General features: G+C 70.6%; 111 protein-coding genes and 1 tRNA gene (2 of these 112 cut by a window edge). 45 read left to right on the forward strand and 67 right to left on the reverse strand.

What is annotated here, in order from left to right:
* The 3 genes from J3S20_RS08340 to J3S20_RS08350 all read right to left on the reverse strand — a co-directional run.
* A protein-coding gene (locus J3S20_RS08340) for a calcium-binding protein (RefSeq protein WP_216835987.1) crosses the window boundary here: on the reverse strand, positions 1 to 312 show its 5' portion. Its footprint begins 297 nt before the window's first position; the window shows 312 of its 609 coding nt (coding positions 1–312); it begins with the start codon at positions 310 to 312; its stop codon lies off the left edge, out of view.
* A 103-nt stretch (positions 313 to 415) separates the two neighbouring features.
* Positions 416 to 991, reverse strand: a complete 576-nt coding sequence (locus J3S20_RS08345) for a GNAT family N-acetyltransferase (protein WP_216835988.1) — start codon at positions 989 to 991, stop codon at positions 416 to 418.
* Positions 988 to 2,301: an RsmB/NOP family class I SAM-dependent RNA methyltransferase gene (locus J3S20_RS08350; RefSeq protein WP_216835989.1), complete on the reverse strand. Its 1,314-nt coding sequence runs from the start codon at positions 2,299 to 2,301 to the stop codon at positions 988 to 990. Before J3S20_RS08350 ends, J3S20_RS08345 begins: the two co-directional genes overlap by 4 nt.
* A gap of 347 nt (positions 2,302 to 2,648) precedes the next feature.
* Here J3S20_RS08350 and J3S20_RS08355 point away from each other — a divergent pair, with 347 nt between their 5' ends.
* A complete protein-coding gene (locus tag J3S20_RS08355; protein WP_216835990.1) occupies positions 2,649 to 3,152 on the forward strand; it encodes a hypothetical protein in 504 nt (167 codons plus the stop codon).
* A 58-nt stretch (positions 3,153 to 3,210) separates the two neighbouring features.
* Here the strand turns inward: J3S20_RS08355 and guaB are convergent, their stop codons facing one another.
* The 4 genes from guaB to J3S20_RS08375 all read right to left on the reverse strand — a co-directional run bounded on the left by guaB (position 3,211) and on the right by J3S20_RS08375 (position 7,185).
* Positions 3,211 to 4,734: an IMP dehydrogenase gene (gene guaB / locus J3S20_RS08360; RefSeq protein WP_216835991.1), complete on the reverse strand. Its 1,524-nt coding sequence runs from the start codon at positions 4,732 to 4,734 to the stop codon at positions 3,211 to 3,213.
* 80 nt (positions 4,735 to 4,814) lie between these two features.
* Positions 4,815 to 5,546, reverse strand: a complete 732-nt coding sequence (locus tag J3S20_RS08365; protein ID WP_216835992.1) for an RlmE family RNA methyltransferase — start codon at positions 5,544 to 5,546, stop codon at positions 4,815 to 4,817.
* Between the two features lie 59 nt (positions 5,547 to 5,605).
* Positions 5,606 to 5,983, reverse strand: a complete 378-nt coding sequence (locus tag J3S20_RS08370) for a helix-turn-helix domain-containing protein (protein WP_216835993.1) — start codon at positions 5,981 to 5,983, stop codon at positions 5,606 to 5,608.
* Between the two features lie 83 nt (positions 5,984 to 6,066).
* The gene (locus J3S20_RS08375; RefSeq protein ID WP_246602504.1) at positions 6,067 to 7,185 is read right to left on the reverse strand and encodes a Ppx/GppA phosphatase family protein; all 1,119 of its coding nucleotides are present in this window, start codon (positions 7,183 to 7,185) and stop codon (positions 6,067 to 6,069) included.
* A 179-nt stretch (positions 7,186 to 7,364) separates the two neighbouring features.
* On the opposite strand from J3S20_RS08375, the gene J3S20_RS08380 reads away from it, so the two are divergent.
* From J3S20_RS08380 to J3S20_RS08400, 5 genes are all read left to right on the forward strand, one after another.
* Positions 7,365 to 7,438: transfer RNA gene (locus J3S20_RS08380), tRNA-Gln, on the forward strand.
* Between the two features lie 71 nt (positions 7,439 to 7,509).
* Positions 7,510 to 7,863, forward strand: coding sequence for an arsenate reductase (locus J3S20_RS08385; protein ID WP_216835994.1), 354 nt, complete (start codon positions 7,510 to 7,512; stop codon positions 7,861 to 7,863).
* 127 nt (positions 7,864 to 7,990) lie between these two features.
* Positions 7,991 to 9,019, forward strand: a complete 1,029-nt coding sequence (locus J3S20_RS08390) for an amino acid ABC transporter substrate-binding protein (RefSeq protein WP_216835995.1) — start codon at positions 7,991 to 7,993, stop codon at positions 9,017 to 9,019.
* Positions 9,020 to 9,126: 107 nt separating this feature from the next.
* Positions 9,127 to 10,440 carry an ArgE/DapE family deacylase gene (locus J3S20_RS08395; RefSeq protein WP_216835996.1) on the forward strand — a complete coding sequence of 438 codons (1,314 nt, stop codon included), beginning with the start codon at positions 9,127 to 9,129 and terminating at the stop codon, positions 10,438 to 10,440.
* Complete coding sequence (locus tag J3S20_RS08400; RefSeq protein WP_216835997.1) at positions 10,437 to 10,997, forward strand: nucleotidyltransferase family protein; 561 nt, start codon at positions 10,437 to 10,439, stop codon at positions 10,995 to 10,997. Before J3S20_RS08395 ends, J3S20_RS08400 begins: the two co-directional genes overlap by 4 nt.
* Positions 10,998 to 11,006: 9 nt before the next feature.
* On the opposite strand, the gene J3S20_RS08405 is transcribed toward J3S20_RS08400, so the two are convergent.
* From J3S20_RS08405 to J3S20_RS08415, 3 genes are all read right to left on the reverse strand, one after another.
* On the reverse strand, positions 11,007 to 11,504 hold the full coding sequence (locus tag J3S20_RS08405) for a cupin domain-containing protein (RefSeq protein ID WP_216835998.1): 498 nt from the start codon (positions 11,502 to 11,504) through the stop codon (positions 11,007 to 11,009).
* An 11-nt stretch (positions 11,505 to 11,515) separates the two neighbouring features.
* Entirely contained in the window at positions 11,516 to 12,496 is a 981-nt protein-coding gene (locus J3S20_RS08410; RefSeq protein ID WP_216835999.1) for a Bug family tripartite tricarboxylate transporter substrate binding protein, read from the reverse strand.
* Positions 12,497 to 12,566: 70 nt separating this feature from the next.
* Positions 12,567 to 12,953 carry a hypothetical protein gene (locus J3S20_RS08415; protein WP_216836000.1) on the reverse strand — a complete coding sequence of 129 codons (387 nt, stop codon included), beginning with the start codon at positions 12,951 to 12,953 and terminating at the stop codon, positions 12,567 to 12,569.
* Between the two features lie 421 nt (positions 12,954 to 13,374).
* On the opposite strand from J3S20_RS08415, the gene J3S20_RS08420 reads away from it, so the two are divergent.
* The 5 genes from J3S20_RS08420 (at position 13,375) to J3S20_RS08440 (ending at position 17,728) form a co-directional block, all read left to right on the forward strand.
* Positions 13,375 to 15,234 (forward strand): ribonucleoside-diphosphate reductase subunit alpha, encoded by a 1,860-nt coding sequence (locus tag J3S20_RS08420; protein ID WP_343215183.1) that lies wholly within the window; start codon positions 13,375 to 13,377, stop codon positions 15,232 to 15,234.
* Between the two features lie 11 nt (positions 15,235 to 15,245).
* A complete protein-coding gene (locus tag J3S20_RS08425) occupies positions 15,246 to 15,437 on the forward strand; it encodes a hypothetical protein (protein WP_216836002.1) in 192 nt (63 codons plus the stop codon).
* Between the two features lie 24 nt (positions 15,438 to 15,461).
* On the forward strand, positions 15,462 to 16,517 hold the full coding sequence (locus J3S20_RS08430) for a ribonucleotide-diphosphate reductase subunit beta (protein ID WP_216836003.1): 1,056 nt from the start codon (positions 15,462 to 15,464) through the stop codon (positions 16,515 to 16,517).
* Positions 16,518 to 16,565: 48 nt separating this feature from the next.
* Complete coding sequence (locus tag J3S20_RS08435) at positions 16,566 to 17,240, forward strand: SCO family protein (RefSeq protein ID WP_216836004.1); 675 nt, start codon at positions 16,566 to 16,568, stop codon at positions 17,238 to 17,240.
* Positions 17,241 to 17,443: 203 nt separating this feature from the next.
* Positions 17,444 to 17,728, forward strand: a complete 285-nt coding sequence (locus J3S20_RS08440; protein WP_216836005.1) for a hypothetical protein — start codon at positions 17,444 to 17,446, stop codon at positions 17,726 to 17,728.
* 71 nt (positions 17,729 to 17,799) lie between these two features.
* On the opposite strand, the gene J3S20_RS08445 is transcribed toward J3S20_RS08440, so the two are convergent.
* Positions 17,800 to 18,528, reverse strand: coding sequence for a tRNA1(Val) (adenine(37)-N6)-methyltransferase (locus J3S20_RS08445; protein ID WP_216836006.1), 729 nt, complete (start codon positions 18,526 to 18,528; stop codon positions 17,800 to 17,802).
* Positions 18,515 to 18,733, reverse strand: a complete 219-nt coding sequence (locus J3S20_RS08450; protein ID WP_216836007.1) for a putative signal transducing protein — start codon at positions 18,731 to 18,733, stop codon at positions 18,515 to 18,517. The genes J3S20_RS08445 and J3S20_RS08450 overlap by 14 nt, the downstream gene beginning before the upstream one ends.
* Positions 18,734 to 18,890: 157 nt before the next feature.
* Between J3S20_RS08450 and J3S20_RS08455 the strand changes: the two genes are divergently transcribed.
* Complete coding sequence (locus tag J3S20_RS08455; RefSeq protein ID WP_379793636.1) at positions 18,891 to 19,925, forward strand: polyprenyl synthetase family protein; 1,035 nt, start codon at positions 18,891 to 18,893, stop codon at positions 19,923 to 19,925.
* Here J3S20_RS08455 and J3S20_RS08460 read toward each other — a convergent pair.
* The gene (locus tag J3S20_RS08460; RefSeq protein ID WP_216836008.1) at positions 19,909 to 20,784 is read right to left on the reverse strand and encodes a LysR substrate-binding domain-containing protein; all 876 of its coding nucleotides are present in this window, start codon (positions 20,782 to 20,784) and stop codon (positions 19,909 to 19,911) included. The two genes, J3S20_RS08455 and J3S20_RS08460, sit on opposite strands and share 17 nt — an antisense overlap.
* 94 nt (positions 20,785 to 20,878) lie before the next feature.
* Here J3S20_RS08460 and J3S20_RS08465 point away from each other — a divergent pair, with 94 nt between their 5' ends.
* Entirely contained in the window at positions 20,879 to 21,259 is a 381-nt protein-coding gene (locus J3S20_RS08465; RefSeq protein ID WP_216836009.1) for a tautomerase family protein, read from the forward strand.
* 28 nt (positions 21,260 to 21,287) lie between these two features.
* On the opposite strand, the gene J3S20_RS08470 is transcribed toward J3S20_RS08465, so the two are convergent.
* Positions 21,288 to 22,694, reverse strand: a complete 1,407-nt coding sequence (locus tag J3S20_RS08470; RefSeq protein WP_216836010.1) for an aspartate aminotransferase family protein — start codon at positions 22,692 to 22,694, stop codon at positions 21,288 to 21,290.
* A 159-nt stretch (positions 22,695 to 22,853) separates the two neighbouring features.
* Here J3S20_RS08470 and J3S20_RS08475 point away from each other — a divergent pair, with 159 nt between their 5' ends.
* On the forward strand, positions 22,854 to 25,160 hold the full coding sequence (locus J3S20_RS08475; RefSeq protein WP_216836011.1) for a molybdopterin-dependent oxidoreductase: 2,307 nt from the start codon (positions 22,854 to 22,856) through the stop codon (positions 25,158 to 25,160).
* Between the two features lie 63 nt (positions 25,161 to 25,223).
* Here the strand turns inward: J3S20_RS08475 and J3S20_RS08480 are convergent, their stop codons facing one another.
* The 9 genes from J3S20_RS08480 to J3S20_RS08520 form a co-directional block, all read right to left on the reverse strand.
* Entirely contained in the window at positions 25,224 to 26,198 is a 975-nt protein-coding gene (locus tag J3S20_RS08480) for a Bug family tripartite tricarboxylate transporter substrate binding protein (RefSeq protein WP_216836012.1), read from the reverse strand.
* A 98-nt stretch (positions 26,199 to 26,296) separates the two neighbouring features.
* Positions 26,297 to 27,466 carry a uroporphyrinogen decarboxylase/cobalamine-independent methonine synthase family protein gene (locus tag J3S20_RS08485; RefSeq protein ID WP_216836013.1) on the reverse strand — a complete coding sequence of 390 codons (1,170 nt, stop codon included), beginning with the start codon at positions 27,464 to 27,466 and terminating at the stop codon, positions 26,297 to 26,299.
* Positions 27,467 to 27,494: 28 nt separating this feature from the next.
* On the reverse strand, positions 27,495 to 28,310 hold the full coding sequence (locus tag J3S20_RS08490) for an ABC transporter permease (protein ID WP_216836014.1): 816 nt from the start codon (positions 28,308 to 28,310) through the stop codon (positions 27,495 to 27,497).
* Between the two features lie 50 nt (positions 28,311 to 28,360).
* Complete coding sequence (locus J3S20_RS08495) at positions 28,361 to 29,293, reverse strand: ABC transporter permease (protein WP_216836015.1); 933 nt, start codon at positions 29,291 to 29,293, stop codon at positions 28,361 to 28,363.
* Positions 29,290 to 29,664 carry a VOC family protein gene (locus J3S20_RS08500; protein ID WP_216836016.1) on the reverse strand — a complete coding sequence of 125 codons (375 nt, stop codon included), beginning with the start codon at positions 29,662 to 29,664 and terminating at the stop codon, positions 29,290 to 29,292. The genes J3S20_RS08495 and J3S20_RS08500 overlap by 4 nt, the downstream gene beginning before the upstream one ends.
* A complete protein-coding gene (locus J3S20_RS08505) occupies positions 29,664 to 31,322 on the reverse strand; it encodes a peptide ABC transporter substrate-binding protein (protein WP_246602508.1) in 1,659 nt (552 codons plus the stop codon). Before J3S20_RS08505 ends, J3S20_RS08500 begins: the two co-directional genes overlap by 1 nt.
* Positions 31,304 to 31,570, reverse strand: a complete 267-nt coding sequence (locus J3S20_RS08510) for a type II toxin-antitoxin system RelE/ParE family toxin (RefSeq protein ID WP_216836018.1) — start codon at positions 31,568 to 31,570, stop codon at positions 31,304 to 31,306. Before J3S20_RS08510 ends, J3S20_RS08505 begins: the two co-directional genes overlap by 19 nt.
* Before the next feature lie 11 nt (positions 31,571 to 31,581).
* Positions 31,582 to 31,839 carry a hypothetical protein gene (locus J3S20_RS08515; RefSeq protein ID WP_216836019.1) on the reverse strand — a complete coding sequence of 86 codons (258 nt, stop codon included), beginning with the start codon at positions 31,837 to 31,839 and terminating at the stop codon, positions 31,582 to 31,584.
* Positions 31,840 to 31,854: 15 nt separating this feature from the next.
* Entirely contained in the window at positions 31,855 to 32,577 is a 723-nt protein-coding gene (locus J3S20_RS08520; RefSeq protein WP_216836020.1) for an orotate phosphoribosyltransferase, read from the reverse strand.
* Between the two features lie 61 nt (positions 32,578 to 32,638).
* Between J3S20_RS08520 and J3S20_RS08525 the strand changes: the two genes are divergently transcribed.
* The 4 genes from J3S20_RS08525 to J3S20_RS08540 all read left to right on the forward strand — a co-directional run bounded on the left by J3S20_RS08525 (position 32,639) and on the right by J3S20_RS08540 (position 35,977).
* Entirely contained in the window at positions 32,639 to 33,556 is a 918-nt protein-coding gene (locus J3S20_RS08525) for a mitochondrial fission ELM1 family protein (protein WP_216836021.1), read from the forward strand.
* Positions 33,557 to 33,594: 38 nt separating this feature from the next.
* The gene (locus J3S20_RS08530) at positions 33,595 to 34,434 is read left to right on the forward strand and encodes a protein-methionine-sulfoxide reductase heme-binding subunit MsrQ (protein ID WP_216836022.1); all 840 of its coding nucleotides are present in this window, start codon (positions 33,595 to 33,597) and stop codon (positions 34,432 to 34,434) included.
* Positions 34,435 to 34,497: 63 nt separating this feature from the next.
* Positions 34,498 to 35,571, forward strand: coding sequence for a tartrate dehydrogenase (locus J3S20_RS08535; protein ID WP_216836023.1), 1,074 nt, complete (start codon positions 34,498 to 34,500; stop codon positions 35,569 to 35,571).
* Between the two features lie 166 nt (positions 35,572 to 35,737).
* Positions 35,738 to 35,977 (forward strand): hypothetical protein, encoded by a 240-nt coding sequence (locus J3S20_RS08540; protein ID WP_216836024.1) that lies wholly within the window; start codon positions 35,738 to 35,740, stop codon positions 35,975 to 35,977.
* 62 nt (positions 35,978 to 36,039) lie between these two features.
* On the opposite strand, the gene J3S20_RS08545 is transcribed toward J3S20_RS08540, so the two are convergent.
* On the reverse strand, positions 36,040 to 39,978 hold the full coding sequence (locus J3S20_RS08545; RefSeq protein ID WP_216836025.1) for a PAS-domain containing protein: 3,939 nt from the start codon (positions 39,976 to 39,978) through the stop codon (positions 36,040 to 36,042).
* A 164-nt stretch (positions 39,979 to 40,142) separates the two neighbouring features.
* On the opposite strand from J3S20_RS08545, the gene J3S20_RS08550 reads away from it, so the two are divergent.
* Positions 40,143 to 40,883 carry a response regulator gene (locus J3S20_RS08550; protein ID WP_216836026.1) on the forward strand — a complete coding sequence of 247 codons (741 nt, stop codon included), beginning with the start codon at positions 40,143 to 40,145 and terminating at the stop codon, positions 40,881 to 40,883.
* A gap of 21 nt (positions 40,884 to 40,904) precedes the next feature.
* On the opposite strand, the gene J3S20_RS08555 is transcribed toward J3S20_RS08550, so the two are convergent.
* The 4 genes from J3S20_RS08555 to cuyB all read right to left on the reverse strand — a co-directional run bounded on the left by J3S20_RS08555 (position 40,905) and on the right by cuyB (position 45,838).
* Positions 40,905 to 42,023 carry a mechanosensitive ion channel family protein gene (locus J3S20_RS08555; RefSeq protein ID WP_246602509.1) on the reverse strand — a complete coding sequence of 373 codons (1,119 nt, stop codon included), beginning with the start codon at positions 42,021 to 42,023 and terminating at the stop codon, positions 40,905 to 40,907.
* A 177-nt stretch (positions 42,024 to 42,200) separates the two neighbouring features.
* Entirely contained in the window at positions 42,201 to 43,373 is a 1,173-nt protein-coding gene (locus J3S20_RS08560; RefSeq protein WP_216836027.1) for a calcium-binding protein, read from the reverse strand.
* A 113-nt stretch (positions 43,374 to 43,486) separates the two neighbouring features.
* Entirely contained in the window at positions 43,487 to 45,040 is a 1,554-nt protein-coding gene (locus J3S20_RS08565) for an ABC transporter substrate-binding protein (RefSeq protein ID WP_216836028.1), read from the reverse strand.
* Between the two features lie 69 nt (positions 45,041 to 45,109).
* On the reverse strand, positions 45,110 to 45,838 hold the full coding sequence (cuyB, locus tag J3S20_RS08570; RefSeq protein ID WP_216836029.1) for a cysteate racemase: 729 nt from the start codon (positions 45,836 to 45,838) through the stop codon (positions 45,110 to 45,112).
* A gap of 46 nt (positions 45,839 to 45,884) precedes the next feature.
* Between cuyB and J3S20_RS08575 the strand changes: the two genes are divergently transcribed.
* Entirely contained in the window at positions 45,885 to 46,856 is a 972-nt protein-coding gene (locus tag J3S20_RS08575; protein ID WP_216836030.1) for a TRAP transporter substrate-binding protein, read from the forward strand.
* Here the strand turns inward: J3S20_RS08575 and J3S20_RS08580 are convergent, their stop codons facing one another.
* Complete coding sequence (locus J3S20_RS08580; protein ID WP_216836031.1) at positions 46,857 to 47,624, reverse strand: sulfite exporter TauE/SafE family protein; 768 nt, start codon at positions 47,622 to 47,624, stop codon at positions 46,857 to 46,859. It abuts the gene before it with no gap.
* 95 nt (positions 47,625 to 47,719) lie between these two features.
* On the opposite strand from J3S20_RS08580, the gene J3S20_RS08585 reads away from it, so the two are divergent.
* Positions 47,720 to 48,550 carry a sulfite exporter TauE/SafE family protein gene (locus J3S20_RS08585; RefSeq protein WP_379793637.1) on the forward strand — a complete coding sequence of 277 codons (831 nt, stop codon included), beginning with the start codon at positions 47,720 to 47,722 and terminating at the stop codon, positions 48,548 to 48,550.
* 16 nt (positions 48,551 to 48,566) lie between these two features.
* Here J3S20_RS08585 and J3S20_RS08590 read toward each other — a convergent pair whose 3' ends face one another.
* The 8 genes from J3S20_RS08590 to J3S20_RS08625 all read right to left on the reverse strand — a co-directional run bounded on the left by J3S20_RS08590 (position 48,567) and on the right by J3S20_RS08625 (position 57,253).
* Positions 48,567 to 49,013, reverse strand: a complete 447-nt coding sequence (locus J3S20_RS08590; protein WP_216836032.1) for a GNAT family N-acetyltransferase — start codon at positions 49,011 to 49,013, stop codon at positions 48,567 to 48,569.
* Positions 49,001 to 50,680: an ABC transporter permease gene (locus J3S20_RS08595; protein ID WP_246602510.1), complete on the reverse strand. Its 1,680-nt coding sequence runs from the start codon at positions 50,678 to 50,680 to the stop codon at positions 49,001 to 49,003. The genes J3S20_RS08590 and J3S20_RS08595 overlap by 13 nt, the downstream gene beginning before the upstream one ends.
* 16 nt (positions 50,681 to 50,696) lie before the next feature.
* Positions 50,697 to 51,713, reverse strand: a complete 1,017-nt coding sequence (locus J3S20_RS08600) for an ABC transporter substrate-binding protein (protein WP_216836033.1) — start codon at positions 51,711 to 51,713, stop codon at positions 50,697 to 50,699.
* A gap of 155 nt (positions 51,714 to 51,868) precedes the next feature.
* On the reverse strand, positions 51,869 to 52,519 hold the full coding sequence (locus J3S20_RS08605; protein ID WP_216836034.1) for a hypothetical protein: 651 nt from the start codon (positions 52,517 to 52,519) through the stop codon (positions 51,869 to 51,871).
* Between the two features lie 493 nt (positions 52,520 to 53,012).
* Positions 53,013 to 54,320: a citrate synthase gene (gene gltA, locus J3S20_RS08610; protein WP_216836035.1), complete on the reverse strand. Its 1,308-nt coding sequence runs from the start codon at positions 54,318 to 54,320 to the stop codon at positions 53,013 to 53,015.
* 227 nt (positions 54,321 to 54,547) lie between these two features.
* Positions 54,548 to 55,114 carry a thermonuclease family protein gene (locus J3S20_RS08615; protein ID WP_216836036.1) on the reverse strand — a complete coding sequence of 189 codons (567 nt, stop codon included), beginning with the start codon at positions 55,112 to 55,114 and terminating at the stop codon, positions 54,548 to 54,550.
* A gap of 103 nt (positions 55,115 to 55,217) precedes the next feature.
* The gene (locus J3S20_RS08620; RefSeq protein WP_216836037.1) at positions 55,218 to 56,711 is read right to left on the reverse strand and encodes a CHAD domain-containing protein; all 1,494 of its coding nucleotides are present in this window, start codon (positions 56,709 to 56,711) and stop codon (positions 55,218 to 55,220) included.
* Positions 56,711 to 57,253: a SixA phosphatase family protein gene (locus J3S20_RS08625; RefSeq protein ID WP_216836038.1), complete on the reverse strand. Its 543-nt coding sequence runs from the start codon at positions 57,251 to 57,253 to the stop codon at positions 56,711 to 56,713. The genes J3S20_RS08620 and J3S20_RS08625 overlap by 1 nt, the downstream gene beginning before the upstream one ends.
* 119 nt (positions 57,254 to 57,372) lie before the next feature.
* Between J3S20_RS08625 and J3S20_RS08630 the strand changes: the two genes are divergently transcribed.
* From J3S20_RS08630 to J3S20_RS08640, 3 genes are read left to right on the forward strand one after another with little or no spacing between them, the layout of a single operon-like run.
* Positions 57,373 to 58,104 (forward strand): SDR family NAD(P)-dependent oxidoreductase, encoded by a 732-nt coding sequence (locus tag J3S20_RS08630; RefSeq protein ID WP_246602511.1) that lies wholly within the window; start codon positions 57,373 to 57,375, stop codon positions 58,102 to 58,104.
* The gene (locus J3S20_RS08635) at positions 58,104 to 58,712 is read left to right on the forward strand and encodes a DUF6134 family protein (RefSeq protein ID WP_216836039.1); all 609 of its coding nucleotides are present in this window, start codon (positions 58,104 to 58,106) and stop codon (positions 58,710 to 58,712) included. Before J3S20_RS08630 ends, J3S20_RS08635 begins: the two co-directional genes overlap by 1 nt.
* On the forward strand, positions 58,709 to 60,280 hold the full coding sequence (locus J3S20_RS08640; protein ID WP_216836040.1) for a cryptochrome/photolyase family protein: 1,572 nt from the start codon (positions 58,709 to 58,711) through the stop codon (positions 60,278 to 60,280). The genes J3S20_RS08635 and J3S20_RS08640 overlap by 4 nt, the downstream gene beginning before the upstream one ends.
* A gap of 82 nt (positions 60,281 to 60,362) precedes the next feature.
* On the opposite strand, the gene J3S20_RS08645 is transcribed toward J3S20_RS08640, so the two are convergent.
* The gene (locus tag J3S20_RS08645) at positions 60,363 to 62,255 is read right to left on the reverse strand and encodes a putative bifunctional diguanylate cyclase/phosphodiesterase (RefSeq protein ID WP_216836041.1); all 1,893 of its coding nucleotides are present in this window, start codon (positions 62,253 to 62,255) and stop codon (positions 60,363 to 60,365) included.
* 176 nt (positions 62,256 to 62,431) lie between these two features.
* On the opposite strand from J3S20_RS08645, the gene J3S20_RS08650 reads away from it, so the two are divergent.
* From J3S20_RS08650 to J3S20_RS08665, 4 genes are all read left to right on the forward strand, one after another.
* Positions 62,432 to 63,181 carry a YebC/PmpR family DNA-binding transcriptional regulator gene (locus J3S20_RS08650; protein ID WP_216836042.1) on the forward strand — a complete coding sequence of 250 codons (750 nt, stop codon included), beginning with the start codon at positions 62,432 to 62,434 and terminating at the stop codon, positions 63,179 to 63,181.
* A 134-nt stretch (positions 63,182 to 63,315) separates the two neighbouring features.
* A complete protein-coding gene (locus J3S20_RS08655) occupies positions 63,316 to 63,459 on the forward strand; it encodes a hypothetical protein (RefSeq protein ID WP_216836043.1) in 144 nt (47 codons plus the stop codon).
* Positions 63,459 to 63,620 (forward strand): DUF3309 family protein, encoded by a 162-nt coding sequence (locus J3S20_RS08660; protein ID WP_246602513.1) that lies wholly within the window; start codon positions 63,459 to 63,461, stop codon positions 63,618 to 63,620. Before J3S20_RS08655 ends, J3S20_RS08660 begins: the two co-directional genes overlap by 1 nt.
* Before the next feature lie 73 nt (positions 63,621 to 63,693).
* Positions 63,694 to 64,668, forward strand: coding sequence for a Bug family tripartite tricarboxylate transporter substrate binding protein (locus tag J3S20_RS08665; RefSeq protein ID WP_216836044.1), 975 nt, complete (start codon positions 63,694 to 63,696; stop codon positions 64,666 to 64,668).
* 62 nt (positions 64,669 to 64,730) lie between these two features.
* Here the strand turns inward: J3S20_RS08665 and J3S20_RS08670 are convergent, their stop codons facing one another.
* The 4 genes from J3S20_RS08670 to J3S20_RS08685 form a co-directional block, all read right to left on the reverse strand.
* Positions 64,731 to 65,708, reverse strand: coding sequence for a Bug family tripartite tricarboxylate transporter substrate binding protein (locus J3S20_RS08670; RefSeq protein ID WP_216836045.1), 978 nt, complete (start codon positions 65,706 to 65,708; stop codon positions 64,731 to 64,733).
* Between the two features lie 17 nt (positions 65,709 to 65,725).
* Positions 65,726 to 66,733, reverse strand: coding sequence for a Gfo/Idh/MocA family protein (locus J3S20_RS08675; RefSeq protein WP_216836046.1), 1,008 nt, complete (start codon positions 66,731 to 66,733; stop codon positions 65,726 to 65,728).
* Between the two features lie 69 nt (positions 66,734 to 66,802).
* Positions 66,803 to 67,783 carry a substrate-binding domain-containing protein gene (locus tag J3S20_RS08680; RefSeq protein ID WP_216836047.1) on the reverse strand — a complete coding sequence of 327 codons (981 nt, stop codon included), beginning with the start codon at positions 67,781 to 67,783 and terminating at the stop codon, positions 66,803 to 66,805.
* A gap of 4 nt (positions 67,784 to 67,787) precedes the next feature.
* Positions 67,788 to 68,762 (reverse strand): tripartite tricarboxylate transporter substrate-binding protein, encoded by a 975-nt coding sequence (locus J3S20_RS08685; protein ID WP_246602515.1) that lies wholly within the window; start codon positions 68,760 to 68,762, stop codon positions 67,788 to 67,790.
* 122 nt (positions 68,763 to 68,884) lie between these two features.
* Between J3S20_RS08685 and J3S20_RS08690 the strand changes: the two genes are divergently transcribed.
* From J3S20_RS08690 to phoB, 13 genes are all read left to right on the forward strand, one after another.
* Positions 68,885 to 69,829: a 4-hydroxy-tetrahydrodipicolinate synthase family protein gene (locus tag J3S20_RS08690; RefSeq protein ID WP_216836048.1), complete on the forward strand. Its 945-nt coding sequence runs from the start codon at positions 68,885 to 68,887 to the stop codon at positions 69,827 to 69,829.
* 13 nt (positions 69,830 to 69,842) lie between these two features.
* Positions 69,843 to 71,174 carry a sulfite oxidase gene (locus J3S20_RS08695; protein WP_216836049.1) on the forward strand — a complete coding sequence of 444 codons (1,332 nt, stop codon included), beginning with the start codon at positions 69,843 to 69,845 and terminating at the stop codon, positions 71,172 to 71,174.
* Between the two features lie 47 nt (positions 71,175 to 71,221).
* The gene (locus J3S20_RS08700; protein WP_216836050.1) at positions 71,222 to 72,538 is read left to right on the forward strand and encodes a sulfite oxidase; all 1,317 of its coding nucleotides are present in this window, start codon (positions 71,222 to 71,224) and stop codon (positions 72,536 to 72,538) included.
* A complete protein-coding gene (locus tag J3S20_RS08705) occupies positions 72,535 to 72,903 on the forward strand; it encodes a hypothetical protein (protein ID WP_216836051.1) in 369 nt (122 codons plus the stop codon). Before J3S20_RS08700 ends, J3S20_RS08705 begins: the two co-directional genes overlap by 4 nt.
* Positions 72,904 to 72,999: 96 nt before the next feature.
* A complete protein-coding gene (locus J3S20_RS08710; protein WP_216836052.1) occupies positions 73,000 to 75,753 on the forward strand; it encodes an autotransporter family protein in 2,754 nt (917 codons plus the stop codon).
* 78 nt (positions 75,754 to 75,831) lie between these two features.
* Positions 75,832 to 76,173 carry an STAS domain-containing protein gene (locus tag J3S20_RS08715; RefSeq protein ID WP_216836053.1) on the forward strand — a complete coding sequence of 114 codons (342 nt, stop codon included), beginning with the start codon at positions 75,832 to 75,834 and terminating at the stop codon, positions 76,171 to 76,173.
* Positions 76,170 to 76,598, forward strand: a complete 429-nt coding sequence (locus J3S20_RS08720) for an ATP-binding protein (protein ID WP_216836054.1) — start codon at positions 76,170 to 76,172, stop codon at positions 76,596 to 76,598. Before J3S20_RS08715 ends, J3S20_RS08720 begins: the two co-directional genes overlap by 4 nt.
* Positions 76,599 to 76,748: 150 nt before the next feature.
* On the forward strand, positions 76,749 to 77,810 hold the full coding sequence (gene pstS, locus J3S20_RS08725) for a phosphate ABC transporter substrate-binding protein PstS (protein ID WP_343215185.1): 1,062 nt from the start codon (positions 76,749 to 76,751) through the stop codon (positions 77,808 to 77,810).
* Positions 77,811 to 77,913: 103 nt separating this feature from the next.
* Complete coding sequence (gene pstC / locus J3S20_RS08730) at positions 77,914 to 78,888, forward strand: phosphate ABC transporter permease subunit PstC (protein WP_216836413.1); 975 nt, start codon at positions 77,914 to 77,916, stop codon at positions 78,886 to 78,888.
* A gap of 3 nt (positions 78,889 to 78,891) precedes the next feature.
* On the forward strand, positions 78,892 to 79,794 hold the full coding sequence (pstA, locus tag J3S20_RS08735) for a phosphate ABC transporter permease PstA (RefSeq protein ID WP_216836055.1): 903 nt from the start codon (positions 78,892 to 78,894) through the stop codon (positions 79,792 to 79,794).
* Between the two features lie 70 nt (positions 79,795 to 79,864).
* A complete protein-coding gene (gene pstB, locus J3S20_RS08740; protein ID WP_216836414.1) occupies positions 79,865 to 80,650 on the forward strand; it encodes a phosphate ABC transporter ATP-binding protein PstB in 786 nt (261 codons plus the stop codon).
* 17 nt (positions 80,651 to 80,667) lie between these two features.
* Positions 80,668 to 81,387 carry a phosphate signaling complex protein PhoU gene (gene phoU, locus J3S20_RS08745; RefSeq protein ID WP_216836415.1) on the forward strand — a complete coding sequence of 240 codons (720 nt, stop codon included), beginning with the start codon at positions 80,668 to 80,670 and terminating at the stop codon, positions 81,385 to 81,387.
* A 12-nt stretch (positions 81,388 to 81,399) separates the two neighbouring features.
* Positions 81,400 to 82,113 carry a phosphate regulon transcriptional regulator PhoB gene (phoB, locus tag J3S20_RS08750; protein ID WP_216836056.1) on the forward strand — a complete coding sequence of 238 codons (714 nt, stop codon included), beginning with the start codon at positions 81,400 to 81,402 and terminating at the stop codon, positions 82,111 to 82,113.
* A gap of 9 nt (positions 82,114 to 82,122) precedes the next feature.
* Here the strand turns inward: phoB and J3S20_RS08755 are convergent, their stop codons facing one another.
* From J3S20_RS08755 to J3S20_RS30800, 5 genes are read right to left on the reverse strand one after another with little or no spacing between them, the layout of a single operon-like run.
* Positions 82,123 to 83,847, reverse strand: a complete 1,725-nt coding sequence (locus tag J3S20_RS08755) for an ABC transporter ATP-binding protein/permease (RefSeq protein WP_216836057.1) — start codon at positions 83,845 to 83,847, stop codon at positions 82,123 to 82,125.
* Positions 83,848 to 83,871: 24 nt separating this feature from the next.
* Positions 83,872 to 84,318, reverse strand: coding sequence for a DUF1499 domain-containing protein (locus J3S20_RS08760; RefSeq protein ID WP_216836058.1), 447 nt, complete (start codon positions 84,316 to 84,318; stop codon positions 83,872 to 83,874).
* Positions 84,315 to 84,587 carry a DUF3253 domain-containing protein gene (locus tag J3S20_RS08765; protein WP_216836059.1) on the reverse strand — a complete coding sequence of 91 codons (273 nt, stop codon included), beginning with the start codon at positions 84,585 to 84,587 and terminating at the stop codon, positions 84,315 to 84,317. Before J3S20_RS08765 ends, J3S20_RS08760 begins: the two co-directional genes overlap by 4 nt.
* A 54-nt stretch (positions 84,588 to 84,641) precedes the next feature.
* On the reverse strand, positions 84,642 to 85,256 hold the full coding sequence (locus J3S20_RS08770; protein WP_216836060.1) for a pyridoxamine 5'-phosphate oxidase family protein: 615 nt from the start codon (positions 85,254 to 85,256) through the stop codon (positions 84,642 to 84,644).
* Positions 85,253 to 86,245 (reverse strand): NAD(P)/FAD-dependent oxidoreductase, encoded by a 993-nt coding sequence (locus tag J3S20_RS30800; RefSeq protein WP_216836061.1) that lies wholly within the window; start codon positions 86,243 to 86,245, stop codon positions 85,253 to 85,255. Before J3S20_RS30800 ends, J3S20_RS08770 begins: the two co-directional genes overlap by 4 nt.
* 208 nt (positions 86,246 to 86,453) lie before the next feature.
* Between J3S20_RS30800 and J3S20_RS08780 the strand changes: the two genes are divergently transcribed.
* Positions 86,454 to 86,819: a response regulator gene (locus tag J3S20_RS08780; protein WP_281419463.1), complete on the forward strand. Its 366-nt coding sequence runs from the start codon at positions 86,454 to 86,456 to the stop codon at positions 86,817 to 86,819.
* 1 nt (position 86,820) lies between these two features.
* Here the strand turns inward: J3S20_RS08780 and pcaG are convergent, their stop codons facing one another.
* The 13 genes from pcaG to mepA form a co-directional block, all read right to left on the reverse strand.
* Positions 86,821 to 87,381: a protocatechuate 3,4-dioxygenase subunit alpha gene (pcaG, locus tag J3S20_RS08785; protein WP_216836063.1), complete on the reverse strand. Its 561-nt coding sequence runs from the start codon at positions 87,379 to 87,381 to the stop codon at positions 86,821 to 86,823.
* A complete protein-coding gene (gene pcaH / locus J3S20_RS08790) occupies positions 87,378 to 88,085 on the reverse strand; it encodes a protocatechuate 3,4-dioxygenase subunit beta (protein ID WP_216836064.1) in 708 nt (235 codons plus the stop codon). The genes pcaG and pcaH overlap by 4 nt, the downstream gene beginning before the upstream one ends.
* A gap of 3 nt (positions 88,086 to 88,088) precedes the next feature.
* Positions 88,089 to 89,246, reverse strand: a complete 1,158-nt coding sequence (pcaDC, locus tag J3S20_RS31375) for a bifunctional 3-oxoadipate enol-lactonase/4-carboxymuconolactone decarboxylase PcaDC (RefSeq protein WP_216836065.1) — start codon at positions 89,244 to 89,246, stop codon at positions 88,089 to 88,091.
* Between the two features lie 136 nt (positions 89,247 to 89,382).
* Entirely contained in the window at positions 89,383 to 90,591 is a 1,209-nt protein-coding gene (gene pcaF, locus J3S20_RS08800) for a 3-oxoadipyl-CoA thiolase (protein ID WP_216836066.1), read from the reverse strand.
* A 74-nt stretch (positions 90,592 to 90,665) separates the two neighbouring features.
* Complete coding sequence (locus J3S20_RS08805; RefSeq protein WP_216836067.1) at positions 90,666 to 91,988, reverse strand: TRAP transporter large permease; 1,323 nt, start codon at positions 91,986 to 91,988, stop codon at positions 90,666 to 90,668.
* On the reverse strand, positions 91,988 to 92,500 hold the full coding sequence (locus J3S20_RS08810) for a TRAP transporter small permease (protein WP_216836068.1): 513 nt from the start codon (positions 92,498 to 92,500) through the stop codon (positions 91,988 to 91,990). The genes J3S20_RS08805 and J3S20_RS08810 overlap by 1 nt, the downstream gene beginning before the upstream one ends.
* Before the next feature lie 45 nt (positions 92,501 to 92,545).
* Positions 92,546 to 93,589: a TRAP transporter substrate-binding protein gene (locus J3S20_RS08815; RefSeq protein ID WP_216836069.1), complete on the reverse strand. Its 1,044-nt coding sequence runs from the start codon at positions 93,587 to 93,589 to the stop codon at positions 92,546 to 92,548.
* 80 nt (positions 93,590 to 93,669) lie between these two features.
* Positions 93,670 to 94,278: a 2-dehydro-3-deoxy-6-phosphogalactonate aldolase gene (locus tag J3S20_RS08820; protein WP_216836070.1), complete on the reverse strand. Its 609-nt coding sequence runs from the start codon at positions 94,276 to 94,278 to the stop codon at positions 93,670 to 93,672.
* Positions 94,269 to 95,144: a 2-dehydro-3-deoxygalactonokinase gene (locus J3S20_RS08825; protein WP_216836071.1), complete on the reverse strand. Its 876-nt coding sequence runs from the start codon at positions 95,142 to 95,144 to the stop codon at positions 94,269 to 94,271. The genes J3S20_RS08820 and J3S20_RS08825 overlap by 10 nt, the downstream gene beginning before the upstream one ends.
* Positions 95,145 to 95,217: 73 nt before the next feature.
* The gene (locus tag J3S20_RS08830) at positions 95,218 to 96,558 is read right to left on the reverse strand and encodes a hydrolase (protein WP_216836072.1); all 1,341 of its coding nucleotides are present in this window, start codon (positions 96,556 to 96,558) and stop codon (positions 95,218 to 95,220) included.
* Positions 96,559 to 96,604: 46 nt separating this feature from the next.
* Positions 96,605 to 97,519: an ABC transporter permease gene (locus J3S20_RS08835; RefSeq protein ID WP_216836073.1), complete on the reverse strand. Its 915-nt coding sequence runs from the start codon at positions 97,517 to 97,519 to the stop codon at positions 96,605 to 96,607.
* Positions 97,509 to 98,318, reverse strand: coding sequence for an ABC transporter ATP-binding protein (locus tag J3S20_RS08840; protein ID WP_216836074.1), 810 nt, complete (start codon positions 98,316 to 98,318; stop codon positions 97,509 to 97,511). Before J3S20_RS08840 ends, J3S20_RS08835 begins: the two co-directional genes overlap by 11 nt.
* Before the next feature lie 160 nt (positions 98,319 to 98,478).
* The gene (gene mepA / locus J3S20_RS08845) at positions 98,479 to 99,363 is read right to left on the reverse strand and encodes a penicillin-insensitive murein endopeptidase (RefSeq protein ID WP_246602517.1); all 885 of its coding nucleotides are present in this window, start codon (positions 99,361 to 99,363) and stop codon (positions 98,479 to 98,481) included.
* Positions 99,364 to 99,541: 178 nt separating this feature from the next.
* On the opposite strand from mepA, the gene galE reads away from it, so the two are divergent.
* A complete protein-coding gene (gene galE / locus J3S20_RS08850) occupies positions 99,542 to 100,543 on the forward strand; it encodes a UDP-glucose 4-epimerase GalE (RefSeq protein ID WP_216836075.1) in 1,002 nt (333 codons plus the stop codon).
* Between the two features lie 96 nt (positions 100,544 to 100,639).
* On the opposite strand, the gene J3S20_RS08855 is transcribed toward galE, so the two are convergent.
* The 7 genes from J3S20_RS08855 to J3S20_RS08885 form a co-directional block, all read right to left on the reverse strand.
* On the reverse strand, positions 100,640 to 101,617 hold the full coding sequence (locus J3S20_RS08855; RefSeq protein ID WP_216836076.1) for an HNH endonuclease: 978 nt from the start codon (positions 101,615 to 101,617) through the stop codon (positions 100,640 to 100,642).
* Between the two features lie 221 nt (positions 101,618 to 101,838).
* Entirely contained in the window at positions 101,839 to 102,159 is a 321-nt protein-coding gene (locus J3S20_RS08860) for a hypothetical protein (RefSeq protein ID WP_216836077.1), read from the reverse strand.
* Positions 102,160 to 102,170: 11 nt separating this feature from the next.
* Positions 102,171 to 103,607, reverse strand: a complete 1,437-nt coding sequence (locus J3S20_RS08865; protein WP_216836078.1) for an HlyD family type I secretion periplasmic adaptor subunit — start codon at positions 103,605 to 103,607, stop codon at positions 102,171 to 102,173.
* Positions 103,604 to 105,361, reverse strand: a complete 1,758-nt coding sequence (locus J3S20_RS08870) for a type I secretion system permease/ATPase (protein ID WP_216836079.1) — start codon at positions 105,359 to 105,361, stop codon at positions 103,604 to 103,606. Before J3S20_RS08870 ends, J3S20_RS08865 begins: the two co-directional genes overlap by 4 nt.
* A 14-nt stretch (positions 105,362 to 105,375) precedes the next feature.
* Positions 105,376 to 105,840 (reverse strand): hypothetical protein, encoded by a 465-nt coding sequence (locus J3S20_RS08875; RefSeq protein WP_216836080.1) that lies wholly within the window; start codon positions 105,838 to 105,840, stop codon positions 105,376 to 105,378.
* Between the two features lie 93 nt (positions 105,841 to 105,933).
* Positions 105,934 to 106,935, reverse strand: a complete 1,002-nt coding sequence (locus tag J3S20_RS08880) for a glycosyltransferase family 2 protein (RefSeq protein WP_246602518.1) — start codon at positions 106,933 to 106,935, stop codon at positions 105,934 to 105,936.
* An 8-nt stretch (positions 106,936 to 106,943) separates the two neighbouring features.
* Entirely contained in the window at positions 106,944 to 107,393 is a 450-nt protein-coding gene (locus J3S20_RS08885) for a GtrA family protein (protein WP_216836082.1), read from the reverse strand.
* Between the two features lie 133 nt (positions 107,394 to 107,526).
* Between J3S20_RS08885 and J3S20_RS08890 the strand changes: the two genes are divergently transcribed.
* Positions 107,527 to 108,375: an NAD(P)-dependent oxidoreductase gene (locus tag J3S20_RS08890; RefSeq protein WP_216836083.1), complete on the forward strand. Its 849-nt coding sequence runs from the start codon at positions 107,527 to 107,529 to the stop codon at positions 108,373 to 108,375.
* Between the two features lie 2 nt (positions 108,376 to 108,377).
* On the forward strand, positions 108,378 to 109,517 hold the 5' portion of the coding sequence (locus J3S20_RS08895) for an aldehyde dehydrogenase family protein (RefSeq protein WP_216836084.1). 375 nt of this gene lie beyond the right edge of the window; only the first 1,140 of its 1,515 coding nucleotides appear in the window; its start codon is at positions 108,378 to 108,380; its stop codon lies off the right edge, out of view.

Here is a 109,517-nt window from a genome sequence, read left to right on the forward strand (position 1 = left end):
ATGGTCGTGGCCATCGCCGCCATGCAGCTCGTCCGTGCCGGCGCCGCCCACCAGCACATCGTTGCCGGCCTCGCCGAAGACCTTGTCGTCGCCGGATCCGGCATCGACGATGTCGTCGCCGGCGCCGGCATGCACCTCGTCCTGGCCGCCGCCGGAGACGATCGTGTCCTGGCCGCCGGCGCCGAACACCTTGTCCATGCCGTCGCCGGTGGTGATGGCATCGGCGCCCTCGGTGCCGAAGCGGTCGGTGAAGCTGCCGCCGGCCACGCGGGCCAGGTCGGTTTCGGGGATGGTCCGGGTCTCGCTTGCCATGGGGGCCTCCTGCGCCAGGGTTTCGATGCCCGGACGTTACGGGGGCGGGTGCGACGACGGAACGGGGGCGATTCCTCTGGCCGGGATAGGCAGGGGCTGGGGCTCAGCCGTCCTCGCGCATCCGCCCTTCCGGCACCGGGGCGGTGGCGGCCAGCAGGGTGTCGATCGGGTCCCAGAGCTGGGCGATCTGTTCCACCGCCTGGCCGGCGACGCGAATCGACTCCCGCATCGCCGTGCGGCCGCCCAGGTGGCGGTAGAAGAAGCGGCTGGGATTGGCTTCCAACACCCAGGCCATGGCGGAATTGCAGCCGATGGCGCGCAGATGCGCCGCCATGGCGCGCATCAGGCGGCGGCCGCAGCCGCGTTCCCGGAAATCGTCCAGGACATAGAGCGTCTCCACCTCGCCCTCCGCCAGGCCGCGGCGCCGGGCGCGGCCGCCGGAGGCAAAGCCCACCACCTGCGGCGCGCCCGAATCGGGCGGGGCGATGGCGACGAAGACCGCATGGCCTTCCCGCCGGTCCAGGATCGCCCGCTGGTAGAAGCTGGCGAGGCGGGTTTCGGAAAGCTCCGCCAGGTAGCCATCCCGCAGGATGCCGGCATAGGCGCTGCGCCAGGCCGCGACATGCACCGCGGCAATCCCCGCGGCATCGCCCGGCCGGGCGCGGCGGATGGAGATCATGAAGGCTGCCTTTGCAGCACCGCGGCGAAGAAGCCATCGGTGCCGTGGCTGCCGGGCGACAGCGCCATATAGGGCCCCGGGCCCGGCGCCTGCGTGCCGGGCAGCAGCGCTTCCCAGAGCTCGTCAAAGGGCATCGGCGCGAAATCCGCGTGGCGTTCCAGGAAGGCCGCCATCTGCATCTCATCCTCTTCCGGCAGCAGCGAGCAGGTAGCGTAGACCAGCCTTCCGCCCGGACGCACCAATTCAGATGCATCGTCGAGGATGGCGGCCTGCTTCAGCACCAGTTCGGACAGATCCCGCCCAGTGGTGCGGATGCGGGCATCCGGGTTGCGGCGCCAGGTGCCCGTGCCGGTGCAGGGGGCATCCACCAGCACCCGGTCGAATTTGCGCGAGTTTCGCTTGCGCCACTTGTCGCCGGAGGTGAGCAGGTGGCGTTCGGCATTGTTCACATCGGCGCGGCGCAGTCGGCGGCCGGCGCCTTCCAGCCGGGCGGCCGAGGTGTCGCAAGCGACGATATGGCCCTTGTTCGCCATGGTGGCGGCCAGCGCCAGGGTCTTGCCCGCCGCGCCGGCGCAGAAATCGGCCACCCGCATGCCGGGGCGCGCATCCGTCAGCAGCGCCACCAGCTGGCTGCCCTCGTCCTGCACCTCGATCAGCCCTTCGAGGAATGCCTTGGTGGCGGAAACCGGGCGGCGGTCGGCGATGCGCATGCCCCAGGGGGAGAGCGGGGTGGGGGTGGCGGCGATGCCCTCCGCGGCCAGCGCCGCCAGCGCCGCCTCCCGCGTCACCTTCAGCAGATTGGCGCGGAGGTCGAGCGGCGCGGCCTCCTCCATCGCCGCGGCTTCCTTGGCCAGCTTGTCGCCGAAGCGGGTGACCAGGCCCGGCATGGCCCAGTCCGGCAGGTTCAGCCGCGGCCCGTCCGGCATGCGCGGCAGCACCAGCGGCCGGCCGGCCAGCTTGCCCAGCAAGGCGCGCTCCTCCTCCACCAAGGGCGAGGCGGCGAAACGCTCGCCGGAGAAATTCTGCTCCACGCCGTCCAGCGTCCAGCCATCGGCCAGGATCAGATGCGCCCCCAGCAGCAGCCGGGCGGAGGGGGTCTGGATGCCCAGTTCGGAAAAATGCCAGGCGAGGCGCAGCCGCTGGCGGATCGCGCCCCAGGCGCGTTCGGAGACATTGCGGCGGTCGGAGCCGCCGATGTACCGGCGGGCGCGGAAGAAGTCATTGGCGATGGCATCGGCCGGGCGGCGAGGGCTGGCTTCGACCGCGGAAAGCAGGTCGATGGCGGCGGAGAGGCGGGCGGCGGGGGTCATGCTGGCATCCGGGCGGGCCGCGGCGGCAGGTGGCCGAGGGCAGGGGGCGCGCCGGGGTCGCCGGCGGGCAGGGCGCCGGGCGGCGAGCGCCCCCGGGTCGGACCCAGCATAGCGGGCTTTGCCGGCCACTGCGATTCCGCCGCGCGCGCCGCGAGATTTCACCCGATGGTGATAGGTAAATCTTCGCTAAGATGGCGCCATCGCGCCGATCGTGGCGGGGATGAGGCCTTGTTTCGACATGATGTTTTCGTCAGAGACGGGCCGCCGGGTGGGCCGCTGCGGTTACATGTCCTATAGACCTAGCCGCAAGCCCGCATCCAGCGGGCCGGAAGGGAGACCTGCCGACCATGCTCAAATCCGTTCTCGCCGCCGGTGCCGTCGCCATGCTGATCGGTGGCGCAGCCGTCGCGCAGCAGAAGGGCGCGCCGCAACAGGCGCAGCAGATGCCCGATTGGCGGGCTCAGCCGCGCTACGCCACCATCAACCTGCGCGCCGGCTTCGAGCCCGACCCGCGGGAAGTCCCGGTGGAAGCCGGCGGCGACCGCGAGGCCACCGGCATCGGCCCGGATTGCGCCGGCTGGATCGACTTCTCCAAGCCCGACGTGGACCTGAACTACACCTCCGGCCAGTTTCCGCTCTACATCTCCGTCGTCGCCAATGTGGACACGACGCTGGTGATGAACGATTCGGCCGGCAACTGGATCTGCAATGACGACATGGACGGGGTGAACCCCGGCATCGTCATCCAGCGTCCGGCCAGCGGGAACTACAATATCTGGATCGGCACCTATGAGCGGGGCCAGCCGCAGCGCGCCACGCTCCGCATCAGCGAGATTCCGCCCAACCGCTGAAGCGAAGAACCCTCTCCCCCAGCGGGGGAGAGGGTCGGGTGAGGGGGGGCGGGTAAGGCTACCCCTCCAGCCGGTAGTTCGGCGCCTCACGCGTCACCGCCACGTCGTGCACATGGCTTTCGCGCAGCCCCGCATTGGTGATGCGGCGGAACTTGGCCTTCGTCTGCAGGTCGGCGATGGTGGCGGCACCCGTGTAGCCCATGGCGGCGCGGAGGCCGCCGACCATCTGGTGGATGACGGTGCCGACCGGGCCCTTGTAGCCGACGCGGCCCTCTACGCCTTCCGGCACCAGCTTCAGCTTGTCCGCCACTTCCGCCTGGAAGTAGCGATCCGCCGAGCCGCGCGCCATGGCGCCCAGCGAGCCCATGCCGCGATAGGATTTGTAGGACCGGCCCTGGTAGAGGAAGACCTCGCCCGGCGCCTCATCCGTGCCCGCGAAGACGCTGCCCATCATCACGCAATCGGCGCCGGCCGCGATCGCCTTGGCGACATCGCCGGAGGAGCGGATGCCGCCATCGGCGATCGCCGGCACGCCACGCTCGCGGCAGGCGGCCGCACTTTCCATCACCGCGGTCAGCTGCGGCACGCCGACTCCGGCCACGATGCGCGTCGTGCAGATGGAGCCCGGCCCGATGCCGATCTTGACCGCATCGGCGCCGGCCTCGATCAGCGCCAGCGCACCCTCGGGCGTCGCCACATTGCCGGCGATGATCTGCACGGAGTTCGACAGCTTCTTGATGCGCTCCACCGCGCGCAGCACGCCGCCCGAATGGCCATGCGCGGTATCCACCACGATCACGTCGATATCGGCGGCCACCAGCAGGCCGGCGCGATGGAAGCCGTCCTCGCCCACGCCGATGGCGGCCGCGGTGCGCAGCCGGCCCATGGCGTCCTTCACCGCATTGGGATTGGCCTGCGCCTTGTCCATGTCCTTCACGGTGATCAGGCCGACGCAGCGATAGGCCTCGTCCACCACCAGCAGCTTTTCGATGCGGTGCTTGTGCAGCAGCTCCCGCGCCTTGTCCTTGGTGACATCGGCATCGGCCGTCACCAGGTTCTCCCGCGTCATCAGCTCATAGACGCGCAGGTTCGGGTCGGTGGCGAAGCGCACGTCGCGGTTCGTGATGATGCCGACGAGGCGCCCGGACTCGCGTTCCACCACGGGCACGCCGCTGATGTGGTGGTTCTCCTGCAGGGCGCGGACCTCGGCCAGCGTCTGGTCGGGGTGGATGGTGAGGGGGTTCACCACCATGCCCGATTCAAACTTCTTCACCTGGCGGACCTGCGCCGCCTGGTCCTCGGGCGAGAGGTTCTTGTGGATCACGCCGATGCCGCCCGCCTGGGCCATGGCGATCGCCATATTGCCCTCGGTGACGGTGTCCATCGCCGCGGCGACCAGCGGGATATTCAGCGAGATTTCGCGCGTCAGCCTGGTGCGCGTATCGGTCTCGCTCGGCAGCACGGTCGAATAGGCGGGCACAAGCAGCACATCGTCGAAGGCGTAGGCCTCCTCGAATTTCGCGCGGAAGGCCGCCTCACGATCGAGGGGGCTGGACTGGGTATTCGTGTCTGGGGGCGCCATGGCGGGAACCTCTTTCGATCCGCAACCTTGGCGGCCCCGCCTACACCGGTTCCGGGTGCGGCGTCCATAGCAAGGCGATGTCAGCCCTGTGTCGCGCTCGGCGCAGGGCTGGCCGCGGCCGTGCCGCGATAGCCGGTGGCGACCACGTAGAGCTCCGCGCTGTCCTTCCGGCTGGCCGGCGGCTTGGCATGGCGCACCACGGCGAAATCCCGCTTAAGCGTGGCGAGGAATTCCTTCTCGGACCCGCCCGCCAGAACCTTGGTGACGAAGCCGCCGCCCGGCGCCAGCACGCGGCCGGCGAAATCCAGCGCGATCTCGGCCAGTGCCATGATGCGCAGGTGGTCGGTGGCGTTATGGCCGGTGGTGTTCGGCGCCATGTCGGACATCACCAGGTCCGCCTGGCCATCCAGCGCCGCCAGCACGCGGTGCTCCGCCTCCACCTCCTGGAAGTCGCCCTGCATCAGGATGGCGCCGGCGATGGGGTCGATCGGCAGCAGGTCGATGCCCACCACCCGGCCGGCGCCACGCGCCAGGGCCACCTGGGTCCAGCCGCCCGGGGCGGCGCCCAGGTCCACCACCCGCGCGCCGGGCTTCAGAAGGCGGAACTTGTCATCCATCTGCTCCAGCTTGAAGGCGGCGCGGGACCGCAGGCCGCGGGCCTTGGCCTCCTTCACGAAGGGGTCGTTCAGCTGCCGTTCCAGCCAGCGCTGGCTGCCGATGGTGCGCCCCTTGGCGGTGCGCAGCCGGTCCGCGAGCTGGCGGGTATTGGAGGGTTTGCCCGCGGGGGACTTGCCGGAAGGAGGTTTGGCCATGGCGAGGCTTTACGCCCTCCTCGCCCAATCCGGAAAGCTTTGGCGGGACAGGGCCGGTTTCAGGCGCCGTCGCGCCAGCGCTTGATGAAGGCGCGGCCGATCCGCAATTCCTTGGCGATGGAACTGACGGAGCGACCCTCCGCCAGCAGCGCCATCACCTGCGGTTTGCGCGCCTCCCAGCCCGCACCGGGATCGGGGGCGGCGCTGGACCGGCTCCAGTGGCTGGCATGGGCATAGATGAGGTGCCCCGGTACCGGCTGGCCATTCAGCCGCGCGCCCCGGACAACGAAATGCCCTTTCTCCTCCATGATGGCGGGCGCCTCGATCACCGCGCCCTGGGCAATGGCCAGCTTGTCCGCATCCGCCAATGCGCTGCTATGGGACTTCGGATCGGCCTTCAGGAAGGTGGAGCACTTGGCTGTGAGAAGATCCGGCATGCTGTTCCTCGTCGATCCCGGGGCGGAAGCGCCGCCGCGCATCGGGCCATTTGGCCGAAGGATTGCCGCCGCGCCAGCCCCGCTCAGCCACAGCCGGGCCAGATTCGCGGCGGGCGGCGCTGCGCCGCGCGGTCCAGCCGCATCAGCCGCAGCAGGATCCCCTCCCGCAGCCCGCGATCGGCCACCGTCAGCCGCGGCACCGGCCAGACCTGGCGGATGGCGGCATAGACGGCGCAGCCCGGCAGCACGAAATCCACCCGGTCCGGCCCGACGCAGGGATGCGCCGCCAGACCGTCCCGGCCCAGGGCGAATAGATCCCCCAGCGCCTGGTCCGCGTCGCAGGCCTCCAGCACCTGGCCATCCACCAGCAGGCGGCGGTAGCGGGGCAGGGCCATGGCCACGCCGGCCAGCGTGGTGACGGTGCCGGAGGTGCCCATCAGCCGCACTCCGCCGGCGCGGATTTCCTGGCCGATGCAATGCACCGAATCGAAGCCCCGCAGCCGCGCCGCCACCTCCTCCACCACCGCATGGAAGCCGGCCTCGGTGAAGCAGGAGGGGCCGCAGCGTTCGGAGAGGGTGACCACGCCCACCGGGACCGAGATGGTGCCGATCAGCTCCGGCACCTGGCGACCGGGCAGGATGCGGATCCAGGCGATCTCGGTGGAGCCGCCGCCGATATCGAACAGCAGGGCGCGGCGGTCGCCGGCTTCCAGCAGCGGGGCGCAGCTTTCCATCGCCAGCTCCGCCTCCTCCCGCGCCGAAATGATGCGCAGGCGCAGGCCGGTCTCGGCCTCGACGCGCGCGAGGAATTCCGGGCCATTGGTGGCGCGGCGGCAGGCCTCGGTCGCCACCGCCTGCAGGGCGCGGACGGGGCGGCGGGCCAGCTTCTGCGCGCAGGCCTGCAGCGCCGTCAGCGCCCGGTCCATCGCCTGGTCGGAGAGCCGCCCGGTGGCGCCCAGCCCTTCGCCGAGTCGCACGATGCGGGAAAAGCTGTCGATCACCCGGAAACTGCTGCTGCCATTCGGCGTGCCGAGCAGCAGGCGGCAATTGTTGGTGCCGAGGTCCAGCGCCGCATAGGCGCTGGAGGCCGGATTCGCCTGCCAGGCCGGCGCCCCTCCGGATTCCGCCAGCCGGCCGCGGGCCTCGCCCATTGGGGCGGGGCGCAAGGCCGTCGGCAGGTGGAGGGCGGCATCTTCGGACATGGCTGAGACTAGATGGGCCTTCCGGTGGTCAATCCGAAGCCCCCAATCCGGGGGCAGGCCCATGATCCGGCGGGCGGCGGACCGGGGCAAGGCATTTTGCGCGCGGGCGTGTTGCCTGACCCCGAGACGCATGGTAGCACGCCGCTCCCGACGGTCAGGCGCAAGCCCGGCCGGCCCGGTGGGGGATAGTTTAACGGTAGAACTCCCGACTCTGACTCGGGCAGTCTTGGTTCGAATCCAGGTCCCCCAGCCATCTGGCTCGCCGCGCCCCGCTTGCCCGCTGCGAATGCTGGGCCGTTCATCCCACAGTGGCGGAGGCATCCGATGTCCGGGACGGTGGTGCTCTACGGCATCCGCAACTGCGACACGATGAAGAAGGCCTTCCACTGGCTGGACGCCCATGGCGTCGCCTATGGTTTCCACGACTACAAGAAGCTGGGCGTGCCGCCCGGCCTGCTGGAAGGCTGGGCCGAGCGCCTGGGGTGGGAGGCGCTGCTGAACCGCGCCGGCACCACCTTCCGCAAGCTGCCCGAGGCGGAGCGGGAGGGGCTGGACGCCCCGCGCGCCCTGGCCCTGCTGCGGGCGCATCCCTCCGCCATCAAGCGGCCAGTGCTGGAGGCGCGGGGGCGCCTGCTGCTTGGCTTTGCACCGGATGCCTACGACGCAGCCTTCGCCTGACCGGAAGGCCATAAATTTCGCCGCCAGGGCGCAGGTTGCGCTTGCCCGCCCGCGGCGGGGCACCCGACACTCATGCGCCGCCGGAACAACCTCGGCGGCCTCGAATGAAACGGGGAGTCTTCCTTCCATGCGTCTTGCCCAAATCGGCTCGACCCTTGGCGCCGCCCTGCTGGGCGTGGTGCTGGCGGTACCGGCCTTCGCGCAGCCGGCGGCCGATACCGTGGCCGCCATTCGCGCCCGCGGCTTCCTGAACTGCGGCGTCGCCCCCAGCACCGTCGGCTTCTCACTGCCCGACAGCCGCGGCGAATGGCGCGGCCTGGACGTCGATACTTGCCGTGGCGTGGCCGCGGCGATCTTTGGCGATGCCAGCAAGGTGCGCTTCGTCGCCACCACCACGCAGTCGCGCTTCACCGCGCTGCAATCCGGCGAGGTGGACATGCTGGCGCGGACCACCACCTGGACCCTGGCCCGGGAGGCCTCGCTCGGCCTCGAATTCGCCTCCATCACCTTCTATGACGGCCAGGGCTTCATGGTGCGCCGCGATTCCGGCGTGACCAGCGCCCGCGCGCTGGACGGCGCCACGGTCTGCGTGCAGCCCGGCACCACAACCGAGCTGAACATGGCGGACTTCTTCCGCACCAACCGGCTGCGCTTCACCCCGGTGGTGATCGAGAATATCGAGGAGATCCGCGCCGCCTTCATCGCCGGCCGCTGCGATGCCTATACCAACGACGCCTCCTCGCTCGCCTCCTTCCGCTTCAGCCAGGGCGCCAATGCGGATCGCTACGTGATGCTGCCGGAGATCATCAGCAAGGAACCGCTGGGCGCGGTGGTCCGCAAGGGCGACTGGAAGTTCTTCGACATCGTCCGCTGGACGCATTTCGCGCAGGTGACGGCGGAGGAGCTCGGCATTACCTCGGCCAATCTCGACAGCTTCGCCAACAGCACCAACCCCGATGTGCAGCGCTTCATGGGTCGCACCGGCGACCTCGGCCGCATGCTCGGGCTGAACAACGACTGGGCGGTGCAGGTCGTCCGCCAGGTCGGCAATTTCGAGGAAGTGTGGGAGCGCAACATCACACCGCTCGGCGTGCCGCGCGGCATCAATGCGCTCTGGACCAAGGGCGGGCTGCAATACGCGCCGCCGATGCGCTGACGTGACCGGGCCGGCGGTGCGCCGCCGGCCCGGCTTGACGCGACCCGGCTTGACCTGATGCGGGACGGCGCGGAGCCTTGCGCCGCAACCCGGATGATTGGCCCCCCATGCCTGACCCCCAGCGGCCTGACCCCCAGCGGCCCGAACCCCAGCTGCTCGACCGCCTGCGCGCCGCCGTCGAGGCCGGCTTCCCCGCCGAGGTCGCCTTCCTGCAGGAGCTGGTCCGCTTCCCCAGCCTGCGCGGGTGGGAGGCGCCGCTGCAGGACTGGTTCGCCCGCCAGATGGCGTCCCGCGGCTATGCGGTGGACCGCTTTTCGCTGGCCGATGTGCCGGCGCATCCGAAGACCGCGCCGATGGTGGATGCCGACCCCGCCGCCAGCATCCAGGTGGTGGCCGCGCATCGCCCGGCGAATCCCACCGGCCGCAGCCTGATCCTGCAGGGCCATATCGACGTGGTGCCGGAGGGCCCGCATGAGATGTGGACCCACCCGCCCTATGCCGCCGTGATCCGCGACGGCTGGATGTATGGCCGCGGCGCGCATGACATGAAGGCGGGCGTCGCCGCCATGGTCGCGGCGCTGGACGCCATCCGCGCCGCGGGGCTGGAGCCGGCGGCGGATGTCTATGTGCAGACGGTGACGGAGGAGGAGAGCACGGGCAATGGCGCGCTCGCCGCCCTGCTGCGCGGCTACCGCGCCGAGGCCGCCCTGGTGCCGGAACCCACGGGGCACACCATCACCCGGGCGCAGACCGGCACCATCTGGTTCCGCCTGAAGGTGCGCGGCGTGCCGGTGCATGTGATGGTGGCGCAGGATGGGTCCAACGCCATCATGTCCGCCTATGCGCTGATCAACGCGCTCTACACGCATACCAAAACGCTGAACGAGGCCGGGCGGAACAATGCCTGGTATGGCGGCCAGGTGCAGGACCCCATCAAGTTCAACCCCGGCATCATCCGCGGCGGCGACTGGGCTTCCTCCACCCCCGCCTGGTGCGAGGTGGATTGCCGCATCGGCCTGCTGCCCGGCACCACGCCGGAAGAGGCGATGGCGGGCGTGGAGGAAGCGGTGCGGCAGGCGGCGAAGGGCGATGCCTTCCTGGCCAACAACCCGCCCGAGATCACCTTTCATGGCTTCCAGACCGACCCCTATGTGCTCGAGCCCGGCAGTGAGGCCGAGGCGGTGCTGGCCGCGGCGCATCAGGCGGTGCATGGCGAGCCGATGCAGGCGCGGCTGTCCACCGCGGTGAACGACACGCGCTATTACGGCCTCTATTTCGGCATGCCCGGCCTCTGCTACGGCCCGCGCGGTGAAATGGCGCACGGTTTCGACGAGCGCACCTCGCTGGCGGATCTGAAGACCTGCACGCTGACCCTGGCGCAGTTCATCGCGGATTGGTGCGGGGTGCGGCCGCGGGCATGAGCGCGGCGGCGCGCCTGGTCGCCGCGGCGCGCGGCAATCCGGCGACGGCCGCGCTGCTGGACCTGCTGCCCGGCCTCGGCCTGCCGCAGGGCTTCCTCACCGCCGGCTGCCTGTTCCAGGAGGTCTGGAACCGGCAGGCCGGCCATCCGCCGGGCTGGGGCATCCGCGACCACGACGTCTTCTATTTCGACGACACCGACCTGTCCTTCGAGGCCGAGGATGCGGTGATCCGCCGCGTGCGGGCGGCCAGCGCGCATCTCGGCCTGGAGGTGGAGGTGCGGAACCAGGCGCGGGTGCATCTGTGGTATCCGCAGCGCTTCGGCCCGGGCTATCCGCAGCTGCGCTCGGCGCGGGACGGCATCGACCGCTACCTGGTGGCCTGCACCTGCATCGGCATCGAACTGGCCAGCGGCGCGCCCTACGCGCCGAACGGTCTGGAGGAGCTGGAGGCCGGGCGCCTGCGGCGCAATCCGCGGAACGATCGGCCGGACCTGTTCCGCGCCAAGGCCGAGAGCTACCGCGCGCGCTGGCCCTTTCTGGTCATCGAGGCGGGGTGAGGCGCCGGGTCACGGCGCCTTGTGGATCGGATCCACCCAGGCCACCGCCTCCGGCTTCTCCACCGGCTCAATGTCCAGGTTCACCACCACCGCCTCGTTGTCGCTGCGCACCAGCACGCATTCCAGCGTCTCATCCGTGCTGGCATTGATCTCCTGGTGCGGCACGTAGGGGGGCACGAAGATGAAGTCGCCCGGGCCGGCCTCGGCCACGAATTCCAGCTTCTCCCCCCAGCGCATCCTGGCGCGGCCCTTCACGATGTAGATCACCGATTCCAGCGCGCCGTGGTGATGCGCGCCGGTCTTCGCATTGGCATGGATATGCACCGTGCCCGCCCAGATTTTTTGGGCGCCGACGCGGGCGAAGTTGATCGCGGCGGCGCGGTTCATCCCCGGCGTCTGCGCCGTATTGGTGTCCAGGCTGTCGCCCGGAATCACCCGCACGCCGGTGTGCTTCCAGCCGTCATCCGGCGGCGTTTCGTGGCTGTGGTCGTGTCCGTCATGCGGCATCTGCGTTCTCCTCAATCAGCCCGCGCGCCGGAGGCACGCACCAGCGGCAGCCACAGGTCGATCTCGGATTTGAGAAAGTCCTCGAAGCGCTGGGGGGTCCAGCCGCGCATGGCGGGCGTGCCCATCTCGTCGAAGCGCCGGCCGATGGTGGGGTCGGACAGCGCCTGCTCGATCGCGGCGGCCATCCGCGTCACGATCGGCGCCGGCGTGCCGGCCGGCGCATAGATGCCGTACCAGGAATAGGCCTTGTAGTCGCCGAGCCCCACCTCCCGCGCCGTCGGCACCTCCGGCACCACCGGGCTGCGCTCATCCGTCGCGACAAAGATCAGCCGCGCCGTGCCGGCCTGGTGAAAGGGGGCGAGGATGGAGGGGATGTCGCTGGTGAAGGCGATCTCGCCCTGCTGCAGCGCCAGGTAGGTCTGCCCCGGATTGCGATAGGGAATGTGTTCCGCCGTCGCGCCGATGCGCGACAGAAAGGCGGAGGAGGCGATATGGCCGGAGGTGCCCGCCCCCGCGCTGCCATACGAATACTTGCCCGGATTGGCCTTCAGCAGCGCGATGAATTCCTGCGCCGTGCTGACCCCGAGCTTGGACGAGATCGCCATCCCGATCGGAATGAAGACCGTGGGGGCGATCGAAGAAAAGTCCTTCAGGGGATCGTAGGGCAGGCGGCTGTACAGGCCGATGGCCAGCGCCATGTTGGAGACGGTGGCCAGCAGGAAGGTCTCGCCATTCGGCGGCGCCTTCGCCACCACATCGGCCCCCAGCGTGCCGCCGGCACCGGGCCGGTTCTCGATCACGACCGGCTGGCCCAGGATCTCCGAGAGTTTCGGCGCCAGGACGCGGGTGGTGATATCCGTGCCGCCGCCGGTGCCGAAGGGCACCACGATGCGGATCGGCCGGGTGGGCCAGGCTTGGCTCTGGGCGGAGGCCAGGCCGGGCAGGGCGGCGAGCGGCAAGGCCAGGGCGGTGCGGCGGCTGAGGCGGGGCATCGGGGTCTCCTGCGGATTGCCCCCGATCAAAGCGCGCCTGCGCCCGCCCCGCGACCCCCCTTCGGAAAAATCAGGGCGCCTGCACGGGAATCAGGGGCGCATAGGGCCGGAGCGTCAGCGCCTCCTGCCGCGAGACGCTGATGCGGGCGGCGGGGACCAGGCGGCTGGTGCCGTCCGGCCCGCGCTGGCTGCGATAGAGCCAGCCGGAAAGCTGGCCATGCTGGGCGATGCTGCGGGCCAGGCGTTCGACATCCGGCCCCGGCCCCAGCGCGGCGAGCTCGGCCGGCGTCAGCCCCAGCAGCAGGTCGTCGCGAATCGTCACCACCTGGAACAGCCGGATTCGCCCCGCCGGCGCCGCGGCGGTGGCGCGGCCGGCGGCGGCCAGTGATCCGCCGACCAGCAGGCCGAAGGCCATGCGCTGCAGCAACCGGGTGGCGGGATGCGGTGTGGCGGACATGCGCTGGCCTCCTGCAGGAAGCGCAAACCTGCCCGTGAAATATTGCACCCTGGTGTCGCGGCCGGTTTCGCGGGCTTCGCGCCGGGCCTTCACCATCGACTCCAGGGGCGACGCGGAGGGCGTTCGGGGCCTGTGGATCACGAGGATATCGGGGACGAGGCGCCTTTGGCGGCCGCGCCAGGGCGGGCGCGGCCTTGTGGCGCGGGACGGCGGGGGGCGGGACGCGCTACCCTATGAACGAAACGGAAACATGGTGCGAGAACGCAAGCCTGCGGAAATTGCAACCGCAGATGTGTCCGGTACCCGTGGTAGTGTTCGGGGTGTGGCAACACTACATCTTGTTGGGGTGGGGCTGTCGGGGCATCCTGCATCGCATGGGGGAGTCGCACCCCGCTTTCGCAGACGGTTCGGGGGGTTGGTCGTGTTTGATGCAGTTCAGCTTGAAGGCCATGGCCAGGTTCGGATCGACCGGTCCCGCGATGCGCTGCTGACCGATTTCGGCAAGGCCACGCTGGATGACCGCTATCTGCTGCCGGGCGAATCCTACCAGGACCTCTTTGCCCGCGTCGCCTCGGCCTATGGCGACGATGCGGCGCATGCGCAGCGGATCTACGACTATATCTCCCGGCTCTGGTTCATGCCGGCGACGCCTGTGCTGTCGAACGGGGGTACGACGCGCGGCCTGCCGATCTCCTGCTTCCTGAACGAGGCCAGCGACAGCCTCGACGGGATTGTGGGGCTCTGGAACGAGAATGTCTGGCTGGCGGCGAAGGGCGGGGGAATCGGGTCCTACTGGGGCAATCTGCGCGGCATCGGCGAGAAGGTGGGCCGCAACGGCAAGACCTCCGGCGTCATCCCCTTCATCCGGGTGATGGACAGCCTGACGCTGGCGATCAGCCAGGGTTCGCTGCGCCGCGGCTCAGCGGCCTGCTACCTGCCGGTGAACCATCCGGAGATCGAGGAATTTCTGGAAATGCGCCGGCCGACGGGTGGTGACCCGAATCGCAAGGCGCTGAACCTGCATCACGGCGTGCTGCTGTCCGACGCCTTCATGCGCGCGGTGGAGAATGACGAGGAGTGGGCGCTGGTCTCGCCCAAGGACGGCGCGCTGATGCGCAAGGTCTCCGCCCGCAGCATCTGGATCCGCATCCTGACGGCGCGCATCGAGACCGGCGAGCCCTACATCATCTACTCGGACCATGTGAACCGTGCGCGGCCGGAGCATCACAAGCTGTCCGGCCTCGAGGTGAAGACCTCCAACCTCTGCTCCGAGATCACCCTGCCGACCGGCATCGACCAGCACGGGATGGAGCGCACGGCGGTGTGCTGCCTGTCCTCGCTGAATTGCGAGACCTGGTTCGAGTGGAAGGACCATCCGCGGTTCATCCCGGATGTGATGCGCTTCCTGGACAATGTGCTGCAGAGCTTCATCGATACGGCGCCGGATTCCATGGCGCGGGCGCGTTATTCCGCGATGCGGGAGCGGTCCGTCGGCTTGGGCGTGATGGGGTTCCACAGCTTCCTGCAGGCGTTGAACGTGCCCTTCGAGAGCGCGATCGCGAAGGTGTGGAACAAGCGGATGTTTAAGCACATCCGCGAGCAGGCGGACCTCGCCAGCCGCATCCTGGCGGAGGAGCGCGGGCCCTGCCCGGATGCGGCCGAATACGGCTTCATGGAGCGCTTCTCGAACAAGATGGCGATCGCGCCGACGGCCTCCATCTCCATCATCTGCGGCGGTGCCTCTCCGGGCATCGAGCCGATCGCGGCCAATGTCTACAACCACAAGACCCTTTCCGGGTCCTACATCGTCCGCAACCCGCATCTGAAGAAGGTGCTGGCCAAGCACGGGCGCGACGATGACGAGACCTGGACCAGCATCACCGTCACCAAGGGCAGCGTGCAGCACCTGGATTTCCTGACGGACCAGGAGCGGCTGACCTTCAAGACCGCCTTCGAGCTGGACCAGCGCTGGGTCATCGAACATGCGGCGGATCGCACGCCGTTCATCTGCCAGTCGCAGTCGGTGAACGTCTTCCTGCCGGCCGATGTGCACAAGCGCGACCTGCACCAGATCCACATGATGGCGTGGAAGAAGGGCGTGAAGTCGCTCTACTACTGCCGCAGCCTTTCCATCCAGCGCGCCGACACCATTTCGGCCAAGGTTGTCGGTCAGGGCGACGTCATGACCGCGCATAAGGATGAGGTGGTGCGCAAGTTGGCGGCGGCCGCGCCGCCCTCCGAGAACGCGAACGACTACGAGGAATGCCTGGCTTGCCAGTGAGAGGCTCTGCGATGCGAAGTGCGCAAACCCCCGATCCGGCTCATGTCGCGCGCCTGAAGGCGGCGCTGGAGCGGGATCTGGACCGGCTGTTGGAATGGCGCGGCCCGGTGACGGAAGTCCGTCGCCTGGTGGCCGAGCTCGACCGTCTGGATGCGCAGTCCCACCGTGCCGCGCCCGCCCATGCCGACCAGATGGCCCGTTGAACTTTTTGCACGGCGAGAATTTTCATGCCCGATGACGCGATGCCCCGCGATGAGCTTCCCATCCGCTTCGACCTGCTGACGGCGAATCCCGTCTACAAGCCCTTCCGCTATCCCTGGGCCTATGAGGCCTGGCTGCAGCAGCAGCGCATCCACTGGTTGCCAGAGGAAGTGCCGCTCGCGGACGATGTGAAGGACTGGCAGAAGAACCTGGCGCCGGGTGAGAAGAACCTGCTGACGCAGATTTTCCGCTTCTTCACCCAGGCGGACGTCGAGGTGAACAACTGCTACATGAAGCAGTATAGCCAGGTCTTCAAGCCGACCGAAGTGCTGATGATGATGTCGGCGTTCAGCAACACCGAGACGATCCACATCGCAGCCTATTCGCATCTCCTCGACACCATCGGGATGCCGGAAATCGAATACACGGCCTTCCTCAAGTACAAGGAGATGAAGGACAAGTACGACTACATGCAGAACTTCTCGGTCGAGAGCAAGACCGAGATCGCGAAGACGTTGGCCGCCTTCGGCGCCTTCACCGAAGGCCTGCAGCTCTTCGCCTCCTTCGCCATCCTCATGAATTTCCCCCGCTTCAACAAGATGAAGGGGATGGGGCAGATCGTCAGCTGGTCGGTGCGCGACGAGACGCTGCACTGCCTGTCCGTCATCCGGCTGTTCCGCACCTTCGTGCAGGAGAATCCGGAGATCTGGACCGAGCAGCTGAAGCAGGATCTCTACGGCATCTGCTCCACCATCGTGGAGCATGAGGACGCCTTCATCGACCTGGCCTTCGAGCTCGGCGGCGTCGAGGGCCTCGATGCGGCGCAGACCAAGCAGTACATCCGCTACATCGCGGATCGCCGCTTGCAGCAGCTCGGCCTCGAATGCCTCTACAGCATCGAGAAGAACCCGCTGCCCTGGCTCGATGAGATGCTGAACGCGATCGAGCACACCAACTTCTTCGAGAACCGCGCCACCGAATATTCCCGCGCCAGCACCGCCGGATCCTGGGAAGAAGCCTTCGGCGACGCCACCTTCACCAGTGCCCAGCCGGAAGGGGAGATCGCCCTGCCGGGTCGTTGACCATCGCCCGAGTGGACGGCGCGACGCGCGCCGCCTATCTCACCGGGCATGTTGATCGCGATTCGCGTTGTAGCCCTGATGCTGATCCTCCTGCTCGGCGGGATCTGGACCGCGGCCTGGCTTGGCCGCGACCCGGGGGAGGGGGTGGCGGATGCCTTCCTCCGCCGGATCGGCAGCTTCGTCGGCGCCGATATGCCGGCACCGGCCGCGGGCGGCGTGCAGCTGCCACAGGGCCTGGCGCTCGGCGGACCCTTCAACCTGGTCGACCAGACCGGCCGCGCGGTGACGCAGGCCGATTTCGCCGACCGGAGCCTGCTGGTCTATTTCGGCTTCACCTATTGCCCTGACGTCTGCCCGACCGAGCTCGGCACCATGGCGACCGCGATCGACGAGCTGGGCGAGCTGGGGGAGCAGGTGACCCCCGTCCTCATCACCATCGACCCGGAGCGTGACACGCCGGAGGCGCTGGCCGACTACGTCTCCCGCTTCCATCCACGGATGGTCGGGCTGACCGGCACGGCGGAGCAGGTGGCGGCCGCGGCGCGCGCCTATCGGGTGTTCTACGCCAAGGTGCAGCGGCCCGAGATGACGTCCTATCTGATGGACCACTCCTCCTTCATCTACCTGGTGGGTCCGGATGGCCGGGTGCGCACGCTGTTCCGGCCCGAATCGACGCCCGAAGCCATTGCGCAATCGCTTCGCGCCCATCTGCGCGGTACCTGAAATCATTCTGCGCTGGCTGCAAAAGAACGCTTTAATTGATTGTTTTTTCGCGTTTTTTGGGCGAATCCCTGCATGCGCTCCGGCCTCAAATGCGCTAAGCAGCAGGGCCCCCGCGCCACGCGGAGGGTTACGGCCGATCTGAACACTGGCTATTGTCACAGGGCGCCGGACCCCGGCGCCGAAGCTTTGGAGCCGCAGACTGCATGTCCGACGAGGAACGGGATCCGTCCGGCCGCGATGCAGGTCGCGCGCCGTCCAATCCGCCACGCCACACGCGGCGGCTCTCCGACAAGATCCTGATCGCCTTCCACCACGCCTGTGACCAGGGCGACTTCGAGGTGGCGGAGGAATTGCTGCGGATCCTGGAGATGATGCTGACGCGGCGCCCGGTCTCGCCCGATGTGAACCGCCGCAAGAACATGGAAAGCCTGGTTGCGGCGCATGAGCGGCTGTGGCTGCTACGCCATCCGGATGCGAACGAGACCTAGCGAGGCGATTGGCCAAGGTCGCGTGCCGCGCGAGACCGGCCAGGCGCCCGGCAGATGATGCGGCGCGGACCCTAAAGCACCAGCGCGGCGCCCTCCCGCAGCACCCGGTCCGCCGCCTCCTCCGGCCCGTGCAGCACCAGCCCCGGCAGGATGCGCGCCGGTCCCCGCCCGCCGCGGCGCCCTGCCAGCAGCACGCGCTTCGCCGGCTGGCCCGCGCGGGGCCAGAGCGGCAGCAGCGCCAGGCTGCCGCATCCCGCATCCCGCAGCGCCTCCACCGCATCGGCGAATCGGGCCGCCGGCAAAACCATTGTCAGGCTGCCGCGATGCGCCAGCCCCTGCGCCAGGAAGTCCGCCCAGTCCGCCAGCCCGACCTCCTCCGCATGGGTGGCGCCGGCGCGCAGCGCGTGTGGCGGCGGCGTGCCGGCGGGCCAGTAGGGTGGATTGGCGAAGGCATGCTGCAGCCGGGGCAGGGACCGGCGCAGGGCGGGGTCGGCCACATCGCCCTCCAGCACCGTGACCTGAGCCGCGAAGCCGTTGCGCGCCGCATTCTCCCGCGCCAGGGCCGCCAGGCCCGCATCGCGCTCCACCGCCAGCACGGAAAGCCCGGGCACCCGGGCCAGCAGGCACAGGAAGCCCGCGCCGCTGCCGCAGCCGGCCTCCAGCACCCTCTCGCCCGGCCGCGCCGGCACGGCGGCCGCCAGCAGCACTGCGTCATGCCCGGCGCGCAGCCCCTGGCGGGGCTGGAGCAGGCGAACCCGGCCGCCGAGCAGCCCGTCCTCCGTCAGCTCAGAGCAGGCCATCGCTTTCCCCGGCCTCGGCCAGCACGCGCCGCGCCCGGGCTTCCTCCGCCTCCGGCACCGCCAGGCGGCGGGGGAAGATGCCGATGCCGCCCTCGATCGCGCTGACATGGCCATCCAGCACCAGCGGGTCGCATCCGGCATCACGCAGCAGGGCCAGCAGGAAGGACAGGCGGATCGGGTCCGTGGTCGCCAGCAGCACGCGCATCCCACATCCCCTGCAGCCGAGTGACGGGCCGGGCCTTGCCGGATCACGGCGCGACCGCACCTGTGCCCGGCATGCAACCGCCGCCAACTTGCCCCCAGCTTGCTCCAAGGGGGGGCGGTGGCTAAGTTGCGCGACACTTGAACAAGGTCAATACCGCGTGGATCTGCCCGTCGCGCCAAGCGCCGAAGACGCTCCGGAGGCCCTGCGCGGCGAGGATGCCCTCGCCACGCTGACCGCCCTGGTGCAGCGCGACCTGGAGGCCTGCAACCGGCTGATCGTCGAACGGATGCAAAGCCCGGTGGCGCTGATCCCGCAGCTCGCCGCCCATATCGTGGCCGCCGGCGGCAAGCGGCTGCGGCCGCTGCTGACGCTGGCCGCGGCCCGGCTGGCCGGATACCGGGACGGGCAGCGCCATGTCGCGCTCGCCGCCTGCGTCGAGTTCATCCATACCGCGACGCTGCTGCATGACGACGTGGTGGATGAAAGCGCGCTGCGCCGCGGCCAGGCCAGCGCCAATGCGCTGTTCGGCAACAAGCCCTCCGTCCTCGTCGGCGACTTCCTGTTCGCCCGCGCCTTCCAGGTGATGGTGCAGGACGGGTCGCTGGAGGTGCTGCGCATCCTGGCGGAGGCCTCGGCCACCATCGCGGAAGGCGAGGTGCTGCAGCTGATCACCCAGAACGACACGGCGACGACCGAGGACCAGTATCTCGCGGTGATCGAGGGCAAGACCGCAGCACTTTTCGCGGCAGCCACCGAGGTCGGCGCCATCGTCGCGGAATGCGGCCCGGCCCGGCAGGCGGCGCTGCGCGCCTATGGCCACAACCTCGGCGTCGCCTTCCAGCTGATCGACGACGCGCTGGACTATAGCGCGGCGCAGGAGGCGCTGGGCAAGACGGTCGGCGACGACTTCCGGGAGGGCAAGATCACCCTGCCGGTGCTGCTGGCCTTCCAGCGCGGCGATGCGGCGGAGCGCGCCTTCTGGCGTCGCACGCTGGAGGAACGCGAGCAATCCGAGGACGATCTGCCGCTGGCCATCGCCCTGATGCAGAAGCACGCCGCCTTCGCCGACACGGTCGGCCGCGCGCGGCACTACGGCCAGGCGGCGCTGGATGCGCTGGAGCTGTTCCCCGATGGGGTGGAGCGCCGGGCGCTGGCCGGCATCGTGGAATTCTGCATCAGCCGGGCGCGCTGAGACCGACTTCCAGCGTCTCCCGCAGGATTCTTGCGAGCAGCGCGACCGCCGGCGCTGGCTCCGCGCCCTCCACCAGGGTCAGCGGCACCGCCGTCAGAGGCGGCAGGCCGGCCTCCCCTGGTGCGAGCGCCCGGACCCCGTGGCCGAGGCCGAGCGCGCTGCGCGGCGTAACGCCCAGCCCGGCCGCCACGGCGGCGCGCAGCCCCGCCAGGCTCGGGCTGCTGAAGGCGAGGCGCCAGGACATCCCGGCGGCCTCCAGCGCCGCCACGGCCGCGTTGCGGAACTGGCAAGGCGGCTCGAAGGCGACCAGAGGCACCGGCGTGCCTGCCTGCCAGCCCAGCGCGCCCTCGGCCGGCCCCAGCCAGGCGACCGGCACCTCCGCGATCGGCGCCGTCCGGTCCTGGCCACCCCAGACCAAAGCGAGGTCCAGCAGCCCGCGATCCAGCCGCTCCAGCAGCACGCCGCTGCCCTCCGCCCGCACCTCCACCCGCAGCCGCGGATGGGCGCGGGCGAAGCGGCCCAGCATCTCGGGCAGCCAGAGCTCGGCGAAATCCTGCGGCAGGCCAAGGCGCACCCAGCCTTCCAGATCGGCGCCGCGGATCGCCGCCACCGCCTCGTCATTCAGCTCCAGCAGCCGTTTCGCGTAGCCGAGCAGAATCTCCCCCGCCTCCGTCAGCACCAGCCCGCGGCCCTGCCGGCGCAGCAGCGGTCGGCCGAACTGTGCCTCCAGCCGCCGCAACTGGCCGCTGACGGCGGATTGGGTGCGGCCGACCTGTTCGGAGGCGCGGGCGAAGGAGCCAAGCTCCAGCCCCGTGACGAAGCTGTGCAGGATGTCGAGGTCGAGTGTGATCCGGCGCATGCTTCAGTTTCCCTGAAGCTTGATGCGAATTCTATCGAATATTCGGATGGATCCCCGGACGCTACCAATCCCGCATCAGAGAGGGAGTGGGGCGATGCCATTCGTGCATATCCGGACCATGGGACGGCCGCTGGCGCCGGCGGAAATCACCGAACTTCAGCTGGGCGCGACGCGGCTGATGGCGGAGGTGCTGGGCAAGAAGGCCGTGCTGACCGCCGTGGCGATCGAGCAGCTGCCGCCCGGCGCCTGGTCCGTGAACGGGGCGCCCGTGGCGCTGGCCGCGCATCTGGAGGCGACGGTGACGGCGGGTACCAACAGCGCCCCCCAAAAGGCCGCCTTCGTGGCGGCAGGGCAGGCGCTGCTGCGGCGTGTGCTCGGCCCGGCGCTGGCCGAGGTCACCTATGTCGTGCTGCGGGAGGTCCCGGCGGAGTCCTGGGGCTGGAACGGCCTGACCCAGGCGGCGCGCGCCGCCTGAGCAACCGGGCCGGATGGCCCGGCAGGCGTTACACCACCGTCAGGCTTTCCCGGCGCAGTTGCACCGTCACCGCATCCAGCGCGCGCGCCGTGCGGTCCACCATCTGCTCGATCTCATCCGTCTTCATGATCAGCGGCGGCGAGAAGGCGATGGTGTCGTTGGCCAGGCCGCGCAGGATCACGCCCTCGGCCTCGCCGGCCTTGGCGAGGCGCGGCCCGACCTTGGCGGAGGGCTCGAAGTTCTTCTTGTTGGCCTTGTCCGCCACCAGCTCGATCGCCGCGACCATCCCGATGCCGCGCACCTCACCCACCAGCGGATGGCCTTCGAACCGCTCGCGCAGCAGCTTCTGCATATGCGCGCCAGCGGTCTTCACGTGGTCGACGATGTTCAGCTCGTCGTAGATCTTCAGCGTCTCCAGCGCGACGGCAGCGGCGACGGGGTGGCCCGAATAGGTGAAGCCATGGCCCCAGGTGCCGATGGTGGCGGAGCCATCCGCCAAGCCCTGGAAGATCTTGTCGTTGATGATGATGGCGGAGATCGGCAGGAAGGACGCCGACAGCGCCTTGGCGCAGGTGATGATGTCCGGGGTGATGTCGTAGGTCTGGCAACCCCAGTAGTTGCCGGTGCGCCCGAAGCCGCAGATCACCTCATCCGCCACGAACAGAACGTCGTACTTGCGCAGCACGGCCTGGATCTTCTCGAAATAGGTCGCGGGCGGCAGCATCACGCCGCCGGCGCCCATCACCGGCTCGGCGAAGAAGGCCGCGACCGTCTCCGGCCCCTCGCGCAGGATGGTCTCCTCCAGCTCGGTGGCCAGGCGCGTCGCGAAATCCTCCTCGGATTCGCCGGGCTTGGCGCCGTGGTAGTGGTGCGGCGTCGAGACATGGATGATGCCGGCGATCGGCAGGTCGAACATTTTGTGGTTCGCCGGCAGGCCGGTGAGCGAGCCGCTGGCGATGGTGATGCCGTGATAGGCCTTCAGCCGGCTGATGATCTTCTTCTTCTCGGGCCGGCCGATGGCGTTGTTGTAGTACCAGACCATCTTGATGGCCGTGTCGTTCGCCTCGGACCCGCTATTGGCGTAGAAAACCTTGCTCATCGGGCAGGGGGCGCGCTCGATCAGCATCTCGGACAGGTCGATCAGCGGCTCGTGCGATTTCGCCGTGAAGGCGTGGTAGAAGGGCAGCTTCAGCATCTGCTTGTGCGCCGCATCGGCCAGGCGCTTGCTGTCGAAGCCCAGCGAGGCACACCACAGCCCGGCCACCGCCTCGATGTATTCCTTGCCCTGGTCGTCCCACACCCGCACGCCCTCGCCGCGCGCGATCACCAGCGGGCCGTTCACCGCATGGGCGCGGTGGTCGGTATAGGGGTGCAGCACATTGGCGATGTCGCGGGCGGCGTTGGAATTGCGGGCCGCATTGGCGGGGGGCGTCATGGCGCTCGTGATCCTTGGCGAGTGAGGGTCGCCGGGAAGCCTAGACCCTTTTCCAGCGCCTGTAAGCCGGGGAAGCGCGCTCGGGGTTGGTGCCCAGGGATGATGGTTGCGGGAGGCCCCGGCGGGCGGCAGATTGGGCGGCATGAGGGACCCCCGCACATGACCGAGATCAAGCCGCATTCCTCCCATTGGGGCGCCTTCCAGGCGGTGGTGCAGGATGGCCGCCTGGTCGAGGCGCGGCCCTTCGCGCGGGACCCCTTCCCGGGCACGCTGCTCGCCTCCATGCCGGGTGCCGTGCATGGGGCGGCGCGGATCGACCGGCCCTATATCCGCGCGGGCTGGCTGCGCGGCGAAAGGCGCGGCGCGACCCGCGGCGGCGACCATTTCATCCCCGTCGGCTGGGACGAGGCGATCCGCCGGGTGGCGGAGGAAACCGCGCGCATCCGCCAGGAACATGGCGCGCCGAGCATCCTCGGCGGGTCCTATGGCTGGTCCTCGGCCGGGCGCTACCACCATGCGCGGACGCAGCTGCACCGCTACCTCGGCCTCGGCGGCGGCTTCACCAGCCAGGTGACCAACTATTCCTACGGCGCCGGCATGACGCTGATGCCGCATATCCTGGGCACCAACGAGGTGATCCAGGGCCGCGTCACGGATTGGGGCAGCATCGCCCGCAACACGAAGCTGATGCTCTGCCTCGGCGGGCTGCCGCGGAAGAACGGGCTGGTGACGGCCGGCGGCGGCGGCGCGCATGAATACCTGCCGCTGATGCGCCAGGCGGCCGAGGCCGGGGTGCGCTTCGTGAACATCTCCCCCTTCCGCGGCGACACGGAGGATTTCCTCAACGCCGAATGGGTGCCGATCCGGCCCAACACCGATGCCGCGCTGATCTTCGGCATGGCACATGTGCTGCTGGAGCGGGGGTTGCAGGACAGCGGCTTCCTGGATCGCTGCACCGTCGGCTTCGACCGCTTCCGGGACTATGTGCTGGGCGCCACGGACGGCACGCCCAAGACCCCCGAATGGGCGGCGGCGATCACCGAGGTGCCGGTGGAGACCATCCGCCGACTGGCGCTGGAAGCCGCAGGCGCGCCCACCATGTGCACCGCCACCTGGTCCATCCAGCGCGCCGAACATGGCGAGCAGCCCTGGTGGGCGCTGGTCGCCTTCGCCGCCATGCTGGGCGGCATCGGCAAGCCGGGGCAGGGGATCGCCTTCGGCTATGGCAGCATCAACGGCATGGGCACGCCGCGGGTCGACCTGCCCAGCGTCTCGGGTCCCTCGGTCCGCAACCCCTGCGGCGCCTATATCCCCGTCTCCCGCGTCACCGAACTGCTGGAGCGGCCGGGCGAGATCCTGCAGTACAACGGCCGCGACCTGCTGCTGCCGGATATCCGGATGATCTGGTGGGCCGGCGGCAATCCCTTCCACCACCACCAGGACCTCGGCCGGCTGCTGCGCGGCTGGAACCGGGCGGATACGGTGGTGGTGGCGGAGCCCTGGTGGACCTCCGTCGCGCGCCACGCGGATATCGTGCTGCCGGCGACCACGACGCTGGAGCGCAACGACATCGGCAGCTCCTCCCGCGACCGCTTCGTCACGGCGATGCACCAGGCCATCGCGCCCGTGGGCCTGGCGCGGAATGACGTGGACATCATGGCCGACCTGGCCGATGCGGCCGGCTTCCGCGCCGCCTTCACCGAGCAGCGCGACGAAAGCGCCTGGCTGCAGCACATGTACGGCCGCTGGCGCCAGGCCTGCGCCAAGCACGGCGTGCTGGTACCGGATTTCGACGAGTTCTGGGCCACCGGCCATGTCGAGATCCCGCCTCCCGAGCAGGACTATGTCCAGTTCGCCGATTTCGCCGCGGACCCGGAGGCCAACCCGCTGGATACCCCCAGCGGCAAGGTGGAGATCTTCTCCGAGACCATCGCCAGCTTCGGATATGCCGAAACGCCGGGCCACCCGGTCTGGCATGAGCCGACCGAGTATCTCGGCAGCGCCATGGCCCAAAAATTCCCGCTGCACATGCTGTCCTTCCAGCCCTCCACCCGGTTGCACGGGCAGCTCGACAGCGGGCGGGTGGCGGCGGCGGACAAGATCCAGGGGCGGGAGAAGCTGCGCATGAACCCCGCCGATGCCGCGGCGCGGGGCCTGGCGGATGGCCAGGTGGTACGCGTCTTCAACGATCGCGGCGCGGTCGCGGCGGGGCTGGTGGTGACGCCGGATATCCGCCCCGGCGTGGTGGCGATGGCGACCGGCGCCTGGTGGAATCCGGAGCGCCCGGGCGCCACGGACAGCGCCTGCGTCCATGGCAATCCGAACGTGCTGACGCAGGACATCGGCACGTCCCGGCTCGGCCAGGGGTCGGCCGCGCAATCCTGCCTGGTGCAGATCGAGGCCTGGGAGGGGGAACTGCCGCCCGTGACGGTGCACGCCCCGCCGGCCGGCGCCTGCGCCCCCTGACCGCCAAAGCCCTCCCCCGCGCTTGCGGGGGAGGGTTGGCTGGGGGCCTCCGGCGGCGCGCCCCTACTGCACCGTGATCCCTTTCGCCCGCACCACCTCGCTCCACCGCGCCAGGTCGCTTTCCATCACCGCGGCCAGCGCCGCGCCATCGCCGGCGACCGGCGTCGCGCCCTGCTGCACGAAGCGGTCCCGCACCTCGGGGTTCTCCAGCACCTTGTTCACCTCGGCGCGGATCTGCGCGACCAGCGCCGCGTCCATCCCGCGCGGGCCGAGGAGGCCGTACCAGAAGGAATAGGTGAAGTCGTAGCCGAGCTCCTTCGCCGTCGGCACATCCGGCAAAGCGGGGATGCGCCCGCCGGTGGTGCCGATGGCGATCGCCCGCGCCCGCCCATCCCGCACCGCGCCCAGCACGGTGGGCGGCGCCGCGATCAGCAGGCCGACGCGCCCAGCCATCAGGTCCAGGAAGGCCGGCCCCATGCCGCGATAGGGCACATGCGTCAGCCGGATATTCGTGATGTCCTGCAGGTATTCCGTATAGAGATGCGGCGAGGAGCCGGAGCCCATGGAGCCGTAGAAATTCGCATCCGCCGCCTGGCCCCGCGCCGCCTCGATATAGTCGCGCAGCGTGCGGGCCGGCGCATTGCCGGGCACCACGAAGACGGTCGGGTAGTCCACCATCAGCGAGATCGGCGTGAAGTCGGTGCGCACATCGAAGCCGAGGTTCGGGTAGAGCGGCGGCGCCGTGGCCAGCGAATTGTCGGTCAGCAGCAGCGTCGTGCCGTCATTGGCCGAGCGCACGACATTGGTCCAGCCGACGATGCCGCCGCCGCCGGAGCGGTTGTCCACCACGAATTGGCCGCCGGTCTGCTCCCCCAGCCGCTGCGCCAGCAGGCGGGCGACGAAGTCGCTGGTGCCGCCGGGCGGATAGGTGATGAGGATGCGCACCTGTCGATTGCCCGGCCAGGCGGCGGGTTGGGCGAGCGCAGGGGCCGCGGCCAGCAGCGCGGCGGCGGCACCCAGCAGGATTCGGCGGAACATGGCGTTTCTCTCCTTGGCAGGCTGGGCCGTTTGCGGCCCTGGTTCTGGTTGGGGTTTCGGGCGCGGTTTCGGGCGCCGCATGGTGCAGAGCCAGCACATCAGGGGCGCAGCCTCTCGCTCGCCAGCCGCGCGCCATCCGCCATGCTGCGCAGCTTGGCCCAGACGACGTCGGCGGAGACGCGGCCGCGGCCCGCTGCGGTGTCGAAGCCGCAATCGGTGCCGGCCAGCAGGCGCTTCGGGTCGCCGAGGCTTTCCGCGATGCGTTCCAGCCGCTCCGCCACCACCTCCGGGTGCTCGACGAAATTGGTCAGGGTGTCGATAACGCCGGCGACCAGGATCTGGTCCTCGGCCAGCGGGTGCTTGCGGAACAGCCGGTGTTCATGCGCGTGGCGCGGATTGGCGAAGGGCAGCACGAAGCCGCCCACCTTGGCGTGGAGGATGGTGGGCAGGATATAGGCCAGCGGCACATCGGCATCATGCGGGCCCTCGTAATTGCCCCAGCAGACATGCAGGCGGATGCGGTGGCGCGGCAGACCCTCGATGGCGCGATTGATGGCGGTGATGACGCGCTCGCAGAAGCCGATGAAGTCGGAGAGGGGGCGGTCCTGGTAGGAGGCGTGGCGCTCCAGCGCCAGGTCCGGGCAATCCAGCTGCAGGATGAAGCCGGCATCCAGGATGGCGCGGTATTCGCGACCCAGCGCCGTGGCCAGCGCGGCGAGATAGGCTTCCTCGGACTCGTAGTGCTGGTTCTGCACCACGGCGGCGACGATGCCGGGGGAAGGGGCGGCGAGAAACGCCTCCCGGTACTGGCCCTTCGCGGGCGCCAGGGCGTTGGAAAATTCGGCGCATTCGGCAGCCATCGCGGCCTCGCCCACATAGGTCACCTCGCCCACCGCGGCGGGCAGGTTGGCCGTCATGCTGGCGGTTTCCTTGCCGGCATTGGCGGCCTGGAGGTCGGCCTTGAATTCCGGATAGGCGTCGATGTCCTGCCAGCCTCCTCGCCGGCTTTCGCCGCCCAACCCGGTCAGGCGGTCGCGCAGATAGAGCACGAAGGATTCGCGGCCCTGCTCGCCATTGTTCGGGATGTCGATGCCAGCGGCGATCTGTTTTGGGACGATGGCGGCCACAGCCGCCTGCGCCGCGGCCGCCAGTTCCGCGGCATCCACGGCCTCGCCCCGGGCGCGGCGGGCGTGCAGGCGGGTCAGGGCGCGGGGGCGGGGCAGGCTGCCGGTATGCGTGGTCAGGATGCGATCCGCACCGATGGACATGGACTTTTTCCCCCGATTTGGGAAAAGCCTATCTCCGCAGCCCATCCGCGACCAGGGTGCAGCCGGCGACGGCCATCAGGATGGCGAGCCCCGGCCAGACCGCGACCCAGGGCGCGCTGAAGACCAGGTCCTGCGCATTGGCCAGCATATTGCCCCAGCTTGCCGCGGGCGGGGCGATGCCGAGGCCGAGGAAGCTCAGCGTGCTTTCCGCCAGGATGGCGCCGGCCACCGTCAGCGCCGCGGCGATGGCGATGGGTCCGGCGATGTTCGGCAGCACATGGCGGGCGAGCACGCGGGCTTCCCCGGCACCCAAAGCGCGCGCCGCCCGCACATAGTCCCGCGCCAGCACGGACAGCGCCGCGGCACGCGCCAGCCGCGCCACGCCCACCCAGCCGAAGACAGAGAGGATGGCGACGATCCGAAAAATGTCGGAGGCGGGCTCGCCGCGCGGCAGGCCGATGCGCCCGGTATCGGCGGCGGCCAGCACCACCAGCACCGGCAGCGCGGGCAGGGCGAGCAGCCCATCCGCCAGTCGCATCAGCACCGCATCCACCACCCCGCCGCGCCAGGCCGCCAGCAAGCCGATGGCGGTGCCGAGCAGCGTCGCCGCCAGAGCCGTCGCCACCCCCACGGCCAGCGAGACCCGCGCGCCCTGCATCAGCCGCAGCAGCACGTCGCGCCCGAGATCGTCGGTGCCGAGGGGATTCTGGGCAGAGGCGGGGGCGAAGCGGTTGAACAGATCCGGCGCGAAGGGATCGAGGCCGAGCCAGCCGGCGGCCAGCGGCGCCGACAGCCCGGCGGCGGCCAGCAGGCCGAGTAGCAGAAGGCCCAGGCGGAGCCTCATGGCTTCTCCCTCCCCCCTGCAAGGGGGGAGAGGGAGACCAGTCATGCCCCTCATGCCAGCCGCGGGTCCAGCGCCCTTTGCCCGAGATCCGCCGCCAGCGTCGCCAGCATGGTCACCAGCGCCACCAGCAGCAGCGCCACCAACGCCAGGTTGGTGTCGTTGCCCATCACCGCGTCATAGATCAGCTTGCCCATGCCCGGCCGGGCAAACAGGGTCTCCGTGATCAGCGCGCCGCCCACCAGGCTGCCGGCATCCAGCGCCGCCACCTGCAGCACCGGCACCGCCGCATTCGGCGCGGCATGGCGCAGCAGCAGGCGCATCTCGCCGACGCCCCGGGCGCGGGCGGCGGTGATCCAGGGCGCGCGCAGCACGTTCGTCAGCTCCGCCGCGCTGTGCCGCGCATAGGCGGCGAGATTCGCCATGGCCAGCGTCGCCACCGGCAGCAGCAGGAAGCGCAGCGCCTCCCACCCGCCGGCCTCGGCCGAGCCGCCGGCGGGCAGCCAGCCGAGCGTGACCGCGAAGACGATGATCAGGAGGATGCCGAGCCAGAAGCTCGGCGCCGACTGGCCGAGGATGGCGATGGCATCCGCCAGGGGCGCTAAGCGCGGCCGCATCGCCGCCAGCGCGCCGAGCGAAAGGCCCAGCACCGCGGAAACCGCGATGGCCGCGCCCAGGAGCACAAGGGTCGAGAGCAGCGCCGGCCCGATGATCTGCGCCACCGGCTGGGCGAACAGCCGCGAATAGCCGAATTCGCCGCGCAGCAGCGCCGCGGCCCAGGCGAGGTAGCGGGTCAGCAGCGGCTGATCGAGCCCATGCAGCGCCCGCAGCCGCGCCGCATCCTCCGCCGTCAGCCGCGGGTCGCCGGCGAGTGCCAGGTCGATGGGGTCGCCCGGCATCAGGCCGATCAGCAGGAACATCGCCAGCGACAGCAGCGCCAGCGTGACCGCGATCTGCACGGCGCGGCCGGCCAGCAGGCGGATCATGCCTCCGGCCGGTGGCAGACGGCCTCGATGCGGTTGCCGGCGGGGTCGCGCAGGAAAGCGGCGTAGTAGTCCGCGTGGTAGTGCGGCCGCAGCCCCGGCGCCCCGTCATCCTGCCCACCCGCCGCCAAGCCGGCCGTATGGAAAGCGCGCACCGCCGCGCGGTCCGGCGCCCGAAAGGCCCAGTGGCAGCCAGGGCCGGCCGGCGCTGCCCCCGCGCGGATGGTCAGGTAGCCGGCGGCGTCGCGCGACCCGTAGCCGATGGCCGCTACCTCCCGCCAGACGCAGGGCATGTCGAGCAGCGGCATCACCGCATCGTAGAACGGCGCGGCACGCGCCAGGTCGCCGATGGCGATCGAGACATGGTCAAGCATCAGCGCGCCACCCGCCACTGCTCCACCCAGTTGGAGGAGGGGGTGAGATGCCCGGTCGGCCGCACGCCCTCCAGCCAGGTCGGCCAGACATGTGCATCGGAGCGGAACCAGAGCGGGATCGCGGGCAGTTCCTCGGCATAGATGGCCTGCAGCCGGTGCCACAGCGCGCGGCGGCGCTCGCGGTCCAGCTCGATCGGCAGGGCTTCGAGCAGCGCGTCCATCTCCGCATTGCGGAAGCCGGTGTAGTTCTGGCCGGACCAGTTGCGTTCGGCGGTCGGGATTTCGCTGGAATGCAGCGTGGTGCGGGGCACGTTCTCGGGGCTGCTGATCCAGGCAAACAGGGCCGCGCCGGTGAAGCGGCGGCGGCTGACCGTCTCGCCGAAGAAGACGCGTGGCGGCTCGTTGCGGATGCGCGTCTCGATCCCGGCCTGGCGCCACATGCCCTGGATCACCTGCTGCACCTGCTCGCGGGACCGGTTGCCGGCGGTGGTCATCAGCTCCAGCGTCAGGCGGTCGCCGGCGGCATTGCGGCGGATGCCATCCGGGCCTGGGGTCCAGCCGGCCTCGGCGAGCAGGGCCGCCGCGCGGGCGGGGTCGAAGGGCCATTGCCGCACGGCGTCGTCATGCATGCCGTCCAGCGGGTTCACCCCGGTATGCGCCACGGGCTGCCGGTTTTCATAGAGGCGCGCGACGATCTGCGCCCGGTCGGTGGCGAGGACCAGCGCCTGGCGCACGCGCCGGTCGGCCAGGATCGGGTTGTCCAGCATCAGGTCGAGATGCTCGTAGATCAGGCCCGGCTTGTATTCGAAGCGGAAGCGGCCGCGGGCGCGACGCTCCAGCGCCGTCACCTGCTCCAGCGGCAGGCCGAGCTCGCCCGCCACCATGTCGAGCTGGCCGGCCAGCAGCTGGGCCTCCAGCGCCGCGGTATTCTCGATGGTGCGGATGGCGATGCGGCGGAAGGCGGGGGCGGGGCCGGACCAATGCGCATTGCGCTCCAGCGTCACGCCCGCGCCGGGTGTGGCGGCGGTGACCCGGTAGGGGCCGCTCCACAGGCCGGGGTTGGTGGGCTCCGTCTCATAGGCGCTGCGGGTGCGGTAGGTCCGCGGCTCGGCCTCCCAGCGGGCGCGCTCGATATGGCTGGGCAGCGGGACCCAATCGCCGGAGGCGCCATATTCGAAGGTGATCTGGTCGAAGCGCAGCGTGATGCGGCGCGCGGATTCGACGATGGCTTCATAGGCCCGGCGATAGAATTCGCTGCCGCCGAAGCCGGTGGAGAAGTCGCGGCCGGCCTGCCAGGCAAACAGCAGGTCCTCCGCGGTCACCGGCGTGCCGTCGCCCCAGGCCCAGCCCTCGCGCAGCTCCCAGGTCACGCGGATGCCGGCCTTGCCATCCGGCGTTTGCTCCCGCACGGCCAGGCCATTCTCCAGCGTCGGCACGGTGACGCAGCCGAGGCAGGTCAGCTCCCAATCCGCATCGCGGGCGGTGAGCGGCCGGCGGGTGAAGCCGGCGATATAGGACTTCGCCGCCATCGATTCGATGTTCGGGTGGAAGGTCGCGGGGTATTGGGTGATGCCGATGGTCAGCGTCTCGCGCGCCGGCTGCGCCAAGGCGGGGCCGGCGGCGAGGAGGAGGGCGAGGGTCAGCCAGCGGGCGGCCATTGGCGGGCTCCATGCCATACGGCGTGAATAGCGATCCGGTCAGGATGGACACGGTAGATCAGGCTATAGGGCGTCGGCGGCAACGCCATGATGCGGCGCGTGCCGCCATGAATACGTCCGGCCAGGGGAAAGCGGGTCAGCAGTTCCGCCCTCTGCATCAAGCCGGCGACCAGCGCATCGGCCGCCGCGGGATTGTCCTGCGCGATGTAGTCACGTGCCTCGCGCAGATGGCGCAGGGCCACCGGCATCCAGACCAGCTTCACCGGCTGGCGTGGCGGGCCCGTATGTCATCGGCCCAAGCCTGCATCTCCCGCATCACCTCGTCATGCGGAACGCCGAGGCCAGCTTCGCTTTCGGCCTCAGCCTGCGCCAGCGCGGCCTCGAGGGCGGCCTGGTCGGCGACGCGGTCGCGGATGGCCGCGGCGGCCAGCATCTCGGGCGTCGATTGGCGTGCCGTGGCGGCGGCTTGAAGCGCCGCCGCCACCTCCTCCGGCAAATCGACGCTGATCCGCACCATCCGCCTACCTCCCTTCTACTCGCTGCCGTCCTTCGGCTTCGCCTCCGCCAGCGAGGCGATGCCGCCATGCGCGCCGGACCAGCTCACCGGATCCTCCAGGAACTTGCGGACTTCCTTCAGCGCGGCCTCCGAGAAGTAGGGGCGTTCGCGGCAGACTTCCAGCACATCCCACCAGGTGCAGAGGTGGTGAAGGTTCAGCCCCATGGCCTTCATCTGCTCGAAGCTGCCGGGGAAGACGCCGTAGTAGAAGACGACGAAGGTATGGTCACAGGTGGTGCCGGCCTCCCGCAGGGCATTGGCGAAGCGGATCTTGGAGGCACCGTCGGTGGTCAGGTCCTCCACCAGCAGGGTGCGCTGGCCGACGGGCACCTCGCCCTCGATCTGCGCATTGCGGCCGAACCCCTTGGGCTTCTTCCGCACATAGGCCATCGGCGCCATCATGCGGTCGGCGATCCAGGCGCCGAAGGGAATGCCGGCGGTCTCGCCGCCGACCACCACATCGATGGACTCGTAGCCGATATGCCGGCCGATCTTCTCCACCGCCAGGTCGCAGATGCGGTTGCGGGCGCGCGGGAAGGAGATGATCTTGCGGCAATCGATATAGACCGGGCTCTTCCAGCCCGAGGTGAAGGTATAGGGCTCCTCCGGCCGGAAATTCACCGCCTTGATCTCCAGCAGGATCCGCGCGGTGGTCAGGGCGGCGTCGCGGTCCCAGTCGGAGGCGTGCGGGATGGCCATTGTTTCAATATCCTCTGCGCGGGCGATGGCCCGTTGGTAGCCGCCGAAGGCCGCTGCGTCCATGACGGCTGAGGTCTGGGCGCTGGCGGATCCGCGCGCCGGCACGGCGGCGCAGGCGCTGGGCATCGCGGAGCGTCTGGGGCCGCACCGGGTGATCCCCCTGGAATGGGGCATGGGGGGCCGGCTGCCCTGGCCCTTTCCGACCCTGATGGGGCTGACGCCGGCGGCGCGGGCACCGTTCGCAGCCCCCTGGCCGCGGCTGGTGGTCTCGGCCGGACGGCGGGCCGGCCCGGTGGCGCGCTGGCTCGGCGCGCGGGGCGCCCGCACCGTGCACTGCATGCGCGCCTTCGGCCGCTTCGACCTGTCCGTGATCGGCCGCCACGATGCGCCGGGCGAGGCACCCGATGTGCTGCCCATCCTCGGCGCCGCGCATCGGGTGACGGCCGAGAAGCTGGCCGCCGCCCGGGCGGAATGGGCGGCGCTGTCCGCCCTGCCGGCGCCGCGCGTCGCGCTGCTGCTGGGCGGGCCGGTGCGGGGGCAGGGGCTGGCCCCCGGCTTGGCCGCAGCGTTGGGCGCGCAGGTGGCGGGTTTCGCGGGCAGCGTGCTGGCCAGCGCCAGCCGCCGCACCGGCGCCGAGGCGACCGAGGCTCTGGCCCAGGCGCTGTCCCCCGTGCCGCACCGGCTGCATCGCTGGGGGGATACGGCCACGAACCCGTATCTCGGCTTCCTGGCCTGGGCCGATGCGGTGGTGGTCAGCGGCGACAGCGTCTCCATGCTCTCCGAGGCGCTGATGACCGCGGCGCCCCTTTTCGTCGCGCCCCTGGGCGGGGAGGGGCGGCGCCACCTGGCGCTGCATGAAAGCCTCTACGCCGCCGGCCAGGCCCGGCCGCTCACCGAGGCGCCGGCGCCCTTCGCCCGGGCGCCGCTGGACGAGGTGGGGCGGGTGGCGGCTGAAATCCGCGCGCGCGGCTGGCTGTGAGACGGAACCGTATGCCCCCTGCCCGCGAAGTACCCTCCATGAGCAGCACCACCCTCCCTGGCCCCATCGCCTGGCCCTGGCGCGACCGTGCCGGCCGATTCTCCTGGCTGCGCGCCTGCGTGCTGGCCGCCGCCCTGTCACCCGGCCTGGTCCTGCTGGCCCTGCTCGCCGCCGGCGAGATGGGTGCCGAGCCCTGGAAGGCCGCGACGCGGGAGGCCGGGACCCATGCGATGCGCCTGCTGCTGGTCAGCCTGGCGGTGACGCCGCTGCGCTACCTGGCCGATTGGCCGAAGGTGGTGACGCTGCGGCGGATGCTGGGGCTGGTGGCGCTCGGCTACGCCCTGCTGCACCTGTTGCTCTACACCGGCCACATGGCCTGGAACCTGGCGGATGTCGCCAGCGAGATCGTGCTGCGCTTCTACCTGACGCTGGGCTTCGCGGTGCTGCTGGGGTTGAGCGTGCTGGGCTGGACCTCCACCGATGGCTGGCAGAGGCGGCTCGGCCGGCGCTGGAAGCGGCTGCACAAGGGCGTCTATGTGCTGGCGGGCCTCGGCATCTTCCACGCCTTCCTGCAGGCCAAGTCGCGCGCCGATTCGGCGGTGGTGCTGGCCGGCATCTTCCTGTGGCTGATGGGCTGGCGACTGCTGCCGGGCTGGGCGCGGGCGCATGGCGGGGCGCTGGCCGGGCTGGCGGTGTTGGCGGCCCTGGGCGCGGCGGGGCTGGAATGGGGCTGGTATGCCGCCACCACCAACCTGCCCGCCGCACGCATCCTGGCCGCCAATCTCGATCCTGGCGCCGGGCTGCGGCCCGCGCAGGGGGTGCTGGCGGCCGGGCTGGCGGTGGCGGCGCTCACCGCCCTGCGCCGTCGCTTCGCCTGAGCCGGGCTTGTCGCGCGCCGCTCGCGGCGGCAGTTTCGCCGCGAAACGCCCGGAGGCCCGCCCATGTCCCGCAAGACCTACAAGCTCGCCGTGCTGCCCGGCGACGGCATCGGCAAGGAGACGGTGCCGGAGGGCCTGCGCGTGCTGGATGCCGCCGCCCGCCGCTTCGGCTTCGACCTGGAGCTGAAGCATTACGACTGGTCCTGCGAGACCTATGCCCAGACCGGCAAGATGATGCCGGATGACGGGCTGGACCAGCTGGCGCAATCGGACAGCGTCTTCCTCGGCGCCGTCGGCTGGCCCGGCGTGCCTGACCATGTCTCGCTCTGGGGCCTGCTGATCCCGATCCGGCGCGGCTTCGACCAGTACATCTCGCTGCGCCCCTGCAAACTGATGCCCGGCGGCCGCACGCCGCTCGCCAATCGCGGCCCCGAGGACATCGATTTCTACGTGGTCCGCGAGAATACCGAGGGCGAATACTCCTCCACCGGCGGCCGAATGTTCCCCGGCACGGACCGCGAATTCGTCACGCAGGACAGCGTCTTCACCCGCGTGGGCGTCGACCGCGTGATGAAATACGCCTTCGAGCTGGCGATGACCCGGCCGCGCCGGAAGCTGACCAGCGCCACCAAGTCGAACGGCATCACCTTCACCATGCCCTATTGGGACGAGCGATTCGCCGAGATGGCGAAGAACTACCCGGGCGTGACCACGGACCAGTTCCACATCGACATCCTGTGTGCCCATTTCGTGCAGCACCCGGACTGGTTCGACGTGGTGGTCGGCTCGAACCTGTTCGGCGATATCCTGTCCGACCTCGGCCCGGCTGTCGCAGGCTCCATCGGCATCGCCCCTTCCGCGAATATCAACCCGGAGAAGAAATTCCCGAGCATGTTCGAGCCGGTGCATGGCAGCGCGCCCGACATCGCCGGCAAGTGGATCTGCAACCCGATCGGCCAGATCTGGTCCGGCGCCATGATGCTGGAGCATCTGGGCGAGAAGGCCGCCGCCGACTGCATCGTGAAGGCGATCGAGACCCTGCTGGCCGAGGGCGGGCCGCGCACCCGCGACATGGGCGGCAATGCCGGCACGGTGGATGTCGGCAAGGCGCTGGCGGAGGCCGTGGCGCGGGGCTGAACGCCCCGCCGGGCGGCCCTGCGGCCGCCTCATCGAATCCGCCCGGCCCGAATGATGCACCCCGTCACTTGAACCGGGCGGCAAGACCGTCGTATAACTCGGGTACCAGTTGAGAACCATTCTCAACTTCTTCGCATCCCCGCCGCGCGGGAAGACGGGAGTGCCCATGGGTCGCGAATTCAGCCATATCGCCCGGCGCTGCGAGAGGGCCGTCGTCACTGCCTATCGCGAGCTGCGCGATGGCGGCACCGCCGACTTGGCCGCCTTCACCGCCTGCACCACGCTCTATCGCATCCATCACCCCGAATCCTCGGTGACGGAGGCGCGGCGCCTGGTCTCCGAATGGATCGACCATCACGTCGTCCAGGGCATGCAGACCGAAGCGCCTGGCTGCGATTGCGACTGACTGCGGTTGCGAATGATTCGCAGCTGCGGAGTCGGTTGGTGGGCGCGCGCCTGAAGGCGCGCTCAGCCCGCCGCCTGCACCGCCGCCAGCGTTCGCTCCGCCAGCGCCGGTAGATCCGCCGCCGCATCGGCCGCCGCCGCGGCCTTGCCCTCCCGCGCAGCCAGTTCCAGCACCCCCAGCAGATCCGCCAGCGGCCGCGCACCGGCCATGCGGGCGGCGCCCTTCAGCCGATGCGCGGCCGCGGCCATGCCCGGCAGGTCCTGCGCCGCCTGCGCCGAGCCGATCGCGTCCACATCGCGCTTCACCCCATCCCGGAAACTGGTCAGAAGCCCGGCCAGGCGCTTGGGATCCGCGCCGAACAGGCTGCGCAGCGCCTCGGGGTCGAAGAGCGGGGCGATCTCGGCCGGCGCCGCGCCGGGCGCCGTGCCGGCGGGCAGCTGGCTGGGCAGGAAGCGCGCGAGCGTCCGGGACAGCAGGTCGAGCGCCAGCGGCTTGGCCAGGAAGCCATCCATGCCGGCGGCGTAGCAGCGCTCATCCTCGCCCTTCAGGGCATTGGCCGTCACCGCGATCAGCGCCGTGCGCGGCCCGCCGGGGGTCGCGGCTTCCTCACGCCGGATGGCGCGGGACATGTCGAGCCCATCCATCACCGGCATATGCAGGTCGACCAGCACCAGCCGGTGCCGGCCCGCCTTCCAGCGCGCCAGGCCCTGCGCGCCATCCTCCGCCATATCCGCCTGGCAGCCGAGCAGCTCCAGCTGCCGGGCGAGCACTTCCCGGTTCACCGGATGGTCGTCCACCACCAGCAGCCGCGGCGCCTCCCCATGCGTGGTGGCGGCGGGCAGCGCCACGGCCGGCTCCACCGCCAGCGCCGCATCGGCCGGCGCCACCAGGCCGAGCCGCAGCGTGACGGAGAACCGGCTGCCGCGCCCCGCCGTGCTTTCCACCGAGACATCGCCGCCCATCAGCCGCGCCAGCCGCCGCACGATGGACAGGCCGAGCCCCGTGCCGCCGAAACGCCGGGTTGTGGAGGTATCCGCCTGGGCAAAGGGCTGGAACAGCTTCTCCAGCTGCTCCGGCGTCATGCCGACGCCGCTGTCCTCCACCATCAGGGAGACGATGACAGCGTCGTCGACGCGGTTGGCGGAGGCGCGCAGGCGCACGAAGCCGACATCGGTGAACTTGATGGCATTGCCCACCAGGTTGAACAGGATCTGCCGCACCCGCACCGGATCGCCGGCGACCAGGTCCGGCGATTGCGGCGTCACCGCGCCCATCGGATCGGCGAACAGCAGCAACCCGCGGCGCTTGGCCTCCACCGTCAGCGTATCGACCGCGCCTTCCACCAGGCCGCGCAACGAGAAGGGCAGGGATTCCAGCTCCATCCGCCCCGCCTCGATCTTCGAGAAGTCGAGCAGGTCGTCGATGATGCGCAACAGCGACCCGGCGCTTTCGCGGATGACGGCGACGCAGCGATCCTGCGCCGGGCCGGGGGGCGTGCGTTCCAGCACCTCGATCATGCCCAGCACGCCGTTCATCGGCGTGCGGATCTCATGGCTCATCGCGGCCAGGAAGGCGGATTTGGCGCGGTTCGCCCCCTCCGCCGCATCTCGGGCGGCGGCGAGCGCCTGTTCCACTCGCTTGCGCTCGGTGATGTCCATGTAGGTGCGGACGGCGCCGCCATCCTCCATGGTCCGGGCATGCACCTCCACCACGGTGCCGTCGCGGCGGGCGCGCTCGTAGCGCTCCTCCGCCAGCGCCTCCCCGGCCATGGCGCGGCGCGCCTCCTCCAGCCGGTGTTCGGAGCCGTCATAGTCGCCGCGCGCCAGCTGGAAGCCGACCAGCTCGGCAAAGGGCACGCCGGGCTGCGCCAGGTGGGGCGGCAGGGCCAGGATCTCCGCGGCGCGGCGGTTCATCACGCGCACCCGGCGATCGGGGCCCACCATGACCAGGCCCTGGCTCATATGCTCGATCGTGGCGCCCAGCGCCGCGCCAGTGGCTCGCGCCTCGTCCCGCGCGGCGGCCAGCGCCGCTTCCTGGCGCTTGCGTTCCGTCGCATCGGTCAGGGTGCGGACGATGCGGCCATCCGGCAGGCGGACCTGCTCCACCTCCAGCACCGATCCATCGGCCCGCTGCAGCTCGTAGCGCCCGGCGGGCAGGGGGTCGGCTTCCTCCGCCCCGGCCAGGGTGTCCGCGAATTCGCCGTGGTCGAGCTGCCAGGCGGCAATGCGTTCCAGCGGCGTGCCTTCCTCGGCCAGCTCCGCCGGCAGGCGCAGCAGTTCCACGGCGCGGCGATTGATCACCTGCACCCGGCGGTCGGGGGAGAACATCACCAGGCCCTGGCTGATATTCTCGATGGTCGCGGACAGCGCCGCCTGGGCGGCGCGCGCCAGGTCGCGCGCCTGGCGCAGCTCCACCTCCCGCGCCTGCAGGCGGGAGACGTTGCGATAGGTGGACAGCACGCTGCCATCCGCCAGCTTCTGGCGCGTGACCTCCAGCCAGATGCCGAAGGGGGAGGGGCGCAGGTCGGGCTCCCCGGTCGGGTTCAGGATGGCGTGCACGCGCTGCGCGATGGCGGCTTCCCGCGCCGCCTCATCCGCCGGCGGCGGGCCGTAGTCGCCACGGCGCTGCATCATCCGCAGGATTTCCCGGCCATCGGTGCCGGGCTGGGTCAGTGCCTCCGGGATGTCGTAGAAGCCCGCCAGCTGGCGGTTCAGCAGCCGCACATGCAGGTCGGGGCCCCAGAGCACCAGCCCATCATTCATCGCCTCCAGCACCAGCTCATGCGTGGCGCGGGCCGATTGCAGCTCCTCCTCCCGCGCCTTCAGGGCGGAGATGTCGCGATAGATCACCAGCGCGCCGCCATCCGGCGTGGGGACGGAGGAGGCCTCGATCCACTCCCCGCGGGCGCCGCGCACCAGCTGCGGCGGGCCGCCCGGCTCATGGGCCAAAGCCAGGCGGTCCTGCACCAGGGCCTCGAATTCCGCTGGATCCTGCGGCACCGGGCCGAAATCGCCGCGCCGCAACCGGTGGCGCATGGCGGCGACGGCGGAGGCGCCGGGCGTGCCGAGCTCCGGCGGCAGGTCGAACATGCGCATCGCCGCCGCATTGCCCAGGCGGAAGGTCAGGTCCTTGTCGATCAGCACGACGCCGTCCGTCATGCTGTCCAGGATCAGCTGGTACATGGCCCGCGCCGCGGCCAGTTCCTGCTCCCGCTGCTTCAGGCTGGTGACATCGCGATACATCAGCACCGCGCCGCCGCCGGCCACCGGCACGGTCTTCACCTCCAGCCACATGCCGCCCGGCGTCTGCCGGACATAGGAGACGCCGCCCGGGCGGCTCAGCAGGGCGGCGCGTTGGGCGACGCGGGCCTCCAGCTCCGCCTCGTCGCGCGGCGGCGGGCCGAATTCGCCGCGGCGGTCCTGGTAGCGCATCACCTCCAGCACATCGGCGCCCTTGACCGCCATATGCGCGGGGAATTCGCCGACGCGCAGCGTTTCCCGGTTCCAGAACTGCAGGCGCATCTCGGCATCCCACATCACCACGCCATCGGTCATGTGGTCGAAAACGGTCTGCAGCAGGTTCTGCGCGGCGGAAAGCTCGGCCTCCTGCCGCTTGAAGTCGGTGACCTCGGCGGCGCTCAGCACCCAGCCATGGGCCAGGCGGCGCAGATGGATGCGGAACCAGGCGCCCTCCTGCGTCAGCCAGTCCAGGCTGCGCTCGGCGGACCCGGCCTCGGGCAGCCAGCTCGCGGGGTCGGTCGCCGCCGCCAGGCCGGGATTGAGCGCCGCCGCCGCCCGGCCGATTCCGGCCAGCAACTCCTCCAGCTCCGGATCCTGCTGCGGGCGCGGCAGCAGCCGCCAGAGCGCCGCATTGGCGAAGGCCAGGGCTCCATCCTCGGTGAACAGCGCGAAGGGGCCGGCGAGATTCGCCAGCGCTTCCGCCTGGAGCGCGGCGAGCCCAGCCGCCGGCAAATCGCCGGCGGGTCGCGTGTGATGGAGCATCAGCGCATCATGCCCCAGATCCGGCCCGCTTGTATTTCGTCCCGGGTCGCGGTTTGTTTCAATTGTTTCGCCTAGCGCAGGCTTTGACGGACTCCCCCGAGGTTTGTAACAGGGGCCCTGTCAACGCGCGCCTGTCGCCGCACGCAGACGAGGAGGAGCCGGGCATGGCCGGTGGCACGACCAATCTGCTGGTGGTCGAGGATGATCCCTTCCAGCGGGAGACGATCTGCGCCTATCTGGTCGGCCAGGGCTTCGTGGTGGAGGCGGTGGCCGATGGCCGCGCCTGCCGCGCCGCCGTGGCGGCTTCCATGCCGGATGCGGCGCTGCTCGATGTCGGCCTGCCGGGCGGGGAGGATGGCTTCGCGCTCGCCCGCTGGCTGCGCGGCCAGTCCGCCCTGGTCGGCATCATCATGCTGACCGCGGCAGGCGACCTGGTGGATCGCGTGGTCGGCCTGGAATCCGGCGCCGACGACTACGTGACAAAACCCTTCGAGCCGCGCGAACTGCTGGCCCGCATCCGCGCCGTGATGCGCCGCGCGGGCGCCGAGGGCGCCGCCCAGGCCGCGGCGCGGCCGGAGGCGCTGGGCCCGGGCAAGACGCGAATCGGCGGCGCGGTGCTCGACCTGAAGCGCGGCCTGCTGGTCACCGCCGAGGGGCGGGAGGATACGCTGACCGAGGGCGAGTTCACCCTGCTCAAGCTTTTCGTCGAGAATCCGAACCGCGCCTTGCACCGGGACTGGCTGCTGGAGCGGACCTCGGGCGAGGAGGAGCCGGAGGCCTTCGACCGCGCCATCGACCTGCGCATCATGCGGCTGCGCCGCAAGGTGGAGCGCAACCCCACCCGGCCCATGGCGATCCGCACCGTGCGCGGGGTCGGCTACCTGTTCGACCCTGAGGCCGTTTAGCGCACGCTCAGCAACGCCCGGTCATGCCGCCAGGGCGCGGCGGGTGAGCTGCCGCTCCTCCGCGCTCGCCGCCACCTCGGCGCGATTGCGCGGCAGGGCGCCGGGATATTCGGCCTGCAGGAAGGCGATCATCTTCTCCCGCACCTCGCAGCGCAGGTCGAAGGTCTTGCCGGCATTGCTGGCGCTGACCAGCATGCGCACCTCCATGGTCTCTGCGCGCAGCTCCGTGACCTGCAGGTTCACCACCCGCTTGTCCCAGAGGATGGAGGCGCTGGCGATCTCCACCAGCTTGCGCCGCATGGCATCCACCGGCGCGGTATAGTCCACATGGATCATCGCCGTGCCGATCAGGCTGGCGCTTTCGCGCGTCCAGTTCTGGAAGGGGTGCTCCAGGAAGTAGCTCAGCGGCAGCACCATGCGGCGCCAGTCCCAGAGTCGGATGACGACATAGGTGGAGGTCACCTCCTCCACATTGCCCCATTCGCCCTCGACGATCACCGCATCCTCCAGCCGGATCGGCTGGGTCACCGCCAGTTGGATGCCGGCCACCAGGTTCTTCAGCAGCGGCTGCAGCGCAAGGCCCAGCACCAGGCCGGCGGCACCGGCGGAAGCCAGCAGCGACACGCCGTATTGCCGCACCCCCTCGAAGGTCATCAGCGCCACGGCGATGGTGACGGTGACGATCAGCCAGCCGGCCACGCGCTGGAGGATGCGCGACTGGGTGGTGTGCTTGCGGGCGAGGAGATTGTCGTCCGAGTCCAGCTTGAAGCGCCGCAGGTAGATAGTCACCCAGATATGCAGCACCGTCCGCGCCACCCAGCCGACCAGCAGGATGAAGCAGACCAGCAGCAGGTGGCGGATGGCATTGGCCTGGCCAAAGGTGAGCGGCGCGATGGATGCGGCGAAGGCCACCGCGATCATCATCAGGGTCAGGCGGCTCGGACCCTCCGTGCGCTGGACCAGGGAACGCCAGAACAGGTCGCGCTCCGCCACGAGCCGGGTTGCGGCCCGGAAGAGGATGCGATGCGCCTGGATGGCGACCAGGATGCCGGCGGCGAGCACGATGAGGCTGAGCAGCCAGGCCGGGATGAAGGTGAGGGAGGCGAGCACCTGGCGGGCCGCCAGCATGAAGTTGTCCAAGAGGGGACCCTTCTGGCAGTTCTGCCTGACCTAATGCTGCAGCGCGTCAGAAGTTCCCTGTCATGAAATGGTCGAATCCTCCCGTAACGCCCTGATACAGAAGGAAACATACTCGTCCTGGCGCAGCGGATGGGACTCTCCCCGCCGCCGCGCCTAACGACTCTCGCGCCCGCGGTCTCAGGCGATGAGGTATTCGCCGAAGACCCCGCCATTGACGAAGACGACCACCTTCTCGATGGAATTCGTGTCCAGGTTGAAGGTGTTGAAGCCGAAGCTGCCGTTGCTGTCCTCGAACTTCGCCAGCTCCTGCAGCGCCGCGGCCGTGCTGTTCAGGATCAGGTCGCCGGTGCTGATGTTCAGCCGCAGCGTATCGAAGCCGCTGCCGCCGGAGACCAGCGAACGCTCATTCGCCTGGGTGCCGAAGTCGAAGTTGAACAGGTCGTTGCCGCTTTCGCCATACAGTTCCACGCGGCGGGTGCTGTTGGTGCCATTGGTCAGGGTGTCCTGGCCGGAGCCGCCATAGGCGCGGCCGCCGGCCTCCAGCTCCATCCGGTCGTTGCCGGCATCGCCCGAGACCTTGTTCACCCAGCCGAGCGAGATGAAGTGGTCATTGCCGGCGCCAAGCTTCACATCGGTGCCGCCCATCTGCAGGCGGATATCGTCGAAGCCATCGCCGGCGTCGATGCTGCCGACATAGTCCCGGGCCAGCATCTGGTCGTTGCCGCCGCCGAGGCTGACGCTGTTGGCGCCGCGGATATCGAGGAAGTCCACGCCATTGCCGGCCGTGATCGTGCCGATGAAGCCATTGGCGAAGAGCGCATTGCCGCCGCTGCCCAGCGCCACGCTATTGGCGCCCTGGATGCGCAGCAGGTCATCGCCCGAGCCGGCGTCGACGCTGCCGATGAAGGAGGCCGCCTCCAGCGTATCGTTGCCGGCGCCCATGCTGACGGTATTGGCGCCCTGGATCAGGGCAACGTCGTTGCCGCTGCCGGCATCGACACTGCCGATGAAGCCGCTGGCCAGCAGCACGTCGTGGCCGGTGCCGAGGATGACGCTGCCGGCGCCCTGGACCAGCACCGTGTCGTTGCCGCTGCCCGCATCGACCAGCGCGACATAGGCGCTGGCCTCGAGGAAATCATTGCCGGCGCCGAGCAGGACCGAGTTCGCGCCGCCGCGCAGCAGCACCGTGTCGTTGCCGTTGCCGGCATCCACCGCGTCCACGAACATCTGGAAGTCGGCGAAGTCGTTGCCGCCCAGAAGGCTGGCGGTGCCCACGACCTGGGTGAAAACCAGCGAGTCGTCTAGCGCCGTGCCCACGAAGGTCTTCGTGTATGTGGTGATCGTTGCCATGCCGGATCCTCCCGCTTTCGCGGCGCAGACTGCTCGGCAGATATGTTAATTACAAGCCGAAATGATACCTCTTAGGGCAGGGACTCGTTTTTAAGACGCACCGGACGGCGCCTTCAGCGGAAATCCATGGCGCGCGTATACCCATCCATCCGTGGCGTGAACTGACGTTCCGTGCGGTGGGCCCAGAGATGCATCTGATGATGCAACGGAATCAGGGCGTTGTCGCGAAATGCGATCTCCGTCGCCTGGATCAGCACCGTCTCTCGCGCACCGTCATCCAGCTCACCCAGGGCGCGGTCCAGCAGCGCATCGAAGGCGGGGTTGGAATAGCGGCCCCGATTGAACTGGCCGCGGCCCCGCGCCTCATCCACGGTGCCCAGCAGGGTCACGAGGGGCGCTGAGGGCTCGCCGGTCTCCACATTCCACAGCCCGGTCCAGAAGCTGAATTCGCGGTTGCGGCCGCGGGCCACATGGGTGGCGTGCGGCATCGCCTCCACCTCCGTCCGCACGCCGATGCGGGTCAGCATCTGCGCCACCGCCTGGCAGATCTGCGCGTCGTTGACGAAGCGGTTGTTCTGGCAGTGGATGGTCAGGCGGAAGCCGTCTGGGAAGCCGCCCTCGGCCAGCAGCGCGCGGGCGCGGGCCGGGTCGAAGGGGGCGGGGGCCAGGCCGGGGGCATGGCCATAGGCGCCGGGCGGCATGAACTGGCCGGCCACCCGCGCCTGGCCGCCCATCACCCGGTCGACGATCGCCTGGCGCTGGATGGCGAGCGAGAGCGCCTGCCGCACCCGCGGATCGGCCAGCGGGTTGTGCGCCAGCGGCTGGCCGTCATTCCCGCGGATGCCCGGCGGTGCGCGTTCCGTCACATCCAGGTGGAAGCCGGCGACGGCCGGCGCGACCAGCGAGGCGACGCGCAGCCGCGCATCGGCGGACAGCCGCGGCAGGTCCTGCGGCGGCGCGGCGTCGATCGCATCGACATCGCCGGCCAGCAGCGCCGCGACGCGGGTGGAAGGCTGCGCCAGGTTGCGCAGCGAGGCCCGCGCCCAGGGCGTCGCCTCGCCCCAATAGGCGTCGTTGCGGGCCAGCGTGATGGACTCGCCGCGCGACCAGCCGGTCAGGCGGAAGGGGCCGGTGCCGATGGCGGCGCGGCCCGCATCGAAATCGGCCGTGGTCGCGGCGGTGGCGCGGATGATCGGCACCTGGCTGAGATAGACCGGCATCAGCGGAAAGGGCGTGGCGGTGCGCAGCACGACCGTCCGCGCATCGGGCGTCTCCACCGCCGTGATCTGGCGCAGATAGACGGCGAAGGAGGAGGGCGAGCCAGGAACGGCGGCGGCCCGCTGCAGCGTATGCGCCACATCCGCCGCGGTCAGCGGCGCGCCGTCATGAAAGCGCACGCCGTCGCGCAGCGTCAGGCGCCAGGTGGTGGGATCCGTCGCGGTCCAGGCGGTGGCCAGCGCCGCGGTCGGCCGCTGCCGCGCATCCAGCGCCACCAGCGGCTCATAGAGATGCGGCGCGAAGGCCTTGTTGCCGCCGAAATTGTGCCAGTGCGGGTCGAGGCTGTTGGGGAAGAGCTCCACCCCCAGCCGGATCTCCTGCGCCGCGGCCGGCGCGGCGAGGGCCAGCATCAAAGCGGCGAGCCAGGCGGTGCGCGGCGGGCGGGGCATGGCGGATCTCCGAAGGGTGATCCACGATGGCAAGGCCGTCGCTGTGCTGCAATACGGCTTGTATCCCGTCTATCGCTTCGCCCAGCTTATCGCCGCCCGCGCCAGCCCGTCGATCGTGTCGCAGACCGGGAAGGGCAGGGCCGGGCCGGCCGCGATGCCGAGCGGGATCTCGGTGCAGCCCAGCACCACCGCCCGCGCGCCGCGCGCGGCCAGGGCGCGGGCGGCTTCCGCCAGGGGCGCATAGGCGGCGGCGACGTCATTCGCCTTCACCCGCTCGATGCCCGGCGAGACCAGGCGCTGCATTTCCTCCTCGGTCGGCACCAGGCAGGTCCAGCCACGCGGTTCGAGGCGTTCCTGATACAGGCGCATGGCCAGCGTCCCCGCCGTGCCCATCAGCCCGATCGGTCCCGGGGTGACGCCAAGCCGCAGAAGTTCGGCCTCGGCGGCATCGACGATGTGCAGGATGGGCAGGGCGGTGGCCGACTGCATGCCCTCGAACCAGCCATGCGCGGTATTGCAGGGGATGGCGATGGCGCCGGCGCCGGCGGCCTCCAGCCCGCTTATGCCGCGCAGCAGGGCGGGCAGGGGGTCCTCGCCGCTGGCCATCCGCGCCGCGGTGCGGTCCGGCACACGCGGGTCGGACCAGAGCACGGCAGGGATATGATCCTGGTCGCGCGCGGCATCCGTCAGCAGCGTCAGGCGCAGCATGAACTGGGCCGAGGCGAGCGGCCCCATGCCGCCGAGCACGCCCAGGATCTGCGTATCGGGCTTCCCCACACCAAGACTTTTTTCCGACATGCCGAGACCTCGTCCTATGCTTGGCGCGACTCCGGAGTCCCGAACGATGCGCCGTCGTACCCTGCTCGCCCTCGGCACCAGCATGCCCTTCGCCGCCCTGTCGCAACAGGCCGGCGCCCAGCAGGCCTGGACCGCCGCGACCGAATACCCCGCCGGCGCCATGCCGGCCGAGGGGCTGGTGCGGCTGGCGGAGGCGGCGAAGCCGCTGGTGATCACGCCGGCCTTCGACGCGCCGGGCGGCGTGCGCTCCGCCGCCATGCCGCGCGCGGTGGCGGAGGGGAAGTTCGCCATCGGCGACGCCTTCGCGGGCGCGCTGGGCGGGCTGGACCCGGTCTTCCTGCTGTCCTCGCTGCCCTTCCTGGCGACCTCGGCGGCGGAGGCGAAGCGGCTGCTGGTGGCGGCGCGGCCGGCCTATCTGGCGGCGCTGGAGAAGCTGGATGTCACGCTGCTGCATGTTACGCCCTGGCCGCCCACCGGCATCTGGTCGCGCCGCCCGATCGCGACGCCCGCCGACCTGCGCGGGCTGAAGCTGCGCACCTATGACGCGACCGGCACGGAGACGATGCGGGCCCTGGGCGCGGAGGCGGAACTGCTGAGCTTCCAGGCGGTGGCGACGCGGCTGGCGGATGGGTCGCTGGATGCGGTGCTCTCCTCCGGCGATGGCGGCGCCGGGCGACGGCTGTGGGAGCATCTGCCCCATTTCACGGAAATCGGCTACGCCATGCCGGTCAGCCTGGCCTTCGGCAACCAGGAAAGGCTTCGCTCCCTGACCGAGGCGCAGCGCGCCGAGCTGGAACGCGCCGCGACCCGCACCGAGACCAGCCTCTGGACCCTGCTGGAAACCCGCGACGCCGCCAACCAGCAGCGCATGCGGGAGAATGGCGTGACCATCGCCCAGCCCGGCGCGCCGCTGTTGGCGGCGCTGAAGGAGGCCGGCGGCGCGGCGGTGCGGGAGTGGGAGGCGAAGGCGGGATCCGCCGGGTCCGAGATCCTCGCCGCCTATCGCAGCGGCGGCTGACTACAGCCCCGCCAGCCCGTCCCAGACCAGCTTGGCGCCGGTCACCGCCAGCATCGCATAGACGATGCGATAGAAGACCCGGTCGCTCATCCGCGCCTGCAGCCAGATGCCGAGCCTCACGCCCAGCGGGGCGAGGGGCAGCAGCACCAGGCTGGTCAGCAGGTTGGTGGCCGAAAGCTGGCCGAGGAAGGCATAGGGGATGAGCTTCACGTAGTTCATCACCGCGAAGAAGACGACCGTGGTCGCCGCCAGCGTCGCCCGGTCCAGCCGCAGCGGATAGAGATAGACCGCGAGCGGCGGCCCGCCGGCATGCGCCACCGTGCTGGTGAAGCCGGAGACCAGCCCCCAGAAGCCGCCCTTCACCCGGCTCGGCTGGGCCGGCGCCGGCACCGCGCGGCCGGGCCGCGCCTGCCAGAGGCTGCGCGCCAGGAAGGCCAGCGCGATGCCGCCCACCATCAGCTTCACGGCGGCATCGTTCATCAGCCCGAAGACCGCCGCACCGGCCGCAATCCCCAGAAGCCCGCCCGGCAGGATGATGCGCAGCTGCTCCCAGCTCCAGCGCCGCCACCAGGCGCGCAGCGAGGAAATGTCCATCGCACACAGCACCGGCAGGGCGATGCCGGCGGCCTGCGGCGCCGGGACGATCAGCGCCATCAGCGGCACCGCGACATTGCCGGCGCCGGAGGCGAAGCCGCCCTTGCTGACACCCGTCAGCACGAAGGCCGGCGCGGCGAGCACCCAGAACCAGGGGTCTGTGATGATGGACAAGCGTGGGACCCCGGGATGACGCGGTGGGAGGGGGGGTGTATGGCACGCGACATTCCCGCCTGCACCACCCGCCCGCATCAGGAGTTGCCTGCATCATGGAGCATATGACGGACCCGATGTGGCTGGCGGGCCTCGCCGTCGCGATGGCGCTGACCGGCATCGTCTCCGGCACGCTGGCGGGGCTTCTGGGCGTCGGCGGCGGCATCGTCATCGTGCCGGTGCTGTTCAACGTCTTTCCGCTATTCGGGATTCCGGAGGCGGTGCAGATGAAGCTGGCGGTGGGCACCTCGCTCGCCACCATCATCCCCACCAGTATCCAGTCCGCGCGCAAGCACTATCTGAAGGGCACCATGGACGTGCCGCTGCTGAAGTCGCTGGCGCCGTCCATCGGCGTCGGCGTGCTGCTCGGCACCGTGCTGGCGATCTGGCTGAAGGGGGAGGCGCTGACGCTGGTCTTCGCCACCATCGCCATCCTGGTCGCGCTGAACATGGGTTTCACGGGCGCGGACTGGAAGCTGCGGGACAGCTTCCCGGGCGGCGTGCTGCGCCAGGCGATCGGCGGCTTCATCGGCACGGTCAGCGCCATGATGGGCATCGGCGGCGGCACGGTGGGGGTGCCGATCCTGTCCATGTTCGGCGCGCCGATCCGCGGCGCGGTGGCCACCGCCAGCGTCTTCGGCATCATCATTTCCATCCCCGCCAGCATCGGCTTCATCTATGGCGGCTGGGGCGACCCGCTGCTGCCGCCGCTGAGCCTCGGCTATGTCAACCTGATCGGCTTCGCGCTGATCGTGCCGAGCTCGATGATCGCAGCCCCCTGGGGCGTGCACCTGGCGCATACCATCCCGCCGCTGCTGCTGAAGCGGGCCTTCGCGCTGTTCCTGTTCATCACGGCGATGCGGATGTTCTATTCGCTGACCGTGTGAGGCGGGAGCGCGGTGGTCAGCGCCGCCGCGCCTCGAAGAAGGTCTTGCCGCCGCGCGTGAAGCCGGCGGCCTCGTAGAAGCGCAGCGTCGCCTCCTGCTTCGAACCGCTGGCCAGCATCACCTTGTAGCAATCTGCCGCACAGGCCGCGTCCAGCGCCGCCCTCAGCACGCCGTGGCCGAGGCCGCGCCGGCGGAAATCGGCATGGGTGACGACATTCTCGATCACGGCATAGGGCCGGCCGCCGCGGGTGAGGTTCGGCACGACGACCAGGGTGCATGAGGCGACGGGACGCCCCGCTTCCGCCGCCACGAAAACGGTGGTCAGCCCGGATTGGAGCAGGGCCTGCCAGGCGGCCTCCGCCACGGCCGGGGCGGGTGGGGCATTGTCCGGGCTCAGATGCCGGTACAGTTCCAGCATCCCGGGCAGGTCCTCGGCCCGGGCCGGGCGGATCACGGCCGCCATGGCAGCGTCCCGGCCGGCAGGCGCCGCGCGGCCAGCGTCGCGGCCGCCATCAGCCCGGCGCTCAGCAGCAGCGCCAGGCAGGAGACGGCGGCGGCCAGCGGCGACTGCCCGCTTTCCTGAAGACTGAAGACCAGCACCCCCAGCGTCTGCGTCCCCGGCCCGTAGAGCAGGGAGGAGACGGTCACCTCGTTCACCGCCGTCAGCGCCACCAGGATGCCGCCGGCGGCCAAGGCGGGGGCCAGCGGCGGCAGGTGCACCGACCACAGGCGCCGCCACGGCCCGGCCCCCATGCCGCGCGCCGCATCTTCCAGCAGCGGATCGAGCCGCGCGGCCGCGGCCGCGGCGGGGCGCAGGGCGAGGGCCTGGAAGCGGGTGAGATAGGCGAAGAGGATCACCCCGAGCGTGCCATACAGCGCCCCGCCGCCCGGCAGCGACAGCACCACCAGGATGGCGGCCACCCCGGTGCAGGCGCCGGGCAGGGCATAGGGCAGGTCCGTCGCGGTGGCCGCCAGCCGCACCGGCCGGGCGCGCAGCGTCAGCGCGATGGGCAGCGCGGCGGCCGCCAGCAGCAGCGCGGCCCCGGCCGAGAGCAGCAGCGAATTGCCGAAGGCGCGCCCGGTCTGCGCATTGGCCGCGACGGCGGCGGCGAAGTGGCGCAGCGTCGCCGTCGTGGCGGTCAGCTCCATGCCGATGGCCGGCACCAGGGCGGCGGCCAGCAGCGCCAGCATCGGCACCGCCAGCACGATGGCCAGGTACAGCCCGACTAGCCCCAGCACCACAGCTTGACCCGCCGGCGGCAGCGGCACCGGCGCGAAGGGCATCCGCCCCGCCGCCGGCGCCCGCCGCGCCGCCAGCGCCTGCAGCACCAGCGCGGGCGCGGCCATGGCCGCCAGCAGCAGGGCCAGCGCCGCGGCCTCCGCCAGCGCGGCGGTGCCGCCGGAGGACAGGCGCTGCCAGATCAGCACCGGCAGCACCGGAAACCGCGCCGGGATGCCGATCAGCGCGCCCACGCCGAAATTGCCCAGCGCGGCGACATAGGCGAGGCCCGCGCCCGCCAGCAATCCCGGCGCCAGAAGCGGCCAGACGGCGCGGCGCAGCGCCGCCTCCGGCCCCGCGCCCAGGCCGCGGGCGGCCAATACCACCTCGCCCGGCACCCGGCGCAGCAGGGCGGCGGTGGCCAGCAGCACCAGCGGCGCCGATTGCACGGCCAGCAGCAGCGCCATGCCGGCGGGGGAATAGATCGGGTTGGGCGTGCCGATCGGCGGCGCCAGGTCCAGCGCCAGCAGCAGTGGGGAGGCCGGGCCGCCGGCCTGGATCCAGCCCAGCGCCATCACCTGCGCCGGCACCAGCGCCGGCAGCACGGCGCAGAAGATCAGCGTGCGGCGCGCCGGCAGGCCGCGCAGCAGCAGCGCCCAGGCCAGCGCCGCGCCGATCAGCGTAGCCAGCGCGGCGGCGCACAACGACAGGGCCAGCGACCGCCAGGCGGCGCGCCAGATCGCCGCATCGCCCAGCGCATTGACCACCGCCGTGCCGGCCAGCGCCTCCGCCAGCAGCCGCGCCAGCGGGATGGCGCCCACCAGCAGCAGCCAGCCGAGCGACAGCGCCGCAATGCCCCGCCCGAGGCCCAACACCTGGTCCCCGGGCGTCTGGTCCTGGTGCCGCGTCAATTTGGCAGCGGGCGCCTCAGCCGCCGGTCAGGGCGGCGAAGCGGCGCAGGATCTCGGCCTGGTCGGCCGCGGCGCGCGCCGCATCCAGCGGCATGATGCGGATCGACTTCGGATCGGGAAAGCCGGCGGGCGGCGCCACCTCCGGGTCGATCGGCAGGAAGCCCTGGCGGGAGGCCAGCTGCTGGCCCTCCCGCGACAGCAGGAAATCCAGGAAGGCAATGGCCGCCGGCACGTTGCGGGCGGTGGAGAGGATCGCCGCCGGTTCGGTGATGGCGGAGACGCCATCCTCCGGAAAGACGAAGCGCACCGGGGCGCCGCGCGCGGCCTCGCGGATCGGCAGGTAGTCGATGGCGATGCCGAAGGCGCGCTCGGCACCCGCCACCGCCTGCATCACCGGGCCATTGCCGCCGCGCGCCTGCACGCCGTTCTGCACCAGCCGCTCGACATAGGACCAGCCGAGAGCCGGGTTCTGCGCCAGCGCCGTGACATGGATGGCGGCGGCACCGGAGACGGCGGGCGAGGGCATGGCCACCTGGTTGCGCGCGCGGGGATCCAGCAGATCGGTCCAGGCCTTCGGCACGAAGGGCGCGCGGGCATGGTGGACGATACCGGTGGTGATCAGCTTGGTGGCGAAATAGCCGCGCGCGGCATCCACCTGCGCCGGCGGGGTGCCGCCCAACTGCACCTCCGGGCTCGGCCGCAGCCGGCCCTCGCTGCGCAGCCCCTCGAAGGTCAGGCTATCGGCCAGCAGCAGCACGTCGGGGCGGGGCTGGCCGGCGGCGATCTCGGCGCGCAGCCGGGTCATGATCTGGCCGGTGCCGGCGCGGATCCATTCCACGGTGACGCCGGGGTGGCGCGCCCGGAAGGCTTCCACCGTCTGCGCCGCATCGGGCTCGAGCTGCGAGGTATAGAGCACCAGCGGGCCGGTGATCCCGCCTGTGGAGCCCCCTTGGGCCAGCGCCGGGCTGGCGAGAAGCCGGCTGGAGGCCAAGCCTGCCGCGGCCAAGCCGAAACTCCGCCTGTCGAATGCCATCGTTTCCCCGCTGCATGAACGCTGCGCCGATCTAGAGCGGCCCGTGCGGGTCGGGCAGGGGGGGTGTGTGAACTTCGCGTGGCTTTTTTCGCCAAGCGGTCGGGTTCGGCGGCGCGGGGCCCCTCCCGCCCCGGCCGCCGCTGCCCCGATCCGGGTCAGGGAGGGGTCATGAAATTGGCTGTCGCGCTGGCGCGGCCGATCAGGGATTGCAGCTCCGGCGCCTGATGCCCATCCACCGCGGTCAGCGCGTCCATCGGGCAGAAATACTCATGCGGCTGCGGCATCTGCGACTTGGCGAAGCCGTTGTAGTGGCGCGCCTTCAGCCCGTAGAGCACGCGCACATCGCGCACCGGCAGCACCAGCGGCTCCCTCGGCGCCTCCCGCAGCAGGCGGATCAGCCGCCAGCGGGGGGTCTCGTCCTCCGCGCCCACGCGGTCCAGCAGCCAGCGCAGCGGGCAGACCACGAGCAGGGAGGTGGTGGAGGGGGCGAAGCGTGCCCGCTTGTCCTGCAGGTTGGTGATGGAGCCGCAGGCCTCGATGCAGAGGATATCGGCGTAGCGGTCGGCGGGGTCGGGGCTGAAATGCAGCCAGAGCCCGTCCGGGATGGTGCGGTAGGTATTGGTGCCCGGCAGCTTCAGGAAGGGCTGCGCGACCATCGACAGATCTCCCGGCCGGCCGCGCAGCCAGGTGCCCGGCTGCTTCGGCGTGCGCACCGCCCCCGGCGGGCGCTGCGGCCAGAGGCGCAGGCGGTTGCGCACGAGTTCGTCGAGTTCCTTGCCGGAGCCCAGTCGGAGATGCTCGCTCATATGGTTTAGATCTCCTGTGGATATCAACCCTGCGTAGATAGATTCCTCGAAAAGCCTTCGAGTTCAAGGCGAAAATTCAGGCTTCGTTAAGAAAACACCCGCCGGGGTTGCAGAATCGCCCCGACTACGCGGAAGGCCAGAGCGAGATGCGGCGCCCTCCCGGACCCCGCGAAGCGCGCGCGCAATTGCAGCGGCGGATTTTTCCACAGGCTTTCAATTGCTTGGGCGGGCGCCGCAATTGCAGCGCGGAGGATCTCGCGCCGTCGCAACGGTCAGCATCCATGTCCTGCCGGGGCCACGATTTTTTTCACTTCGGGGGGCGGCGGGGCGTCCAGGGCGGCGGTTGTGGGCTGCCACGCCGCCTCTACCGGCACGCAAACGCCCCGCGCGGCAGGGCCGGCGGGGCGTCGGGAAGGCGCAGCAAGGGGTCGGGGAGGCCCCAGGAAAGGTCAGCAAGGACCCCCCGGAGAAACGGACCGGGGGGGGGGTAGGATCAGCCGCGCGCGGCGACCTTCACATAGTCCCGCTGCGCCGGGCCGGTGTAGATCTGGCGCGGGCGGCCGATGCGCTGGCTCGGATCCTCGATCATCTCCTTCCACTGGCTGACCCAGCCTACCGTGCGCGCCACGGCGAAGATCACCGTGAACATGCTGGTCGGGATGCCCATCGCCTTCAGGATGATGCCCGAATAGAAGTCGACATTCGGATACAGCTTGCGGGAGACGAAATACTCGTCCTCCAGCGCCACCTTCTCCAGCGCCATGGCCAGATCGAGCAGCGGCTCGTCCTTGATGCCGAGCTCGGCCAGCACCTCGTGGCAGGACTGCTGCATGATCTTCGCGCGCGGGTCGAAGTTCTTGTACACGCGGTGGCCGAAGCCCATCAGCTTCACGCCGGAGTTCTTGTCCTTCACCTTGGCGATGAAGTCCGGGATGTTGTCGACGTGGCCGATCTCGCCCAGCATCTTCAGCACCGCCTCATTCGCCCCGCCATGCGCCGGGCCCCAGAGGGCGGCGATGCCGGCGGCGATGCAGGCGAAGGGGTTGGCGCCGGTGGAACCGGCCAGCCGCACGGTGGAGGTGCTGGCATTCTGCTCATGGTCGGCATGCAGGACCAGGATCTGGTCCATCGCCTTCGCCAGCGTGGGCGAGACCTTGTACTCCTCGGCCGGGACCGAGTTCAGCATGTGCAGGAAGTTGGCCGCGTAGCTCAGGTCGTTGCGCGGGTACACGAAGGGCTGGCCCAGGCTGTACTTGTAGGCCATGGCGGCGATCGTCGGCACCTTGGCGATCAGGCGGAAGGCCGCGATCTCGCGCTGATGCGCGTCGTTGATGTCCAGGTTGTCGTGGTAGAAGGCGGCCAGCGCGCCGACCACGCCGCACATGATCGCCATCGGGTGCGCGTCGCGGCGGAAGCCGTTGAAGAAGTTCCGGATCTGCTCGTGCACCATGGTGTGGTAGGTCACACCCTTGCGGAACTTCTCGAGCTGCGCCTGGGTGGGCAGATCGCCGTTCATCAGCAGGTAGCAGACCTCGATGAAGTCGGAATTCTCGGCCAGCTGCTCGATCGGGTAGCCGCGGTACAGCAGCACGCCCTCATCGCCATCGATATAGGTGATCTGGCTCTCGCAGCTCGCGGTCTCGCCATAGCCGGGGTCGAAGGTGAAGACGCCGAGATCGGCGTAGAGCTTGCGGATATCGACCACATCCGGGCCGACTGTACCCTTGAGGATGGGCAGGCTGGTACTGCGGTTGGACCCGTCGAGGGTAAAGGTGACGGACCCGTTGGCCGTGACGGTCATGGCGTGCTTCCTCGCAGGCAGGGGGCTCTCGGCGGGTAAAGGTGACGGTCGCCTTACTCGCGCCACCGTTATGGTGCGCCGCAAGATAGGAGCCTGTCTGCCCGCTTGGCAACGTGGGGCGGGATCAAGACTGCTTTCGCGTTAAGGATGGGTGCATGCGGCGGAATACCGCCGATTTTGGCGCCGCGCGCCTGTTGCGGCCCTCGCCGGCCATCAACCCCGCCGCATCAATTGCGGCGGCGCCAGGCCTCCGGCCGGGTGAAGCTGCCGGCCCAGAGGCCGCGCCCGGCCAGGCGGGCAGCGGTCTCCACCACCAGCATCTGTGGGTCTTCCTCGTCATAGGCCAGGGCCCAACCGGCGGTCACGAGGCCGGTGTTGAGCTCCGCCCCGCCGGCGGTGCAGCGGCCGAGCCCCCGCCCGAAGCGGTCCCGCCCATGCACCCGGCAGAGCACGGAGCGGTTGTTCACCAGACGGGAGAGCGCTTCCGCCGCCGCCGCGCCGCAATCGAACCAGCGGCCGGCGGCATCGGTGCAGGACTGCCCACGCTCCGGCGCATCGATGCCGGACAGGCGGAGCGTGCGGTCGCCGAGGCGCAGCGTATCGCCATCCACCACCCGGACCTCGGCGGCCAGCGCCGACCAGTCCTGTTCGCGCGGGGCGGAGCCCATCAGGTCCGGCGGCAGGCCGATGCCGGACAGGCCGGCGACGATGAGGGCCGCAACCAGCGCCACCAGGGGGGCGCGCCAGCGGCGGGGGGCGGGGGCGGGGCGGAAAATTCGACGGCGGCTAAACACGGGTATGGATGCAGTGCTCGGCTGGTTCACCTACGGGTAACCCATGCAGCCGGATGGGTGCAACCCATTCATTATCTTAATATTTAGGCGAAGAAAATTCGTTTCACCTTTGATTCCAGAAGGCTTCCGCGGCCAGCAGCTCGGCCCAGGCCTTTTCCGCCCGCGCCCGGGCGCGGCGGGATCGCGCCAGCACCCAGCCCTCCGCCACCCCCGCCGCCCAGGCGCCGTCCCCATGTGCCTCGCCCTCCACCAAAGCGCGCGCCACGCTCGCGTCATTGGCCAGGCCGAACTGCTCCTGCACCTCGGCCAGGCGCTCCAGGAAGCGCCGGCTGCGCTTGCGGCCGAAGAGCGGGGCGAAGAGCTCCGCCAGGTAGCGCAGCCGTTTGCCGTCCAGCCGGAGGGCGTGGAATTCGGCATCCGGCAGATGCGCGATCTCCGGCCCCACCGCCGTCATGCGGCGCCAGGCCTTGGCCAGCAGGTGGCTCGCCAGGTCCTCGAGCGGCGCGGCGCGGCGATCCTCGGCCGCGGCATCGGCCTCCGCCCGCCAGGGGCTGCGCAAATCCAGCGCCACCGCCTGCCACAGCAGCAGGCGAAATCCGGCGCCGCCCAGCACGGCGCGCAGCCTCGCATAGGCTTCCGCCCGATGCCGCTGGCCGGCGGCGAGCAGAGCCAGGATGCGCGGCTCCCCGGGCAGCGCCTCGGCCAGTTCGGCGCCGAGGCCGGCCAGGAACACATCCCAGTCCCGCGCCGGGCCGAGCGTCTTGGCCAGGCCCTTCAGCCCCTCGTCAAAGTCGCGCAGCGCCGGCCCATCCGCCGCGGCGCGGAAGGCCTTGAGCGCCGAGCGCAGCCGGCGCAGCGCGACGCGCATCTGGTGCACCCCGCTGGGGTCCTGCCCCGCCGCCGCCACCGGGGCGTGCCAGACCAGCACCTCCGCCAGATGGCCGATCAGCAGCCGCAGGGCGGGCTCGACGCCGAGTTCCTCGGCCAGCTTCGGCGCGCCCAGCCGGCGCGGGCGCAGCGGCGCCTGCCGGGCCCAGGCGCGTGCCTCCTCGGCCAGCGCGGCACGCGGCGGCAGCAGCGGCAGGGCCTCGGCCAAGGCGAGCATGGTCTCCAGCACTTCCTCGGGCGGGCCGGTCAGGCTGAGCCGGGCGATCGGCTGCGCGCCGGCCTCCCCAGCCGGGCGGCGCAGCGTGCCATGCAGCAGGCTGGCTTCCACCGCGCCCTGCAGCGGCACGGTCACCCGGCGACCCTCGAAGGCCGCGATCGGCAGCAGTGCGGAACCCTCCGCGGCCTCCGGCACGCCATCCGGGACCAGCGACTCCTCGACCGGCACGGGGCTGCCGGGGCGCCAGGGGGCGCCGGGCTCGGGCAGGCTGCGCAGCAGGCGGCGCGGGGCGCGCGGGCCGGGGCCGGCCTCCAGCGCCAGGCCGGACTCGGCCAGCGCGCCCTTGGCGGTGTCGAGCCAGGTCAGTGTCACCGGGACGGAGCGTGTGCGCCCGGCGCGGCGGCCGGACAGCGCCGGCTGGCGGAACAGGCCGGCGGCCCCGGCGGGGTCCACCGCCGCCTCCAGCGTCAGCACGGGCGGGCTGCCGGACATCAGGCGGGAAGCTCCTCGGCCGAGGGCAGGTCGGCCGGCTGCAGCACGCGCAACAGGCGGCCGCCGCCGGCCTCCAGCCGGTTCCAGGGCAAGGCTATGGAGAATTCGGTCAGCGTGCCGGTCGGATAGCCCTCCGCCAGCCGGCGCGTCATCGGGCTGGCGGTGGCCATGGCGGCGGGGCCGGCCAGGGCCATGGCCAGGTCGTGCAGCCCGGGATTGTGGCCCAGCAGCAGCACGCTGCGCGCCGTCTCCCGCACCTCGCGCAGCACGTCCAGCAGGCTGGGCCAGGCGGCGAGGTAGAGGTCGTCCATCGGCTCGACCAGCGGCGGACCTTCCAGCGGGGCCAGGGCTTCCAGCGTCTGCAGGGTGCGGCGGGCGGAGGAGACCAGCACGATATCCGGCGCCAGCCCCAGCTCCCGCATCGCCGCCCCCATGGCGACGGCCGCCCTTCGGCCGCGCGCATTCAGCGGGCGGGCGTGGTCCGAAAGGCGCGGATCGTCCCAGGAGGACTTCGCGTGCCGCAGCAACAGCAATTGGCGCATGGTGGCCGCAGCATGCCATGCCGGGGGGCGGTTGGCGACCGATGCGCGGGAGGATGGCTTTTCCTTCATGGCTTTTCCTTCGCCGGGCCAGGGCCATCTGTGGCGCCCTTGGCTTGGGAATGGATCAAATGGTGGGTCAGGTGCTGGTCTTTGGGGCCACGGGCGGGGTGGGGGCGGCGCTGGCGCGGCGGCTGGCGGCGCGGGGCGCGACCCCCTTCCTGGTGGCGCGGCGAGAGGCGCCGCTGGCCGCGCTGGCGGAGGAACTCGGCTGCGGCCATTTCGCGGCCGACCTGCTGGACCCGGAAGGGCGGCGTGCGGCGGTGGCGGCGGCCGGCTCGCCGCTGGCGGGACTCGCGGTCTGCGTCGGCTCCATCCTGCTGAAGCCTGTGGCGCGGGTGACGGAGGCGGATCTGGTGGAAACCTTCCGGCTGAATGCCGCCGGCCCGGCGCTGGCGGTGCAGGCGGCGGCGCCGGCGCTGGCGGAGGGGAAGGGTTCCGTGGTGCTGTTCTCCTCGGTCGCGGCGCGCACCGGCTTTCCGAACCACCTGGCCATCGGCGCGGCCAAGGCGGCGGTGGAGGGGACGACAGTGGCGCTGGCCGCCGAACTCGCGCCACATATCCGCGTCAACTGCATCGCGCCGAGCCTGACCCGCACGGCGCTGGCCGAACCCCTGACCCGGAGCCCCCAGATGGCCGATGCGATTGCCAGGCAGCACCCGATCCCCCGGCTGGGAGAGGCCGAGGATGTGGCGGCGCTGGCCGATTTCCTGCTCTCGGACGCGGCCGGCTGGATGACAGGCCAGGTGATCGGCGTCGATGGCGGCCGCGGCGCCATTGCGGGGCGGGGCTGATGCGCCGGCGCGCGCTGTTGGCCGCCGTGCCGGGCCTGGTGCTGGCCGGAGCGGCCACGGCGACCCCCGCCAATCTCGATTTCCGCATCCTGCGCGGCGGTGCCAGCGTCGGCACCCATCGCGTCCGCTTCCGCGAGGAGGCGGGGCTGCTGGAGGCCGTCAGCGATGTGCAGATCGAAGTGAAGCTGATGAGCTTCACCGTCTTTCGCTACGCCCACCGCACGGCGGAGCTCTGGCGCGGCGACCGGCTGGTCTCGCTGTCCTCCCGCCTCGAGAAGAACGGCAGCACAACCGCCTGCGAGGCGCGTGCCGAGGGCGAGGCGCTGCTGCTGCGCGGGCCGGAGGGGGCGCAGCGCCTGCCAGGCCAGGCGGCGCCGCTGACCTGGTGGCGCAGGGCGACGCTGCGCCCGGGCGTGCCGCTGATCGATCCGCGGAAGGCGCTGCTGGTGGACCCGGAACTGCGCATCAGCCGCGCCCCGCAGGGCGGCACCCGCGTGGTGCTGGTGGGGGGCGAGGGGGCGGATGTGCTCTATGACGCCGCCGGCACCTGGGTGGGCTTCGCCACCACTGGGGAGGATGGCAGCGCCGTGCGCTACGAGCGGGCGTGACGACGCTTCGCCTCGTTCTTGGCGACCAGTGCAGCGAGGGGCTCTCCGCGCTGGAGGGGCTGGCCGCCGGCGATGTGGTGCTGATGGCGGAGGTGCGCGCCGAATGCACCTATGTGCGCCACCACAAGCAGAAGATCGTGCTGGTGCTGTCCGCCATGCGCCATTTTTCCGAGTTGCTGCGCGCGCGCGGGATCAGCGTGGATTATGTGAAGCTGGATGATCCGGCGAATAGCCACACCCTGGCCGGGGAGGTGGCGCGGGCGGCGAAGGCGCATGGCGCGCGGCGCATCGTCTGCACCCATCCCGGCGAACTCCGCGTGCTGGAAGACATGCAGGGCTGTGGCGCGGCGACCGGACTGCCGGTGGAAATTCGCGACGACACCCGCTTCCTCTGCAGCCTGGATCGCTTCCGCGCCTGGGCGGGGGAGAAGAAGCAGCTGCGCATGGAGTATTTTTACCGCGAGATGCGCCGCGCCACCGGCCTGCTGATGGAAGCCCCGGACGAGCCCGCCGGCGGCCAGTGGAACTACGATGCCGAGAACCGCGCCGCCCTGCCCGCCGGCCTGGTGCCGCCGAAGCCGCGCCGCTTCGCCCCCGATGCCGTGACGCGCGAGGTGATGGCCCTGGTCGAGCGCGAATTCCCCGACCACTTTGGCGATCTGCAAAAATTCGGATGGCCGGTGACGGCGGCGCAGGCGACCCAGGCGCTGGAGGATTTCATCGCCCATCGCCTGCCGCGCTTCGGCGACTACCAGGATGCGATGGCGGAGGGCGAGGCCACGCTGTTCCATGCCCTGGTCGGCGCCGCGCTGAATTGCGGGCTGCTGGACCCGATGGCCGCCTGCCGCGCCGCGGAAGCCGCCTGGCGCGCGGGCGCGGCGCCGCTGAATGCGGTGGAGGGTTTTGTCCGCCAGATCCTCGGCTGGCGGGAATATGTGCGCGGCCTCTACTGGCTGAAGATGCCAGGATATCGTGACACGAACGCGCTGGAGGCCCACCGGAAACTGCCCTGGCTCTACTGGTCCGGCGAGACGGCGATGGCCTGCATGGCAGCCGCCATCGGCCAGACGCGCGACCTGGCCTACGCCCATCACATCCAGCGGCTGATGGTCACCGGCAATTTCGCCCTGCTGGCCGGCATCGCGCCGGCCGAGGTGAACGACTGGTACATGGTGGTCTATGCCGACGCCTATGAATGGGTGGAGCTGCCCAATGTGCAGGGAATGGCGCTGCACGCCGATGGCGGGGTGATGGCCAGCAAGCCCTATGCGGCGAGCGGGGCCTATATCAACCGCATGTCGAACCACTGCCGCGGCTGCGCCTATGACGTGAAGCGGCCGACCGGGCCCGGCGCCTGCCCCTTCAACTTCCTCTACTGGGATTTCGTCGCACGCCACGCAGCGCGCTTCGCGAAGAATCCGCGCATGGCGATGCCGCTGCGGACGCTGGCGCGGATGGATGCAAAGAAGGTCGCGGCGATGCGGGCGGAGGCGAAGGGCTTCCTGGATGCGCTGGCGGAGGATGCGGAGCCGATGCTGCGCGCAAGGGGGCAGCAGAAGTTGCTGTAGCTGGCGCGCCTTGCCAAGCATCTCCCTCCCCCGCCTGCGGGGGAGGGCCGGGGTGGGGGTTGCCGCAGCGCCCCGGAGACCATCACGCCGCTGTGCGCGAAGCCCGCCCCGATTCCTCCGCGATCAGGCGGCGCACCGCCTCGGCCGGCATGGGGCGGCCGAAGAGCCAGCCCTGGCCCTGCTCGCAGCCTTCCGCCGTCAGGATGCGGGCCTGGTCCTCGGCTTCCACACCCTCCGCCACCACTTCCATGTCCAGGATGCGGCCGAGGCCCACGATGGTGGCGACGATGGCGGAAAGCTTCGGGTCGCGCGTCAGCTCCGTGATGAAGGCGCGGTCGATCTTCAGCTTGCCGAAGGGGAAGCGCCAGAGATGCGCCAGGCTGGACCAGCCGGTGCCGAAATCATCCATGGCGATGGACACGCCCAGGCCGCGCAGGTCCAGCAGCAGGCGAACCACATCCTCGGTATCCTCCTGCAGCAGGCTTTCGGTGATCTCGAGCTCGAGGCGATGCGGCGAAAGGCCGGACCGGGCCAGCGCCTCCGCCACCGTGCAGACCAGGTCGCCGTGGCGGAACTGGGCGGGGGAGAGATTGACCGCGACGCGCAGGTCGCCCGGCCAGCGGGCGGCTTCGGTGCAGGCGGCGCGGATCACCCAGGCGCCGAGCGGCACGATCAGCCCGTTCTGCTCCGCCATCGGGATGAATTCTGCGGGCGGGATCATACCGCGCCGGGGATGCGGCCAGCGCAGCAGCGCCTCGAACCCCGTCAGGCGGCGGTCGCGCAGGCGGCGCTGCGGCTGGTAGTGCAGCACCAGCGCCTCGGCCTCGATCGCCTGGCGAAGGTCGGCCTCGATCTCGCGCCGGGCCCGGATCGCCTCGTCCATCGCCGGCTCGAAGCCACGGATGGCAGGCTCGGGCTGGCCGCGGGCGGCGGAGAGCGCGGCCTCGGCCCGGGCCAGCAGCAGCTCCGCCTCCTGCCCATCCTGGGGCGCGACGGCCAGGCCCAGCTCGACGCTCAGCGTCAGGCCGCCGCCGCAGGCCAGCGGCAGCGGCTCGGCGAGCGCCTTGGCCAGGCGCTCGGCCAGGGTGATGGCATCTTCCTCCCCGATGATGGCGGTCTGCACCACGGCGAAGCGGTCGGCGGACAGCCGCGCGACCGTATCCTCCCGCCGCACCAGGGTGCGCAGGCGCAGCGCCAGCGCTTCCAGCACCGCATCGCCGGTGGCGCGGCCATGCACGGCATTGACGTCGCGGAAGCCGCGCAGATTGAGCACCAGCACGCCCACCTGCCGCCCCGTGGGCCGCGCCAGCGCCAGGGCCTGGGCCAGGCGGTCGCGCAATTCCGCATGGGTGGCGAGGCCCGTCAGGCTGTCGTGGCGCAGCAGGTAGCGGGCCCGGGCGGCGGCCGCTTCCTCTCGCCGGCCGCGCAGGCCGAGCCAGAGCAGCAGCAGCAGCGTGGCCGCGCCGAAGGTGGCGATGCTGGCCTGGGCCATGCGGAAGGCCTCCCGCAGGGCGGCGCGGCGCCCGGTCTCCCGCATCGAGACCACCAGCCAGCCGGCGACGCCTTCGGCATCGGCCAGCGGAACCTCGGCCTGCGGCAGGCGGGGCGGGGCGGCCTGCGTGCGCGGCGGCGCGGCGGCGGTTGCGCTGCTCTGGTACAGGAGCTGGCCATCCGGTCCCAGCAGCCGGTAGCCGGCGATCTCCACGGCCTCGGGCACACCGACGATGCGCGCCAGGGCGGTGGGATCCGGGGCGCCGTCGCGCAGCAGGGTGTGCAAGGCGGGCTCCCGCCGCAGCAGCTCGGCCGCGAAGGACTGGGTCCAGGCGATCGCGCCATGGTGCAGCACGCGGTCCAGCAGGAACTGGTTCACCCCGATCGCCGCCAGGGTCAGCAGGATGGCAAACGCGATCAGCCGACGCACCAGGCGCTGGATCGTATCCGAGGGCGGTTCAGCCGGAAGCGCTGGTCGGGCCATGGGCGCAGTCTGGACTGCATTCATGAACCCGGGATTGAGAAGCCGGCGGGATCGGTCCGGATTTGCCGCCCCGATTTGCCGTCCCGATTTGCCGCCCGGGGGGGCGGGCCAGTATAGCAGCCCGGCGCGGGCGCCCGGCGTGCCCGCCGCGGGATCGAGAGACGGAGAGCAAGGCCATGGCCGGCCATTCGCATGCGAAGAACATCATGCACCGCAAGGCGGCGCAGGGGGCCAAGAAGGCGGCGGCCTTCGGCAAGCTGATCCGGGAAATCTCCGTCAGCGCCAAGCAGGGCCTGCCCGACCCGGCCATGAACCCGCGCCTGCGCGCCGCGGTGAAGGCGGCGCTGGTCGCCAACATGACGCGCGACACCATCGACCGCGCCATCAAGCGCGCCGCCACCGCCGGGGTGGGAGAGGACTACCAGGAGATGCGCTACGAGGGCTACGGCCCCTATGGCATCGCCGTGATCGTCGAGGCGCTGACCGACAACCGCAACCGCACCGGCGGCGACCTGCGCTCCATCTTCGCCAAGAATGGCGGCGCGCTGGGGGAGACCAATTCGGTGGCCTTCCAGTTCGAGCGCAAGGGCGTGCTGCGCTATCCGGCCAGCGCGGGCGATGCCGACACGATGCTGGAGGCGGCGATCGAGGCCGGCGCGGATGATGTGGAAAGCGGGCCGGAGGGCCACGAGGTCTCCTGCGCCGTCGAGGATTTCGCCTCCGTCCGCGACGCGTTGGAGGCGAAGTTCGGTACCGCCGAGGCCGCCAAGCTGGAATGGTGGCCCACCACCACGGTGGACCTGGACGAGGAGCGGGCGCGGGAGGTGCTGAAGCTGCTCGACCTGCTGGACGACCATGACGACGTGCAGAACGTCTATGCCAATTTCGAGGTGGATGCGGCGGCGATGGAGCGGCTGAGCGCCTGACTAGCGCAGCCCCGGATTGTTCAAGCGCCGATCACGAAACCGTGTCGGCCTGAACTTCGGGGTTCGTCCCGCGATCTGTTCTCAACCGCGACGATGACAACGCGCCGCGCGAGACCAGACGGGACTTTCGCATCATGAGTCGCAACTTGCTCTATCCTGTGATCGGCGTGCTGCTGATTGCCGTGGGTGCCCTGGGCTACTGGGCATGGCAGGAGCAGAACCGCAACGCGGTGGAGATCAACCTCGGCGGCCGCAGCCTCAGCGTGGAGACACGCTGATGCTCGGCACCATCCTCATCATCCTCCTGATCCTGGTGCTGCTCGGCGGCGTCAGCGGCCGCTTCGGCGGCTATGGCTATGGCTTCGGCCATGGCGGCATGGGCCTGCTCGGCACCGTGCTGGTTATCGTCATCGTGCTGCTGGTGCTGGGGCGGATCTGAGGCACCAGTTGCATCCAGCCTTGGCTTGGGAGGGATTTGCGGCGATCATCCGCGCAAACGGAGGAGAACCGCCATGACCCTGATCCCGCGCCGGGCCGCGCTCGGCCTGCCCCTGATGGCGCTGGCCGCGCCCGCCTTGGGCCAGACCGCCGCCTGGCCGTCCCGCCCGATGCGCCTGATCGTGCCCTATGCGCCCGGCGGCACCACCGATGTGATGGCGCGGCTGATCACGGACCGGCTCTCGCCCAAGCTCGGCCAGCCCATCATCGTCGAGAACCGCCCCGGCGCCGGCGCCACCATCGGCGCCGCCGTGGTGGCGCAGGCGGAGCCGGATGGGTTGACCCTGCTGATGTCGAACAGCGGGTCGCATGGCGTCTCGCCCAGCCTCTATCCCAACCTGCCCTATGACCCGATGGCCGACTTCACCCATGTGGCGCTGGTGGTCACCAGCCCCTCGGTGCTCGTCGTCACCAAGGCCAATCCGGCGCAGAACCTGGCGCAGTTCATCGCCAATGTGCGCCGTGCCGGGGAGATCGATTTTGCCGTCTCCGGCATCGGCAGTTCCAGCCATCTGACGGGCGTGCGCCTGGGCATGGCGTTGGGGGTGAAGGTCACGCCCATCCCCTATCGCGGCGCGGGGCCGGCGATGACGGATACCATCGCCGGCGTGGTGCCCGCGATGATGGACAGCCTGCCCTCCGCCGCGCCGCATATCGCCAGCGGCAGCGTGCGGGCCATCGCGGTCTCCACCGCCGAACGCTCCGCCCGCTATCCGGACCTGCCGACGCTGCGCGAGGGCGGGGTGGATGTGGTGAATTCCTCCTGGTTCGGCATTTCCGGCCCGGCCCGGCTGCCGGCACCCATCGTGGCCAGGCTGGCCACGGCGATCCGCGAGGTCATGACGGACCCCGGCACCGTCGCCCGCTTCGAGGAACTGTCCGGCGCCCCGCCGCCCGAGAGCACGCCGGAAAGCTACACGGCCTTCATCCGCTCCGAGATCGCGAGCTTCGCGCCGATCGTGCGGGCCGCCGGGATCGAGCCGCGCTGAGAAGCTATTGTTCCTGAAGCACGAAACCGGTTCACACGGATCAGGTGTGAACCGATAGTGCTTCAGCGCGCCGGCGCGCCATTCACGCGCCGGCCGATCTCCTCGGCTTGCCGCGCCTGAGCGGCGACGAAGGCGCTGAATTCGGCGGGCGGCATGGCGATGCCTTCCAGCCCCTGGCTGTCGAATTGCGCGCGCACCTCGGCATCCGCCACCGCGGCGGCCACGGCCGCATGGATCCGCTGCACGATCGGCGGGGGCGCGCCGGCCGGCAGCCACAGGCCGAACCAGTTCACCACCGCGAATCCCGGCAGGCCGGATTCCGCCATGGTCGGCACCTCCGGCATGCCCTTCCAGCGCCGCGCGCCGGTCAGCGCGATGGCGCGCAGCCGGCCGGCGCGGACGTGTTCCAGCGCCACATTGGTGCCGACGAAGAACATGTCGACGCGGCCGGCCAGCAGGTCCGCCACCGCCTCCGCCACGCCGCGATAGGGGATGGAGAGCACGTCGACGCCCGCCATGGATTTCATCAGCTCGGCCGGGATGTGGCTGGCGGTGCCGTTGCCGGCATTGGCGTAGGTCAGGCGGCCGGGCTCGCGCTTCGCCAGCGCGATCAGCTCCGCCAGATTGGTCGCCTGCACGGAGGGATGCAGCACCAGGGCCTGGCCGAAATTCTGCACCGCCAGCGTCACATGCGTGAAGTCGCCGATCGGGTCGAAGTTCACGTTCGGATTGAAGGGCGGCGTGTTCACATGGGACGCCGTGGTGAAGAGCCATGTGTATCCATCGGCCGGCTGCCGCGCGACGTAGGCCGTGCCGATCACGCCGCCGGCGCCCGGGCGGTTTTCCGTCACCACCGGCTGGCCGAGGGTCGCGGTCAGGCGCGGCGCGATGGCGCGCAGGATCAGGTCCGGCGGCCCGCCGGGCGGGGAGGGGACCACGACCCGGATCGGCCGGCTGGGCCAGTCCGTCTGCGCCTGGGCCTGGCGGGCGAGGCCGAGGCCGGCGGCGCCCAGCATCCAGTGGCGGCGGGTGAGCGGCATGCGCGGGACTCCTTGCCTCAGATGCGGACGGGACCCTGGGACCGGATGGAGGCCATGATCGCCTCCAGCACCTCGACATTATGGACGGCATCGCCGGCCGGCCGGGCCAGCGGCGCGCGGGCCTCGGCCTGGCGGGCGAAATGCTCCAGCTCGGCGCGTTCCGTGCTGGTCTTCGGGAAGCGGATCACCTCCGGCCGCTGCTTCACCGTGATGTTGTCCGGGTCGATGCGGCAGATGGTCAGGTCCCAGGTGGTCAGGTGCTCGACATCGCCGACCGAGACCCAGGCCTTGCTGCCGAAGACCTGCATGCGCCAGGTCTCCGCGGTGGCGATGACGGTGCCGAGATAGCCGGTGGCGCCGCTGGCGAAGCGCAGCAGCATCGAGGTGGTGTCGTCCATGCCGAAATCCTGGACCAGGCGGTAGCTCTGCGCCGTCAGCTGCTCGATGGGGCCGGCGAGGTAGAGCATGGCGTCCACCACATGCACGCCGCGGCCGGTCATGCCGCCGGCCGGGGCCTCGGCGCGGTCGTGGCGCCAATGGCCCTGCGGAAAGCGATAGGCGCTGGGGCCGCAGAAATTGCCCTCGAGATGCAGCACGCGGCCCAGCGTGCCGTCCTCGATCATGCCGCGGATGGCGATCAGCGCCGGCTGGTAGCGCCAGTTGTAGCCGACGCCGAGGGTGACGCCGGCATCGGCGCAGGCTTGTGCTGCGCGCTGCGCTTCCTCCACGCTGACGCCAAGCGGCTTTTCGGTGAACACATGCTTGCCCGCGGCCGCGGCGGCGACGATCTGGCCGGTGTGCTGGCGATGCGGGGTGGCGAGCACCACGGCGTCGATCTCGGGATCGGCCAGCGCCGCCTCGTAGCTCGCGATCTCGCGCAGGCCATGGGCGGCGGCGAAGTCGCGCGCCTTGGCGGGGGTGCGGGTGGCGAAGGCGGTGAAGCGGATGAGGTCGCTCTGCCCCTGCACGCAGCGGACCAGATGCTGGCCCCATGTGCCGAGGCCGATGATGGCGGCGCGGATCATGCGGGGAAATGTCCTGTCTGGGATACAGGATCATTCACCATCCCGGACGGGCGGCATAGCCAGCCGGGCTCAGTCTTCCTCCACCCCCGCCGCAAAAACCTCCGCCACCGCCAGCCGTCGCCGCGACAGGTGTTGTTCATGCGACCAGCGGCAGATCGCCTCCAGCTCCGCACGGTTGGGGCCGATGCCATAGGTCCAGGGATCGGGGCCGAGCAGGGCCTTGGTCGCGGCCCATTCCTCGGCGTGGAAGGGCAGCATCTGGCTAAGCGAGGAATGGCGCAGGTCGGACTCGATATCGGCCAGGGCCAGGCGCTTGGCCTCGGCGAAGGCCTCCATCAGCCGCGGCGCCAGGGACGGATCGCGCGCCAGCACGTCCTGGCGGATGCCGATCAGGTGCATGATGGGGTGGAAGCCGGTGCGGCGGTGCCAGGCTTGCGCGGCCGCGCGCGGATCGGGGAACAGCCGGACGATGCGCGGGTCGCCGGCGGCGAAGGCGGCGGGCTCGGTGGGGGAGAGGATGGCATCCAGCTCGCCCGCCAGCAGCGCCTCGTTCAAGGTGCCCGCGATGGGCTGCACATCCATCCCCGGCGGCAGTTCCAGCGGCAGGCGCTCGCGCCGGCCGGCCGCGTTGGTGCCGGCGGTGCGCCAGGCGATGCCATTCACATCGACGCCGTGGTCGTCCGAAAGGATGCCGCGCAGCCAGAGGCCGAGCGTCATCTGGTATTCGGGGATGCCGACGCGGCGCCCATCCAGATCCTTCGCGGTGCGGATGCCGGCATCGGCGCGCAGATAGATGCAGCCATGCCGGAAGGCGCGGGAGACGAAGGCGGGGATCGCCGCATAGGCGGCCTCGCCTCGCGAGAGCTGCAGCAGGTGCGAGGAGAGCGAGAGCTCCGTCACATCGAATTCCGCGCGCGAGAAGGCGCGCGGAAAGCTCTGCTCCGAATGGATCGGCACCTGCACCAGGCGGACGCCCTGGATCCGCACGCGCCCATCGAACAGGGCGCGCACGCGGTCATAGGGCGCGCAGGCGACGGTCAGGGTCAGCAAGCGTTCAATCCGCCCGGATGCCGGCGCGGGCGATCAGAACCCGGAAGCGCTCCAGCTCGCTGGCGATCAGTGTACGGAAGGCGTCCGGCGTGCGGGGCGCGGCGTCGGCGCCCTCGGTCACCAGGCGGGCCTTGAGGTCGGCATCGCCCAGCAGCCCGTTCACTGCGGCATTGATCCGCGCCACCACCTCGGGCGGCGTCGCGGCCGGGGCGACCAGGCCGTGCCACTGCACCACCTCGAAGCCCGGCAGGGCGCCGGCGGCGATGGGGGCCAGGCCTGGCAGGGCGTCGGAGGGGGTGAGGGCGCTCATCCCCAGCCCCAGCAGCCGCCCGTCGCGGATCGAGGGCAGCACCACCGGGGCGCCCGCGAAACTCGCCTTCAGCCGGCCGGCGATAAGGTCCGCCAGCATCGGGCCATTGCCGCGATAGGGCACATGCACCAGCTCGATTCCCGCCGCGTCGCAGAAGGCCGCCATGGTGATGTGGGACGCCGCGCCATTGCCGGCGCTGCCATATTCCAGCGTGCCGGGGTTTGCCTTCGCCAGCGCGATGAACTCCGCCGCCGTGCGCGCTTGGACCGAGGGGTGGATGGTCAGGATGGAGGGCAGGGTGGCCACCAGCGCCACCGGCGCGAAGTCGCGCAGCACGTCATAGGGGTTGTTTGGGTAGATCCAGGGATTGACGGCCAGCGTGCCGACATGGCCCCACATCAGCGTATGGCCATCGGCCGGGGCGCGGGCCACCGCCACCGCACCCACCGTGCCGCCGGCGCCGCCGCGGTTTTCCACCACCACGGGATGGCCGCCCAGCGCCTGCTGCAGCTTCAGCGCCACCGGGCGGGCCAGCAGGTCGTTCGACCCGCCGGGCGGGAAGGGCACCACGATGGTGATGGGGCGGGACGGCCAGGGCGCCTGGGCCAAGGCGGGGGCCGCCAACGGTGCCAGCAGGGAGGCGTGGAGCAGGCGGCGGCGCGTGGGCATCGGAGGACGTTCCTTCCTTGGAATTGTCCCTACAATTGCCCGCCCTGCTGCACTGCGGAAGGGGGTGTAGCAAACGGGGTGGCGGAGTTGCTAGGCTGGCCGCCTTCGCCTGGAGAAAGCCGATGACCAAGATGCGGATCGAGGGGTCCTTCGTCGCCCTGATCACCCCCTTCAACGCCGATGGCAGCGTCGATTTCGGCGGCTTCCGGACGCTGATCGACTGGCAGGCGAAGAACGGCACCTCCGCCGTGCTGATCATGGGCTCGACCGGCGAGGTCTCGATGCTGACGCCGGAGGAGCGGCGCGAGATCGTCGAGAAGACGGCGAAGATGAAGACCGGGAACATGAAGATGTTCTACGGCTGCACCGGCACCAGCACGGCGGCGACCATCGCCTATCTCAAGCACGCCAAGGCCGCCGGCGCGGATGGCGCGATCCTGGCCGCCCCCGCCTATATCTGCGCGCCGGAAGACGATATCGAGGCCTTCTTCGCCGAATGCGCGGATGCGGTGGAGCTGCCGATCGGCATCTACAACAACCCGCCGCGGGTGAAGTCCGACCTGCATTGGGACCATCTGCTGCGGCTGATGAAGCACCCGAACATCGTCGTGCTGAAGGAAAGCACCACGCGCGTCGGCCAGGTGGCGCAGGTCTGCGCGGCCCAGCCGGATGCGACGATCATGTGCTGCGACAGCCCGAACCTCGGCCTGGTGGTGCCCACCATGTCGCTCGGCGGGCATGGCACGGCGAATATGACGGGCAATATCGACCCGGCGGGCCTGGCGCTGCTCTCCACCCCCTGGGCGGACCCGGCGCAGTCCGTGGTGTTCCGCGAAACCTACCTCCGCCTGCTGCCGCTGCTGCACTTCACCTATTCGGCGATCAACCCGGTGGCGGTGAAGTCGCTGATGAAGGCGGTGGGGCTGCCGGCGGGTGACTTGCGGCGGCCGCTGACGGGCCTGAAGCCGGACCACCTGGCGCGCGGCCTGGCCATCGTGCGGAACCTCGGCCTGGATGCGCGTAACGGCTGGAAGACCGCGCCCGCGCTGCCGCTGGCGGCGGAATAGCGGAAGGGGTCGCATGGCGCAGGAACGCTCGGCCCAGGAACTCTATCGCGACGATCCCGAACGCGCCGATGCCGAGGTTTTTGGGCGTCGCGGCGCGCTGGAAGGGCCCGCCCTGCAGGCAATGGAGGCGGCGGTCGGCGCACCCATCCCGGCCGCCGCCAGCCTGCCTCCCGGCACCCTGCCGGCCGCCATCGCCCGCCCCGGCGCCCAATCGGCAACAAACCCGGCGGCGCTGAACCTGCCGGGCAAGGCGCGCCTGCTGGTGCATGACGAGACGCCGCTCTGTGCCGAGACGCCGGAGGTGCTGCTGGACGAGGCGGTGACCTCGGCCCCGAACATGTTCATCCGCAACAATGGCGGCATCCCGCCGGAGGTGGCGGATCCACAGGCCTGGCGCTTCGTGGTGGACGGGGAGGTGAACGCGCCGCTCTCGCTGACGCTGGGCGAGCTGCAATCCCGCTTCCCGGTGGTGACGCGGCAGCTGCAGCTGGAATGCGGCGGCAACGGCCGCGCCTTCCACCAGCCGGCGGCGCGCGGCAACCCCTGGGGCAATGGCGCCATCAGCAACGGTGCCTGGACCGGGGTGCGGCTGCGTGATGTGCTGCAGGCGGCGGGGCTGAAACCCTCGGCCCGCTTCACCGGGCATTACGGCGCGGATCCGCATCTCTCGGGGGAGGCGGGGAAGGTCTCCATCGCGCGCGGCATGCGGATCGAGAAGGCGCTGGACGAGGATACGCTGCTCGCCTTCGCGCTGAACGGCGCACCGCTGCCGCGTCTGCACGGCGCGCCGCTGCGCCTGGTGGTGCCGGGCTGGCCGGGCAGCCTCAGCCAGAAGTGGCTGACCCGGATCTGGGTGCGGGACGCGCCGCATGACGGGCCGGGGATGGGCGGCACCAGCTACCGCGTGCCGCGGCATCCGGTGATCCCCGGCAGCGCGCAAGATGGGCGGGGTTTCGTCGAGCTGGAGAGCATGCCGGTGCGCTCCATCCTGACCAGCCACGCCCATGGCGCCCGGCTGGCGGGGGGCACCCGGCACCTCGATCTGCGCGGCGCCGCCTGGGCGGGCGACCTGAGCGTGCAGGCGCAGCATGTCAGCCTGGATTTCGGCGCCACCTGGCAGCCGATGACGCTGTTTCCGGCCGCGAACCGCCACGCCTGGCAGCGCTGGCAGGGCCGCGTCGCGGTGCCGGCGGATGGCTATTATGAGGTCTGGTACCGCGCGACGGACAGCGCCGGCCGGATGCAGCCGCACGCCGCCGCCAACTGGAATCCGCAGGGCTATGGCGCCAATCCGATCAGCCGTGCCGCCGTATTCATCGGCGATCCGCTTGCGGCCACCGCGTGATGGGGTGATCCTTTCTCCCGCCGAGAAGTGCGGGAGGACAAGACGCCATGACGCGCAGGACCGAACGGTCGATCCAGGAACTGTATCGCGATGACCCCGAGCGCGCCGACGCCCTGGCCTTCGGCCGACGCGGCGCGCTGAAGGGCGCGGCGCTGGCCGCCATGGGCGGCGCGATCGGCAGCGCCATCCCCTTCGCCGGCAACATGCCCGCCGGCACCTTGCCCGCCCTGTTTGCCCGCCCCGCCGCGGCCCAGGGCAATGCGCCGGCCACCCTCCAGATGGAGGGCAAGGGCCCGCTGATCATCCAGGGCGAGCGGCCGTTGAATGCGGAAACGCCCGAGACCCTGCTGGATGAGCCGGTGACCTCCGCCCGGAACATGTTCATCCGCAACAATGGCGGCGTGCCGGAAGTGCCGGCGGATCCGAAGACCTGGAAGCTGACGGTGGACGGGGAGGTGAATACCCCGCTCGAGATCACCCTGGGTGAGCTGGAGTCCCGCTTCCCCGTAGTGACGCGGCAGCTGCAGCTGGAATGCGGCGGCAATGGCCGATCCGCCTTCCAGCCGCAGACCCGCGGCAACCAATGGGGCAATGGCGCCATCAGCAATGGCGAATGGACCGGCGTGCGGCTGCGCGACGTGCTGCAGGCAGCGGGTTTAAAGCCGTCGGCCGTTGCCACCGGCCATTACGGTGCGGACCCGCATCTGTCCGGCGAGCCGGGCCGCCCCTCCATCGCGCGCGGCATGCAACTCGGAAAAGCGATGGACGAGGATACGCTGATCGCCTTCCGCCTGAACGGCGAGCCGATCCCGCTGGTGAACGGCGCGCCGCTGCGGCTGGTGACGCCGGGCTGGCCGGGCAGCCTCAGCCAGAAATGGCTGACCCGCGTCTGGGTGCGCGACAAGCCGCATGACGGCCCCGGCATGGGCGGCACCAGCTACCGCGTGCCGGTGCGCCCGATCGTGCCCGGCAGCAGCAGCAACGGCGCCGATTTCACCGACCTGGAGAGCATGCCGGTGCGCTCCATCCTGTCGTCGCACGCGCATGGTGCGCGGCTGCCGGCGGGCACCCGCAGCCTCGACCTGCGCGGCGCCGCCTGGGCCGGCGACCTGACGGTGCGGGCGGTGCATGCCAGCGTCGATTTCGGCGCGACCTGGACCGAGATGCAGGTGGCCGCCCCCGCGAACCGCCACGCCTGGCAGCGCTGGACCGGCCGCGTGGCGCTGCCCTCGGATGGCTATTACGAGATCTGGTACCGCGCGACCGACAGCGAGGGTCGCATGCAGCCGCATCTGCCGGCCAACTGGAATCCGCAGGGCTATGGCGCCAATGCCATCAGCCGGGCGGCGATCCTGGTCGGATGAGGCTGCGCACCCTTCTGGTCCTGGCGCTGCTGCTTCCCGCAGCGGCGCTGGGACAGGATGCATCCCAGCGCCAGGCCGATGCCGCGCGCGCCATCGAGCAGACGGCGGAGGAGGAGACGGTGCTGGCCGAGGGTGAGGGCCGGTCCGAGGTCTTCGGCTATTGCACCGCCTGCCACAATACCGCGCTGATCCGCCGCAGCCGCTTCACCCGCCCGCAATGGGACGGGCTGATGGACTGGATGACGGAACGCCACGGCATGAACCCGCTGGAGGGCGAGTTCCGCGACACCATCGTGGACTATCTGGCCCGCCACTACGGCCCGGCTCAGGCCCCGGCGCGCGGGCGCAACCCCTTCCTCAATTGAGGAAGGGGCGTCGCCGGCGCGTGCTGCCGCGGCAGCTTAACCGGGCATTCATGGCGCTGCCCTAACCCTTCCGGCCTCATCGCCAGGAAGGCACTCATGACTGCAAGACGCCCCATCTCCGCCCGCATCCTGCACCGGGCGGCGGGCCTGATGCTCTCGGTCTCGGCCGTCGCGCTGCTGGCAGGCCTGCCGCAGCGCAGCGAGGCGGAGACGGCGACCTTCTTCGACAGCATCTTCGAGGGGCGTGCCGAATTCGATCAGCGCGTGGGCACGGCGGGCGGCACGGTCAACATGGACCTGCTGTCCGGCCTGACCAGCAACCAGACGAGCTGGGCGCGCAGCGCCTTCACCATCAGCTCCGGCAATGGCGCGACGCGCACCACGCGCACCACCAGCTTCCAGAACGTGCAGGGCCCCAGCGGCACCTTCAGCAGCGGCGACAGTGTCCGCATGGTCGCGGACAACAGCGATCCCGCGGGCAATGGCCTGGTCTTCACCTTCTCCTCCCCCATCAATGCCTTCGCGATCGAGCTGGAGGGCTGGGCGACCTGCTGCTTCCCCTCCGCGCTCTACATCGCCTTCGACGGCGGCACGCCGATCCTGATCGGGACCGCGAACAGCAGTACCGACAACCCCGGCGCGGCCCGCTACAGCCAGACGATGACCTTCGTCGCCGCGATCAGCGACAGCGCCACCTTCTCCACCGTCGCCTTCTATGGCGACGCCACTGGCGACACGATGTGGGGCGGCGGCACGGTGCGCTACGCGCTGGTGCCGCTGGGCGGCCTGTCCGGCGGCGGCCAGGTGATCGATGGCAGCCAGGCCTTCTTCACCCAGTCCGACGGCGCGGCGCAGGCCACCACCGTGACCTTCAACGGCGGCACCTTCCGCCCGACCGAGGCCGCCGCGCTGACGCAGCCGGTGGTGATCCAGTCCGGCAACGGCATCATCGACACCAGCCAGGGCGCCGTCATCCTGCTGGGCGACCTCAGCGGCGTCGGCCAGCTGCAGCTGTTGGGCGGCGGGGTGCTGACCCTGCAGGGCAATGCCAGCAACACCGGCGGCGCGCAGGTGCAATCCGGCACGCTGGCCATCCAGGGCGCCTTCCAGGGCGCGGTGACGGTGCTGGCGGGCGGCACGCTGACCGGCGGCGGCAGCATCGGCGGCGGCAGCATCGATGGCATCCTCTCCCCCGGCAGCTCCCCGGGCAGCATCACCTTCACCGCGCCGGTCACCTTCGGCGCCGGCTCCACCCTGCGGCTCGAGATCGACGGGCCGGGCACCGGCACCGGCGCCGGCGCGCATGACCAGGTGCTGGTCACCGGCGCGGGCAGCACGCTGACCGCGGGCGGCACGCTGCAGCCGGTGCTGCGCGGCATCACCGGCTCCGCCACCAATACCTTCACCCCGGTGCTCGGCCAGACCTTCCGGGTGATCCAGGCCCAGGGCGGGCTGCTGGGCAGCTTCGCGGGCCTGACCCAGCCGGCGGAGGGGCTGCCTACCGGTATGCGGTTCGACGCCCTGTACGGCGCCAATACGCTGGACCTGGTCGCCACGCCCGCCAGCTACGCCAATCTCGCGTCGCTCGGCCTCGGCCAGCGGGGCAATGCGGTGGCGGTGGGCGGCGCGGTGGATGCCATCCGCCCGGCGGCCGGGCTGCGGATGGAGGGCGATGCGGCCACCACCTTCGGGGCGCTCTATGCGCTGCCGGCCTCCGCCATCGCCCCGGCGCTGGACCAGCTCTCGGGCAGCATCCATGCAGATGCGCTGGCCGCCGCGCTGGCGCATCGCCGCATGCTGGGCGCGGGCACCGCGCAGCGCATGGCCGCGATCCGGGCCGGGGATCCCGCGCTGGTCGCTGCCCAGGGCGCGCTGGCGCCGCGCGTGGCGCTGGACAGCGCGCGGACCGTGCAGATGAGCGCCATGCCCGGCGCCGGCACCGCGCCGGACTGGGATTCGGGCGCAGGCCTCGGCGATGGCGCCGATGGGGCGGAGGCGGGCTTCGCCGGCTGGTCCGTCTGGGGCCGGGCGATGGGCGGCTGGGGCAGCACCGATGGCGACGGCGTCTCGGCCGGCTATTCCCGGCAATCCGGCGGCGCGCTGGTCGGCGCCGATCGCAGCTTCGCCCCGGGCCTGACCGGCGGCGTGGCGCTGGGCTTCCTGCGCGGCACGGTGGATGGCGATGGTGGCACCGGGGAGGTGCGTTTGGACAGCTACCAGGCCAGCCTCTACGGCGTCTTCGCGCCGCCGAGTGCGGCGCGCGCGAAACCCTTCGTCGACGCCATGCTGGGCACCGGCCTCAGCCGCTACGACAGCCGCCGCACCATCAGCTTCGGCACCCTGTCCCGCCGCGCACAGGCCGATAGCGAGGGCACGGATGTGACGGCGGAACTCGGCTTCGGCCTGACGACGCGGCTGGAGGATGGGGTGGAGCTGGAACCCCGCGCCTTCCTGCGCTGGGACCGCATCGCCCGTGGCAGCTTCACGGAGACCGGCGCCGATTCGCTGAACCTCGCGGTGGATGGCCGGGACGCGGATGCGCTGCGGGCGGGCATCGGCCTCAGCGCCGCGCGCACCTATCGCCTGGCCGATGGCTATCGGCTGCGGCCGGAGGCACGAATCGGCTATGCCCGCGAATTGCAGGAGGGGCTGGGCCGCGGCACGCATCGGTTGGGCGGCGCCGCCTTCGGCGTCGACTCCGCCCGGGTGGGGCGGGACGCGGTGACCGCCGGCCTCGGCGCCACCGCCTATCGCGGCGACCGCTTCGCCGTGGTGGCGGATTATGACGTCGCACGCGCCAGCGGTGGTACGGAGCATGTGCTGACGCTGGGCCTGCGCTGGGTCTGGTAACCACTGTCAGCAAACTGTCACGCCGCGCGGACGGGGCGACGGTCTAGACAACCGCGCCTCGTTTCACGGAGACCGTCAGTGCGCTTCGAAGTGGTTGAGATCAGCCCCACCGCCAATAAGGTGCTTTTGGTGGGGCGGCTGGATGCCACCACGGTGGGGCAGGTGGAAACGCCCTTCACCGCCGCCATCGCCGCCTCCGGCCGCAATGCGGTGCTGGACCTGACGGGGCTGGAATTCCTCTCCTCGCTCGGCATCCGCCTGCTGCTCTCCTCCGCCCGGGTGGTGTCGCGGCGCGGCGGGGTGGTGGTGCTCTACGGCGCCCAGCCCATGGTGGCGGAGGTGCTGCAGGCCATGGCGCTGGACCAGGTGCTGCCCCTGGTCGCCACGGAAGCGGAGGCCCTGGCCCGCCTGCCCGGATGACCCTTCGCCTGGAGGTGCCGATCTCACTGGCCGGGCTGGAAGCCGCGCAGGATGCGGCGGAGGCCTGGGCCGAGGGGCAGGGGGTGCCGCCCGCTTTGGTGCTGCGGCTGCGCCTGGTGGTGGAGGAGCTGGTCGCCAACTTGGTGGAGCACGCCGCCTGGCCGGGCCTGCCGCAGGGCGAGGCGCCGCCGCCCGCGCGCCTCGAAGCCGGTTTCGAATCGGGCAGGCTGCGCCTAGTGCTGTTCGATGCCGCGCGTCCCTTCGACCCGATTACGGCGCCCGAGGCCGCCGCCCCCTCGCTGGACGATGACCGCGTGGGCGGGCTGGGCCTGGCCCTGGTGCGGCGGATGAGCCGGGACCTGGCCTATGCTCCCGGCCAGGATGGATGGAACCGGACCTCCCTGTTCATCAGCGAAACCCATTAGCGACCCGACAACACGCAAGGGTTGTGGAGGGCGTTGTCATCGAAGCTTCATCGAACTGCAATCGTGCTTACGCCAGAGCCGCCTAGAAGGCGCCCCGACGGCGCCGCCCTCTATCCGCGGGCCGTCCGAACAGCACCGGAGAGAGACACAGTGAACAGGCGCACCCTTCTGCTCGGCACCGGCGCGGCCTTCGGAGCCGGGATGCTGAACGCCCGCGGCGCGATGGCCCAGTCGGCGACGATCACCGGCGCCGGCGCCACCTTCCCCCGGCCGGTCTATGAGCGCTGGGGCAATGCTGCCCGGCAGCCGACCGGCATCCAGCTGAACTACCAGTCCATCGGCTCGGGCGGTGGCATCAACCAGATCACCAACCGCACGGTGGATTTCGGCGCCACCGACGCGCCGCGCACCGTGGAGCAGCTGCGTGAGGGCAACCTGATGCAGTTCCCGACCGTCATGGGCTCGATCGTGCTGATCGTGAACCTGCCGGGCGTGGCCGATCGCCAGCTTCGCCTGACGCCGGAAGTGATCGCGGACATCTTCTTCGGCCGCCTGACGCGCTGGAACGACAGCCGCATCACCGAGCTGAACCGCAACCTGCGCATCCCGGGCCTGCCGATTTCCGTGGCCTATCGCGCCGATGCCTCCGGCACCACCTGGGGCTTCACCAACTATCTGGCGCGCGTGTCCTCCGCCTGGAAGGACGGCCCGGGCGCCGGCACCTCCATCCAGTGGCCGGCCGGCCAGGGCGCCCGCGGCAATGAAGGCGTCTCCAACGCCGTGCGCAACACCCCGGGCGCCATCGGCTATGCCGAGAATGCCTATGCGGTGGTGAACCGTCTGGTGACGACGCAGATCCGCAACAAGGCCGGCAATTTCGTCGAGCCGGTGCAGGCCACCTTCGTCGCCGCCGCCGATGCCGCCGACTGGTCGGTGCCGAACATGGCGCCGGATACGCTGGACCTGCCGGGCGCCAATGCCTGGCCGATGACGGTCGGCACCTATATCCTGCTGCCGACCAACCCGGCGGCCGATAAGGTCGAGGCGAGCCGCAACACGATGAAGTTCTTCGACTGGTGCTTCAAGAACGGCGACCAGATCGCCGGCCAGCTGGAATACATCCCGCTGCCGGAAAGCGTGACGAACGTGATCCGCCGCAACTGGGCCAGCATGGTCAAGACGCCCTCGGGCGAGGCCATCTGGACCGCCTGAGGCCTGGCTGCGTGAACCACACCCCGGGCGCCCTGCGCCCGGGGATTTCGCCTGACCTGAACGCCCGAACCGAACTCCTGACCAGGACCCTGCCGTGAGCGACATGACGATGGGCGCGCGGGCCGCGCCGAAGCCAATCGGTCGGGGACGCGGGGTCGATATCGGGGATCTTCTGTTCGAATGGATGTGCCGCGGCGCGGGCATCCTGGTCCTGCTGCTGCTGGGCGGCATCATCGTCACGCTGTTCATCGGCGCGCTGCCGGCTTTCCGCGAATTCGGCCTGGGCTTCCTGACCAGCACGGACTGGAACCCGGTGGAGGGGCGGGAGAATTACGGCGGCGCCGTCGCCATCTTCGGCACCGTCGCCTCCGCCATCCTGGCCATCGTCTTCTCCGTCCCCGTGGCCTTCGGCATCGCCTTCTTCCTGACCGAGCTGGCGCCCGAGTGGCTGCGCCGCCCGGTGGGCACGGCGATCGAGCTGCTGGCCGCCGTGCCCTCCATCATCTACGGCATGTGGGGCCTGTTCGTGGTGGTGCCCTTCGTGCAGATGCACATCCAGCTGGCGCTCGGCGACTACCTCACCGCCATCCCGCTGCTGGGCTTCCTGTTCGAAAGCCGCTTCTTCGCCGGCACCTCGCTGTTCACCGCGGCCATCGTGCTGGCCATCATGATCCTGCCCTTCATCGCGGCCACCATGCGCGACGTCTTCCTGCAGGTGCCGCCGGTCTACAAGGAAAGCGCCTATGGCCTGGGCGCCACGCGGTGGGAGGTCGTGAAGGGCGTGGTGCTGCCCTATACGCGCATCTCCGTCGTCGGCGGCATCATGCTGGGGCTGGGCCGTGCGCTGGGCGAGACCATGGCGGTGACCTTCGTCATCGGCAACGCGAACCGCATGCCGCAGAGCCTTTTCGACCCCTCCACCACCATCGCCTCCATCGTTGCCATGGAGTTCCCCGAGAGCCTGATGGGCAGCCTGAAGCAGTCGGCGCTGTTTGCGCTGGGCTTTTTGCTCTTCGTCATCTCCTTCCTGGTGCTGGCGGCCTCGCGCTACCTGCTCCGCTCCCGGCTGAAGGCCTGATCCATGAGCAGCACGACCTTCCAGCCGGAGACGCGCGGCGTGGTCCGCCGCAGCCCGGCGCTCGCCTCGCGCCGCAAGATGGTGGACCTGACGGTCAAGTGGCTGTGCATGGCCGCCACGCTGATCGGCCTGTTCTTCCTGGCCTCCATCATGCTGACGCTGCTCTGGCGCGGCCTGGTGGCGCTGGACTGGACGGTGCTGACCGAGGAATTCCGCCCGACGCGCTATGGCGACGACACCGCGCCCAAGGGCGGGCTGGTGCATGCCATCATCGGCAGCCTGATCCAGACCGCCATCGGCACCGCCATCGGCACGCCGATCGGCCTGCTGGTGGGCACCTACCTGTCCGAATATGCGCGGGGCTCGGTGCTGGGCAATGTGCTGCGCTTCGTCTCCGACGTGCTGCTCTCCGCGCCCTCCATCCTGATCGGCCTGTTCATCTACCAGCTGGTGGTGCTGCCCATGGGCGGCTTCTCCGGCATTGCCGGCGCGCTGGCACTGGCCATCATCGTCATCCCCGTGGTGGTCCGCACCACGGAGGACATGCTGCAGCTGATCCCGAATACGCTGCGCGAGGCGGTGATCGGGCTCGGCGCGCCGAAGTGGAAGATGATCACGCTGGTCTGCTACAAGGCCGCAGCGTCCGGCATCCTTACCGGCATCCTGCTGGCGGTGGCGCGCATCGCCGGAGAGACGGCGCCGCTGCTGCTGACCAGCTTCGGCAACAATGTCACCAGCTTCGACCTGACCCGCGCCATGGCCAGCCTGCCGATCGCCATCTACCAGCAGGCCAATTCCGGCTTCCCCGACCTGATCCAGATCGCGTGGTCCGGCGCGCTGCTCATCACGCTGGGCGTGCTTGCCATCAACATCATTGCCCGCGCCGTGCTGCGCGGGCGCAACTGAGCCAGGAAGGGAAGGCCCGATGGGCTCGACGACCGAACAGACCGCCGCCAGCGCCCCCGGCTTCGGCGGCATGCAGGCCCGCTCCGCCGAGGCGCTGAACGCGCAGGCGCGCATCTCCGTCCGCAACCTCGATTTCTACTACGGCACCAACAAGGCGCTGAAGGGCATCAACCTCGACCTGCCGGACCGGCAGGTGACGGGCATGATCGGCCCCTCCGGCTGCGGCAAGTCCACGCTGCTGCGTGTGCTGAACCGGATGTACAGCCTGTACCCGGGCCAGCGCGCGGAAGGCGAGGTGCTGATGGACGGGCGCAACATGATCGACGCCTCGGTCGATCTGAACGAGCTGCGCGCCAAGGTCGGCATGGTCTTCCAGAAGCCCACGCCTTTCCCGATGACGATCTACGACAACATCGCCTTCGGCATCAAACTGCACGAGAAGCTGCCGAAGTCCGAGATGGACGACCGGGTGGAATGGGCGCTGACGCGCGCGGCCATCTGGACCGAGGTGAAGGACCGGCTGCAATCCTCCGCCATGGGCCTGTCGGGCGGCCAGCAGCAGCGGCTGTGCATCGCGCGCTCCATCGCCGTGCGGCCGGAGGTGATGTTGTTCGACGAGCCGACCAGCGCGCTGGACCCGATCAGCACGCTGAAGATCGAGGAGCTGATCGACGAGCTGAAGCGCGACTTCACCATCTGCATCGTCACCCACAACATGCAGCAGGCCGCACGCTGCGCCGACCAGGTGGCCTTCTTCTACCTCGGCGAGCTGGTCGAGGTGGCGCCCGCCGCGCAGCTCTTCACCGCGCCGCGCGAGAAGCGCACGCAGGAATACATCACGGGCCGGTTCGGCTGAGGAGCAGGCAGATGCCCATGGAAACCCAGTCCGACCACATCGTGCGGTCCTACGACGAGCAGCTGCGCCGCGTGCGCGACATGCTCGCCCGCATGGGCGGCCTGGCGGAGCGCCAGGTGAATGACGCGACCGTGGCGCTGGTGCGTCGGGACGCCGCGCTGGCGGCGGAGGTGATCGGCCGCGACGCCGCGCTGGACCAGCTGGAGCGCGAGATCGAAGCCTTCTGCATCCGCATCCTGGCCACCCGCCAGCCCATGGCGATCGACCTGCGCTTCATCGTGGCCGCCATGAAGGTGGCGCACAACCTGGAGCGCATCGGCGACTATGCCCGCAATGCCGCCAAGCGCAGCATCGTGGTGGGGCAGCAGCCGATCCTCGGCAGCCTGAACGGCTTTTCCCGCATGGCGCGCCTGGTGCAGGAAAACCTGAAGGCCGCGATCGACGCGCTGGTGAACGACGATGCCGAGGCCGCGGCGCGGGTCTGGGGCAATGATGAGCCGGTGGACGATGTCTACAACGGCATCTTCCGCGAGATGCTGACCTTCATGATGGAGGACCCGCGCAACATCACCGCGGCCACGCATCTGCTCTTCATCGCCAAGAACCTGGAACGCATCGGCGACCATGCGACCAACATCGCCGAGACGGTGCATTACGCCGTGCGCGGCGACAGCCTGCCGGATGAGCGGCCCAAGGCGGACAGCTCCGCCTATGCCGTGGTCCGGCCGCCCGAGTAAGGGAACGCCCCCATGCCCGAAGCCATCGGCAGCCTCGCCAAACCCACCATCCTGGTGGTGGAGGACGAGGCCCCCCTGCTGACGCTGCTGCGCTACAACCTGGAGAAGCAGGGTTTCCGCGTCGAGGAAGCGACCGATGGCCAGGAGGCGCTGATGCGCGTGGCCGAGGGCAAGCCCGACCTGATCCTGCTCGACTGGATGCTGCCGGCGCTCTCAGGCCTCGAGGTCTGCCGGCAGATCCGCCGGCGGCCCAATACCCGCGACCTGCCCATTATCATGGTCACCGCCCGCACGGAGGACCAGGACGCGGTGCGTGCACTGGATACCGGGGCGGACGACTATATCTCGAAGCCCTTCGTCATGGACGCACTGCTGGCGCGAATCCGCGCCCTGCTGCGGCGGTCGGGCGCCGTGCCGGTGAAGGGGCGGCTGAGCTACCGCGACCTGGTGATGGACCAGGACGCGCATCGCGTGACGCGCGGCAGCCGGTCGCTGCACCTGGGCCCCACCGAATACCGGCTGCTGGAATTCTTCCTGCAGCATCCGGGCCGCGTCTTCACCCGCGAACAGCTGCTGGATGCCGTCTGGGGCCGCGACATCCATGTGGAGCCGCGCACGGTGGACGTGCATATCCGCCGCCTGCGCAAGGCGGTGAACGGCGACAACGAGGCGGATATCATCCGCACCGTCCGCTCCGCCGGCTACGCGCTGGACGTCGAGGAGTAGGCGTCCGGCTCACGCCTCCCGCAGCGCGCCCTCCGCGACACGCAACTGCCGCCCGTGGAAGGCGGCGACGGCCGGGCGGTGGGCGATGGACAGCACGCCGGCGCCCGGCAGCCGTTCCGAGACCAGCCGGTACAGCGCAGCCTCCGCCGCCGGGTCCAGGCTGGCGGTGGCCTCGTCCAGGAACAGGAAGTCGGGCTTGGCCAGCAGGGCGCGCGCGAAGGCCAGGCGCTGCTGCTCGCCGCCTGACAGGCGCCGGTCCCAGGCATCCTCCAGATCCAGCCGGTCCTGCAGATGGCCGAGGCCCACGGCCTCCAACGCCTCCCGCACCGCGGCATCCGGCACCAGGGCGGCGTCCAGCGGGTAGCAGACGGCGCGGCGCAGGCTGCCCAGCGGCAGGTAGGGGCGCTGCGGCAGGAACAGCGCGCGGGCGCCATCCGGCACATGCACCTGGCCATGGCCGAAGGGCCAGATGCCGGCGATGGCGCGGAACAGCGTGGACTTGCCGCTGCCGGAGGCGCCGGAGATCAGCACCGCCTCGCCCTTCTCCAGTCGCAGCGTGGCATCGCGCAGCAGCACGCGGCCATCCGGCAGGCTCAGCGTGGCGCCGGTGAGCGTCACGGCCGCATCCCCGCCCGGCACCGGCCGCGGGCCGCTGGCGCTGGCGCGGGCCGCGGCGATGGCCCGGCGGAAACCGGTCAGCCGTTCCACCGTGGCGCGCCATTCGGTCAGGCGTGCGTAGTTCTCGACGAACCAGGACAGGGCGCCCTGCACCTGGCCGAAAGCGCTGCTGGTCTGGATCAGCCCGCCGAGCGGGATGGTCCCGGCGAAATAGGCCGGCGCCGCCACCACGATGGGGAAGATGCTGGCCACCTGGGTAAAGCCGGCGGTGAAGAAGGTGAGCCGCTTGGTGGCGGTCATGATGGCCCACCAGTTCTCGGTCAGCGCCTGGAAGCGGGTCAGCAGGCCGCGCTTCTCGTCCGCCTCGCCATTATGCAGCGCGATGCCCTCGACATTGTCGCGCAGCCGCACCAGGGCGTAGCGGAAATCGGCCTCTACCCGCTGTTGCAGGAAGTTCAGCCGGATCAGCGGCCGGCCGATGAGATGGGCGAGCCAGGTGCCCAGCGCGGAATAGATCAGCGCCACCCAGACCATGTAGCCGGGAATCGAGACGCCGAAGACCTCGAGCGGGCCGGAGAGCGACCAGAGCACGAAGACGAAGGAGAACAGCGTCACCAGGCTCGACATCAGGCCGAGGCCCAGCGTCAGCGTATCGTCGACGAAAAGCCGCAGGTCATCGGCCACGCGCTGGTCGGGATTGTCGGTGGCGGGGTCGGTCAGCGCGATGCGGTAATAGGCGCGGTCGGCCAGCCAGTTGTCCAGGTAGTCGCGCGTCAGCCAGCGGCGCCAGCGGATCTGCAGCGCCTGCTGCAGGTACAGCGCATAGACCGCGATCAGGATATAGGCCACGGCGAGGACGGAGAAGCCGGGGAACCAGGTGCCCGCGGCTTCCCCGCCAAGGAAGATCAGCGACCAGAAGGCGCCGGCATCCTTCGCCTCTAGCGCATTGTAGAAGGCGCGCTGCCAATAGGTCAGCAGCACCGTCATGCCGACCAGCGACAGGTTCAGCACCACCACCGCCGCCAGCAACAGCCGGGCCCGGCCCCTTTCCTCGCTGGTCCAGTAGGGGCGCGTCAGCGCCCAGGCATCGCGGAGGAAGGGGCCGATGCGGCGCATGCGAAGATATCCATGGGCAAGGTGTCAGGCTGTGCGCAGCGCCTCATCCAGCCTGGCGCGCCAGGCGCGGAGTCGGCGCAGGTTCACGCCGAAGTCGTAATAGCCGAGCAGGCTGCGCGAATACAGGAAGACGCCGGACCCGCCCACCAGCGGCACCACCTGGCCCTGCACCAGGTCCGGGAAATTGCCGAGGCGCGACCGCACCACCCATTGCACCTGCCGCCGGTCCGGCCATTCCGCCACCTTCCAGCAACGCTCCACCGGCTCCCCCAGCATGCGCAGCGCGGCCCAGGCGGCTTCCGCGGAAACGGGCAGCAGCGGCAGGCCGATATGCTTCTGGCTGGTCGTGCCGGGCGGGGCGAGGAGCGCGGCATTGGGCGAGGCGGGCAGCACCAGCCGGGTGAAGTCCAGCGGCTCCGCCGCCGGAAGCCCGGCCGCGCCACGGCCGCGCAGCAGCGCCGCGGCGCTCATGCCGCACCGCCGTCGCGCGGGGCGCGCAGGCGGATGACACCGCGGATCTCGGTCTCCGTTCCCACCGGCTTGCCCTTGCGCAGCACCTCCAGCTGCCCGGCGCGGGCCAGGCGGATGGCGGCGGCGCGGATCGGGCCCATCAGCCGGCGCCAGGCTTCCTCCTCCGGCGCCAGGGCGCGGGCCACTTCGCTGGGGCAGATGCTTTTGGCCGGGCCGCGCAGGGCGGTCTGGCGGAGGATTTCGGCGGTGATCGCTTCGGGGGAGGTCATGGCTGCCTTGCTAGAGCATTTTGCAGCCGGGCGGAAAGACGGCCGCGGCGGCGGTCATGGCACCAGCCAGCCGGCGGCGGGCGGCTGCCCCTCCGGCCAGGTGAACAGCGCCCGCCGATGCCCGGCCGCGGCCAGGTGCAGCCATTCCAGACGGACCACCTGCAGTCGCAGCACGCAGAAATTGGGCCAGCCTGCCGCGCTGTCGGTCGGCGCCGGCGGTGGGGCGGGGCACGGGGTGCCGGGGGCGGGTTCGATCGCGTAGCAGCGGCGGCTGAAGTCATGGCTGCCGGCCCAGGCGGCCTCCGCCACCGCATCGGCCCGGTGCAGCGTCACGCGCCCGGCCAGGCGCAGCTGGATGGCGGCCGCGGGGTCGTAGAAATGCAGCGCGGCGCGCGGATCGGAGGCCAGCTCCGCCACCTTGCCGGCGCGGCTGTCGCTGTGCAGGCGCAGGCGGCGCGCCCCCGCCTCGAAGCCGCGCAGCACCACGGATCGCGCGGCGGGGAAGCCATCCGCGCCCGCCGTCGCCAGGGTCGGCGTATGGAAGGCATAGCGCCGATCCGCCACGCCGCGGGCGAGCAGCGCGAAGGCCTCGGCAAGGGTCGCCTGGAGGTCCGGCGCCCCCCTTAGCGCCTCCGGCGTCCCCCTAAGCGCCTCCGGCGTGGGGCTCATGCGCTCCGGATCGCGTCGACCAGGGCGGCGGCGCTGTCCACCGCGGCCTCCGCCCGCGCGCCGATACACCAGTCCCCGGCGGCGCCGAGGCCGAGCGTCGCATCCCAGAGGCAGGGCGCGCCCAGCGGCGCCTCCACCAGCGCATGGCGCCAGCGATGCGCGGCGCTGAAGAAGGGCGGGGGCGGCGGCGTGCCTTGGCCCTGCAGCGCGGCAAGCTGCAGGAAAGCCTCCAGCAGCCTGTCCCCGGCCTGCTGCGGCGTCAGCTCCAGATGCTCCCGCGACCATTCGGGCCCGCCCTGCACCACCCACAATTCCAGGCTGGCATCGCGGCCGGGCTTCGAACTGTCGCGCGCCGCCCAGCCGATGGGGCCGTTATCCAGCCGCAGGGTATCGGGCAGGTTCAGCCGTTCCGGGAAGGCAAGCATCAGCGACCAGCAGGGCTCGAAGCGCACCGCCTGCAGCACGCCGGCCAGGTGCGGCGCCGGGTCCTGCAGCAGCGCCTGGGCCTGCGGCGCGGGCACCGCCAGCAGGACGGCATCGAAGGGGCCCTCCACCTCCGGCTTCTGGGTGGGCAAGGGACGGTCGGGGCGCACCAGCCGGGCGTCGAGGTGGTGCAGGTACCAGGCGCGCGGCGCGCCGGTGATGGCCGTCACATGGCGCACCAGGTCGATATCCAGCCCCTCCGCCAGCGCCCGCGGTACGGAGGACATGCGCGGCACGCCGACCATGCGGCCCGCATCGGGCCATTCCTGCGCCCGCGCCGCATCCAGCACCGCGGCGAAGGGGGCGCCATGGGCGGTCAGGTACTGCGCGCCATGGTCGAAGTTCAGCACATGCCCCTCGGCCTCCACCCGCCGCGTGGCCATGCGACCGCCGGGGCCGCGGCCCTTGTCGAAGAGCCGGACGCGCACGTCATAGGCGGCCAGGGTTTTGGCGCAGGCGAGACCGGCGAGGCCGGCCCCCACGATGGCGATGTCTTTCGGAGGCATGAATCCCTGTATGGCGTGGCCTGCGCTCAAGGCAAGTGTCTTGTGCAGTGCGGTATCCAGCAAGCGTGATTGGAGGCGATCCGGGCCGCAAGCGCGGCGCGGCTGCCACGCTGCCAAGCTTTTGCCATAAATCACGCAGACGTGGCGGATCGGAGACAACCGTTCCACGCCGCTCTGTGCTTACGCTTCCTGGCTGGAGGATCCTGGCATGGAGGCGGGGCCGCTGACGCTTTTACTGGTTGAAGACGACGCATTGGTCCGCATGACCCTGGTCGAGGGTCTGACCGATGCCGGCTATACGGTGCTGGAGGCCGAGGATGCGGAGGCGGCGCTGGGCCTGCTCGCGCGTCGGCCCGACATCGACGTGCTGATGACGGACATCAACCTGCCGGGTGCGGATGGCTTCGACCTGTCGCATGCGGCGCGACAGCTGCGGCCGCATCTGCCGGTGGTCTATGCCTCCGGCCGCTTTCGCGCGGCGGAGCCGGGGCGCGGCCTGCCCGGCGCGCCCTTCCTGGCCAAGCCCTTCACCGTGGCCCGCGCGGCCGAGACGATCGGCGCGCTGCTGCGGTAGCTCAGATCTCCAGGAAGACCGTCTCGCCCTCGCCCTGCAGGCGGATATCCAGGCGCCAGGCGCCGGCACCGGCGGGCTGGGCGACCAGCGTGCCGCGCCGGCCTTCCTCGACCAGGTTCAGCACGGGGTCGGCGGCGTTCAGTGCCTCGCCCGCGAAATAGGCGCGGGTGGTGACGTGCTTCATCAGACCGCGTGCGAAGATGGTCAGCAGGATATGCGGCGCCTGGGTCGCATTGCCGAGGCCGGGCACCGGGCCGGGCTTCAGCGTGGCGAATCGGAAGACGCCGTCCTGGTCCGTGGCGCAGCGGCCGAAGCCATGGAAGCCGCCGTCGTAGCGGCCATCCGGCCCGGCCTGCCAGATCTCCACCAGCGCATCGACGCAGGGCGCGCCATCCCCATCGGTGATGCGGCCGGTGAGGGTGATGCGCTCGCCCTGCGCGCCCGCATTCGGCCCGCCGGCACGCAGCAGGTCCGCCCATTCCGGGAAGTCGATCATGTGCCAGTAGGGGCCGGCGGTCTGGCTCGCGGTGGCCGGTGTGAAAGTGGCGGGGGTAGGGGTCATGGCGCTGACTCGAAGGGGGTAGCGGCCGGGCCGCGCAGCACGATGTCGAAGCGGTAGCCCAGCGCCCATTCGGGCTTCGTGATATCGAGGTCGAAGGTCGAGACCAGCCGGTTGCGCGCGGCTTCGTCCGCCGTGCAGTTGAACACCGGGTCCAGCGGCAGCAGCGGGTCGCCCGGAAAATACATCTGGGTGATCATGCGCTGCGCGAAGCCCGCCCCATGCAGGCCGAAATGGATATGGATCGGCCGCCAGGCATTGGCGTGGTTGCGCCAGGGATAGGCGCCGGGCTTGATGCTGACGAAGCTGTAACGGCCCTCCGCATCGGTGAACAACCGCGCGCGGCCTTCGAAGTTGGGGTCGAGCGGCGCGTCATGCTGGTCGCGCGGATGGTGGTAGCGGCCGGAGGAATTGGCCTGCCAGACCTCCACCATGGCACCCCGCAGCGGGCGGCCATCCTCATCCGTCACGCGGCCGGCGACGATGATGCGCTCCCCCATCGCGGCGCGGCCATTGACCTGCGACATGTCGACCTGCGGCGGGTAGAAGGCGGGGTCGAAGCGCGGCGCGCTGGTCTCGGTCAGGGTATGCGGCACCGTGACCAGCTTCTGCTTCGGATGGCGCTTATGCGTGCTGCCATAGGCCGGCGCGTCATAGGGCGGCTGCGTCGCCGGGTCCGGCCGGCGGAAGGGGATGGGGTCGGGCATGCCTCAGGCTTCCTCCGGCGCCGCGCCTTCCTGCAGCACGGCCTTGGCGATCTTAAGCGCGGCATTGGCCGCAGGCACGCCCGCATAGGCGCCGACCTGCAACAAAACCTCGCTGATCTCGGCCTGCGTCACACCTGTCGCGCGCGTGGCGCGCAGATGCAGCGCCAGCTCCTCGTGCCGGGCGAGCGCCGCCATCATGGCGATGCAGAGCAGGCTGCGCGTGTGGCGCGTCAGGCCGGGGCGGGTCCAGATCCCGCCCCAGACGCTCTGGGTGATCCAGTCCTGGAAGGGGGCATCGAGCGCCGTGACGCCAGCGGCCGCGCGATCGACATGCGCATCGCCCAGCACGGCGCGCCGCACCGCTTCCCCGGCCTCGGCGCCGGCAGCGGGGGCCAGGCTCGCAAAGTGGTCCTTCAACACGGCGGTGGCTGCATCGGCGAATTCCAGCGTGGGCAGATGGCCGCCGCCGAGGATTTCCACGTAGCGGCTGCCGGGCACTGCCGCTTGCACCGCCCGCGCCATCTCGGGCGGGGTCGCCACATCCTGCGTGCCGACGGCAACCGTGGTGGGGCAGGTGATGCGCCCGGCCACCTGTTCGGCCCGCGCATCGCGCAGCGCGGCGGCGGAGCCCGCATAGCCGCGGCGGTCCGTGCGCAGCAGCATCTGCCGCAGCCCCTGGGAGGAGGGGAGGGAGGTATCCACCACCCAGCGCGGCATGACCACATCCACCAGCGCCTGGGTGCCGATGGCGCGCACCGCCTCGATCCGGTCCTGCCAGGCCTGCGGCGGAAGGAAGTCCAGCGCCGTGTCCATCAGCACCAGGGACAGCACGCGGGAAGGCGCCATGGCCGCCATGGCCAGCGCGATGCGCCCGCCGATCGACAGGCCGAAGACATGCGCCCGGGCGATGCCCAGCGCATCCAGCAGCGCCAGCGCATCCGCCGCATGCAGTTCCATGGAATAGTCGCCATCGGTGACGCCCGAATGGCCATGGCCGCGCATATCCATGCGGATGACGCGGTGGCTGCGCGACAAGGCCGCGGCCTGCGGCGCGAAGATATGCATGGAGGTGCCGATGGAATGCAGCATCAGCAGCGGCGGGGCCCCTTCAGGTCCCTCCACCGCGACATGCGCGACGATGTCCCCCAGCTGCAGAAACATTCTGGCTCCCCGGCCGATCAGGTTAATTCGTATCACCTGATCGCGGGGAGCGGGAAGCCGGCCGCGCGATCGCGACGTGCCAGGATGCACGATTCAAGGCGCTTTTTGCGCCTTCCCCTATCGCCGGCCTGAAAGGTCAGACGCGCTCCAGCACCATGGCGATGCCCTGGCCGACGCCGATGCACATGGTCACCAGCGCATAGCGCTCGCCGCGATTGTGCAGCTCCTGCACCGCGGTCTGCACCAGCCGGGCGCCGGACATGCCGAGCGGATGGCCCAGCGCGATGGCGCCGCCATTCGGGTTCACATGCGCCGCATCGTCCGGCAGGCCGAGGTCGCGGGTGACGGCCAGCGCCTGGGCGGCGAAGGCCTCGTTCAGCTCGATCACCGCCATGTCCGACAGGCTGAGACCCGCCTTGGCCAGCACGCGCTTCACCGCGGGCGCCGGGCCGAAGCCCATGATCCGCGGCGCGACGCCGGCGGTGGCCGCGGCGACCACGCGGGCACGCGGCGTCAGCCCATGCTTGCGGGCGGCGGCCTCGCTGGCCACCAGGATGGCGCAGGCGCCGTCATTGACGCCGGAGGCATTGCCGGCGGTGACACTGCCGCCTTCCTTGCGAAAGGGCGTGCCGAGCTTGGCCAGCGCCTCCATCGTCGTGTCCGGGCGCAGATGCTCGTCCTGGTCGACGATGATGGGGTCGCCCTTGCGGCGGGCGATGCTGACCGGGACGATTTCCTGCGCGAAGCGGCCGGAGGATTGCGCCTTGGCGGCGCGCTGCTGGGAGCGCAGGGCGAAGGCGTCCTGGTCCTGGCGGGAGACCTGGAAATCCTGCGCCACGTTCTCCGCCGTCTCCGGCATGGAATCGATGCCGAAGCCCGCCTTCATCTTCGGGTTCACGAAGCGCCAGCCGATGGTGGTGTCGTAGATCTCGGCGGTGCGGCCGAAGGCCTCGGCGGACTTGCCCATGACGAAGGGGGCGCGGGTCATGCTCTCCACGCCGCCGGCCAGCATCAGATCGGCCTCGCCGGCCTTGATGGCGCGTGCGGCGATGCCGACGGCATCCATGCCGGAGCCGCAGAGGCGGTTCACGGTGGAGCCGGGGATCGATTCGGGCAGGCCGGCCAGCAGGGCGGACATGCGCGCCACATTGCGATTGTCCTCGCCCGCCTGGTTGGCGCAGCCGAAGATCACATCTTCCACCGCCGCCCAGTCGAGGTTCGGGTTGCGGGCCATCAGCGCCTTGATGGGCACAGCGCCGAGGTCGTCCGGGCGGACATCCTTCAGCGCGCCGGCATAGCGGCCGATGGGGGTGCGGGCGGCGTCGCAGATGAAGGCATCGGCCATGGTCGGGTTCCTCTATGCGTTGCCCGTGTCGTGCCGCCGAAGGATGACGGCGTCAACCGCCCCCCCCGCCTGGCTCAGCTCAGCGCGGTGACAAGCCATAGGCTGAGCGCCGGGAAGGCCACCAGCAGTCCGAGGCGGACCAGGTCCATCGCCAGGAAGGGCAGGACACCGCGATAGATGCGCGCCATCGGCACGTCCTTCGCCAGGCCGGAGACGACGAAGACATTCAGCCCGATCGGCGGCGCGGTCAGCCCGATGCCCACCACCACCAGCACCAGGATGCCGAACCAGATCGCCGTCTCCTCCGTCGTCAGGCCGAAATCCAGCGCGGTGATGACGGGGAAGAAGACCGGCAGGGTCAGCAGCATCATCGCCAGCTCGTCCATCACCGCGCCGAGCACGATGTAGGCGAGCAGCAGGATGCCGAGCACCACATAGGGCGGATAGTCCTGCTCGGAGATCCACAGCCCCAGCAGGTCCGGCGCCTGGCTCAGCGCCAGGAAGGCATTGAAGACCTCCGCGCCGAGCAGGATCGCAAAGATCATCGCCGTGGTCTCGGCGGTGGCGAAGAGACTTTCCCGAATTTGGCGCGGGCTCAGCGTGCCGCGCAGCACGCCGACCGCGAGCGTGCCGATGCAGCCGATGGCGGCGCTTTCGGTGGGGGTGAAGACGCCGCCATAGATGCCGCCCACCACCACCACTGCGATCAGCAGCACCGGGATGACATTGAGGAAGGCGGTGCGGCGCTCCGCCGGGCTGGGCGGTTCGGCGGGCGGGCCGAGGGCCGGGTTGCGGCGGACGATCAGCGCGATGGCCAGGATATAGAGCGCGACGGCGAGCAGGCCCGGGATCAGCGCCGCCATGAACAGCTTGGCGATGTTCTGCTCCGTGCTGATCGCATAGATCACCAGGATGACGCTGGGCGGGATCAGGATGCCGAGCGTGCCGCCCACCGCGATGGTGCCGGTGGCAAAGCCCGGATCGTAGCCGTAGCGGCGCAGCTCCGGCAGGGCGGCGCGGGCGAAGGTGGCTGTGGTGGCGACGGAGCTGCCGCAGACCGCGCCGAAGCAGCCGCAGGCGCCGATTACCCCCATCGCCATGCCGCCCGGCTTGCGGCCGATCAGCGCATTCGCCGCGGCGAACAAGTCCCGCGCCAGGCCGCCGCGTTCCGCCAGCGCGCCCATCAGGATGAACAGCGGAATGACCGAGAGCGTGTAGTTGGCGAACAGATGGTAGGGCGTGGTCTTCAGGTAGTTGCCCAGCGCCGTCCAGTCCAGGATGTGGACATAGCCGCCCATGCCCACCAGCAGCATGGCCAGGCCCACCGGCGCGCGCAGCGCGATCAGCGCCAGCAGCACGCCGAAGCCGGTCAGCGCCAGGGCGAATTCCGGCGCCATCAGAAACGCCCCCGCAGGAAGCGCAGCGCCCAGACCAGGGCGGCCACGCCCGTCATGGCGAAGGCCAGCGCGCCGATGGCGACGGCCCACCAATAGGGCAGCGCCAGCAGGCCGATGGTGCGCATGCCGTTGTTCAGCGTCTCGATGGCGCCGAGGCTCATGCGCTCCGCCAGCCACAGCGTGACCGCCGCCCAGACCAGCATCCAGAAGCCATCCACCACCCCGGCGACGCGGCGCGGCAGCCAGGTGGAGAAGGTGTCGACCAGGATATTGGCGCGCATCAGCGTGCCATAGGCCAGGAAGCCGAAGACGCCGACGCCGCTGGCGATGGAGACCATCTCGAAATCGCCGCGGATCGGCTGGCTGGTGGCCCAGCGCAGCAACACGCTGATGGTGGTGATCAGCGCCGCCACCAGCAGCGCGATGCCGCCGAGGAAGGCCAGCGCCCGCGCCGCGATGCCGATGGCGCCGCCCGGCGGCTGCCCCCAATCGGGGGTGGCTTCATCCCGCATCCGCCGGCGCTCCTATCAATCGGGCGCGCCGGCCCGTCGTTGCGATCAGGCGGCGTGCTTGGCGATCAGGCGGCGGGCATCGGCCAGCAGGGCCGCGCCATCAAAGCCGCGCTCGCGGGACCCGGCGACCCAGCTTTCGACCACCGGGCGCGTCGTCTCGATCCAGCGCTGCTTCTCCTCGGCCGAGAGCTGCACGATGGTGTTCTGGCGCCGGCGCTCCACCTGGGCGCGGACGATCGGGCCCTGCTCGTCCCAGGGCTTGGCCGCCATCTCCGCCGCCGCCATGCCGGAATTGGCATCCAGCACGGCCCGCAGCTCGGCCGGCATCGCGGCATACTTCGCCTTGTTCATCGCCAGAATGAAGGTGGCGGTATAGAGCGTGGGGGTGCCCGGGATCTCGGTATGGTGCGTCACCAGCTCCTGCAGCCGGATCGAGGGCACGACCTCCCACGGCACCACGGCGCCGTCGATAACGCGCTGGGAGACGGCCTCCGGCACCTGCGGCACGGGCATGCCGATGGGTGCGGCGCCGAGGGCGCGCAGCGCTTCGCCCGCCTGGCGGGTCGGGAAGCGCAGCTTCAGGCCGCGCATATCCTCCAGCCTGGTGACGGAGCGGTTGGAATGGATGACGCCGCCATCATGCGCCCAGATGACGATGGGATGCACATCGGCGAATTCCTCGCGCAGATGGGTCTGTGCGAATTCCTGGCAGGCCAGCGCATTCGGCCGGGCGCGCGCATCGGCGACGAAGGGAAGTTCGAAGACCTCGACGCGGGGGAAGCGGCCGGGGGTATTGCCGGGCAGCGTCCAGACGATGTCCACAACGCCATCCCGCGCCTGGTCGAAAAGCTGCGGCGGCGCACCGCCCAGCTGCATGGACGGGAAGACCTGCACCCGCAGCTTGCCCTGGGATTCCTCCTGGATCTTCTGCGCCCAGGGCATCAGAAAGTGGCGGTGCACATTGGAGACGGCGGGCAGGAAGTGGTGCAGCCGCAGCGTCAGCTCCTGCGCCCTGGCGCTGCGAACCAGCGCTGGCGCAGCAAGCGCCGCGGCACCGAGCAGGACGAAATCGCGGCGATGCCAGTTCATGGACAACAGACCCCCCTGTGCCACCCGTTCCGCGACCTTCGCGCCGGATGCTTGGCCGCAATCATGCCTTTCCTGCCGCTTTAGGCAAGGCGAAGCTTCGCCGCCTTGGCGGCGACCGCGGCGGCATCGTCGCCCGGGCGATAGATGGCGCTGCCGATGCCGAAGCCGGCCGCACCCGCTGCGCGCCAGGCGGGGATGTTACCCGCGTCGATGCCGCCCACCGGCAGCACCCGCGTGCCCGCCGGCAGCACCGCCAGCAGCGCCTTCAGCATGGCCGGCGACCCGGCCTCCGCCGGGAACAGCTTCAGGCCATCGGCGCCCGCCTTGAGCAGGGCGAAGGCCTCGCCCGGGGTGAAGAAGCCGGGGATGCAGATCATGCCCTCGGCCTTGGCGGCGCGCACCACGGCGGGGTCCGCATGCGGCGTCACGATCAGCCTTCCGCCGACGGCGGCGATGCGGGCGCAGTCGGCCGGATCCGTCACCGTGCCGGCGCCGATCAGCGCATCCTCGCCGAAGCGGGCGGACAGGATGCGGATGCTTTCCAGCGGCTCCGGCGAATTCAGCGGCACCTCCAGCACGCCGAGCCCGGCGCCGACCAGCGCCTCTCCGATGCCCACCGCCTCCTCCGGCCGCAGGCCGCGCAGGATGGCGACCAGGGGGCAGGCCGCGAGCCAGTCCTTCAAACCCATTGCAGGCTCCTGCCGATATGCCGCAGCCCGGCTGCGACGAGGTCCGGATCGTGCCGGGTCACCGCGATGCCGTTCTGCGCCAGCGCCGCCGCATAAAGCGCGCTGAGGCTGGCGGCACCGGCCAGATGCACCTGCGCCACGCCCTGGGCGGCGGCCGCGATCTCGTGCCCGATCAGCAGGCCGGACAGGAAACTGCGCGTTTCCGCCTGCGCCAGCCGGCCCATCAGATGCAGGGTGCGGGCGCCGAACAGATGGTGCAGCAGCCCGCCGGGCTGGCGGGCGCGCTCCACGCCGCGGGCGAAGGCCTCCGGCACGTCCGGACCCTCCACGCTGGTGCGCGCCAGGATGGTGTGCTGCGACAGCGCGGCGAAGGTTTCGCCGGTCATGTGGGTGGTGAAGCCGGTGACGCGGCCGCCCTCCAGCCGGGCCCATTTGCTGTGGGTGCCGGGCAGGCAGGCGAGGCCGCTGCCGATGGTCTCGGCCAGGGCCACCAGCTTGGTCTCCTCGCCGCGCATGACGTCCGGGATGCCGGAGCCGTCTTCCGTGGTCAGGCCGGGGATGAGGCGTAGCTCGGCGCCTTCGAAGGGGATGGGGGTGGTGGCGGCGGCGATCTCGGCCGGGCCGGCGGGGCAGCGCAGATAGGGGGCCTCGACCCAGCCCTGGCGGCTGCCGACCATGCCGCAGAGCAGCACTTTGGTCTCGCCCTCGACCAGCCAGGGGCCGATGGCTTCGCGCAGCGCGGCGGGGAAGCCGCCCTCGGGCACGGTCAGGATGCCGCCCGGCCGGTCGATGCGTGCTTCCGGCGCGCCGGCCGCACCGATGCGGTAGGCGCGCAGGCTCGTGGTGCCCCAATCGACGCCGATCATGCCTGGTTCCGTATTCCGTCCCGGGCAGGGGGATGCGCCGCGCGGCGGGCGGGCGCAAGCCCCCCCGGAATGGTCAGAAGGTCAGCTCGGCCACGCTGATGCGGCCCTCGGCGGCCGGCCAGGCGCGGGCCACCACGCGTTCCTCGTTGCAGATTCCGACCACGGCGCGGCCGGCTTCGCCAGCGGGCAGGCGGAGGGTGGCGGTGGCGGTCACGGCCACGCCCGGCCGCAGCTCCGGCGGCTGGCGGCCGTCCAGCAGCACGATGTCGCGGGGGATGCCGAAATAGCCGCGCGGGCGCTGCAGCAGCAGGACGCAGCCGGAAGCCTCGCGCTCCGCCGGCGTCAGGGCGCGGGCGGGGCGGAGATGCACCACATCCGAGCTGCGCGGGAAGGGGCCGCGGTAGAAATGCGTGGTGGTATGGCCGGGGGCGGCGACGACGATCTCCAGCGTCCAGTCCGGTGCCACCGTCACCGGGCCCCAGGCGCCGTCCGCGCCGGTGGTGCGGCGGTGCAGTGCCTCGCCGATGCGGGCGCCGGTGGCGGGGTCGGTGCGGAAGACCTCGACCTCGGCCGCGGCGAGCGGGCGGTTGGTGGGGGCAGGGCGGGTTTGCGTCACCAGGCCGGAGAGCACGGGGCGTGCCTCGGGCAGGGGGGCGATCCGTTCCGGTTCGCGGCCCGCGATGAAGCGGAACTGTTCGCGAAAAGCGCGCCAGTGATAGGCGACCTCGCGATGGTCCAGCGCGCCGAGCACCAGGTTGGTGGCGCCGCGCAGCTCAGGCCCGTCCACATCCGTGCCTGTCGGGCGGTCCGGCGTCGCGGACCAGATGGCGCGCGGCTGGGCATAGACGTCGTTCCATGCGCTGCGCAGCGTCAGGAAGGCGGTTCCGGGGACCACGTCGCTGGGGCCGGCATTCAGCCGGGACAGGAAGGGGCCGGTGCTGTTGAATTCGCGGTTGCGGATCTCGGGCCAGTCATAGACGCCGCGATTGGGCGTGCCGCAGAGGATGGCGTGGGAGACCTGATCGGACCCGCCCTGGTGCACAACGAAGTCGCGGATCGGGTTGCCGCCGCGGGAATTGCCGATCAGGGCGACGCGGGCCGCGCCGGTGCGGGCGCGCAGCGCGGCCACGGCCTCCGCCACCCGCTGCGTTTGCTCCGCGCTGCCGCTGCGGCCGGGTTGCGGCACCGTGTCGTCGTCGCGGGCCAGCGGGTCCGGCAGGTTCAGCGCCAGCAGGCGGTCGCGCGCGAAGCCATTGGATGCGAAGCGCCAGAGGGTGGTGAGCCACAGCGCGGCGTGGTCGCCATTGCCATGCACGAAGACAATGGGCGGCGCCTCCGCCGCCTGGGACCGGGCCAGGCGGGGCATTGCGAGAAGGGCGGCGGAGGCCAGCAGGCCACGGCGAGGGAGGTGCATGCGGCAAGCCTGCCCGCCCCGAATGAGGCGGGCAAGCGGCCGAACATCACACCCCCGGGACGCTGACCTGCTGCTGGTCGTTCTGGCCGCGCATCGCCCAGCCCGTGGTGCGGTTCTCGATGGCGACCGCCGCCACATACATCGCCACGCCCATCACCGCGGTCACGATCAGCCCGGCGAAGACCAGCGGCACGTCGAAGCGGCTGCTCGCCAGGATCATCAGATGGCCGATGCCTTTGTTGGCGGCCACCGTCTCCGCAATGATGGAACCGACGAAGGCCACCGTGATGGCGATCTTCAGCGAGGCGAAGAAATAGGGCATCGCGCGCGGCAGGCCGACCTTGCGGATGATGTCGGAGGGTTTTGCCCCCAGCGCCCGCAGCACATCGCGGAGTTCGGGTTCAACGGTCGCAATGCCAGTCGCGACGTTCACCACAATTGGAAAAAAACTGATCATGAAGGCGGTGATCACGGCGGGCACCGTGCCGATGCCGAACCAGATCACCAGGATCGGCACCACCGCCACCTTGGGCACGGAGTTGAAGCCGATCAGAAGCGGGTACAGCCCATGATAGAGCAGGGAGGAGCTGCCGATGGCGACGCCCAGCAGCAGCCCGAAGATCACGGCCAGGAAGAAGCCGATCAGCGTGGTCATCAGCGTCTGCCAGCTATTGTCCAGCAGCGGCACCCACCACTTGATCATGCTCTCCGCGATGGCGGTCGGCGCCGGCAGCACGAATTGCTGCACATTGAAGGCGCGCACGCCGGCTTCCCAGATCACGAACATGCCGATGATGACGAGCCAGGGCAGCCAGGCCTGCAGCCGCCGGCGGCGGCGCTGCGCCAGCGCCATGGCCTGCAGCCGGCGCAGCGCCTCGGGCGACATGGTGGCATCCGCCGGCGCCTTGGCGGCGGTGCCAGGGGCGGGGGCTGTGGCGGTCAGCGCGGCATCACTGGCCATGGACGACCTCCTCGCCCTTGCGGGCGGCACTGATGTGTTCGCGTAGATCATGCACCAGGGAGACGAATTCAGGCTTGTAGGTTGTCTCCAGCGTGCGCGGCCGCGGCAGGTCCACGATTCGCTCGGCGATGATCCGTCCGGGGCGGGACGACATGACCAGCACGCGGTCGGCCAGGTAGGCGGCCTCCCGCAGGTCATGCGTCACCAGGATCACGGTGGGCTTGCGGGCCATCCACACCCCCTGCAGCACCGCCCAGAGATCTTCGCGCGTGAAGATGTCGAGTGCCGCGAAGGGCTCGTCCAGCATCAGCAGCGCGGGTTCGTGGATCAGCGCGCGGCAGAGGCTGGCGCGCTGCTGCATGCCGCCCGACAGCTCATGCGGGAATTTCTTGTCGAAGCCGCCGAGGCCGACCAGCTTCAGCAGGTCCTGCGCGCGCGCCTCGTACATGGCGCGTTGGCTGCGCAGCTGGCGGCGATGCGGCTCCACCACCTCCAGCGGCAGCATCACGTTGTCGATGATGTTGCGCCAGGGCAGCAGGGTCGGGTTCTGGAAGGCCATGCCGGCGATGGAGAGCGGGCCGTCCACCTCCTGCCCCGCGACCAGAAGCGTGCCGGCGGTGGCGGGCCAGAGGCCGGTGACCAGCTTCATCAGCGTCGACTTGCCGCAGCCGGAGGGGCCGACCACGGCGATGAACTCCCCCTTGCCGACGGACAGCGTGGCGTTCTGCAAGGCCAGCGTGCCTTCCACGCCGCCATACCGCATGGCGACGCCGCTGATCTCGACGAAAGGTCGCTCCATCAGAATTCCCCGGCCCTTCCCTGGCGCGACGGGTCGCGCACGGTCCTGTGTGCGACAGGCGGAGGGGCCGGCGCAAGACGCGGACCGGCCCGCAAGCCGCGCTTCGGCCAGGGAATGGGCGTTTTTTGGCGCGCGCTTGGGCAGGCTGCCCAAGCGGAGGTCACTGGGCGGCCAGCACCGCGCTGCAGGCCAGGGGCAGTCGGGGCGGCGGGCCGGGCGGTCCGGGCGGGCGCGGCCGGGGATTTCGGGCCTCGTCCGAGAACCACCAGTCGAGGCTGGCGTCGCAGCCATCGCCGGGCGGTGGCGGCGCGATGTCGCGGCATTCCGGGCTATCGGCCGGGCAGCGCAGGCGCAGATGCATATGGCTGTCATGCCCCCGCCAGGGCCGCACGCGCCGCAGCCAGGGGGCGCCGGCATGGTCGGCGCAGAGGCGGCGCTTGATGGCGGGGTTCACCAGCAGCCGATCCAGCCCCGGCGCCTCCGCCGCGATTCGGATGAGGGTCGCGTGGCGGGCGGTCCAGCGGGCGGGGTCCACATCCTCCCCATCCGCGCGGACCAGGGAGGGGATGGTCAGCTCCTCCCGCATCGCCGCCGGCACGCGGGGTTTGGGGCGCAGGTCGAGCCAGATGTCGGCATCCAGCCCGGTCTGGTGGCTGGCATGGCCCCAGGGCATCGGCCCGCCGCGCGGCTGCGACAGGTCGCCGATCCAGAGGTCCGGCAGCCCCGCCGCCCGCGCCCGGCCCGCCACATGCGCCACCAGGGCGAGCGTTGCCGGATGGCCCCAATGGCGGTTGCGGGAAGTGCGGATGGCCTGCCAGCCCGGCCCATCCGGCGCCAGCGCCTGGCCGCCGGCCAGGCAGCCGAGGCCGGTGCCGCCGATGGCGCGCGGCGGACCCAGGGTGGGACGGGGCAGGGCGGCCCAATCCGCCGCGCGTGCCGGCGGGCCGGCCAACGGGCCGGGTTGCGCGGCGGCCGGCGCCACCGGCAGCGGCGCCAGCAGGCAGGCGGCCATCGCGGCGGGGCGGAGGAGGCGGAACAGGGTCATGTCCGGCTGATTAGGCGCCGCATCGCCGCCGCTCAACAAGCCTCCGCTCCCGCTCAACCCATCGCGATCAGCGCGCCGGCCGCCGCGATTTCTGACACATTTCGAGGCAAGACTGCGTTTCAGGCCGCAGGGGCCCGTCCGCCGGTGGGGCGGTGCCGGCGGAGCGGGAGCAGGGATCTTGGGTCGTTATCTGGTGACCGGGGGCGCCGGCTATGTCGGCAGCCACACCGTGCTGGCGCTGCGCGATCGCGGCGACGAGGTTGTGGTGCTCGATGACCTCTCGAAGGGGCATCGGGCCGCGGTGCCGGCCGGGGTGCGGCTGGTGGAGGGGCGCTGCGAGGACAAGCGCGCCTTGGCCGAGGCCTTCGGCGGCGGGCGCTTCGACGCGGTGCTGCATTTCGCCGCGCTGTCCCTGGTGGGCGACAGCATGCGCGACCCGCTGCGCTACATGTCGGAAAACCTCTCGGTGCTGGCCGCCGTCACCAAGGCCGCCGTGCAGCACGACTGCCGCCGCCTGGTCATGTCCTCCACCGCCGCGCTCTTCGGCTTCCCCGAGCGCATCCCGATTGACGAGGAGCAGCGCCTGGGCCCCGTCTCGCCCTATGGCGAGAGCAAGCTGATGTGCGAGCGGGCGCTGGACTGGGCGGAGAAGATCCACGGCCTGCGCTTCGCCTCGCTGCGCTACTTCAACGCCGCCGGCGCCGACCCGGCAGGCCGCGCCGGGGAGGATCATGACCCGGAGACGCATCTGGTGCCGCTGGCGATCGATGCCGCGCTCGGCCTTCGGCCGCCGCTGATGGTCTTCGGCACGGACTACCTGACGCCAGACGGCACAGGGGTGCGCGACTATGTGCATGTGACCGACCTGGCGGATGCGCATCTGCGCGTGCTGCCGCTGCTGGAGGAGCGGTCGGTGCGCTACAACCTGGGCAATGGCACCGGCTATTCGGTGCGCGAGGTGATCGACACGGTGCAGCGCGTCGGCGGCCGCCCGGTGCCGCATGCGCTGGGCCCGCGGCGGGAGGGGGATCCTGCGGTGCTGGTCGCCTCCTCCGCCAGGCTGCGGGCGGAGACCGGCTGGTCGCCGCGTTTCCCGAAGCTGGAGGATATCGTCCGCACCGCCTGGGACTGGCGGCTGGCGCACCCGCAGGGCTATGCGGGGGCGCGGCGAGCGGCCTGACCAGCCCGCAAAGAGCAGTGTGACGATCTTCTGGCCGGTGCCGGCTCGGCGACGGCAATCCGTGCGGCGTGCCGCTCCTAAACCGGTCGCCGGCAGCTACGTCTTTGCTCGCTTGGCTATCAGCAGCTTTTTGCGGAAGTCTTCAACTAGCGCCCATGGGCGTTCACGGTGAATGATTCGATGGCAGTTCGAACAAAGCATTGCTAGATCGGAAATTTTGCTCACTGTTGCGGTGTCCATTGTGTGCATAGGACGTAAATTATGGTGTACCTCGATGAAATTGCTTCCCATCCGCCCGTAATATGACTCGAAATCAAAATGACAAACTTCGCAAAAAAGCCGCCCATGTTTTCTTATGAAAGCAGCTTTAGCCTCTTTCACGAGGGTTTTATTGCGCTCCCGCCTATAGTGTGTTTTCTGGATAAGTTCTCCTTCAGGAAATTCGAGATTGCCGCCATCTGAATAGTCATCTTCAGGCAGCCGATTCTCATAGTCATGCGCCAGAAGCCGTAGTTGGTCCCACTGCGCCGGCGCTATTTCCGTTGGTCGCGTGTAGTGTTTGCCTGGCCCGCCGATGATTTCTGATGGGACCGCCACCCGAACCTGCAGAGGCTTGATGTTCTCGGGACGGACTCGCCACCGATACATCTTTAATTCATCCGAAAGAAGCTTGGCTTTCTGGATGACGGATTGACCCTTGTACGCCCCGCCGATATGCCCGAGAGCATCTAGCTCGTCTAACTCTTTGGCGCGTTGCCGGACAAGCGCAAGCGGGAAATTGGCGCCGTTCACCGCGAACGATGCTTGCTCATAGAAGCCGGCGAGATGCCAGCCAATACCCTTGTCATAGGCTGCAAACGCAATGTTGAAATCGCCTTCCGGCTGCTTGGGTTCATAATACATGTAGCCGTAGATATGCCCGTCAGCGCACACGTCCCGGCGAAAGTTCCAGTCCTCATGCGCGAAGCCATGAGTGACGACGTAGCCGCCATCACTCCTGCTACCTAGGCGGCCGCTCGAAGGGCCGGTCCATAGCTTGTCGTTTTGAACAACGCGCTGAAACAGATACCGCACCACAGTCCACCTCTAGCTTCTCCCTCTTTTTATCTTCCGACATTGTAACGTCCTTGGCTAGGGGCGGCCGAGCATGCGCTGTGACAGGCAGCCAGCCGCAGAACCGGCGATCAAATGTGGCATGACCCCAACCGCCCTGCTGCCACGAAGCCGCGCTAGCGGTCATGATGTTCCAGAATCAAACGCGCACGCCTCAGTTGCTACCGGCTGTGCGCCTTTAACTATCCGTTGAAGCGGAAGGCGCCGGCCACCTGGTCCTGCGGCTCCGCCTGGGCCGGCTGGCCCTGGTTGGCCTGGGCGCCGGCCTGGCTGGCCAGGTTCTCCTTGGCCTTGGCCTCGATCTGCCGCGTCACCTCCGCCAGCACCCGCGCCAGGTTCGGTAGCTGCAGCACCGGCACCACCAGCATGGCGGAGGCTTCGGGCTTGCCCTCCTTGACGGAGGCGGAAGCGGCCGTCTGCATGCCGAGCGTGATGCGCACGACGCCGCTGGCCACATGCACGTCGATGATGCCGTCGCCGAAGACGGTGGGAATGGCGGTCATGAGCGGGATTCCTATTGTTCGCGGAAGGCGCGGTGGAAGCTGTCGATCAGCGGCTGCATCATGTAGCGGGCGAAGGTGCGTTCCCCGGTCCGGATCTGCGCCTCCACCGCCATGCCGGCGCGCAGCGTCAGCCCCTCCACCGCCTGGATCTGGCTTTCGTCGAGCAGGATCTGCACCCGGTAGTAGCTGAGGCCGCGGCGCTCATCCTCCGTCACGTCGGAGGCGACGAAGGTGACGTGGCCGTGCAGATAGGGCACCAGCCGCTGCTTGAAGGCGGGCAGGCGGATCTCGGCCTGCAGGCCGTCATGGATCACGTCGATGTCGTTCGGCTGGACATGCACCTCGGCCACCAGCCGGTCCTCCGCCGGCACCAGGTCCATCACCGGATCGCCGGCGCGCACCACGGCGCCCACGGTGAAGACACGCAGGTTCAGCACCGTGCCATTCTCCGGCGCCACGATCTCGAGCCGGGTGGAGACATTCTCCGCCGCGCGCAGCCGTTCCTCGGTCTCGGAAAGGCGCAGGCGCACCTCGCGCAGCTCGGTCGAGGCTTCCTGCGTGCGGCCGGTCTCGATGCGCTCGATCTCGCGCTCCGCTTCCTCGATCTGGGCGCGGGAGCGGACCATCTGGTTGGCGATATCCGTGACATTGCCCTCGACCGAGGCCACCTGCCGCTGCAGCGCCAGCAATTGCGGCAGGCGCGCCAGGCCCTGGCGCAGCAGCTGGGCGGTGTTCGATTCCTCGGCCCGCAGCAGCACCAGCATGCGGCGCTGCGCATCCATCTGCCCCTCGGCAGAGGCGATGGTGGCGCGGTGCTGGTCGATGCGGGCGCGCAGCACCTGCACCTGGCTTTCCAGCGCCAGGCTGCGCGCCTGGAACAGGGCGCGCTGGCCGGTGATGACCTCCTCCGCGCGCGGTTCGCGGGAGGCGAGGAGATCGGGCGGGAAGGTGATGGAGGGCGCCCGCGCCAGCTCCGCCTCCAGCCGCGCATCCTGCGCCAGCAGCGCCCAGCGCTGGCTGCGCAGCGTTTCCGTCTGCTGCGCGGCCTGCGGCTGGTCGAGCCGCATCAGCACCTGGCCGGCGGTGACGACGTCGCCGTCCCGCACCAGGATCTCGCGCACGATGCCGCCCTCGAAATGCTGGATGGTGCGGCGCGTGCCTTCCACCTTCAGCACGCCTGGCGCGATCGCGGCCTCGGCCAGCGGCACCAGGCTGGCCCAGACGCCGAGCCCGATGACGAAGATGCCGACGATGAGGTAGCCCAGCCACATCGCCACGGCGGTGCGCGGCCGCTGTGCGTCCAGGATGGAATCCGGCTCCGGCGGCTGCCACAGGGCGGGCGGCGGCGCGGCGGGGCGTGGCGCGAGGCCGGTAATGGCCGGCACCGGCAATATGCTGCCGATCGGCTGCGGGCCGGAATTCGGGCCCATGGGAATGGCGCCGCTCATCGTGCTCCTTCCGCCCTTGGGGGCTCCCTGGGGGGCTGCTGGACGATTTCCGCCGGCCGGCTGCCTTGGGCCAGGCGCTTGAGGACTTCCGCGCGCGGGCCGAAGGCTTCCGCCGCGCCATCGCGCAGCAGCAGCACCTTGTCCACGCCCTGCACCAGGGTCGGCCGGTGCGAGACCAGGATCACGGTGGCGCCCTGCGCCTTCAGCATCTCCAGCCCCCGGATCAGCGCCTGCTCGGCATCGCCATCCAGGTTGGAATTGGGCTCGTCCAGCACGACGAAGCGCGGGTTGCCGTACATGGCGCGCGCCAGGCCGATCAGCTGGCGCTGGCCGCCCGAGAGGTGCTGGCCGCCATCGCCGATCTCGGTGTCGTAGCCCTGCGGCAGGCGCAGGATCATCTCATGGCAGCCGGCCAGCTGCGCGGCCTCGAAGACACCCTCCGGCGGCTCGTCGCGCATGCGGCTGATGTTCTTCATCACCGTCCCGTCAAACAGTTCCACATCCTGCGGCAGGTAGCCGACATAGCGGCCGAAATCCTCCCGCTGCCAGGTGAAGACATCGGCGCCATCAAGGCGGACGGTGCCGGCGGCGGGGGCGAGCGTGCCGATCAGCAGGCGGATCAGCGTGGTCTTGCCGGCGGCGGAGGGCCCGATGATGGCCATGCTCTCGCCGGCCGCCAGGTTGAAGCTGACGCCCTTGATGATGGCGACCGGCTGGCCCGGGAAGCCGAAGGTCACCCGTTCCGCCGCCACGCGGCCGGTGGGCGCCGGCAGCGCCATGCCCGTGGGGCGGATGCGCGGCATGGCGAGGAAGGCGAGCAGCCGGCGATAGGACTGCCTGGCTTGCACCAGCTGCTTCCAGCCGCCGATCATCTGCTCCACCGGCGCCAGCGCCCGGCCCATGATGATGGAGGCGGCGATGGAGGCGCCGGAGGTCAGCTGCTGTTCCAGCACCAGCCAGGCGCCGACGCCCAGCACGCCGACCTGCACGGCCAGCCGCGTGAAGCGGGTGATGGAGAGGAGGATGGCGGCGCGGTCCGCCGCGCGTTCCTGCGGGGGGATGGAGCTGGACAGCCCCTCGCGCCAGCGGGCCAGCACGGCGGGCGCCATGCCCATGCTGTCGATCACCTCCGCATTGCGGACCATGCTCTCGGCGCGGCGCTGATTGGTGATGCTGGCGGTGCTGGCCTGGCGCACCAGCTTGCCGGTCGCCCATTCATTGGCCAGCGTCAGCAGGAACAGGATGCAGGCGCCGCCGAAGGCGATCCAGCCGAGCATGGGGTGCAGGGCGAAGATCACCGCCAGGTAGATCGGCACCCAGGGCACGTCGAAGACGGTGAGCGAGGCCGGGGAGCCGAGCCAGGCGCGGCAGGCGCCGAGATCGCGCAGCGCCTCCATCCGGTAGGGGCGGCCGCGCAGCTGGCTCTCGATGGCGCGCAGGAAGGCCTCGGGCGCCACCTTGCCCTCGATCCAGCTGGCGAGACGCTGCATCACCTGGCCGCGCAGCCCGTCCAGGATCGCCATGACGAGCAGGGCGAAGATGGCGATGGCGGTCAGGTAATACAGCGTATCGATGCTGCGGGAGCCGAGGACGCGGTCGAAGACCTGCATCATGTAGAGCGAGACGGTGAGCTGCAGCAGGTTCACCACGCCGCTGAACAGCGCAACGCCGACCAGCTGCCGCCGTCCGGCCGCGATGGCGCGCGACAGCACCGTCTCCGGCGCGGACTCTGCGGCGCCGGGCAACAGGGGCATCGGGGGGCGCATATTCAGAAGACTCCCCCCGGCAGCAGGTCCGGGCGAAGCCACAGCGCAAGCGCGATGCCGCCGAGCAGGCCGAGCGCCACCAGATTGGCCAGGACGAGCTTCAGGAAGCCGGGCCCGCCGCGCAGCCGCGCCAGCTGGTCCCGCGCCGCTTCCAGGCGGATGGCCTCAACCTGGTTGTGCAGGGTGCGGAAGGCATGCGCCTGCAACTCCGCCTCCGCCTTGCCGCGCAGTGCCTCCCGCTCCGTCGGGCGGGCGGCTTCCACGGCCAGGGCGAAGGCCAGCAGGTCGCGCAGACGGTGCTCGGCCGCGCCGGTGACGAAGTCCTCCAGGCAAGGGCCGGCCAGGGGGGCAGTCGGGGTGGCAGCCGGGGCGGCAAGCGCCACCGGCGGCACGGGCCGGGGTGCCTGGTCGGCGCGGCCCGGGCTGGCACCGTCCTGGTGCAGGCCTGTGATGTGACTTCCAGACATTTAATGGTCCGTGCAACTGGCGGGCGAGCGGCGAAATACGCTCACCACTCGTCTCCTAGCATGCGAAGGCCTGACAACAAACAAACGTGAGGGTTAAACCGCACCAGGAAGACAATCAGGCGCGCCCGGCCGAGGGCTGGAAGCTTCGGACGCAATCGTTTCGGTATCGAAGTCGGGGGCGGGGATGGCCAGGTAGGCCATGCGCTTCGCTTCCATGCGGCCGCGCGTCACGGTGTCCAGGATCAAGCCGCAGGCAAGCGAAAGGAAGGCCAGCAGCACCAGGCCCATGGACAGCACGGCTGTGGGCAGGCGTGGCACCAGGCCGGTGGCAAGGAAGGTCTGGATCACGGGAATCGCCAGCACGACGCCGATGCCGGCCAGCAGCGCGGCCGCCAGGGCGAAGAAGGGCAGCGGCCTTTCCCGCCGCACCAGCAGCAGGATGGCGCCCAGTATGCGGAAGCCGTCGCGCCATGTATTGAGCTTGGAGGTGCTGCCGGGCGGCCGCGCGCGATAGGGGGTCGGGACCTCGCCCACCGGCATGTGCAGTTCCAGCGCATGCACGGTGAATTCGGTCTCGGTCTCGAAGCCTTCCGCCAAAGCGGGGAAGGATTTCGCGAAGCGGCGGGAGAAGACGCGGTAGCCGGAGAGCATGTCGCTGATCCGGTTGCCGAAGATCACGCGGACCATGCCGGTCAGCACCAGGTTGCCCAGCACATGGCCGGGGCGATAGGCGGCTTCAGCCTCCGTCACGCGGGTGCCGGTGACCATGTCCAGCTTCTGGTCGATGGCCAGGCGCAGCATCTCGGGCGCCGCGGCGGCCTCGTAGGTGTCGTCGCCATCGACCAGCACGTAGAAATCGGCCTCGATATCGGCCAGCATCCGCCGCACCACATGGCCCTTGCCCTGCTGCGGCTCCGACCGCACCAGGGCGCCGGCGGCGCGCGCCGCTTCCACCGTGCCGTCGCGGCTGTTGTTGTCATAGACATGGATGACGGCGCCGGGCAGGGCGGCGCGGAAGGCGGCGACCACGCGGGGGATCGCCACCTCCTCGTTGTAGCAGGGAATCAGGACGGCGATGCGGGGCGCAGCGCCCATTTGGGGGCTCATGCCGCGGCGGCCTGGAAGACGAAGCGGCGCGAGAGGAAGAAATTACCGGCCAGGCCCGCGATCGCGCCGGCCGCGACACCGATCACCGGATGCGCCGCCACGAAGGGCACGAAGGCGACCAGCGCGGCATAGGTGCCGTAGTTGCAGGCGAAGCCGACCAGGTTCACCAGCAGGAACACCGCCCATTGCCGCGCCAGGGGGGCGCGGGGCGCATTGCGAAAGGTCCAGGCGCGATTCAGCGCCCAGGTGGTGCTGGCCGCCGCCACATAGGAGACGGCGCGGCCGGAATAGAGCCCGAGCCCCATCGCCAGCCCGGCATAGAGCACCGCCGAATCCACCAGGAATCCCACCGTGCCCACCACGCCGAAGCGCAGGAATTGCAACAGCCCGTCCCGCCGGTGCGGCCCCAGGCGCGCGATCAAGGCTTCGGCGGTGCGTGCGGGCATTGGTCTTCCATGGGCTGGACGTGGTGTGGCGGGCGCGGTCGTCAAACCACGCCACGGTGACGAAAAGGCGGCAGCTTGCCGGCGCCGCGCCGGGCTGCGAGCCTCGGCGGTGTCACCAAGGGGGTTTTGGCGGATGCGGGTCGGCGTCGTGGGGCTGGGGCAGATGGGCTTGGGCCTGGCCGGGCGGCTGGTGGAGCAGGGGGCGGACGTCTGCGGCTTCGACCTCGATGCCGGGCGGCGCGCCGCGGCGCAAGCCCGGGGCGTGCGGGTGGTCGAGGCGGCGGAGGTCGTGGTGGCGCCGATGGTCCTGCTCTCCCTGCCGCAGGACCGGGCGGTGGAGGCGGTGCTGCTGGCGCTGCTGCCGGCGTTGCCGAAGCAGGCGGTGGTGGCCGATACCTCGACGCTCGACCCCCAGGCGGCGCGGCGCTTCGCGGCCGCGGCGGCGGATTGGGGCGTGGACTACCTGGATGCGCCGGTCTCCGGCGGCCCGGCTGGCGCCGCGGCCGGCACGCTGGCCATGATGCTGGGCGGCGAGGCGGCGGCGATCGAACGCGCCCGCCCGGCGCTGGCGCTGGTCGCCACGCGGCTGGTGCATGTGGGCGGCGCGGGGGCGGGGCAGGTGGCCAAGCTGGTGAACAACCTGATGGTGGCGACGCATCTCGCCGTGGCCGGAGAGGCGCTGCGCCTCGGCGCGTTGGCCGGCGTGGCGCCGGAGGCGCTGCTGCCCGTGGTCAATGCCGCCTCCGGCCGCTCCGCCGCCACCGAGGTCAATTTTCCGAAGTGGATCCTGCCCGGCGGCTTCGATTCCGGCTTCACCGCCGGGCTGATGCGCAAGGATGTGCGGCTGGCCCAGGCGCTGGCGGCGGATGTGGGCGCCGCCTTGCCGGTCTGCGCCGCGGCCGTGGCGCGGTGGGAGGCGAGCGAGGTCGCGGACGGCGCCGACTTCAACCGCGTGCCCGCCGCCATCTTAGGGGGCGCATAGCCATGTTCGAGGCGAAGGCGGTGCTGGCCGAGGAGATCGGCCAGCTGCTCGGCGGGCGCATCGGCAGCGTGCTGGGCGGGGAGGTGACGGAAGGGCAGGGCCAGCCAATCACGCTGCAGGACCCGGTGACCGGCATTGCCATGGCGGACTACGCCGATGCCGGCCCCGCCCTGGCGCGAGAGGCGGCGCGGGGTGCTGCGCAGGCGCAGCGCGCCTGGATGGCGCTGACCGCGGCGGAGCGCGGCCGCCGCATCTGGAAGCTGAGCATTTTGCTGCGCGCCAATGCGGAGGCGCTGGCCCGCCTCGAATCCGCCAATGCCGGCAAGCCGCTGCGCGACTGCCGCGCCCAGGTCGCCCGGGTCGCCGAGATGGCGGAATACTGGGCCGGCTGGTGCGACAAGATCGAGGGGCGGACGGTGCCCGTGCCCTCCGGCCATACCGTCATCATCCGGCGGGAGCCGATGGGCGTGGTGCTGGCCATTACGCCCTGGAATGCGCCGCTCTTCACCTGCGGCTGGAACGTGCTGCCGGCCATCGCGGCGGGCAATGCGGTGGTGCTGAAGCCCTCGGAATACACGCCGCTGACCTCGCTGGCCTTCGCCCTGCTGGCGGTGCAGGCGGGGCTGCCGCGCGGCCTGGTGCAGGTGGTGGCCGGGCTGGGCGCCACGAGCGGGGAGGCGTTGCTGGCGGCGCCGGAGGTCGCCATGGTGACCTTCGTCGGTGGTGCGGCGAGTGCCAGCCGCATCGCCGCCGCCTGCGCCGCGCGGATGATCCCCTGCCTGCTGGAGCTGGGCGGCAAGTCCGCCAATATCGTCTTTGCCAATGCCGACCTGCCGGCGGCGGTGCAGGGCGCGCAGCAGGCGATCTTTGCGAGTTCCGGCCAGAGCTGCGTCGCCGGGTCCCGGCTGCTGGTGCAGCGGTCCATCCACGACAGCTTCGTGGCGATGCTGGCCAAGGCCTCCGCAAAAATCCGGATGGGCGATCCGCTGGATGCGGCGACCGAGGCCGGGCCCGTCGCCACCGCCCGGCAGTTCGCGCATGTGACGGAGATGGTGGCGGCCGGGGTGGCGGAGGGGGCGCAGCTGCTGGCCGCGCCGCGCGGCAAGGCGCTGCCGGAGGAAGGCTTCTGGGTGATGCCGTCT

Origin of the sequence: Falsiroseomonas tokyonensis, assembly GCF_019024325.1 — a bacterium.
In the GTDB taxonomy this organism is placed as follows: Bacteria; Pseudomonadota; Alphaproteobacteria; order Acetobacterales; family Acetobacteraceae; genus Falsiroseomonas; species Falsiroseomonas tokyonensis.

Excerpts from the sequence above, each read along its gene's own strand:
- J3S20_RS08650 (WP_216836042.1), top strand. The coding sequence starts at position 62,432 with ATGGCCGGCCATTCGCATGCGAAGAACATCATGCACCGCAAGGCGGCG.
- J3S20_RS08440 (WP_216836005.1), top strand. The coding sequence starts at position 17,444 with ATGTCCGACGAGGAACGGGATCCGTCCGGCCGCGATGCAGGTCGCGCG.
- cuyB (WP_216836029.1), bottom strand. The coding sequence starts at position 45,838 with ATGTCGGAAAAAAGTCTTGGTGTGGGGAAGCCCGATACGCAGATCCTG.
- J3S20_RS08535 (WP_216836023.1), top strand. The coding sequence starts at position 34,498 with ATGTCCCGCAAGACCTACAAGCTCGCCGTGCTGCCCGGCGACGGCATC.
- J3S20_RS08525 (WP_216836021.1), top strand. The coding sequence starts at position 32,639 with ATGACGGCTGAGGTCTGGGCGCTGGCGGATCCGCGCGCCGGCACGGCG.
- J3S20_RS08755 (WP_216836057.1), bottom strand. The coding sequence starts at position 83,847 with ATGCGCCGCATCGGCCCCTTCCTCCGCGATGCCTGGGCGCTGACGCGC.
- J3S20_RS08810 (WP_216836068.1), bottom strand. The coding sequence starts at position 92,500 with ATGCGGGATGAAGCCACCCCCGATTGGGGGCAGCCGCCGGGCGGCGCC.
- J3S20_RS08370 (WP_216835993.1), bottom strand. The coding sequence starts at position 5,983 with ATGCCGGATCTTCTCACAGCCAAGTGCTCCACCTTCCTGAAGGCCGAT.
- J3S20_RS08460 (WP_216836008.1), bottom strand. The coding sequence starts at position 20,784 with ATGCGCCGGATCACACTCGACCTCGACATCCTGCACAGCTTCGTCACG.
- J3S20_RS08600 (WP_216836033.1), bottom strand. The coding sequence starts at position 51,713 with ATGGCATTCGACAGGCGGAGTTTCGGCTTGGCCGCGGCAGGCTTGGCC.
- J3S20_RS08860 (WP_216836077.1), bottom strand. The coding sequence starts at position 102,159 with ATGACCGCCATTCCCACCGTCTTCGGCGACGGCATCATCGACGTGCAT.
- J3S20_RS08495 (WP_216836015.1), bottom strand. The coding sequence starts at position 29,293 with ATGATCCGCCTGCTGGCCGGCCGCGCCGTGCAGATCGCGGTCACGCTG.
- J3S20_RS08630 (WP_246602511.1), top strand. The coding sequence starts at position 57,373 with ATGGATCAAATGGTGGGTCAGGTGCTGGTCTTTGGGGCCACGGGCGGG.
- J3S20_RS08545 (WP_216836025.1), bottom strand. The coding sequence starts at position 39,978 with ATGCTCCATCACACGCGACCCGCCGGCGATTTGCCGGCGGCTGGGCTC.
- J3S20_RS08550 (WP_216836026.1), top strand. The coding sequence starts at position 40,143 with ATGGCCGGTGGCACGACCAATCTGCTGGTGGTCGAGGATGATCCCTTC.
- J3S20_RS08565 (WP_216836028.1), bottom strand. The coding sequence starts at position 45,040 with ATGCCCCGCCCGCCGCGCACCGCCTGGCTCGCCGCTTTGATGCTGGCC.
- mepA (WP_246602517.1), bottom strand. The coding sequence starts at position 99,363 with ATGACCCTGTTCCGCCTCCTCCGCCCCGCCGCGATGGCCGCCTGCCTG.
- pcaF (WP_216836066.1), bottom strand. The coding sequence starts at position 90,591 with ATGGCCGATGCCTTCATCTGCGACGCCGCCCGCACCCCCATCGGCCGC.
- J3S20_RS08510 (WP_216836018.1), bottom strand. The coding sequence starts at position 31,570 with ATGCCGGTGGCCCTGCGCCATCTGCGCGAGGCACGTGACTACATCGCG.
- J3S20_RS08480 (WP_216836012.1), bottom strand. The coding sequence starts at position 26,198 with ATGTTCCGCCGAATCCTGCTGGGTGCCGCCGCCGCGCTGCTGGCCGCG.
- J3S20_RS08410 (WP_216835999.1), bottom strand. The coding sequence starts at position 12,496 with ATGCCCCGCCTCAGCCGCCGCACCGCCCTGGCCTTGCCGCTCGCCGCC.
- J3S20_RS08345 (WP_216835988.1), bottom strand. The coding sequence starts at position 991 with ATGATCTCCATCCGCCGCGCCCGGCCGGGCGATGCCGCGGGGATTGCC.
- J3S20_RS08375 (WP_246602504.1), bottom strand. The coding sequence starts at position 7,185 with ATGTCCGAAGATGCCGCCCTCCACCTGCCGACGGCCTTGCGCCCCGCC.
- J3S20_RS08880 (WP_246602518.1), bottom strand. The coding sequence starts at position 106,935 with ATGGGCGCTGCGCCCCGCATCGCCGTCCTGATTCCCTGCTACAACGAG.
- J3S20_RS08620 (WP_216836037.1), bottom strand. The coding sequence starts at position 56,711 with ATGTCCGGCAGCCCGCCCGTGCTGACGCTGGAGGCGGCGGTGGACCCC.
- pstB (WP_216836414.1), top strand. The coding sequence starts at position 79,865 with ATGCAGGCCCGCTCCGCCGAGGCGCTGAACGCGCAGGCGCGCATCTCC.
- J3S20_RS08400 (WP_216835997.1), top strand. The coding sequence starts at position 10,437 with ATGAGCGCGGCGGCGCGCCTGGTCGCCGCGGCGCGCGGCAATCCGGCG.
- J3S20_RS08415 (WP_216836000.1), bottom strand. The coding sequence starts at position 12,953 with ATGTCCGCCACACCGCATCCCGCCACCCGGTTGCTGCAGCGCATGGCC.
- J3S20_RS08475 (WP_216836011.1), top strand. The coding sequence starts at position 22,854 with ATGACCGAGATCAAGCCGCATTCCTCCCATTGGGGCGCCTTCCAGGCG.
- J3S20_RS08470 (WP_216836010.1), bottom strand. The coding sequence starts at position 22,694 with ATGACGCCCCCCGCCAATGCGGCCCGCAATTCCAACGCCGCCCGCGAC.
- J3S20_RS08710 (WP_216836052.1), top strand. The coding sequence starts at position 73,000 with ATGACTGCAAGACGCCCCATCTCCGCCCGCATCCTGCACCGGGCGGCG.
- J3S20_RS08765 (WP_216836059.1), bottom strand. The coding sequence starts at position 84,587 with ATGACCTCCCCCGAAGCGATCACCGCCGAAATCCTCCGCCAGACCGCC.
- J3S20_RS08520 (WP_216836020.1), bottom strand. The coding sequence starts at position 32,577 with ATGGCCATCCCGCACGCCTCCGACTGGGACCGCGACGCCGCCCTGACC.
- J3S20_RS08645 (WP_216836041.1), bottom strand. The coding sequence starts at position 62,255 with ATGGCCCGACCAGCGCTTCCGGCTGAACCGCCCTCGGATACGATCCAG.
- guaB (WP_216835991.1), bottom strand. The coding sequence starts at position 4,734 with ATGGCGCCCCCAGACACGAATACCCAGTCCAGCCCCCTCGATCGTGAG.
- J3S20_RS08385 (WP_216835994.1), top strand. The coding sequence starts at position 7,510 with ATGTCCGGGACGGTGGTGCTCTACGGCATCCGCAACTGCGACACGATG.
- J3S20_RS08590 (WP_216836032.1), bottom strand. The coding sequence starts at position 49,013 with ATGGCGGCCGTGATCCGCCCGGCCCGGGCCGAGGACCTGCCCGGGATG.
- J3S20_RS08825 (WP_216836071.1), bottom strand. The coding sequence starts at position 95,144 with ATGATCGGCGTCGATTGGGGCACCACGAGCCTGCGCGCCTACCGCATC.
- J3S20_RS08700 (WP_216836050.1), top strand. The coding sequence starts at position 71,222 with ATGACGCGCAGGACCGAACGGTCGATCCAGGAACTGTATCGCGATGAC.
- J3S20_RS08670 (WP_216836045.1), bottom strand. The coding sequence starts at position 65,708 with ATGCCGCTCACCCGCCGCCACTGGATGCTGGGCGCCGCCGGCCTCGGC.
- J3S20_RS08820 (WP_216836070.1), bottom strand. The coding sequence starts at position 94,278 with ATGGGTTTGAAGGACTGGCTCGCGGCCTGCCCCCTGGTCGCCATCCTG.
- J3S20_RS08490 (WP_216836014.1), bottom strand. The coding sequence starts at position 28,310 with ATGAGGCTCCGCCTGGGCCTTCTGCTACTCGGCCTGCTGGCCGCCGCC.
- J3S20_RS08635 (WP_216836039.1), top strand. The coding sequence starts at position 58,104 with ATGCGCCGGCGCGCGCTGTTGGCCGCCGTGCCGGGCCTGGTGCTGGCC.
- J3S20_RS08875 (WP_216836080.1), bottom strand. The coding sequence starts at position 105,840 with ATGTCTGGAAGTCACATCACAGGCCTGCACCAGGACGGTGCCAGCCCG.
- J3S20_RS08770 (WP_216836060.1), bottom strand. The coding sequence starts at position 85,256 with ATGAGCCCCACGCCGGAGGCGCTTAGGGGGACGCCGGAGGCGCTAAGG.
- J3S20_RS08720 (WP_216836054.1), top strand. The coding sequence starts at position 76,170 with ATGACCCTTCGCCTGGAGGTGCCGATCTCACTGGCCGGGCTGGAAGCC.
- pstA (WP_216836055.1), top strand. The coding sequence starts at position 78,892 with ATGAGCAGCACGACCTTCCAGCCGGAGACGCGCGGCGTGGTCCGCCGC.
- J3S20_RS08835 (WP_216836073.1), bottom strand. The coding sequence starts at position 97,519 with ATGGCCAGTGATGCCGCGCTGACCGCCACAGCCCCCGCCCCTGGCACC.
- J3S20_RS08815 (WP_216836069.1), bottom strand. The coding sequence starts at position 93,589 with ATGAACTGGCATCGCCGCGATTTCGTCCTGCTCGGTGCCGCGGCGCTT.
- J3S20_RS08780 (WP_281419463.1), top strand. The coding sequence starts at position 86,454 with ATGGAGGCGGGGCCGCTGACGCTTTTACTGGTTGAAGACGACGCATTG.
- J3S20_RS08505 (WP_246602508.1), bottom strand. The coding sequence starts at position 31,322 with ATGGCCGCCCGCTGGCTGACCCTCGCCCTCCTCCTCGCCGCCGGCCCC.
- J3S20_RS08655 (WP_216836043.1), top strand. The coding sequence starts at position 63,316 with ATGAGTCGCAACTTGCTCTATCCTGTGATCGGCGTGCTGCTGATTGCC.
- pstC (WP_216836413.1), top strand. The coding sequence starts at position 77,914 with ATGACGATGGGCGCGCGGGCCGCGCCGAAGCCAATCGGTCGGGGACGC.
- J3S20_RS08390 (WP_216835995.1), top strand. The coding sequence starts at position 7,991 with ATGCGTCTTGCCCAAATCGGCTCGACCCTTGGCGCCGCCCTGCTGGGC.
- J3S20_RS08675 (WP_216836046.1), bottom strand. The coding sequence starts at position 66,733 with ATGATCCGCGCCGCCATCATCGGCCTCGGCACATGGGGCCAGCATCTG.
- J3S20_RS30800 (WP_216836061.1), bottom strand. The coding sequence starts at position 86,245 with ATGCCTCCGAAAGACATCGCCATCGTGGGGGCCGGCCTCGCCGGTCTC.
- J3S20_RS08585 (WP_379793637.1), top strand. The coding sequence starts at position 47,720 with ATGGAGCATATGACGGACCCGATGTGGCTGGCGGGCCTCGCCGTCGCG.
- J3S20_RS08660 (WP_246602513.1), top strand. The coding sequence starts at position 63,459 with ATGCTCGGCACCATCCTCATCATCCTCCTGATCCTGGTGCTGCTCGGC.
- J3S20_RS08350 (WP_216835989.1), bottom strand. The coding sequence starts at position 2,301 with ATGACCCCCGCCGCCCGCCTCTCCGCCGCCATCGACCTGCTTTCCGCG.
- J3S20_RS08625 (WP_216836038.1), bottom strand. The coding sequence starts at position 57,253 with ATGCGCCAATTGCTGTTGCTGCGGCACGCGAAGTCCTCCTGGGACGAT.
- J3S20_RS08560 (WP_216836027.1), bottom strand. The coding sequence starts at position 43,373 with ATGGCAACGATCACCACATACACGAAGACCTTCGTGGGCACGGCGCTA.
- J3S20_RS08465 (WP_216836009.1), top strand. The coding sequence starts at position 20,879 with ATGCCATTCGTGCATATCCGGACCATGGGACGGCCGCTGGCGCCGGCG.
- J3S20_RS08605 (WP_216836034.1), bottom strand. The coding sequence starts at position 52,519 with ATGAGCGAGCATCTCCGACTGGGCTCCGGCAAGGAACTCGACGAACTC.
- J3S20_RS08365 (WP_216835992.1), bottom strand. The coding sequence starts at position 5,546 with ATGGCCAAACCTCCTTCCGGCAAGTCCCCCGCGGGCAAACCCTCCAAT.
- J3S20_RS08870 (WP_216836079.1), bottom strand. The coding sequence starts at position 105,361 with ATGCCCCTGTTGCCCGGCGCCGCAGAGTCCGCGCCGGAGACGGTGCTG.
- J3S20_RS08805 (WP_216836067.1), bottom strand. The coding sequence starts at position 91,988 with ATGGCGCCGGAATTCGCCCTGGCGCTGACCGGCTTCGGCGTGCTGCTG.
- phoB (WP_216836056.1), top strand. The coding sequence starts at position 81,400 with ATGCCCGAAGCCATCGGCAGCCTCGCCAAACCCACCATCCTGGTGGTG.
- J3S20_RS08685 (WP_246602515.1), bottom strand. The coding sequence starts at position 68,762 with ATGCCCACGCGCCGCCGCCTGCTCCACGCCTCCCTGCTGGCACCGTTG.
- gltA (WP_216836035.1), bottom strand. The coding sequence starts at position 54,320 with ATGACCGTCACGGCCAACGGGTCCGTCACCTTTACCCTCGACGGGTCC.
- pcaDC (WP_216836065.1), bottom strand. The coding sequence starts at position 89,246 with ATGTTTCTGCAGCTGGGGGACATCGTCGCGCATGTCGCGGTGGAGGGA.
- pcaH (WP_216836064.1), bottom strand. The coding sequence starts at position 88,085 with ATGCCCGACCCCATCCCCTTCCGCCGGCCGGACCCGGCGACGCAGCCG.
- J3S20_RS08540 (WP_216836024.1), top strand. The coding sequence starts at position 35,738 with ATGGGTCGCGAATTCAGCCATATCGCCCGGCGCTGCGAGAGGGCCGTC.
- J3S20_RS08450 (WP_216836007.1), bottom strand. The coding sequence starts at position 18,733 with ATGCGCGTGCTGCTGGCGACCACGGACCCGATCCGCCTGTCCTTCCTG.
- J3S20_RS08425 (WP_216836002.1), top strand. The coding sequence starts at position 15,246 with ATGCGAAGTGCGCAAACCCCCGATCCGGCTCATGTCGCGCGCCTGAAG.
- J3S20_RS08695 (WP_216836049.1), top strand. The coding sequence starts at position 69,843 with ATGGCGCAGGAACGCTCGGCCCAGGAACTCTATCGCGACGATCCCGAA.
- J3S20_RS08355 (WP_216835990.1), top strand. The coding sequence starts at position 2,649 with ATGCTCAAATCCGTTCTCGCCGCCGGTGCCGTCGCCATGCTGATCGGT.
- J3S20_RS08430 (WP_216836003.1), top strand. The coding sequence starts at position 15,462 with ATGCCCGATGACGCGATGCCCCGCGATGAGCTTCCCATCCGCTTCGAC.
- J3S20_RS08445 (WP_216836006.1), bottom strand. The coding sequence starts at position 18,528 with ATGGCCTGCTCTGAGCTGACGGAGGACGGGCTGCTCGGCGGCCGGGTT.
- J3S20_RS08515 (WP_216836019.1), bottom strand. The coding sequence starts at position 31,839 with ATGGTGCGGATCAGCGTCGATTTGCCGGAGGAGGTGGCGGCGGCGCTT.
- J3S20_RS08500 (WP_216836016.1), bottom strand. The coding sequence starts at position 29,664 with ATGCTTGACCATGTCTCGATCGCCATCGGCGACCTGGCGCGTGCCGCG.
- pcaG (WP_216836063.1), bottom strand. The coding sequence starts at position 87,381 with ATGACCCCTACCCCCGCCACTTTCACACCGGCCACCGCGAGCCAGACC.
- J3S20_RS08865 (WP_216836078.1), bottom strand. The coding sequence starts at position 103,607 with ATGAGCGGCGCCATTCCCATGGGCCCGAATTCCGGCCCGCAGCCGATC.
- phoU (WP_216836415.1), top strand. The coding sequence starts at position 80,668 with ATGGAAACCCAGTCCGACCACATCGTGCGGTCCTACGACGAGCAGCTG.
- J3S20_RS08760 (WP_216836058.1), bottom strand. The coding sequence starts at position 84,318 with ATGAGCGCCGCGGCGCTGCTGCGCGGCCGTGGCGCGGCCGGGCTTCCG.
- J3S20_RS08665 (WP_216836044.1), top strand. The coding sequence starts at position 63,694 with ATGACCCTGATCCCGCGCCGGGCCGCGCTCGGCCTGCCCCTGATGGCG.
- J3S20_RS08830 (WP_216836072.1), bottom strand. The coding sequence starts at position 96,558 with ATGCACCTCCCTCGCCGTGGCCTGCTGGCCTCCGCCGCCCTTCTCGCA.
- J3S20_RS08530 (WP_216836022.1), top strand. The coding sequence starts at position 33,595 with ATGAGCAGCACCACCCTCCCTGGCCCCATCGCCTGGCCCTGGCGCGAC.
- J3S20_RS08885 (WP_216836082.1), bottom strand. The coding sequence starts at position 107,393 with ATGCCCGCACGCACCGCCGAAGCCTTGATCGCGCGCCTGGGGCCGCAC.
- J3S20_RS08705 (WP_216836051.1), top strand. The coding sequence starts at position 72,535 with ATGAGGCTGCGCACCCTTCTGGTCCTGGCGCTGCTGCTTCCCGCAGCG.
- J3S20_RS08690 (WP_216836048.1), top strand. The coding sequence starts at position 68,885 with ATGACCAAGATGCGGATCGAGGGGTCCTTCGTCGCCCTGATCACCCCC.
- J3S20_RS08485 (WP_216836013.1), bottom strand. The coding sequence starts at position 27,466 with ATGTCCATCGGTGCGGATCGCATCCTGACCACGCATACCGGCAGCCTG.
- J3S20_RS08575 (WP_216836030.1), top strand. The coding sequence starts at position 45,885 with ATGCGCCGTCGTACCCTGCTCGCCCTCGGCACCAGCATGCCCTTCGCC.
- J3S20_RS08890 (WP_216836083.1), top strand. The coding sequence starts at position 107,527 with ATGCGGGTCGGCGTCGTGGGGCTGGGGCAGATGGGCTTGGGCCTGGCC.
- J3S20_RS08840 (WP_216836074.1), bottom strand. The coding sequence starts at position 98,318 with ATGGAGCGACCTTTCGTCGAGATCAGCGGCGTCGCCATGCGGTATGGC.
- J3S20_RS08435 (WP_216836004.1), top strand. The coding sequence starts at position 16,566 with ATGTTGATCGCGATTCGCGTTGTAGCCCTGATGCTGATCCTCCTGCTC.
- J3S20_RS08395 (WP_216835996.1), top strand. The coding sequence starts at position 9,127 with ATGCCTGACCCCCAGCGGCCTGACCCCCAGCGGCCCGAACCCCAGCTG.
- J3S20_RS08405 (WP_216835998.1), bottom strand. The coding sequence starts at position 11,504 with ATGCCGCATGACGGACACGACCACAGCCACGAAACGCCGCCGGATGAC.